A 113773-nucleotide genomic window follows, 5' to 3' on the forward strand; every position below is an offset into this window, starting at 1 on the left:
CCGGGCAGCGCCGCGGTCAGCTCCTCGACCGCACGCCGGGCCGCGGCCGCCCAGGCCGGGTCATGGTCATGGATCTCGATCAGCACACCGGGACCCTACCGGGCATACTGCTGGGATGCGTGAGACCTACGCCCACACCGCGGTGCTCGACCTGACCGGCGACGAGCGCGCCCCCGGCGGCGCGATCACCGTCGCGCTGTGCGGCGCCTACGACCACGAGCCGCCGTGCCCGCTCGCCGCCCACCAGACCGCGGCGGTCCGCGACGGCGACGAGCTGCGGCTGCGGGTGCTGTTCGCCGCCGAGCCAGCCGACGAGGCCCGCGTCCGCGCCGGCATCGACGGGGCGCTGGCCGCCGGCGAGCTGACCGGACCCGACGGCGTCGTCACCCACTGGCGGCTGCTGCGCAGCGGCCCGGCCGGGATCGCCGCCGCCGACGCCGCCCACGCCGAACGGCTGCGGTCGTCGTAGACACCGCCGCGCTGGTCGCCGCCGCGTTCGACGCCGGCCGCCCGGCCGCGCCGCTCGTCCGCGTCGACGGGGGCGTCTCCCACGCGGTGTACCGGCTGCGGACGGCGACCGGCAGCTATGCCGCGAAACGCCTCAACGTCGTCGACGAGCCGTGGTGGTGGGACGAGTACCACGCCGCCGCCCGGATCGAGCGGGCGGCTCGCGTGAGCCGGCCCGAGCGGCTGCCACCCCTGGTCGCGGCGATCGAGGCCGAGGGCACCACAGGGCACTGGCAGCTGCACCGCTGGTGCGACGGGCACAACCCGGCGGACCCCAGCGACGACCTCGCCGACTGGACCGGCGCGACCCTCGCCGTCCTGCACCGTGAACCCGCCACCGACGGGCCGCTGCCGCCCGCGCTGTACCCGGTCGACGCCTGGCACGAGTGGCTCGACGGCCACGACACGAACTTCACCCGGCAGGTCCGCGAGCACCTGCCGACCGTCGCGGCGGCCCTGGCGCACCTCGCCCGGCCCGGCCCGGCGCTGACACCGGTCGCCTCGCACCGCGACATCAAACCCGACAACGTCCTGCTCACCGCGGCCGGGCCGGCGCTGCTCGACTGGGACGGCGCCGGCCCCGACCTCGCCGAGCACGAGCTGCTGCGCTCGGCCCTCGCGATGGGCTTCGAGGAGCGGCGGGCCTTCAGCCGTACCGTGGCCGCCTACCACCGCGCGGGCGGCCGCCCGATCCCGCCGGACCCCGCACTCTTCCACGGCATCGTGGAGGCGCAGCTGCGCACCGCCGAGTGGCTGCTGTGGCGGGCCCTCGGCCACCGCGGCGACGGCCCTGCCGACCGGGCCCGGTCCGCGTCCGAGTGCCTCGCCCGGCTCCGCGGCACCGCGAAGAGCCTCCGCCGCATCCCGGAGTGGGTGAGCTGGCTCGCCGGCCGCTGAGGCGGGATTGCCCGGCGGTGCTATCCAGGTGTGCATGGGGATGAGCCCTGAGGCGCGGCGGCGGCTGGACGAGCGGTTCGGCCAGCAGGTCGAGCGCCGGCGGCAGGACCACGCCGCCAACTGGGAGCACGCGGTGCGGGTCGGCCAGGGGCTCGGCCTCGGCGACCCGCTGGGCCTCTACCACACCGAGGTCACCCCGCCGCTCGGCGCGCGGCGGGTGCTGTGGCTGGTGGCACCGGCCGTCGCGTACGTGGCCGGCGTCGTCCTGCTCGTGCTGTGGAACCCGGACCGGGCGCTGCCGTTCATCGGCGTCTTGCCGTTCCTCGTGGGCCCGTACGTCGTGGTGTGCGTCCTGATCACGCGGCGCCGCCGGTTCACCCGATGGCTGTACGCCTACGGCGGCGGCTTCGCCGAGGTCGACCCCGACGGGCCGCCGCGGCCGGTCCGGTGGGACGAGATCACCGACGCGGTCGACGCGTGGCGCCACGACGGCGGGGAGTCGAACAGCAGCTGGGCCTACGACGGGTTCGTGCTGACCATCGCCGGCGGCCGGACCGTGCCCGTCACCGCGAAGTACGAGAACGCGCTCGACCCGTACGCCCCGATCGGCGGCATGATCGCCGCGCTGATGCCGGCCGAGGTCGGCGCCGCCATCCCCAGGTTCCCCACGATCGCCGGCCTGATCGTCGACCGGGCCGTCACCCCGGTCGTGACCCGCCAGGCCGGCGCCGTGCGCGGCGGCGCCGTGCTCACCCGCGGCGGCGTCCGGGTGACCCGCGACGGCATCGCCGGCCCGAAGGACACCACGGCCACGCCCTGGGCGGCGATCGACCGGATCGAGCTACGGCCCGGCCGCGTGAAGGTGCGCCCGGTCGCCGGCAAGGCCCGCACGTACACCGACCATCGCGACGGCTCCGGCTACGCGGTGCTCTGCCGGCTCCTCCTGGCTCTCGGTGTGACCGCCTCCTACGAGGCCAGGGGCTGACGCGGTCACCTCGCCCACGACACGTCCGGCGCGGGGTCGATGACGAGGCCGTCGACGGCCCGGACCAGGGCCTCGCGGGCCGCGGGCGAGTCGCCGCCGACACTGCTCTCCACGGTCAGCGGCCGGCCGTCCGGCAGCGTCACGATGAGGGTCAGCGTCCACTGGAGGTTGCTGGCCGGGGGGGCGGTGGCGACGATCCGGCCGGTCGCGCCACGGACGCGCACCGGGTCACCACCCTCCGGGACGTCGAAGGCCGGGCCGACCGTCGCCTTGAGCGACAACAGCGGCGCAACAACATCGGGCATGATCGAGGTGGTGCCCCAGTGCCCGGGATCGTCGGCGATCATGTCGTACTTGCCGCTGGCCAGTTGCCCTTGCCGTCCCTGCTGCACCGGCGGGCTGAACACGGCCGGATCCGGGCGCACGGAACGCGCGACGCGGAGGATGTCGTCCTGCGAGATCGCCGGGGAAGCCTCCACGCGGGCGGAGTGTGTGGCGTCGATCTGCCAACTGACCACTGCCTTGCTGTCCGGCACCGAGCCGACGAACACGGTGCCGGGGACACCGTTGATGTCCACCGCGCCGTCCTGGGCCGGGCCGGGGCGCGCGGGCATCTCGAGGATCTCGAGGTCCAGGTATCGCACCATCGGCTGGAACTGGCCGAGCATCGGGCCGTCGGTCCACCTGCGGAGGATGTCGTCCCCCGTCTCCCGGTCGACGATGACCAGCGCCCGCAGCCGTTCCCGGTAGCTGTCCGGAACCCAGGTCGGGCTGTACCGCAGCGCGATGCCCGGGGTCGCGGCCGGGCCGGGGCTCGCTGCCGGCGGGCCGGCCTGGCGCGGCGGCAGGCCGCCGATGAGCCGCATCATGGCGTCGCGGTCCGCGTGCGCCTCCGCGTGGTCCGGCTCCGGCTGGTCGAACCCCTCGCCGAGGTGCAGCAGCCTGGCCGCCGCCCGGCGCCGCCACGACAGGAACTCGTTGACGACCATGCGTTGCACGTACCGCTCGGGCGCCTCGACCCGGCTGATCCGCCCCCACCGCGCCTGCGCACGGACGAGGACCTCCTGCACCACGTCCTCGGCGAGGTGCGGGTTCCAGGTCACCACCGTCGCGTACCGCAGCAACGCCGCCAGCCGCGACGCGACGAACTCCTCAAACGTCACCAGAAGCGCCTCTCCTCGCGCCGATTCGTTCCGGACGGTAGGAGAACGCACCCGGCGCACCGATATGGCCACCGCCGCCCCGGGCAAATTTCGACGTTAGGGTGACGCGGTGGATCTGGGACGGGTGCGGGTGGCGTACGGGGCGGTGTCGGACCTCTACATCGAGTTGTTCGGGACGCGGGAGCAGTCGCACGCCGACGACCTCGCGTTCATCGAGCGGCACCTGACGAGGGCCGGCACGGTGCTCGACGTGGGCTGCGGGCCGGGGCACATGACCGACCACCTGCGCTCGCTCGGCGTCGACGCGACCGGGATCGACCTGGTGCCCGAGTTCATCGCCCACGCCGGGGCGGCGTTCCCGGGCGGCAGGTACCTGCTCGGGTCGATGGACCACCTGCCCGTCGCCGACGGGTCCGTGGCCGGGATCCTGTCCTGGTACTCGCTGATCCACCGGACACCGCAGGAGGTCGGCGGCGTCCTCGCCGAGCTGCGGCGGGCCATGGCCCCGGGCGGGGCGCTGGTCGTCGGGTTCTTCGACGGCGACGCGGTCGAGGCGTTCGACCACAAGGTCGTGACGGCCTACCGGTGGCCCGTCGACGAGTTCTCCGGCCTCCTGGCGCAGGCCGGCTTCGCCGAGGTCGAACGGTGGCGGCGGCCCGCCGACGGCACCCACCGCGCGCACGCCGCCATCGCGGCCGTCACCGCTTGATGAGCCGCTCGGCGATCGCGTCGGCGATCTCCGGGTCCTCCGTCCACACCGGGTCGCCGGGGCGCGGGTCGTGGAAGACGACGTCGGTGAAGCCGAGCGCCTCGTACCGGCCGACGAAGTCCTCGAACGCGGCGACGCTCGCCAGGGGCCGCTCGGCGGTGTTGCCGACGAGGTAGATGCGGTCCAGCGACGCCGGGTCGCGGCCGAGGGCGGCGCAGCGGTCGTCGAGGATCGCGGCCTGGCGGCGGACCGCGGCCTCGATCGCGGCCGGGGACTGGTCCGCGGCGTCGGGCTCGCCGAAGGTGATCCACGCGTCGGCGTGCCGGGCGGTGAGCGCGAGCGTGCGAGGGCCCGCGGCGGCGAGGGCGATGGGCAGCCGGGGCCGCTGGACACAGCCGGGGACCATCCGGGCGTCGTCGACGGTGTAGTGCTCGCCCCGGTGCGAGTACACCTGCGAGCGCAACAGCCCGTCGAGCACGTCGACGAACTCGGTGAGCCGGTCCGCCCGCTGCCGGGGGCTGAGCACCGGGTCGCCGAGGACGGTGGCGTCGAAGCCGGTGCCGCCCGCGCCGACGCCGAGGGTGAGCCGGCCGTCGCTGACGTGGTCGAGCGTCAGCGCTTCCTTCGCCAGCAGCACCGGGTGCCGGAACGTCGGCGACGTGACCATCGTCCCGAGCCGCACCCGGCTCGTCACCCCGGCGAGCCCGGTCAGCCAGGGGATCGCCGCGTGCCACGGCTCGTCGCGGTACCGGCGCCACGACAGGTGGTCGTAGGTCCACAGGTGCGCGTAGCCGAGCGCCTCAAGGTGGCGGGCCCGGGCGACCGAGCGCGGCCACGGGTCGGTCGGGAGCAGCAGCACGCCGAGTCGCATGCCGCGATCTTATGCGGGCCCCGGCGACGACCACGACCAGCGCGGCGCCGTACGCGACCCGCTGCACCGTCGTCTGCACCAGGCCCAGGTCCGTGGCGAGCTGCGCGAAGGTGCCCGCGACGGCGAGGGTGAGCCATTCGGCGGGCGCGCCGTAGGCGACGAGCATGACCAGCAGCATCGCGTACCACGGGTAGGTCGGCGCGGTCACGAGCAGCGCCGCCGCGACCATGACGGCGGCGCCCCGCCACGGCCGGTCCGGGTCGTCGGTCCGCGCCACGTGCACGGCGGCCGCGGCGAGCAGCAGCACGGCCGCGGGCGCGACGGCGGGGCCGGGCAGCAGCAGGGCCAGCAGCGCGAAGCGGGTGCCGCTCGCGTAGCCCTCCTCGTGCAGGTAGCCGGGCAGGTAGCCGAGGACCGCGGGCCCGGCCGCGACGACGTGCGGCAGGTACACGGCGGCGACCGCGCCGGCCGCGGCGAGCGCGACGGTGACCGGCCGCCGCCGCAGGACCGCGGGGCCGAGCAGCGCCGGGGTGAGCTTCGTGGCCACCGCCAGCCCGAGCAGCAGCCCACCGAGGGCCGCCGCCCGCCGGGTGCCGGCCCGGGCCAGCACGTACAGGGCGGCGGCGGCGAGCGCGACCGCCGCGACGTCGACGTGCGCGTTGTTGCCCGCCTCCAGCGCGACGAGCGGGCACCACGCCCACAGCACCGCGCGCCGGGGGTCGCGGCCGAGGCGGCGCAGGGCGTACCAGAGCAGCATCGCCGTGCCGAGCGCGAACGCCGACATGGTCAGCTGCATCGGGCGGGTCCGCGCGCCGTCGGGCACCACCGCGAACAAGGCCTCCGCGACCGGCGGATAGATCGTCGGCACGTCCGGCCGGTTGATGAGCGTGCAGCCGCTCGGCACGCACCAGTTCGAGTGGTCCGGCCACAGGAAACCGTCGCGCAGGCGGGTGAGTTCCGGCGCGGACGGCGGGAACCGGTAGGGGTCGATCCCCGCGCGCTGGACCCGGCCGTCCCACACGTAGCGGTACATGTCGTCGCTGCTGTTCGGCGGCTCCAGCCCGGCGGCGAGGGGCAGCGCGGCGCCACCGGCGAGCACGAGGACCAGGGCGGTGCGGCGGTCGAGGCGGCAGACCAGCCACGCGCCGGCCGCGAACGGCAGCCACATCAGCAGGTACCAGCGGCCCGGCAGCACCAGCAGCGCCGCCAGCATCGCGGCCAGGCACGCGACCGCCGCGACCCGCCGCGCGGTCATCGCCGCCTCCGCAGGTTCGCGACGGTCCACGCGCCCGCGACCGCCCACACGACGGCGACGACCAGCGCGAGACCCCGGCCGTAGGACTGCGGGAACGCGGACGGGTTGCCTGGGACGCGGCCCGCGCCGATGACGAACGGCAGCGCGACGACGGTCACCGCGGCGCTGACGACGAGCGCCGCCCGCACCGGGCCGCGGGCCGGTCGCGGCACCCACCGGGTGAGCGCGACACCGGCGAGGACGACGGCGGGGACGACGAGGAAGTCGTGGCCGGCGAGCAGCACCGCGGCGAACACCAGCTGCCCGAGCGGGTTGGCGCCGCCGTCGGTGAGCAGGCCGTAGGCGCCGTAGCCGGCGGCGGCGAGCCCGAGGGCCACCAGCAGCGCCCTCACGGCGACATCACGGTCAGCGCGCCGACCCACTTCGTCTGCAGCACGCCCGGCCGGTCCGGTGCGATGAGCCGGCACGGGTAGCCGTGGTCGGGGTGCAGCGGCTCGCCGTGCAGCCGCAACGCCAGCAGCGTCAACGGGTCCTGCGCCAACCGGGCGTCCACTGTGGACGTGCGGTAGCCGCCGTCGCGCTGCAGCGACTCGACGGTCACCGCGAGGCCCGCGGCGCCGACGAGGCGGAGCAGGTCGGCGACCCGGACGCCGGTCCATTCGGCGTCGGCGCTCCAGCCCTCGACGCAGGCGATCGGCAGCGACACCGTGTGCTGCGGCATCGCCTCCAGGTCGGCGAGGCTCAGCGCGTGCCGGCCGCCGGGGCCGGTCACCACGAGCCGGTAGCTGCCGTCCACCGCGGTCACGCCGGCGGCGGCCGCGGTCTTGTTCACCGGCACACCCTGCGGGCCGACATCGGGCAGCCGCGGCGCCAGCAGCGACAGCCGCCGCAGCGGGCGGACCGTCTGCCCGGCGGTGGCGACGGTGATGACCCCCGCCGCCGCCCCGACGAGTCCGAGGACCGCACGGCGGGACCGCCGGGCGGACGGCGACGGGGCCGGCGTGCGGAGGACCGGCAGTTTCGCCGCGACGTGCAGCAGCACCGCGCCGGCCAGCAGCCACGCCGTCCAGTAGTGCGCGCCGACGAACCCGAACGGCATCAGCGAGTACCAGTAGGCGATGTTGAGCAGGCCGGTGACGAGCTCGAACAGGGCGGCGGCGGACAGCAGCGCGACGGTGCCGCGCTCCAGGGCGTGCGCCACACCGCGCACCGGCGGCCACGCGAACAGCTTCGGGTAGACCGACCAGACCTTCGCGGTGAGCAGCGGGAAGCACGCGAGGCCGGTGGCGACGTGCAGGCCCTGGGTCAGCCGGTACAGGTTGACCGGGCGCGACGGCCAGCGCCACCACCCGGGCGGGTGCTGGATCGCGTGGCTGATCAGGCCGGTCACGAGGCACACGGTGAACGCCCCGGCGAGCCACAGGCCCAGGTGCGCGGTCAGGCGCGGATCCGTGGGCCGCCGCGCCAGGCGCGTCAGGGCGTCAGGTGGGCGAACCATCGGCCGGCCTCCGTCCAGGTCCCGGCGAGCCGCAGGGCGGCGTCGCGTGCGACGGCGGCGATGTCGTCGACGCTGACGAACGCCCACGCGAACGCGGTGCTGGTCCGGTCCGCGTCGGTGAGCGCGACCCGGCCGCTCCAGGTCCGCCCGCCCGGCGGGTCGACCTCGACGAGGACGCTGCCGTCGCCGCCGATGAGGCTCCGGCAGCGGCGCAGCAGCCGGGCCGGGTCGCCGCCGATGCCGATGTTGCCGTCGGCGAGCAGCGCGCAGGTCCAGTCGCCCTCACGGGGCAGCGGGGCGAACAGGTCGCCGCGGATGACGGATGCGCCGCGGCGGCGCGCGTACCGGACGGCCTGCGGGCTGACGTCGACGCCGAGGACGCGGCGGCCGGTCGCGGCGACGGCCTCCGTGAGCCGGCCCGCGCCGCAGCCGAGGTCGAGGGTGCCGTCCGTGCACCGCTGGACGAGCTGCGCGTCGCCGGCCCGCGGCGCGCCGGACCACGATCCGGCGTCGAGCGGGCGGACCACGGCACCGTCGGCGTCTACCAGGTCCATCGCGGCGGGCTCTCCGCGGGCGGCGCGGCGCAGCGCGGCACCGTAGAGGGCGACCGGCGCGCTCATGTCGCGGCTCCCGCCGGTACCGACGCCGCAACCGCCGTCGTGAACCGGCCCGGTTCGCAGCCGGCGGCGACGGCCCGGGCGTCCTCGGCGGTGTCGACGTCACGCAGGGTCGGCAGGGTCGCCACGCCGAGGCCCAGCCCGCGCAGCGCCGCGTGGGTGGCGGCACCGGTGTCCGAGGTGGACATGGGGACGCCCGCGAGCACCCTGGCGGTGGACGGGTCCCGCAGGCCGAGCGCCCACCAGCCGCCGTCCTCCGCCGGACCGAGGACCGCCCCGGTGGTGGCGAGCGCCGCGCAGGCCGCGACGATGTGGCCGATGCGCAGCTGCGGGGTGTCCATGCCGACGAGGAGGGTGGCGACGCCGGGGAGCGCGGTGTCGGCGTACGCGGCGGCGAGCCGCTCGCCGAGACCGTCGCCGCGCTGCGGGTGGCGGTGCCAGCCGGGCGGGGCGGGCAGGTCGCCGTCGACGACCAGGGTCCGGCGGGCGGCGGGCGCGGCGGTGAGGACGTCGACGGTGTCGGCGAGCATGGCCGCGGCGATCCCGGCGGCCTCCGCCGGTGTGCACGGGGGACAGAGGCGGGTCTTCACCCGTCCCGGCACCGGCGTCTTCGCCAGCAGCAGCAGCTGGACCCTCATCGCGCCAGCACCTTCGACATGTCGCGCACGGCGCGGGCGGTGCCGCGGACCGACCCGGTGACCTTCGACCGGCCGCCGGCGATGCGGGGCGCGTAGTCGACGTCGACCTCGGCGATGCGCCACCCGGCCGCCGCGGCGCGGACCATCATCTCCAGGGGGTAGCCGAACCTGCGGTCGCGCAGCCCCAGCCCGAGCAGCGCCTCGCGGCGGGCGGCGCGCATGGGGCCGAGGTCGTGCACGGGGATGCCGGTGGTGCGGCGCAGGCGCCACGCCACGACGGCGTTGCCGGCCCTGCCGTGCAGCGGCCAGGCACCGCGGGCGGTCGGGCGGCGGCGGCCGAGCGACAGGTCGAGGCGCCCCCGCAGGACCGGTTCGGTGACGCGGGGCAGCTGCCGTGGGTCGAACGAGCCGTCGGCGTCCATGAAGCACACGACGTCGGCGGTCGCCGCCTCGAGGCCCGCGTGGGCGGCGGCGCCGAACCCGCGCGGCGCGGCGTGGACGACGACCGCGCCGTGCGCCTCGGCGATCGCCGCTGACCCGTCGGTGGACCCGTTGTCGGCGACGACCGCCCGGTAGCCGTCCGGCAGCCGGGACAGCACCCACGGCAACGCGGCGGCCTCATTCAGACAAGGCAATACGACATCTGGCACGGATCGGACGCTATCGAGGATCCCGGGGCGAAGATCTTACGAAGAACGAACCAACCATTACGAACCGCGAACGCGGCCATCGACCGCCGTCGCCGCCGCCTACGGTCGACGGCATGCGGATCCTCGTCACCGGCGGCGCCGGGTTCATCGGCGGTCACGTCGTCACCGCGCTGCGCGCCGCGGGCCACGACGTCGGCGTGCTCGACCTGCTCCACCCGGCCGCGCACCGCTCGCCCCCGCCGGACGCCGACCGCGTCGACGTGCGTGACCGGGCCGCGGTCGCGGCGATGCTGGACGGGGTCGACGCCGTGGTGCACCAGGCGGCGATGGTCGGCATGGGTGTCGACCTGGCCGACCTGCCGGAGTACGTGGGCTGCAACGACCTCGGCACCGCCGTGCTGCTCGCGGAGATGGCCCGCGTCGGCGTGCGGCGGCTCGTCCTGGCCAGCTCGATGGTCGTCTACGGCGAGGGCGGCTACGCGTGCCCGTCCCACGGTGCGACGTCACCGGCGCCGCGCGCCGCCGCGGATCTCGACGCCGGACGGTTCGAGCCGGGCTGCCCGGCCTGCGGCGCACCGCTGGAGCCCCGCGACGTCGACGAGGGCGCGCCGCCGCGGCCGCGCAGCGTGTACGCCGCGACGAAGGTCGCCCAGGAGCACCTCGCGCAGGCGTGGGCGCTCGCCGGCGCAGGGACGGTGGTGGCGTTGCGGTACCACAACGTGTACGGGCCCGGCATGCCCCGCGACACGCCCTACAGCGGCGTCGCCGCCATCTTCCGCTCCGCGCTCGCCGCCGGCCGGGCGCCGCGCGTCTTCGAGGACGGCGCGCAGCGCCGCGACTTCGTCCACGTCACCGACGTCGCCGCCGCGAACGTGCTGGCGCTCGACGCGGCGGTCGACGGGTTCCGGGCGTACAACATCGCCTCGGGCCGGCCGACCACCGTCGGCGCCATGGCCGCGACCCTCGCCGCCGCGATGGACGGCCCGGCACCGGTGATCACGGGCGACCACCGCGCCGGCGACGTCCGGCATGTGGTCGCCGCCCCTGGCCGCGCCCGCGCCGAGCTCGGCTTCACCGCCGCCGTCGACCTCACCGAAGGCCTGCGCGACTTCGCCACCGCGCCGCTGCGCGCCCTCTGAGGGAGTCCGTCAGAGGGCGGTCGGGTCGATGACCCGGACGTGCGGGTCGGTGACGTCGTAACCGAGGCGGGCCACCATATCCGCGGTGCCGCCGGGTCCGTCGCCGTTGCGGCCGTCCCAGACCAGCAGCGCCCGCGGGCGGTCGTCGAGGCCCTTTACGAGGTCGACCATCCACTGGTTCGTCTGACTGAAGACGTCGGCGTCGCCGGTACTGTGCAGCACCCGCACCTCGCTGCCGCGCAGCACGCGCTCGAAGCGGGCGCTCCAGTCGGTGCCCGGCAGCGCCACCGACGACGGCTCGAACTCCGCGACCGGCATCGCCAGGCAGAGCGTCACGGCCGCGCCCCGGGAGAGCGCGGCCTCCGCGGCGATCAGGTCGGCGCCGCGGGCACCGCCACACACGAGCACCGACCCGGGCCCGACCCGCCACTCGTCGAACGTCTCCGCCACCAGCCTCGCGACCTCGCCGGCGACCCGCTGCGGAAACCGTGGTGCGGGCCGGCCGGGCGCGTCGACGAGATGGCCGCTGGCCAGCACGACGGGCATCACCGCTCGACGCTGGGCGTGCCGTCGGCCTGCCTGACCACCAGCTGCCCCCAGTGTCCGTTCTCGGTCCGCAGGACCTCCTCGACCCGCAGCAGCGCGGCGCGGTCGTCCGGCGCGTCCCGCCAGGAATGACCGGCCGAGCGTACCCCCTTCAACGCGTCCTCATAGGACCGCCGCAGGCCGGAGAACCCCATCAGCGAGCTGTACCCGGCGACCGCACCGGCGAGCGCCGCGATCAGTGCCGCGACCAGGCCGCACACGCCGCGGGCCGTCGCCGACCCCGGCCCGCTGAACACCTGCGCGGTCGCGCCGACCACACCCGACAGCACCAGCAGCCCGTTGCGGAGCCGGACGCCCTGCTTGTAGGCGTTGCGGAACTCGTCGCGCCGCCGCTCCAGAAACCGTTGCTGCTGCTGTACGCGGTGCTGCTCGTACAGGTCGCGGAACTGCGACTCGCGGTCGGTCACGTCAGCTCCTCACCCTCGTCGATCGCGTCGACCGCGCGGACCAGCAGGCGCGCCCGATTGTCGCCCGTGTATGGCTCGACGCGGGCGAGATAGATGAAGTACAGCGCCCGCAGGCGCTCCGCCTTGACCCGCGCGAGCCGGTAGTCGGCGAGCGCGTGGTCGTCCACGACGAACTGCGACACCCCCGCCAGCGCGACCGCCAGCACCGCCAGGACCGCCGACGGCCAGCGCTGGTCCGACAGGACCGCCTGCAGCCCGCCGAGCCCGGTCAGCAGCGCGGAGCCGAGCAGCACGACGATGCCCTGCAGCCGGTAGCTGCGCTGGCCGCGCAGCGCCTCGAGGTCGTAGCGCTCGAACCGCTCCTCGACCGGGCGCAGCGCCTCGAAGTCCTCGGCGAGCGCCGGGTAACCGGCCTTCGCCGCCGGTGGCATGATCGGATCGGAAACGATCCGCGATCCGCGTCTCGGGAACCGCCGGAAAAGGTCGCGCACGCCGCCTCCGTCACCATCGACATCGTCGGCATTGAATCTACGAAAGCGCCGCAACCGTTGACAACGGTCACCTCGTCCACATACCCGACCCGAACCGGCGACCCGTGCCGCGCGCAGGGTTTGCGGGGTTCCGGCGTACCGTTGACTCGAGGGGGTGAGACAGATGATCGTCACCCAGGAAGAGATGCGGATCGGCGTGCCGGCGATGCGTGCTTATGAGCACCTGGTGCATCTCAGCGAACATCCGCGGTTCATGTCCGGGGTGCTCGCCGTGAGCCAGGCCGGCGACGACGCCGCGCACCTGGCGCTCGACATCGGTGGGCGGCGGGTCGAGATCGACGCGGTCCTCGGCGACATCGAGCCGGGGCGGTACGTGCGATGGGACAGCGCGCAGCTCGTCGAGGCGTACTGGCTGGAGCCGCTCGGCGACGACGCCACCAACGTGGTGGCGGTCGCGCAGCTGGACGAGCGACTGGTGCACCCGCACGGCGCGCAGCCGGACGCGGAACTGCACGCCCGGCTGCGCATGGATCTGAAGGGCTTCAAGCGGTACTGCGAGGAGGCCGAGCTGACCCCTCAGTAGCGGTAGTGCTCCGGCTTGTACGGGCCTGCCACGTCGACGCCGATGTACTCGGCCTGCTCCTTGGTCAGCTCGGTCAGCCGGACGCCGAGCGCCTCGAGGTGCAGCGCGGCGACCTTCTCGTCGAGGTGCTTCGGCAGGCGGTACACCTGGCGCTCGTACGCGTCCGGCTTCGTGAACAGCTCGATCTGCGCGATCGTCTGGTTGGTGAAGCTGTTGGACATGACGAAGCTCGGGTGACCGGTGGCGTTGCCCAGGTTGAGCAGCCGGCCCTCGGACAGCACGATGATCGCGTGCCCGTCGGGGAACGTCCACTCGTGCACCTGCGGCTTGATCTCGTTCTTCACGATGCCCGGGACCTTCGCCAGCCCGGCCATGTCGATCTCGTTGTCGAAGTGCCCGACGTTGCCGACGATCGCGTTGTGCTTCATGGCGGCCAGGTCGGCGGCCATGATGATGTCCTTGTTGCCGGTGGTGGTGATGAACAGGTCCGCGGTCGCGACGACGTCCTCGAGGCGGACCACGGGCAGCCCGTGCATGGCGGCCTGCAGCGCGCAGATCGGGTCGATCTCGGTGACGACGACCCGGGCGCCCATGCCGCGCAGCGCCTCGGCGGCGCCCTTGCCGACGTCGCCGTAGCCGCAGACGACGGCGAGCTTCCCGGCCAGCATCACGTCCGTGGCGCGGTTGATGCCGTCCAGCAGCGAGTGGCGGATGCCGTACGTGTTGTCGAACTTCGACTTGGTGACCGAGTCGTTGACGTTGATCGCGGGGAACAGCAGCTCACCGCTCTCGGCGAGCTTGTAGAGCCGCTTGACGCCGTTGGTGGTCTCCTCGGTGACGCCGCGGATGCCGGCGGCCAGCTTCGTGAAGCGCCGGTTGTCCTTCGCGAGGCTGTCGGCGAGGGTACCGAGTACCAGCGCGAACTCCTCCGAATCGGCGGACGTCGGCTGCGGCACCCGGCCCGCGGCCTCGAACTCGACGCCCTTGTGCACCAGCAGCGTGGCGTCGCCGCCGTCGTCGACGATCATGTTCGGGCCGAGGCCGTCGCCGAAGCCGAACAGCTGGTCGGTGCACCACCAGTACTCGGCGAGCGTCTCGCCCTTCCACGCGAACACCGGCGTGCCGGTCGGCGCGTCGACCGTCCCGTGCGGGCCGACGACGACCGCGGCCGCCGCCTCGTCCTGGGTGGAGAAGATGTTGCAGGACACCCAGCGGACCTCGGCGCCGAGCGCGACGAGGGTCTCGATGAGCACCGCCGTCTGCACGGTCATGTGCAGGGAGCCGGCGATCCGCGCGCCACGCAACGGCTGCGCGTCGGCGAACTCGCGGCGCGTCGCCATCAGGCCCGGCATCTCGTGCTCGGCGAGGCGGATCTGGGTCCGGCCGGCGGCCGCGAGGGAGAGATCGGCAACGGCGAACTCGATCCCGTTGCGCGTCTGCAGATACTTGTGCATAGCCTAAGGTCACCTCCCGGTGACAGGAGGCGCCCTTGGGTCAAGGGTAGTCAACGGCCGAGCGTGGCGAACCCATGCGGGTCCGTCGCAGCGCCTCTCGGCCGTGACCGCGGCGTCGCCTTGTGCTCAGCCGCGATTGGGTTCGACGGTACCGCCTCCGTCGTTTTCCCCGCAACCGAGTGTGCGGTAGACGTCACGGAGCAGGTCGGTCACCTCGAACCGGCCGACGGTGAGTCTCAGCTGGTCGAGCTGGTCGAGGAGGGCGTCGGGTCTCGCTATCGCGCCGGGCAGGGGTTCGTTTCTTGTGGTGACCCTGGGGCCGGCGGTCCAGAAGCTCCTGGCCGCCTGGGGCTCCGGGTCTGTGGGCGCCACGTGCCTGGTCTCGGACACGCGGTGGCTGCGCAGCTCCTCGAGCAGCTCGTCGCGACCCTTGCCGCGCCAGGCCAGGATGGTAAACGGGTCGTTGTCGAACTCCTCCGCGAGCACGTAGCAGGCGGCGGTCAGGTGCCGGCACGGCTTCTGCCAGCCGGGGCAGTCGCAGTCCATGACCAGCTCGGCGAGGCTCTGCGGGAACAGGGACAGCCCATAGCTCTGCAGCAGCTGGTCCAGGTCCTCCGGCAGGTGCCCGGCGAGCAGCTTCGCCGCGTACCGCGCCTCCTTGGACAGTGCCCGCTCGATGCGGGCCCAGTCGGCGGCGGAGAACGCCTTCGCGGCGATGCGCGACCGGTACGTCTCACCGTCCTCGTCGAGGATCAGCGCCGTCACGATGCTGCTGGAGATGGTGAGCGACCGGACGTTGCCGGCGCGGGCGTAGCGGCGGCCGACGGAAAATGTCGTACCCATGCGCAAGGATTCGAGCATGGCGATGAACTGGTGGGACCATCTCGTCTCACTCATCCGTCGCCTCCGGGCGCAGGGTCATCAGGTCCAGGAGGTCGTCGGTGGACAGGCCCGTGAGCCAGCCCTCGCCGCTGCCGACGGCGACCCCGGCGAGGGTCCGCTTCTCCGCCATGATGGTGTCGACCCGCTCCTCGACGGTGCCGACGCAGACGAAGGTGTGCACCTGCACGTCGCGGCGCTGTCCGATGCGGAAGGCGCGGTCCGTGGCCTGCTGCTCGGTCGCCGGGTTCCACCACCTGTCGACGTGCACGACGTGGTTGGCGGCGGTCAGGTTGAGCCCGGTCCCGCCCGCCTTCAGCGACAGCAGCAGCACCCCGGGCCCCGTCCCGGTCTGGAACCGCTCGACCATCGCGTCCCGGGCGCCCTTCGCGGTGCCCCCGTGCAGGAACTCGACACCGGTCCCGAGCCGCCCCGCCAGGTAGGGCGCCAGCAGGTGGCCGAACTTGGCGAACTGTGTGAAGACCAGCGCCCGGTCCCCGGCGTCGAGGGCAGTGGCGAGGATCTCCTCGAGGCGGGCCAGCTTCCCCGACCGTCCCGCCAGCGGCGTGCCGTCGCCCATCAGGTGCGCCGGGTGGTTGCACACCTGCTTGAGCTTCGTCATCGCCGACAGCACCAGGCCCTTGCGCCGCTCACCGGACCGCCCCTCGCGCAGCTTCACGAAGAGCTCGTTGACGACCGCCTTGTAGAGCGTCGCCTGTTCGAGGGTCAGGTTGCACCACTGGCGGCGTTCGAGCTTGTCCGGCAGGTCCGCGATGACCGCCCGGTCGGTCTTCACCCGGCGCAGCAGGAAGGGCCGGGTGACCCGGCGCAGGCGGGCGGCCGCGTCGGCGTCGGCGTAGCGCTCGACCGGCACCGAGTAGCGGGCCCGGAAGATGCTCGCCGGCCCGAGGATGCCCGGGTTCAGGAAGTCCGCGATCGACCACAGCTCCGTCAGCCGGTTCTCCACCGGGGTGCCGGTCAGCGCGACCCGGTGCCGCGCCGGGATCCGCCGCACCGCCCGCGCCGCGGCGCTGGTGCTGTTCTTCACGTGCTGCGCCTCGTCGAGCACGATCCGGTCCCAGTCCCGCGCCGCCAGCCGGTCCACGTCCCGGGTCGCGACCTGGTAGGTGGTGAGGACCAGGTCGGCGTCGAGCTCGTCCGCCGCCCGTTCCGTGCCGTGGTGGACGGCGACCCGCAGGCCCGGCGTGAAACGCCCGATCTCGCGCCGCCAGTTGCCGAGCACCGACAGCGGGCACACGATCAGCGTCGGCGGCCGGGCGCCGCGCTCGCGCAGCAGCGCCTCCAGCGCCAGGACCTGCACGGTCTTGCCGAGGCCCATGTCGTCGGCGAGCAGCGCCCCGACGCCGAGCCCGTCGAGGAAGGCCAGCCACGACAGGCCCTTGCGCTGGTAGGGCCGCAGCGTCGTGGCGAGGGACGCGGGCGGCTCCAGCAGCTCCAGGCGCTCCACGGCCCGGCCCGTCAGCAGGTCCGCGAGCCATCCCGTGCCGTCGACGCCCGTGACCGGCAGGGGCAGGTCGCCCTCGGGGACGAGCCTGACGAGCCGCATCGCCTCACCGGCCGACATGTGCCCCTGCCCGCCCCGGGCGAGGAAGGCGAGGCCGGCGCGGAGCTTCTCCCGGTCGAGGTGCACCCAGCGGCCGCGCAGCCGCACCAGCGGCACCTTCGCCCGCGCGAGCGCCCGCAGGTCCGCCTCGCTGAGGAACTCGTCACCGATCGCGAGCCCCCACCGGTAGCGCACGATCGCGGCCCGGTTCGCCGTCGTGTCCCGCAGCACCGGGGCCGCGGGCTGCGCCGAGTGCGTCGTCAGCGTCAGCCCCAGATCCTGCCGCCGCTGCCACTGCGCGGGCAGCAGCACCCCGAAGCCCGCGTCGTGCAGGATCCCCGCGTGCCGCAGGAAGCCGTAGGCGCCGATCGTGTCCAGCCGCAGCTGCTCGGGGCGCGCCTGGTGCAGCGCCTCGTCGAGCTCGGGCCAGAGCCGGCTCGCCCTGCCGAGGTCCGCCAGCAGCACGTCCTGCGGATAGTCGACCCACCGGAAGAGCGGCGACGCCCCGCTGCGCCAGACGTCCTTGGCCGGCACGAGCAGCCCGGGCTCCGCGACCGGCTGCAACATGAACTCCACCAGCCACCCCGACACGTCCCGCCCGTCGTCGACCCGCACCCCCGCCTCACCGGCCGCCGCCCCGACGGCGTCGTCCTCCTCCTCGTCCTCGTCGAACTCCTCGACGAACGTCAACCGGAAGCACAACCGCACCGCCGCCGGCCGCCCACTCTCCGCCCACCGCCGGATCTCGTCCCGCACCCGCCGCACGTCCGTGCTCTCCCGCACGGCCCGCCCCACCAATCCACCCACGCCACCCACACCGTCGCCGCTCAGCCCGCCGCTGCTGCTCGGTTCGCTGCTGCTCGGCACGCCCCTGTTTGCCGTGCTGCCATTGCTCAGCCCACCGCCGTCGCTCGGTTCGGTGTCGCTCGGCTCGCTGCTGCTCGGCACGCCGCTGTTGCTCAGCCCGCCACTGCTTGCGGTGCTGCCGTTGCTCAGCCCACCGCCGTTCGGCGTGCCGTCGGCGTCCAGTGCGCCGCCGCTGCCCAGCGCGCTGCTGATGTTCGGCACGTTGGCGGCATTCAGCGCGTTGCCGTTGCTTGGCGTGCGGTCGCCGGTTAGTGCGTCGCCGCTGCCCGGTGCGCTGTCGGCGTTTGATGCGTTGCTGTTGCTTGGCAAGTCGCGATTGCTCGGGGTGTCGCTGTTCGGTGCGCTGTCGTTGCTCGGCGCACCGGAGGCGTTCAGTGCGCCGCCATTGCTCAGCACGCTGCTGCTTGCCGTGCTGCTGTTGCTCGGCTCGTCGTCGCCGCTGCCGTTCGGTGTGCTGTCGCCGTTCAGTGCGTCGCTGTCGCTCACCGTGTCGCTGTAGCCCGGTGCGCTGCCGCTGTTCGGTGCGCTGTCGTTGCTCGGCGGGCGGCTGTGGCTTGACGTGTTGCCGCTCTCGGTGCTCGGCGGGCTGGAGGCGTTCAGTGCGCCGATGGTGGTTGGCGGGTGGCTGTTGCTCGGTGCGTCGCCGCTGTTCGGTTCGCTGCTGGTGCTTGGCGTGGTGCCGCCACTTGGTGTGCCGTCGTTGTTCGGCGGGCGACTGCCGTTCGGGGGCAGGTGTTCGTGGAGGGTGGGGTCGGTGTTCGGTGTGCGATTGCTCAGCCTGCCGCCGGTCGGTGCGGGGCTGCTGTGCGGGGTTGGGCGTTCGCGGAGGGTGGGGTCGGGGGAGGTGAGGGCGGCCAGCCAGGCGCGGACGGTGCCGTCCTGGCGGACCGCGGCGTCGGTGACGATGGGGCGGTTGGTGAGGGCGGCGCGGACGAGGGCGTCGACCTGGTGGTTGAGCGCGGCGCGGGCGGCCTCGTCGGGGGTCCAGTCGGCGGCGGCGAAGGCGGCGCCCGGCAGGGAGCGGCACAGGGACTCGAACGTGATGGCGTCGTCGGCCCACAGGACGGGGCGCCAGCGGGCCTCGATCGGGTGGTCGAGGAGGTCGGGGAGGACGCGGCCCCGGTGCACCAGGTCGGCGGCGAACGTGACGAGGTCCGTCAGCGCGCCGATCGACGGGGCCGCCACGATGGCGGAGTCGGGGGCGTCGTCGGCGGTGAGGGCGGCTTCGAGGTCGGTGCCGGGTGGGGCGTACACGATCGGGACGGTCCACAGCATCGTGCCGGTGGTGTCCGGGTCGCGGTCGGTGGCGGCCGGTGAGGTGAGGGTGGGGGAGGGCAGCGGGCGGGCGCCGGTGGTCGGCAGGGCCAGGTCGGCGGTGGCGACGTCGCCGGGGAGCGGGGGCAGGACCGCGAACGGGTGGGGGACCGCCCGCCTGGGGCGGCGGCGCAGGCCTGAGGCCGGGCCTGGGGTGGTCTCGGCCCAGTAGGCGAGCCGGCCGCCGGCGGTGATGACCCCGTGCACGACGTTCACTCCGAGACCCTACTCCGGACGCCCGCCGCGGCTCGAACGGCGCGGCGTCAGTGCGTGTCCGGCTTCGTGTGGAGGATCTCGCGGACCTGTTCGGCGGCGCGGAGGATGCTCTCGCTGATGAAGTCGCTGAAGCGGGCGATGTTCTCGAGGCGGACGGCGGCGGGGCTGCCCTGGCCGAGGACGGCGACGCCCTGGCGGGCGGTGGCGGCCACCTGGCCGATGCCGTGGGCGCTGGCGATCGTCGACTGGTACCAGACGTCGTCGTCGACGAAGTAGCGCTCGCGGCGGCGGTCGTCGCGTTCGCGGCGGATGAGGCCCTGCTGCTCGAGGAACGCGATGGCCTTGGACACCGACGCCGGGCTGATCTGCAGGTGCTGGACGAGTTGCGCGGCGGTGAGGCTGCCGGCGTCGGCGATGAAGAGGCAGGTCAGCACCCGGGCCACCATCTTCGGCAGGCCCTGCTGCATCAGCAGGGTGGTGAAGGTCTCCTCGTATTCGCGGACCGCGCCGTCGTCGCGTCCGTTGCCCTGGGCGAGGGCCCGCGGTCCGGCGGATGGTGCCTGCCGGCGGCGGTGGGCGCGGCGTTCGGTGGCGCGGTGGGCGAGGTCGGCGCGGTACGCGGTGGGGCCGCCGTTGCGCATCACCTCACGCGTGATGGTCGACGTGGGGCGGTCGAGCCGCCGGGCGATCTCCGCGTAGGCGAGGCTGTCGGCGAGGCCGCCGGCGATCTGCTGCCGCTCCTGCTGTGTGAGCCTGCCTCCCGGCACCGCCGTCTCCCTTCGTCCGGTACGTCCAGCGTAGCGTTCGCCGACAGTCCAATGCAACGCAACGAGTGCAACGCATTGCGTTAGCCGTACACCCAATGCAACGAATTCAGTGCGTTGAACTGCGGATATGTGAGACGGACGCAACGCAGACGTTGCCCGAAGTGCGAACGCAAAGTAGCGTTTCCGGTGTTGGAAAGAACAACGACACGAGGAGAACGCCATGCAGCAGTTCGACAGCCCCGCCGCCGTCACCGCCGTCCTGGAGGTCCCCGCCGGCCGGATCCAGGTCATCGCGGCCGACCGGGCCGACACCACCGTCGAGGTGCTTCCCGCCGACGCGGGCAAGCGGCGCGACGTGCAGTCGGCCGAGCAGACCCAGGTCGAGTTCGGCGACGGTGTCCTGCGGGTCAAGGCCCCCGCCGGCAGCTCGGCCGGGTCGGTCGAGGTGACGGTGCGGGTCCCCGCCGGCTCGCGGGTCGAGGTGAAGGCCGCCGCCACCGAGTTCCGGGGCGTCGGCCGGCTCGGCGACGTCGCCGCCGAAGGCCTGTACCGCGCGGTGAAGCTCGACGAGGCGGCGAGCGCGCGCCTGTCCGCCCACGACGGCGACGTCACGGTCGGGCGGCTCACCGGGCCGGCCGAGATCAGCACCATGCGGGGCGACATCAACGTCGCCGAGGCCGTGCGCGGCGCGGTCGTCCTGCGCACCCAGATGGGCGACGTGACCGTCCGCGCCGCCGCCGGCATCGACGCCTCCCTGGACGCCGGCACGGGCCACGGCCGGGTGCACAACGCGCTCAAGAACGCCGGCACCCCCGAGCTGACCATCCACGCCACCACCGCCCACGGCGACATCGACGCCCGCAGCCTCTGAACGACGAAAAACGACGAAAGACGCCCGCAGCCCCCGAACCCCACACACCCGAGGGAGATGCCATGAACGGCGAGCGGGCCCGCGGCAAGTCGCGACGCTCGCAGGACTACTCGTTCGAGGCCGCCGTCCGCGACGTCGACGCCGTCCTCGCGGCCCGGGGCGTCGACCGGGCGCTGCTGGTCGGCTGGTCCTACGGCGCGTTCGTCGGGGCGCACTGGGCCAGCAACCACGGCGCCATCCTGAAGAAGGACTTCCGGGCCGTCGCCGACGCGGCGCGGGACGTCGCGGGGCTCTAGGGTGGCGGCGTGGCAGGACGCATCGAGCTGAGCCGGTTCCACCGGCTGTGGGCGGCCGCCGCCGCGGGCAACCTCGGCGACGGCGTGTACCGGGTCGCGATCCTGCTGCTCGCCGCGCGGCTGACCAGCGACCCGGTGGCGTTCTCCGCGCTGACGGCCCTCGGGTTCGTGCCGTGGCTGCTGCTCGGGCTGCCCGCGGGCGTCCTCGTCGACCGGTATGACCGGCGGCGGCTGGCGCTGCTCGTCGGGATCGTGCGCACCGCGGTCCTGGCGGCACTGCTCGCGGCCGTCGCCACCGACACGATGTCGTTGTGGCTGCTGTACGGCGTGGTCGTCGTCCTCGGCGCGGGCGAGACGGTGTACGACACGTCGGTCCTGTCGATGGTGCCGGCCGTCGTCGAGCGGGACCGCCTCGAGGCCGCCAACGGCCGGCTGCAGGGCGCGGACATGCTCGTCCAGAGCTTCGTCGCCCCGCCCATCGCGAGCGCAGTGTTCGCGGTCACCGCGAGCGGAGCGTTCGGCGTCAACGTCGCCTGCTACGCGGTCGCCGCGGCGCTCATGCTCGCGCTGCCCGGCACGTACCGCGCCGCCCAGGCCGACGGGACCGCGCCGATGGGGCGGGCGATCGGCGAGGCGCTGCGGTTCGTGCGCGGCCACCCCGTCCACCGCGCGATGCTCTCCGTGGTGATCGGGCTCGGGTTCGCCAACGCGATGGCCACCGCCCTCGTCGCGCTGTGGACCCGGGAGACCCTCGACGTGCCCGAGGCCGCGTTCGGCGCGTTCCTGCTGACCGCCTCCGTCGGCGGGCTCGTCGGCAGCCAGACCGCCGCCCGGGTCGCGGGACGCACCGGCCGCGGGCGGGCGATGGTCCTCGCGGCGACCGTCACCGGCCTCGGGATGCTCCTCGCGGCCGCGACCCGGAACATGTACGTGGCGGCGTTCGCGTGGGCGCTGACCGGGTGGGCGATCCTGGTGTGGAACGTCGTCTACGGGTCGTTGCGGCAGCGCCTGACCCCGGACGCGCTGCTCGGCCGCACGATCGGCGTCTACCGGGTCGTAGCCTGGGGCGTCATGCCGCTGGGCGCGCTCGCCGGTGGCCTGCTCGCGGACGCCGGCGACCTGCGGACCCCGATCCTCGTCGCGGCCCTGTTGACCCTCGCCGCCGGCGGGTACGCCGCGTCCGCCCTCACCAACGCCCGCATCGATGCGGCGGTCGCCGAGGCCGATGTCGCGAGCGCCCGGCCGTGAGTGGTAGAACCTGCGGATGGGGTACTCCGTGCGGCCCACGGGCAGGCTGCACCTGCCGGCCGCGGACGACGTCGCCGCCGCCACCGCGATCAGGGCCGCGCTGGCCGTGCGGGACGGCTGGTTCAGCGAGGAGATCTGTCCGGACGCGGGCACGGTCGCCGACCTCGCCTGGGTGGGTGCGGCGCAGGTCGTGCGGGACGGTGACTGGATCGAGTTCGCGCGGGACGAGCAGGGCGACGCGAAGTGGTCGGAGCAGGCGACCGCGTTCTACGTGGAGCTGGCGCCGTTCGTCCGCGCAGGCACGGTCAGCTGCACCGGCGAGGACGGCTCCACCTGGGCCTATGCGTACGCCGACGGCAAGGTCACGCAGCAGGGCTGGAACGCCTGGGACTGCTCCCTGGAGCCGTTCGGCGAGCCCGTGTACCCGTGGCGCGAAACCTGACGTGGCCCCGGCGCGAAACCTGACGCTCAGCCGTGGTCGCGGCGCAGCGTGAGCTGGAACGCCCCGGTCGGCGGCGCCGGCTCGGAGCCGTAGGACGCCAGCAGGGTGCACGACAGCGGCGCGTCCGGCGCGGTGATCCGGTGGGCGGTCACGTGCGCGGAGTCCCAGTGGACGCGGGGCACGTCGCCGCTGGGGCCGAAGCAGGCGTCGAGCTCCGCCCGGGTCAGGGTCGGCTCGACGAAGTGGATGACGACCGCGGACAGCCCCGCCCGGTCGAAGGACAGCTCGAGGCGCGCGGTGCCGGGCGGGCTCGGCTGCACGAACAGCCGGCCGAAGTCGTCCTGCGTCGGTGCGGGCAGCCCCAGCAGCGCGGCGACCTCGGCGGGGTGCTCGGTGGTGACGCCGCAGATCCGCCGCGCCCACGTCCACAACAGGTCGGTGGTGATCGGCCGGGCGATCAGGTCCAGCAGGTGCGCCGGCGCCGGCGGGCGGCGCCACACGGTGGGCCAGTCGTCGAGGTCGACCATCTCGGATCCGTCGACGATGAGGGTGTACAGCGGCTCCGCCGGGAAGTCGTTGACCCGCACGGTGAGGCTGCGCCCGTCGATCTCGGCGTGGTAGGGGAACTCGCCGTCACCCGAGTGCTCCCACCGGATGGGTGTGGCGATCAGGTCGCTCATCGCACGGGTCCTCAAGCAGCTGGGCAAAGCGGACCTGAACAGCGTATGGGGTGTCCGCAAGCCCACACTTGAGGGGCGTCACACCTGCCCCTGTTCAGGCGGCGACAGGGCTAACGTCAGTCCCGCTATGCGTCGTCATCTGATGTGGGTCATCGGGCTCACCGCGTACATCATCGCGGTCTTCCACCGCTCGTCGCTCGGGGTCGCCGGGGTCGCCGCAGCGGACCGGTTCGGGGTCGGCACGTCGCTGCTGGCGCTGCTGTCCGTGGCGCAGCTGGCCGTGTACGCGGGCATGCAGATCCCGGTCGGGGTCCTGCTGGACCGGTTCGGGTCGCGGCGCATGCTCGTCGGCGGCGGGCTGCTCATGGTCGCCGGGCAGCTGCTGTTCGCCTACGCGCACGACATCGGGCCGGCGGTCGCGGCCCGCGTGCTGATCGGCGTCGGCGACGCGATGACGTTCATCAGCGTCCTGCGGATCGTCGCGCTGTGGTATCCGCCGCGCCGCAACCCACTGATGGTGCAGCTCACCGGCATGGTCGGGCAGCTCGGTGCGCTGTCGTCGGCGGTGCCGCTGGTCGTGCTGCTGCGCGACGCGGGCTGGACCGCCACGTTCCTCGGCGCGGCCGCGCTCGGCGCCGCCGCGATCGCGCTCGTGGCAGTGAGTCTGCGGGACTCACCGGTACAGGAGCCGACGAAGCCAGCGGTGTCGGACCGGGCCCTGAAGGCGTCGTGGGAGCATCCGGGCACGCGGCTCGGGCTGTGGACGCACTTCGTGTCGTCGTTCTCCGGCAGCGTGTTCGCGCTGCTGTGGGGCTATCCGTTCCTGACGCAGGGGGAGGGCCTCGCCCCGGCGACCGCCGCGCTGCTGCTGTCGCTGCTGACCGTCGGCGGCATCGTGCTCGGCCCCGTCGTCGGGCACTTCTGCGGCCGGCTGCCCTATCACCGCTCGACCCTGGTCCTGGCGATCGTCGGGAGCTCGGCGCTCGCCTGGGCGGTCGTGCTGCTGTGGCCGGGCCGCGCCCCCGTCGCCGTGCTCACCGCCCTGGTCCTGGTGCTCGCGGTGAACGGTCCCGGCTCCATGATCGGCTTCGACTACGCCCGCTCGTTCAACCCGGCGGCCCGCATCGGCGGCGCGACCGGCATCGTCAACGTGGGCGGGTTCGTCGCCTCGATCCTGGTCATCATCGCCATCGGCGTGCTGCTGGACGCGCAGACCCCGGCCGGCGCCGCCCACCCGTCGCTGCCGGCGTTCAAGTGGGCCTTCGCCGTCCAGTACGTGTTGTGGGCCCTCGGCGCCGCCCAGGTCTGGCGCTACCGGCGCACCACCCGCCGCGCCATCCCCCCGGAGCACCTCGCCGCCATGCGCCGCGGTGACGCCCTCCCGGCCGTCGGCTGACGTCGCCGGCTCCCCAGGGGCGGTGCCGTAGCCGTGCCGCATCCGGAACAGCATCGACTCCGTCCCGGTCGCGGTCACGTGGGCGATCAACTGGGCCCGCAGCGGCTCCGGGATCCCGGCCCGCAACGGCCGGGTCCACTCGAGGCACGTGAACAGCTCCGCCGCGCCGTCGAGCTGGCCCGCCGACAGCGGAGCCGCCGCCAACGCGTCGAAGATCGCCCCGGTGGGCTCGGCGAGCAGGAGCCGCCGGGGCACGAGCTCGTGCCAGAAGGTGTCGAAGTCCTCGCGTGCCGGCACGCCGGCCCAGGTGACCAGCGCCCGGATCCGGTCCGTCAGGTCCGGAATCCGGCGCGCCAGCATGACGGCCAGCCGCTCCTCGGCGTGGTGCTCCCGCCGGGTCACGGCCTCGGCGAAGTACTGCAGGCCGAGCGGCGCGGCCGCCACCCAGCGAACCCGCCGCGCCTCGCTGTCCGCCGCCGCACGGGCGGCCCTGAGCTGGGCGTCCCGTGGACCGGTCAGGCCGTGCTCCGCCAGCCATCCGATGAGCGCGGGGGCGTCGCGCAGCTCGGCGGCGCGGTCACCGAGGCCGCTGAGCCGCGTCTGACCGTGCACGGTCCACCGGGCGAGCTCGCGACCGTCGGCGCCGGCCACGACCATCGTGGGCCGGTCACCACACCAGCAGTGCTCGCTGTCCCTGACGCCGCCGTCCACGACGCTCAGCACCCGCGCGAGCCCCGCGATGTCGCCGCCGGTGACCACGATTCTGGCGGCGTCGGCGTGGTCGACCTCGTGGGGCCCGGCGTCGACGATGCGCACCTGCGCGGCGTTGGCCAGGATCCCCAGCAGCCGTGCCGTGCTCGGCGCCTTGACCCTCCTGCTCACGCCGGCGAGCGTACCGACGGACCGGACAGCCGGCACCCGACTTTGTCGCGCGCCTCAGTGGGGGTGCGGGGCCAGCACGTGGGCGGGCAGCACGCGCCCGGCGAGTTCGGCCAGGCGCTCCGGGTGCAGCGCCTCCGTGAGCCGCGCCGTCAGCTCCGGCGGCAGCCGGCGCGCCAGTACGGGGGCCGCCGCGGAGGCGAGCATCGTGGTGGTCGCGGCGGTGGTGGCGATGCCCCAGCCGACCGGGCCCAGCGGGGTGCAGCCGAAGAACTGGCTCAGGCCGGGGGTCTGGACGACACCGGCCAGCACGGCGGCGGAGCCGAGGCTCGCGACGAGGACGCCGGGGCTGGTCCACCCGACGAGCAGGGTCTGGCCGAGCTGCGTGCCGACCAGCGCGGCCAATGCGACGGTGCGGGCCCGCACACCGCGGCCGCTGAGGGTGGCGGCGGCGACCCACGCGCCGGTCGCGCCGGTGACGGTGGCCGCCGCGCGCAGCGCGATGTCGTGGGTCAGCGCGGCGCCGAGCGAGGCCTCCGGGCCCTCGCGCAGCAGCACACCGTTGGCGCCGGAGTCCGGCCGGCGCAGCGCGACCGCCAGGGCCGGCGCGAGGTCGGTGAGGAGGTTGACCAGCAGCAGCTGCCGGGCGTTGAGCGGTGAGGCGCCGGTGAGGGAGGCGCCGAGGACGGTGAAGCCGATCTCCCCGAGGTTGCCGCCGACGAGGATGCCGAGCGCCTCCCGCACGGCCCGCCACATGGCGCGGCCTTCGACCAGCGCGGCGATGATGGTCTCCAGGCGGTCGTCGGTGACGACGAGGTCGGCGGCGGCCCGGGCGGCGGGGGTGCCGCGCTGGCCGAGCGCGATGCCGACGTCGGCGAGGCGGATGGCGGGGGCGTCGTTGGCGCCGTCGCCCGTCATCGCCACGACCCGCTGGTTGGCCTGGAAGGCCTGCACCACCCGGACCTTGTGGGCCGGCGTGCCGCGGGCGACCACCGCGATGTTGGGCACGAGGTCGCGCAGCGCCCGGTCGTCCAGGGCGTCGATGTCGGCGCCGGTGACGACCCGGTGCCCGTTGAGCAGGCCGAGCTCGCCGGCGATGGTCTCAGCGGTGGCGGGGTGGTCCCCGGTGATCATGACGATCTGCGCGCCGGCCGTGCGCAGCTCGTCCAGCGAGGCGCCGGCGGTCGAGCGCACCGGGTCGGCGAGGGCGAGGAAGCCGAGGAAGCACAGTCGGGCCACGGCGTCGTCGGTCAGGTCACCCTCCGCGGGGCTGTGGGTCTCGGCCACGGCGAGGACGCGGAAACCCTGCCGGGTGAGCCGCTCCAGCTGCTGGCGGACGCGGCGGCGGCCGGCGCCGGTGAGCGGCCGCTCCTCGCGGGGGCCGGCGCGCCAGGTGGTGCAGCGGGCGAGCACGAGCTCGGGCGCGCCCTTGACGGACAGCAGGCGGCCGGCGGTCGTCGTCGCGGCCGTGGCGTGGTACGCGCGGCTGGGCTCGAACGGCAGCGTCGTGTGCGCCTGCCAGCCCGGCGCGCCGGCGGACTCGTCGACGGCCGCGTCCTCCGCGCCGCCGCGCACGGCGCGGTCGGTGATGTGGGGCAGCGGCTGGCCGCCGGTGGGGGCGGGGGTGGCGCGCAGGCCGGCGGCGAGCACCGCCCGGTGCGCCGGGTCCAGGCCGTCCACCGGCCGGATCGTGGCGGCGTCGGCGACGGCCGCCAGCCGGATGTGGCCCTGGGTCAGGGTGCCGGTCTTGTCGAAGCACAGCACGTCCACCCGGCCCAGCGCCTCGATCGTCCGGGCGTTGCGGACCAGCGCGCCCTGGCGGGACAGCCGGCGGGCCGCGGCCAGCTGCGCGGCGCTGACCAGGAACGGTAGCCCCTCCGGGACGCTGGCCACGGCCAGTCCCACGCCGGCGCCGATGGTGTCGCGCACCGGGCGGCCGCGCAGCAGCCCGGCGGCCATGACGGCGGCGCCCGAGCCCAGCGCGATCGGCAGCGTGGTGTGGGTGATCTGCCCGAGCCGCGCCTCCACGCCGGTGGCCGGTGCCGCCTGGGCGGCGGTGGCCATGCTGCGACCGGCCTCGGTCGCCGCCCCGGTGGCGACCACGACGCCGACCGCCCGGCCGGCCGTCACCGTCGAGCCCTCGTACACCATGCAGGTGCGGTCGGCGACGTCGGCGGCGAGGACCGGTTCGGTGCGCTTGGCCACCGGCATCGACTCGCCCGTCAGTGAGGACTCGTCCATTTCCAGGGCCTGCGCCTCGATGAGCCGGCAGTCGGCGGGCATGACGTCGCCGGGCGCCAGCTGGACGACGTCGCCGGGCACCAGCTGGTCGGCGGGCAGGCGCACCGGCCGGCCGTCGCGGCGGACCGTGGCCATCACCGCCGAGCGGGCCAGCAGCTCCGCGACGGCACGGTCGGTCACCGTCTTCTGGACCGCGCCGACCACCGCGCCGATGCCGCTGGCGCCCAGCACGATGCCGGCGTCGACCAGGGAGCCGATCGCCGCGGACAGGGCCGCGCCGCCGGCGAGGATCGGGGTCAGCGGGTTGGCCAGCTCCTCGGCGAAGGACCGCATGAGGCTGGGCCTGGGCTGGCTGATCTGCGCGTCGGGACGGTGCCGGCGCAGCGCCGCCCGGGTGGGCAGCCCGCCGCCGGTGGATTCGAGCAGCTTCAGGACCTTGCCGGCGGGCAGCGCATGCCACGCGGTGCTGGACACGGGCGGCGAGATCGGCCGGCGGGCGAGCTCGGCGGCGGCCCACACGCCCTGCACCACGGACAGGGCGGCGGCGCCGTTGACGGCGAGCAGGGCCCGCCGGGCCGCGCCCCGGGGCGCGCCGGTGATCGTGGTGATCGCGCCGATCGCGGAGCCGGACTCGGCCAGGCGGACGCCGTGCCGGCCGACCCGCCGGGCGACGTCGATCGCGTCGATGAGCAGGGCGGCGGTCTCCAGGACGTCGCCGGCCAGCACGTGCGCGCCCCAGGGCGGCCGGGCGTCCGGCCCGTGCACCCCGATGCCGACGTCGGCGCCGGCCAGCGCGGCGGCCTGGTCGGAGACCAGCAGCACCACGTGACCGTCGGCCTGCAGCTCGCGGACGTTGCCGAGCAGGTGCCCGCGGCCGGGAATGTCGCCGGCGTCGATCCGCTCGGCCCCTCGGGGGCGGCCGCCGGCGAAGATCAGCCTGGTGCCGCTGCGCCGGGCCGCCGCGATGAGCGCGTCGGCGCTGGCGGCCGGTTGGGGCACGAGGCTCACCAGCGCCTCGAGCCGGGTGCCGTGTGCGAGCCCGAGCACGTGCGCGGCGCCGTCACGGTGCAGGCGCTGCCGCGTCCGGACGCCGGTCCGGCCGCGCAGCCGCAACTGGTCGACCGGTCCGAGCAGCCAGCCGTCCTGCTCCACCGGCTGGTCGGTCGCCTCGGCGCTGAACAGCCGTTGGGCCTGGAGGCGGACCTCCTCCGGGTCGGCGCCGGGCAGGGGATGCACCTCCTGGACCATGAGCCGGCCCGTGGTCAGGACGGCCGGGTCGAGGATCACCGTGTCGACGCGGTCGAGCAGGCGCAGGACGCGCGGGTCCATCACGTGCGCGCGGCGGCCGGCGAGCGTGCGGCCCAGCTGCGCGGCGAAGGACTCCCGCCCGGCCCCGGGGGCCTTGGGCAGGCCGGCCACCGCGATCGCGGCCGCCCGCCCGGCGCCACCGGCGGCCAGCGCGACGCCGGCCGCCCCGGCGCCGACGGCGACGCTGCGCGGCGCGTAGTGCTCGACGATCCCGTCGGGCAGGGGGCTGGGCCGTTCGGTGACGACCGGGTCGGCGGCGGCCCGCTGGGGCGTGCGCAGCAGCGCCGGCTCGGCGCGCCAGGCGTCGCGCCTGGCCCGGGCCTCGGCCAGCTGGCCGACGCGCACGGCCGCGTCCACGCCCAGCCCGGAGACGCCGCCGACCAGGCCCTGCGCCGCGGCGTTGCTGAGCGCGAGCACGGAGTCGGTCCGGTCGCGGCCGAGCGCCCGTTCGAGGACGGCCCGCAGCTTCGGCTGGGTGTCGACGAAGGGGACGAGGGAGGCGGCCTCGACGGCGCCGGGCACGTGCCGGGCGATGCGGCCGAAGGTGGCGACCACCAGGCCGGCGGCGTCGGCGACCAGGGCCGTGGCGGCCCGCTCCAGGGCCGCGGGGTGATCCGGTGCCGGCGCACGGTCGGCCGGCCCGTCGTGGATGCCGGGGTACCGCTCCCGCACCGCCCGCACCGCCGCGGTGAGCTGCGCGCGGGTGGGCGCGGGCCGGGTGATGCCCAGCACGACCCGCTGCAACGGGGCGTTGACCACCGCCCACGAGACGCCGGGCACCTGCCGCAGCGCGGTGCCCAGCGCTGTCCGGTATTCGGCCGCGTCCGGGCGGCCGACGCCCGGGGCGTCGACGGCGACGCGGTCGGTGGTCACCGGCTCGCCCGGGGACCGGCCGGCGGCGGCGCGGGCCGCCCCGGCCACCAGCCGGGACGGGGTCCGCACCAGGTCGAGCAGCGCCACCTGGCTAGACCTTTTCCAGCGCCTCGCCGAATTCGTGCACGACCTTGTTGCGCCGGTTCGTCGCCAGCGTGTGGCCGGCCGCTACGACGACGGCCACCGGCCATTCGATGGCGCCCAGCACGGCCAGGACGCCGATGCCGCCCAGGAAGGCGAGCTCGTCGGCCGGGGGCAGCTGGACGGTGCCCAGCTTCGGCACGCTCAGGTGGGTGCTGTTGTGGTCGGTGACCTGATGGGCGGCCGTCCGCATGGGGTGGGCGGCCGTGCCGTCGGTGCCGTGCGGCCGTGCCGTCACTTCGGTGCGACGCGTCCGCCGGGCGCGGGGAGCGGCCTTGGTCTGCGTGGGCTCCGCCGTGGCGGCTTCAGCGCCCTTCGGCTGGGCCGTCGCATCGTCCTTGCGGGTCCGCCGGGTGCGGGGAGCGGCCTTGGTCTGCGTGGTCATGGCGACCTCCTTAGGCCCAGGTTCTGAGCACGCAGCTACCCGCGCGGGTTTGAGGTAAACGGCAGATGAACAGCGCAAAGGCCGGTCGAGCGCCGGGTCAGGCGGCCGGGTTCCAGGTGGCGAGGGTGGCTACCCGGGCGACCGCCTGCTTCGCGGCCTTCGCGACCCGCTCGGGGTGCAGCTTCGGTGCGTCGCCCCACAGCTCGCCCCACAGGTTGTCGTAGAGCTGGCGTAGTGCGCCGCCCGGTTCGCTGAGGTCGGTCAGCAGGGCGTCGTCGAACTGGCGGCCCAGGTCGCGGATGAGGTCGAGGCAGTCGACGAGCCCGCCGGCGCTCTCCTCCTCGTGTGGTGACCACTTCGCCAGGCGGTCCAGCCGGAACTCGCAGGCTTCCGAGACGTCCGGGGTCGGACCGCGCAGCCCCTTGCGGAGTCCGGCCCAGCCGAAGGTCTGGGAGAGCACGTGCGCGGACCCGTCGCGGCGCACGTGGTCGCAGAGCCCGTCGGCGGTGTCGAACAGCGCGTACCGCGGCCCGACCGGCAGCAGGAAGTCGCTGCCGTCGTCCGCGTTGCCGCCCCACAGCGACCATCCGGTGCGTTTCGGCAGCACCACGACCGTCGGCCAGAGCATGTTGTCGTGGAACAGGTTGTCCATGCCGATCATTTCACCACTGGACAGGAACAGTAAAGAAACCTAATAATGGCGAGCACCGTCGATGGAGGACACCCCCATGAAGCGCAAGCGCATAGCGCTCATCCTCGGCGCCGCGACCCTGCTGGTGACCGGTTTGCTCGTCACGACCAACGCCTACGCCGCCAACCTGCTGACCAACCCCGGGTTCGAGAGCGGAAACCTGTCCGGGTGGTCCTGTACCGGCACCGGGTCCGGGGCCGTGACCAGCCCGGTCCACTCCGGGTCCTACGCGCTCAACGGCAACGCCACCGCGTCCGACACCGCCCAGTGCACGCAGACCGTCGCCGTCCAGCCGAGCACCGCCTACACGCTCACCGGCTGGGTCCGCGGCTCCTACGTGTACCTCGGCATCACCGGCGGCGCGTCCACGTGGACCAGCGGGACCGCCTACAGCAAGCTCACCGTGCCGTTCACCACCGCCGCCGGCCAGACGTCGGTGCAGGTGTTCATCCACGGCTGGTACGGCACCGGCGCGTACCAGGCCGACGACATCTCCCTCGACGGCCCCGGCGGTCAGCCGAGCCCGACGACCGCGTCGCCCACGGCGAGCAAGAGCCCGAGCGCCAGCCCGTCGCCGTCGAAGTCGCCCTCGAAGTCCCCGTCCACGTCGCCGTCGCCGTCCACGTCCCAGCCGCCGGTCACCGGGCTGCCGAAGCACGCGCTCATCGGCTACCTGCACGCCAGCTTCGCCAACGGCTCCGGTTACGTGCGGATGGCCGACATCCCGGCCGCCTGGGACATCATCAACCTGTCGTTCGGCGAGCCGACCTCGGTGACGTCCGGCGACATCCGGTTCAACCGCTGCCCGGTCGCCGAGTGCCCGAACGTCGAGTCCGACGCGGAGTTCCTCGCCGCGATCAAGGCGAAGCAGGCCCAGGGCAAGAAGGTCCTGATCTCCATCGGCGGTCAGAACGGCCAGGTGCAGCTCACCACCGCCGGCGCCCGCGACGCGTTCGTCAACTCGGTCAGCGCGATCATCGACCGGTGGGGCCTGGACGGCCTCGACATCGACTTCGAGGGCCACTCGCTCTACCTGAACGCCGGTGACGCCGACTTCCGCAACCCGACGACCCCGGTCGTGGTGAACCTGATCTCCGCGCTCAAGTCGCTGAAGGCGAAGTACGGCACGAAGTTCGTGCTGACGATGGCGCCGGAGACGTTCTTCGTGCAGCTCGGCTACCAGTTCTACGGCGGCACGACCCAGGGCGACAACCGGGCCGGGTCCTACCTGCCGGTCATCCACGCGGTGCGGGACTTCCTCACCGTGCTGCACGTCCAGGACTACAACTCCGGCCCGATCACCGGCCTGGACAACCAGTACCACCAGATGGGCGGCGCCGACTTCCACATCGCGATGACCGACATGATGAAGGCCGGCTTCCCGGTCGCCAACACCGGTCAGACGTTCCCGGGGCTGCGCGAGGACCAGATCGCCTTCGGCGTGCCGGCGGCGGTCAGCGCGGGCAACGGCTACGTCGCCCCCGCGGTCGTCCAGGCGGCCGTGAACTGCCTCGTCAAGGGCACCGGCTGCGGCGGGTACACCCTGCGCGGCGGCACCTCGCCCAACTTCCGCGGCCTGATGACCTGGTCGATCAACTGGGACCGGTACTACTCCTGGGAGTTCATGAACACCCAGGAACCGTTCCTGAACGCCCTGCCGTAGAGCCCGGGCCGCGCTGCCGTAGGTTCGAGAGCGTGAGCGCACTTGATCTCGTCAGCACCTGGCCAGTCACCACCGCATCGGTCGCGGTCGTGGGTCCCGAAGGGATCCGCGACCGCACCGGTCCGGACGACCCCCTGCCGTGGGCGTCCGTCACGAAACTGCTGACGGCGCTCACGGTGCTCGTCGCGGTCGACAAGGGCGACGTCCTGCTCGACGAGCCCGCCGGCCCGGAGGGCGCCACGGTCCGGCACCTGCTGGCCCACACCTCCGGGGTCGCGTTCGACGACGACACGCAGGTCGCCGCGCCCGGCCGGAAGCGGATCTACTCCAACCGCGGGTTCGAGCTGCTCGCCGACTTCGTGCTGACCCGCACCGGCGGCACGTTCGCGGAGCTGCTCACCGAGTCGGTGCTGCGACCGCTCGGCATGGGCGGCACCACCCTCGAAGGCTCGCCCGCCGCCGGGGCGCGGGGGCCGCTGTCGGACCTGGCCCTGCTCGGCCAGGAGCTCCTGGACCCGGCGCTGGTCCCGGACCTGATGCCGGAGGCCGTCACCGTCCAGTTCCCGGGGGTCTCCGGTGTACTGCCGGGCTTCGGCCGTCAGGACCCGAACGACTGGGGGCTGGGCTTCGAGATCCGCGACGGCAAGTCGCCGCACTGGACGGGGTCGCGCAACTCGCCCGCCACATACGGTCACTTCGGCCGCTCCGGCACGTTCCTGTGGGTCGACCCGGTCGCCGGCCTCGCCTGCGCCTGCCTGACCGACCGCGACTTCGGCGAGTGGTCCGCCGAGGTGTGGCCCGTGCTGTCGGACGCCGTCCTCGGGTAGCGGCACTCGGGTAACGGCGCTCGGGTAGCAGCACGAAGGGCGCCCCCGTGGGTGGGGGCGCCCTTCGTTTTTCGGGAGGCTACGACCAGCTGGACGTCGCCCAGTCGTCGGCGGACCAGTAGTGGCCGCTCCAGTAGTGCCCGGACCAGTAGTGACCGGTCCAGTACTGCTCGGACCACTCCGGGTCGCTCCAGGAGCCGGTGCCGGTCCACGGCGAGCCCTGCCACGAGGCCGCGGCCCAGGTGCGCGACGTCGACGGCGGGACCCAGCGCTGGTTGTCCTGGTCACCGCAGTCCCAGATCTGCAGCTGGGTGCCGTTGGCGGAGTTCCACTCGGTCACGTCGAGGCACTTGCTCGCGTTGACGTTGACCAGCTGGCGGGCGGTGTTGACCCGCCACTGCTGGGCCGGCGTGCCGTTGCAGTCGTAGAGCTGGACCTTCGTGCCGTTGGCGGTGCCGGCGCCCGTGACGTCCAGGCACTTGCCGAGCGCCTGCGCGCTGCCGTCCGCGGCCAGGACCCAGTACTGCGCCGGCGTGTTGTTGCAGTCGTACAGCTGGACCGGCGTGCCGTTGATGCTCTGCCGGTTCTGCACGTCGATGCACTTGCCCGCGTAGCCGGTGACCTGGCCGGTGCCGCCCGTGCCGCCCGCACCCGTCCAGGTGTCGCCGGCCATGCGGTACCCCATCCACATGCCGCCGTTCCAGGACGTCTTCTGCGCGGCGAGGCTGGCCCACGCGGTGCCGTTGAACGGGCCGAAGATCGACTGCTCGCCCTTGAGCTCGATGTTGTTGAACGACAGGTGGTTGCCGCCCCGGGTGGTCTCCAGCGAGCCGGTGCCGGTGCCCTTGGTGAGGCTCTGCGTGGCCGACGGGGTGGCCGCGGCGACGGCGGCGGAGACGTTGAGCTCCTTCAGGCCCTTGGCCGCGGCGGTGCCGGTCGTCAGTGTCGTCGCGGTGGACGTCAGCAGCTTCTTCACCTGGTCGGGGGTCAGCGACGGCCGCTGCTGCAGCAGCAGCGCCACGGCGGAGGCGGTGACGGCCGCGGCCTGCGACGTGCCGCTGCCCTTGAAGCCCGTGTCGCCGACCCGCGCCGACGTGTACTGCCGGTCGATGTTGGAGCCCGGGTCGCGCAGGGAGACGATCGACGTGCCCGGCGCCAGGATGTCGAGCTTGCGGGCCGCGTTGGAGTTGTTGGTGTACGAGGCGAGGTCGTCATCGCTCGTGGCGATGGTGTTGTTGGTGGTCGACGCGCCGACGGCGAGCACGAACGGGTCCATCGCCGGGTTCGTGAGCGCGGTGGTGGTGTTGCCGTCGTTGCCGGCGGCGACGACGACCACGATGCCGGCCTGCCAGGCCTGCTCGACGGCGTACATCAGCGGGTCCACGGTCGAGGCCGACATGCCGCTGGTGCCGTAGCTGAGGTTGAGCACCCGGATCGGGCTCGCCGGGTCGTGGTTGCGGTTCTGCACGACCCAGTCGATCGCGGCGATCATCTGCGACACGTCGTTGGCGCCGGTCGCGGTGCCGACCTTGACGGAGGTCACCTTCGCCTTCGGGGCCAGGCCGATCGTGCCGGACGCCGCGTCGTTGCCGACCATGATGCCGGCCATGTGCGTGCCGTGGCCGAACGTGTCCAGGTAGCGCAGCTGGCCCGACTGCGACTCGAACGACAGGTCCGGGCCGTTGACGACCTGCGCCGCCGGCAGCCCGGCGACCGGGGCGACCCCCGTGTCGATCAGCGCGATGCCGACCCCCTGGCCGGTCAGCGACGCCGCGGCGCCGCTGTCGGCCTTGATGATCGACCGTACGCTCTTGACCGTGGTGCCTGCGCCGGCCGGCCACTCGTCGGCTGACCAGCCACCGCCCAACCGGCTCCCGCCGGTCGGCTCCGGGCTGGTCACGGCGGCGGCGGGACCGCCGACCCCGAGCAGCCCCAACGACGTCGCGACGGCCACCAGCCCCGACGCGCCAGCGCGCAGTCGACGGCGGCCCGTCATCGGCTTCATCATCTGCATCTCCCCATCCATGGAGCACGAACGCACTCACTCCATGCGTTCGAGTCACCACGATGAGGTGTCATACACCGAAAGTCACTGGCCCATCACCAGAATGCCCCGATCGCCCGACAGGGTTTCTGGCCTGCTGTCATACCCCTCGGCACGGCACGCTCCGGTCACCCGACACGGCTTTGTGAGGGTTCCGGCGGGCGATGCGCCCTAGGGTGAGGACCATGGCGGAAACCGTGGACGTGATCGTGGTCGGGCTCGGAGTCGGCGGCGAGGAGGTCGCCGGCCGGCTCGCCGAGGCGGGACTGACCGTGGTGGGGATCGAGGGGCGGCTCGTCGGCGGCGAGTGCCCGTACTGGGGCTGCGTGCCGAGCAAGATGATGATCCGGGCCGGCAACGCGCTCGCCGAGGCCCGCCGCGTGCCCGGCCTCGCCGGCACGTCAGAGGTGCGTGCGGACTGGGCGCCGGTCGCCCGCCGGATCCGCGAGGAGGCCACCGACTCGTGGGACGACAAGGTCGCCGTCGACCGCCTGGTCGGCAAGGGCGTCACCTTCGTCCGCGGCTGGGCGTCCGTGACGGGTCCGGACGAGGTCACGGTCGGCGACCGGGTGTTCCACGCGACCCGCGGCATCGTGATCGGCACCGGGACCGAGCCGGCGATCCCGCCGATCGACGGCCTTGCCGGCACCCCGCTGTGGACCAACCGCGAGGCGATCGAGGCCGCCACGCTGCCCGAGTCGCTGATCGTGCTGGGCGGCGGCGCGATCGGCGTCGAGCTCGCCCAGGTCTTCGCCCGCTTCGGCGTGACGGTCACCGTCGTCGAGGCCGTCGACCGCCTCCTCGCCCTCGAGGAGCCGGAGTCCTCCGACCTCGCCCGCGACGCGCTCACCCGCGACGGCGTCACCGTGCACGTCGGCGCGAAGGCGTCGTCGGTACGCCACGACGACGCCGGATTCACGGTGACCCTCGGCGACGGCTCCACGGTCACCGCGGCGAAGCTCCTCGTCGCGACCGGCCGGAAGGTCGACCTGGCCAGGCTCGGCGTCGACAGGCTCGGCCTCGACCCCACCGCCCGCGCCGTCACCGTCGACGACCGGATGCGCGCCGCCGATCGCGTCTGGGCCGTCGGCGACGTGACCGGCCACGGCGCGTTCACCCACATGGCGATGTACCAGGCGGGCATCGCCGTGCGCGACATCCTCGGCCAGGACGGCCCGCCCGCCGACTACCGCGCGACGCCGCGGGTCACGTTCACCGACCCGGAGATCGGCGCCGTCGGCCTCACCGTCGCCCAGGCCCGCGAGTCCGGACTGCGGGTCAGGGTCGGCACCGGCCAGGTCCCGTCGTCGTCCCGCGGCTGGATCCACAAGCTCGGCAACGAGGGCTTCATCAAGCTCGTCGAGGACGCCGACCGCGGGGTCCTCGTCGGCGCCACCTCCGCCGGCCCGGTCGGCGGCGAGGTCCTGTCCGCCCTCGCGGTCGCCGTCCACGCCCAGGTCCCGGTCGACGCCCTCCGCCACATGATCTACGCTTACCCGACCTTTCACCGCGGCATCGAGGACGCCCTGCGCGACCTGCGCTGACCTCCCCGACCGGCGGTCCTGCCCGCGCGGCCTGTGCGGATCTCCTCAACCGGCAGTCGCGGCGGCCGATAGGACGCGCACCACGACTTGGCTGGAGGGGGCAGGGTGAGCCTTCGCCGCGACCGGCTCTGGCTGGTGTTCCTCGGTCTCGGCCTGCTGTGCACCACCCTGTTCGCCGCCGGGGTCGCACCCGACCTCGCCTCCGCGGTCATCGGCGTGGCGTGCGTCCTGGCGTGGGGGCTCGGCCCCCGGCTGCACGACGTGCGCCCCCGGCGGCCGTGGCGGATGATGACGGCCGCCGCGGTGTTCTTCATCAGCGGGATCCTCCTGCGGTCGATGCTGGTCGAGCAGCCGGCGCCGGTCGCCCAGATCGGCGACGCGCTCACCGTCTGCGGGTTCGGGTTCTTCATCGCGGCCCTCGTCACGTTCCTCAACCGGTGGGGCATGGACCGGCGGGCGCTGCTCGACGGGCTCATCGTGTGCATCGGCGCGGCGCTCACCTCGACGCTGCTGTTCGTCGTGCCCGCCGCGACGATCCCGGGCCGGCCGCTCGTCGTGACCCTGATCGCCGGGCTGTACCCGCTGCTGGACACCGTCACGGTGCTGCTCGTCACCAACCTGGCGTTCACCACGGCCGTGCGCCAGCCGGCGTTCGTCCTGCTCGGCGGCATGATGGTGCTGATGTTCTGCGGCGACCTCGGCTTCGCGATCATCGGCCGGCACGGCGAGGTGACCGGGCCGCCGCTGATGGACCTGCCGTTCCTGCTCGCGTTCACGATCGGCGGCGCCGCCGCGCTGCACCCGACCGCGCGGGCCCTCGCCCGGGCGACACCGCTGCCGATCCAGGCGTGGTCGCTGCCTCGGATGCTGGTCATCGGGCCGGCGGTGGCGGCGCCGTTCATCCTCACCGTCACCCTCGGCGCCGACACCACCGTGCTGCGCTGGACGCTCGGCCTCGGCGGCGCCGCGATCGTCGCGCTGCTGCTGGTGCGGGCGGCCGACGCGGTGCACAGCCACGCCGCCGCGCAGCGCAGCTTCGAGCACCAGGCGACCCACGACCCGCTCACCGGCCTGCCCAACCGGCGGATGCTCACCCTCATGGTCGAGCGACTGCTCAGCGAGGAGCGGCCGGAGCGCGGCGCCGGCGTGTGGATGTTCTACCTCGACCTCGACGGGTTCAAGCTGGTCAACGACTCGTGGGGGCACCCGGCCGGGGACCGGCTCATCGTCGATGTCGGCACCCGGCTGCGGCTGGCGCTGCCGCCGGCGGCGACGATCGCGCGGGTCGGCGGCGACGAGTTCGTCGTCGTGCAGCGCTGCAGCGAGCCGGAGGCGATGGCCAACGCCCGGCGGATCATGGAGTGCGTGGAGCGGCCGCTCGTCGTGGTGACCGCCGACGGCGGCACCGCGGACGTCGTCATCGGCGCGTCGATGGGGATCGTGCAGTCCACCAGGGGCTCGGACCAGGCCGACACGCTCATGCGGGACGCCGACACCGCCATGTACCGGGCGAAGGCGGCCGGCCGCAACCGCTGGACCGTGTTCGACGCCTCGATGCGCGACGCGGTCCGCGAGCGGGTCGAGATCGAGGTCGCGCTGCGCGCCGCCGTCGCCCAGGAGCAGCTCAGCATCGCCTACCAGCCGATCATCGCGATGGACACCGACCGCCCCGCCGGCGCCGAGGCACTGTGCCGCTGGCAGCACCCCGTCCGCGGCTGGATCGGGCCCAACATGTTCATCGCCGTCGCCGAGGACTCCAACCTGATCTCCGCGCTCGGCGCGTGGGTGCTGCGCGAGTCCGTGCGGCAGCTCGCCGCCTGGCGCGCCGACGGCGTCGTCGACGACGACTTCTGGATGTCGGTGAACGTGTCGCCGCGGCAGCTCGGCGACCCGGCGTTCGCGGAGCGCCTCGGCGCCACCCTGCGCCAGGCGAGGGTGCCCGCCGCCAACCTGGTTCTGGAGATCACCGAGTCGGTGATGGTCGAGGGCAGCGACCTCACCGAACGGGTCCTCGTCGAGCTGCGGGCGCTGGGTGTACGGATCTCCGTCGACGACTTCGGCACCGGGTTCTCCGCGCTCGGCTACCTGCGCCGCCACCCCGTCACCGGGGTGAAGATCGACCGGTCGTTCGTCAACGGGCTCGGCACCAGCGCCGAGGACGAGGAGATCGTCCGTGCGGTCGTGGCGATGAGCAGCGCCCTGCACCTCGCCGTCGTCGCCGAGGGCGTCGAGACCCGGGCCCAGCGTGAGGTCCTCGTCGCGCTGGGGGTGCCGCTGGCGCAGGGCTGGCTGTGGGGCAAGGCGGTCGACCCCGCCACGTTCGCCGCCACGTGGGCGGTCCGCGTGGCGACGACCGGCGCCGTTCGGTCAAACTGAACCGATGACCGAGACGATCACCGCTGAGGACGCCCACCTCTGGCTGGAGGAGGTCGACGGGGCCGAGGCGATGGCCTGGGTCCGGGACCGCAACGCCGAGACCGTCGCCGCCCTGACCGGCGGGGCGCGCTTCGCGGAGCTGCGCGACGAGATCCGCACCGTCCTGGACGCCGACGACCGGATCCCGATGATCGCCTGGCACGGCGAACGGGTCTACAACCTGTGGAAGGACGCCGACCACCCGCGCGGCCTGTGGCGGCGCACCACCCTCGAGGACTACCGGGCCGGCGAACCCGCCTGGGAGACCGTCCTGGACCTCGACGCCCTCGCCACCGCCGAGGACGAGAACTGGGTGTGGCAGGGCGTCACCTACCTGCGCCGCGGCCCCCTCGCCGGCGACCACTGCGCGCTGGTGTCCCTGTCCCGCGGCGGCGCCGACGCGGCGGTCGTGCGCGAGTTCGACCTGGACCAGCTGCGGTTCGTGCCCGACGGGTTCACCCTGCCGGAGGCGAAGAGCGACGTCAGCTGGATCACGATCGACGAGATCTTCGTCGGCACCGACACCGGCCCGGACTCGATGACGGCCTCCGGCTACCCGCGGCAGGTGCGGCGGTGGCGCCGCGGCACGCCCGTCGCGGAGGCGCCCGTCGTGTTCGAGGGTGCCGCCGAGGACGTGTCGGTCCGCGCGTCCAGCGACCCGACCGCCGCCACCGAACGCGCCGTGGTCCGCCGCTCCCTGGACTTCTTCCACGCCGAGCGGCACCTGCTCGTCGACGGCACCCTCACCAAGCTCGACGTGCCCGACGACGCGGGCGTCGACCTGCACCGCGACTGGCTGCTCATCCGGGTCCGCACCGACTGGGAGGTCGGCGACGTCACCCACCCGGCCGGGTCGCTGCTCATCGTCGACCTCGCCGCGTTCCTCGCCGGAGACCGGGACCTCACGACCCTGTTCACGCCCGACCCGCACACCTCGCTGTCGTACAGCGACTGGACCCGCGACGGGCTCGTCCTGGTGCTGCTCTCCGACGTGCAGAGCCGCCTCGAGGCCGTCCGGTATGTCGACGGCGCATGGCAGCGCACCGTCCTCGGCGGCGCCGAGCTCGGCCAGACCGACGTGTGGGACACCAACGCCGACGCCGACGAGCAGTACCTGCTGCTGTCCAGCGGCTTCGCGCTGCCGCCGACCCTGCGCCACGGCGTCCTCGGCGGCGACCCGCCGACCGTCCTCAAGCAGGGCCCGTCCTACTTCCCCGCCGACCGGATCACCACCCGGCAGTTCTTCGCCACGTCCGCCGACGGCACCCAGGTCCCGTACTTCGTCGTCGGCGACCCATCTGCCGGCCCCGGCCCGACGCTGATGAGCGGCTACGGCGGCTTCGAGGTGTCGCGGGTCCCCTCGTACAGCGCGATCATCGGCCGCGGCTGGCTCGCCCGCGGCGGCACCTACGTGGTGGCCAACATCCGCGGCGGCGGCGAGTACGGCCCCCAGTGGCACCGCTCCGCCCTGCGGGAGAAGCGCCCGCGCGCCTACGAGGACTTCTCCGCCGTCGCCGCCGACCTCGTCGAGCGCGGCATCACCACCCGCGCCCAGCTCGGCATCGAGGGCGGCTCCAACGGCGGCCTCCTCATGGGCGTCATGCTGACCCGCTACCCCGACCTGTTCGGCGCGATCGTGTGCGCGGTCCCGCTGCTGGACATGCGCCGCTACCACCTGCTGCTGGCGGGCGCCTCATGGATGGCCGAGTACGGCGACCCCGACGACGCGTCGGACTGGGAGTACCTGCGCCTGTTCTCGCCCTACCAGAACGTCCGCCAGGGCGTCCCCTACCCGCCGACCCTGATCACCACCTCCACCCGCGACGACCGCGTCCACCCCGGCCACGCCCGGAAGATGGTCGCCCGCCTCACCGACCACGCCCACGACGTCCACTACTACGAGAACATCGAGGGCGGCCACGGCGGCGCCGCCGACAACGCGCAGATGGCCTTCAAGTGGGCCCTCGCCTTCGAGTTCCTCTGGCGCACCCTGGCCCCGTAGTCCCGCCGCGCACCCGGACGGGGCCGCCTCAAGGAGGCGACCCCGTCCGCGTCGGCCGGACTCACGCGCCCCGCAGCAGCACGGCGAGCCGCTCGAGCTCCTGCGCGCTGACGTCGGCGTCCAGGTAGTTGCGGATCAGTCCGAAGTTCATGTCGTACCAGCTCTGCAGTTCTTCCGCGCTCGTTCCTCTCGCCAGGATCGTCGAGCGGACGGACCAGCAGGTCCGCAGCCGCTTGGCGAGCTCGCCGCGGTGCCGGGCGATGGAGCTCGGCCTGATCGAGTCGTAGAGCCGGTCCGGGTCATGGACCGCCTGACGGGCCATGTCATCGCCCCAGAACTCGAGCGTCCACCCCGGCCACAGCTCCGCCCACCGCTGGCGCAGCCCACGCAACGGCTGCACGGTCCACAGCCCGGCCCGCCGCGCGGCCGGATCGAGATCGAGGCCGGCAGTCGGCATGTCCTCGGCGGACTCAGGAAGCTCGGGCCCGGCGCAGACCCACTCGACCAGGTCAGGCCCCATGAACCAACGCCGCCACGCCATGTCGGGGTTCAGTCCGTACAGGCGCACCCGGCCGTCGGCGCCCCGGACGGTGACGACGGCCGCGACCCGGTCGTCCGGCCCGAACTCGTTGCGCTCGGTCCGCTTCGGCTCGCGGTCGCGGCGCGCACCTGCCGGGTCGACCCCGACGTACACCATCAGGTCCGCGATGCCGTCGTAGGCCCACCGGATCTCCCAGCCGGGCCACGTCGCCGCGTACGCCTCCAGCATCGCCGCCCGATACACCACCTGGTGGTACACGGTGTTGAACAGCAGCAGGACCCGGCGGTCGACATCGACCAGCACGCCGCCCTCACACCTGACGTCGTCGAACCATTCCCGGCCCGCGGAGTCACCCAGGTTGTCCAGGAAGCGCAGGATCACCTCCGGGCCTGCCGCGAAGATGTAGTCGATCCCATGGCCCGCACCGCCGCCCTGCGAATACACGGTGTGCTCACCGTCGCGGACCAGGACGTAGTTGACGCAACTTCCCACCGCCGCACCGTAGCGTCCTGGCGGTTGATGATCAACAGGGCCTGCGCGGGAGCCGACCGAGGGGGCCGCGGACATTGACGGCTGACCTACTCTTTGGGCATGCCGGACCACCTTGACGGCCCATTGGCCGAGTTCGCTGCGCTGCGGCGGGAGGTCGACCGTCGCGCGGTCGCTCAGCAGCAGATCCTCGTCGTTCAGGTGCTGACATCCGGCGCCTTTAGCCGGCTCCGGCATCGCGGGCACAGCCGGAGACGTGAACGCGTCGGCGGGCAGGGCCGGGCCGGAAACTCGGTTCGGGTGAAGGGTGGGGCGCCGGTAGGGTGAGGCGCTGATCGGAGAGGACGTGGTCCCGGGACACGACACGACGGAGACGGGGCCCTGGTCGGGGAGCTGACCGAGGGTCGGGGTCTGAACCTCGCCGCACCCTGCACGGGTGGCGGCGCCCGCTCCCTTGTTGGTCCCTGCCCGGCGCCCGGATGCGCCGCGATCACCCTTGGAAACAACCATGATTCTCGTCACCGGTGCCACGGGCACCATCGGTTCTGAGCTTGTTCCACTGCTCGCGCGGCGGCATGCCGTGCGGGCCATGACCCGGAGGCCGGCGCGGGCCGGGGAGGTCTACGGCGACCTCGACCGGCCTGAGACGCTGCCGGCGGTGCTCGACGGGGTGGGCGCGGTGTTCGTGCTCGTCCCCGGCTACGACGATCGAGGGCCGGCGCAGGAGCTGGCGCTCGTGGCGGCCGCGCGGGACGCCGGGGTGCGACACCTCGTCAAGCTGTCCACCAGCGGCGTCGCGTTCGGGGCCACCGACGCGATCTCAGCGGGGCACCGCGCCGGGGAGGACGTCATCCGCGGGTCGGGCATCCCGTGGACGGTGCTGCGGCCGGGGACGTTCATGACGTACCTGGAGCAGTACGCTCACGGGATCGCCCGTGAGCGCACCATGACGGTCACCGAGACCGACCCGGTGTCGGCGATGGTGCACCCGCTCGACGTGGCCGCCGTCGCCGCGACCGTCCTCACCCGGCCGGGGCACCTCGGGCGGGAGTACACGATCACCGGGCCCGAGGCGCTGTCGCCCCGGCGGCAGGCGGAGATCGTCGGCGAGGTGATCGGCGAACCGGTGCGGCTGGCCGTGCGTACCGTCGCGGAGACCCGGAACGTGTTCGAGCGCCGCGGCTGGGGTGGGCCCCGGCTGGAGGCGCTGCTGGAGCTCAAACGGCAGTCGGGGGCGTGGGACCACACGGTGGCCGACACGGTGCCGCGGGTGGTCGGGCGGCCGGCGTTGACCCTGCGGGACTGGCTGGAAGAGCACGCGGAGCTGTTCAGTGGCGGCGGCGGTACCGCTCGTCCCTGACCAGCACGTCCATGTCGAGGTCGGCGAGGCCGAGCAGGAAAGCCTCGCCGTAACGGCGGACGTCGCGGAGGTGGGGCACGTCGGCGGTGGCGTCGGTGACGGCGTCGCCGAGCTGGAACAGGGCGCGCGGCGGACCGAGCAGGAACAGCGTCGCCGCGTGCTCGGTCACCGAGAGGGCGCCGTCGTCGCCGGGCGAGGGGCGCGGCGCCGGGGAGCGGAGGGTCGCGGGCCGGCCGGGGGAGAGCGCCGCCCGAATCCCTTTCCATGCTGACGGGCGCAGGCCGGTGTCCGAGCGGGCGAGGACCAGGTCGGGCCCTTCAAGCGGCAGGTGCACGACGCTGTGCGGGCTGACCGCGGCGACCCGGCACCACGCGCCGAACAGGACGAGCGCGGCCCGGGACCCGGTGAGCCGCCCTTCGCCGTGCCGGGCGAGCGGGGAGCTGACCGTGAGCGCCACGGGTGAGTGGGGCCGCAGCACCCGGCAGGAAGGGGCGTGGTGGACGACGGCGCGCAGCCGTGCGGGGCCGTGGGTCACGAGGGCAGGTCGAGGCGGTACCGCTGCTCGACGCGCCCGTTGCGCGGGTGCGGGGCGGGGTCGCCGAGGGGCTGCCAGCCGAGGCTCTCGTACAGCCGGACCGCCCGCGGGTTGTCGACGTAGACGTCCAGCTCGGCGTCGGCGAACCCGGCTGCGGCGAGCAGGGGTGGCAGCGCCGTCATGAGGTGCCGTCCGACGCCCGCGCCCCAGCCGCCGGGGCGCACCCCGAGGTAGCGGACGGCGGCGGTCCGCTCGGTGTGGGGTGCGATGAGGGAGAAGCCGACGACGCGCTCGCCCAGGGCGACGACCAGCATCGTCCTGGGCGAGGTCGACAGCACCGCCTGCAACGGCACCCTGGCCAGCTCCAGCGGCGCGACCTCGGTGCCGTCGCGGGCGGCGGTGCCTTCGGCCCACACCTGCGCCGCGTCGTCGAGGTAGCGGCCCCGGCCGTCGAGCTCGATGCTCACCTGAGTCATCGGGCCAGTCTGCCGAGGCCGCCGTGCCACCGCGACCGGTTAAGGCTCAGACGCGGACGGGCTCCGGGTCCGGGGTGGCGGCGAGGTGCTCGCGGAGCTTCTCGCCCTCGATGTCGACGTTCGGCAGGATCTTCGACAGCCAGCCCGGCAGCCACCACGCGGACCGGCCGAGCAGCGACACGACCGCCGGGACGATGGTCATGCGCACCACGAACGCGTCGATGGCGACGCCGATCGCGAGGGCGAAGCCCATCGACTTGATGACGGGGTCGTCGAGCAGGATGAAGCCGGCGAAGACCGACGTCATGATGAGCGCCGCCGCGGTGACGACCCGGGCGCCGTGGCCCATGCCGCTGATCGTCGCCTCCTGCGGGCCGGCGCCGTGCACGTAGTCCTCCCGCATCCGGGACACGAGGAACACCTCGTAGTCCATGGCGAGGCCGAACAGGATGCCGATGAGCAGGATCGGCAGGAAGCTGACCAGCGGGCCGGGCGTGTCGAGGCCGACGAGCGAGGCCAGGTGCCCCTTCTGGAAGACCAGGACGGTGACGCCGAACGTGGCGCCGACGGTGAGCAGGAACCCGGCGGCGGCCTTCAGCGGCACGAGGATCGACCGGAACACGAGCATCAGCAGCAGCACGGACAGCCCGACGACCAGCGACAGGTAGCGCGGCATCGCGTCGGACAGCTTCTCCGACACGTCGATGCCGACGGCGGTCTGGCCGGTCAGGGCGATGTCGGCGCCCTGGACCTGCTTGACGCGGGCCCGGACGTCGTGGACGAGGGTCTCGGTCGCCTCGTCGGTGGGGCCGGTCTTCGGGATGACGGCGAGGAGCGCGGTCTTGCCGTCGCGGCTGAAGTTGGGCGGGGTCGCGGCGAGGAGGTTCGGGGTGCCCTGCAGGACGCCGAGCGCCTCCTGCGCCTTCGCCTTCGTGGTGTCGGCGGAGCCGGTCGACACGACCAGCGCGAGGCGGCCGTTGAACCCGGGGCCGAAGCCCTCCTCGATGAGGTCGGCGGCCTTGCGGGCGGGGGAGTCGGTGGGGCCGGCGCTGGCGCCGGGCAGCGCGATGCGCATGTCCGCCGACGGGATCGCCAGGGCGCCGAGCCCGAGGACGCCGATGATGAGCACGGGGATGCGGAAGCGGGTGATCGCCCGCGCCCACCGGAACCCGAGGGCGTCGGTGTGGTCGGCGAGGTCCGGCCCGGCCTTGCGCAGCCGGCGCGGCAGGATGCGGGTGCCGGCGAAGCCGAGCAGCGCCGGCTGCAGGGTGATGGCGACGAGCACCGCGACGGCGACGGTACCGGCCGCGGCCAGGCCCATGACGGTCAGGAACGGGATGTTGACCACGGCGAGGCCCGCGAGGGCGATGACGACGGTGGCGCCGGCGAACACGACCGCGGAGCCGGCGGTGCCGACCGCGCGCCCGGCGGCCTCCTCGGGCGCGATGCCCTCGACGAGGTGCTGCCGGTGCCGGGACGTGATGAACAGCGAGTAGTCGATGCCGACCGCCAGGCCCAGCATCAGGGCGAGGACCGGCGCGGTGCTGGTGAGCTGGATGGCGCCGCTGAGCGCGTACAGCCCGGCCATGCCGGCGCCGACGCCGATGAGCGCGTTGAGCATCGTCATGCCGGCCGCGACCAGCGCGCCGAACGTCACGACGAGCACGACGAGGGCGATGACGACGCCGATGCCCTCGGTGCCGCCGACCTCCGGCTCGCTGTTCATGACCTCGCCGCCGTGCTCGACCCGCAGCCCGGCCTGCTCCGCCGCGGCGCCGCTCGCCTCATAGGCGGTGCGCTGCTCGTCGGTGACCTTGTCGGCCCGCTCGGCGAACTGGACGGTGACCAGCGCGTAGTCGCCCTGCGGCGACACGGCGCCGGTCTGGAACGGGTCGAGTGCGCCGATGACGCCGGGCAGCTTCGACGCCTCGGCGACGAGCCCCTGCACCGCGTCCTTGGACGCCTGCAGGTTCTGCCCCTTCGGCGCGGCGATCACGATGGTGCCGGTCGCGCCGCTGGCCTCCGGGAACTGCGACTTCAGCGCGTCGATCGCCCGCTGCGACTCGGTGCCCGGCATGGTGAAGTCGCTCGAGGTGGCGCCGCGGAATGCGGCCGCCGCACCACCGAGCCCGCCGAGGATCACCACCCAGATGATCAGCACGAGCCAGCGGTGCCGGAACGATGCCCGCCCCAGCCGGTAGAGCACGGTTGCCATGTCGGTCGTCTTCCTGTCGGTTAGGTGAGGGGTTCCAGCACCCGCGCGGCGGTGGCGATGAGCGCCGCCCGCAGGGTCGCGTCGTCGTACTCGGTGCACGCGAAGACCACCGCCGGCAGCCCGGCGAGCACGAACTTCGCGGCGAGCAGCGCGGTGGGCGCGGCGGACCCGCCGGCGAGGGTGACGACGAGCTGTTCCGTCAGCTCGTGTACGGGTCGCAGCGCGGGCTGTTGCAGCAGGGCCGGCAGGTCGCCGTAGATGACCTGGATCTCTTTGCGGTATCGCATCGCGAGGTCGACGAAGCCCTCGATCGCGATCTCGCGGGCCAGGGCGGGCGCGGTCGTGGCGGCGACCCGGGCGTCCAGGTCGGCGAGCTCGGCGATGGCGGGCGCGCACAGCTCGGTGAGGATCGCGTCCTTGCCGTCGAAGTGGTACAGCAGCGTGGCCTTGGAGCAGCCGACCTCGGCCGCGATGTCCTGCAGTGACGTGCCCTTGTAGCCGGACTCGGCGAACTGGCGCGTGGCGGCGGCCAGGATCTCGTCGCGGGTCTTGCTGCGGGCCATGGGGGTCACCTCCGTCGGTCAGCATGCCTGACCGATCGGTCAGAACCTGACCGATCGGCCAGTTTTGTGCCTGACCTCACATCCCCATCGGCGGGGCGATCCCGGGCTACAGGGTTAGGCGCCGCCCGGTCGCGCCGTCCACGACCTCGCGGTCCCGCAGCGGTGTCTTCAGCGGCACCGGCACCGTCTGCGTGGTCATCGGGTCCTGGCCGCAGCTGCCTCGGCCGCGCAGGTACGCGGTCAGCCGGACCTGCCGGGAGTCCTCGGCGACGTCGATGCGGTCCAGTGCCTCGCAGCTGGAGAACGTCAGGCTCACCCGCAGGCCGTGCTCGTCGGGCACGGCACCACCGATCGGGGTCCGGGTCGTGGACGGGGCGCTCAGCACCCATGCCACCGCCACGACCGCGCCCGCGATCAGTACCAGTGTCACGATCCTTGTCCAGGCCCGCATGCTCGTTCCCCCGTTTCGCGGGACACGATAGTGGCAGACCCTGAACGGTCAGAGGCCCTGCCGGACGGCGGCCTCCACGGTTGCGGGGACGTGGCCGCCGTGCAGGTCGTCCAGGGCGAGCAGCGCCGCGCCCGCGACCGGCAGGGAGGACAGCACCGTCACCGTCGCGTGCGGCGACAGCGCGGCGAGCCGCGCCAGGATGTCGCCGTGCAGCTGCGGGTGGCGGGCGGTCAGCACGCCGCCGCCGAGCACGACGGTGTATGCGGTGTCCAGCAGCGACAGTCGGCCGGCGGCGACCTTCACCAGGGCCTCGATCTCCGCGGCGAGCCGCGTCACGACCCGGCCGGCGACCGCGTCGCCGTCGGCGGCCACGGTGAAGAGCACCTCGCTCAGCTCGTCCAGCCGCGCCGCCGGCAGGTCGCCCAGGTGCAGGGCGACGCTGACGTCCTCCGCGGTCGGCAGCCCGTACGCGGCGGTGACCGCGCCGGTGAGCGCGGTGGCGGGTCCGCGGCCGTCCTCGCCGCGCACCGCGTGGTAGAGCGCCAGCGCGGCGAGGTGCTGCCCGCCGCCCCAGTCGCCGGACAGCTGCCCGAGCGCCGGGAAGCGCGACGTCCGCCCGTCGCGGCGGCGGCCCACGGCGTTGATCCCGGCACCGCAGACGACTCCGACCGCGTCGGCGGCCGCGGTGCCGGCGCGCAGCAGGGCGAACAGGTCGTTGTCGACGGTGACCGCGTCGGCGAGCCCCAGGGCGGCGACGCCCTCGTTGAGCCGCTCGACCTCGATGGGCAGGTCGGCGCCGGCGAGGTACACCTGCAGCCGGCTGAGCCGCAGGTCCGCGGGCACGGCCGCGGCGGCCCGCGCCTGGCCGACCAGGTCGCCGAGCAGCTTCAGGCAGGCGGGCAGCCCGATGTTGTGCGGCGACGTGGTCGGGCCGGAGACGCGGGCGAGGATCCGGCCGTCGGAGTCGCCGAGGACGACGTCGGTCTTGGAGTTGCCGCCGTCGGCCGCGGCGAAGAGTTGTGCGGTCACGACAGCCACGCGAGGTGCTCGCGGTTCGCGGCGAGCAGGTCGTCGGTGAGCCTGGTGGCCTGCTGGTGCTGACCGACCAGGGGGTGGGCGAGCAGCGCCTGGTAGACGCGGTCCCGCCCGCCGTGCACCGCGGCGTCGACGGCGAGCTCCTCGTAGGCGCTGACCGCCGAGACCAGGCCGCGCAGGTGCGGGGCGAGCGACGGGGCCGGCAGCGGGGTGGCTCCGGCGGCGCCGACCCGGCAGGTGACCTCGATGACGGCGTCGTCGGGCAGGAACGGCATGGTGCCGTCGTTGCGGACGTTGACGGCGTGGATGCCGCCGTCGTCGTGCTGCAGGGAGGCGATGAGCCCGACGGCCGCCTCGGAGTAGAACGCGCCGCCGCGCTGCCCGAGCAGCTCCGGCTTCTGCGTCAGCGCCGGGTCGGCGTACATGCGCAACAGCTCCGACTCGATCTCGGCGACCTTCGCGCCGCGGGTCGGCTTGCCGCGCTCCTCGGCGACGACCTCGTCGTGGCAGTAGAAGTACCGCAGGTAGTACGACGGCACGTTGCCCAGGTTCTCCAGGACGGCCTCGGGGATCTGCACCTCCCGCGAGATGTCCTGCAGATGGGTCGCCAACAGTGACGGCAGCCGGTCGACGCCGTCCACGAAGGCCGCGCGCTCCCACGTGAGGTGGTTGAGGCCGACGTGGTCCAGGACGACCGAGGCGGGGTCGACGCCGAGCTGCGCGGCGAAGCGGCGCTGGAAGCCGATCGCCACGTTGCACAGCCCGGCGGCCTTGAACCCGTGGTCGAGCAGCGCCCGCGTCACGATCCCGACCGGGTTGGTGAAGTTGACGATCCACGCGCCCGGGTCGGCCCGCCGGGCGATGTCCAGGACGACCGGCACGGTGCGCAGCGCCTTCGCGAGGCCGCCGGCGCCGGTCGTCTCCTGCCCGACGCAGTCGCAGGCGAGCGGGAACGTCTCGTCGCTGATCCGGGCGGCCTGCCCGCCGACGCGCAGCTGGATGACCACGGTCGCCGCGCCGGCGAGGGCGTCGTCGACGTCGGACGTCCACCGCAGCGTCCCGGGGTGCCCGTGGGCGGCCATCAGCCGCCGGGCGAACGCGCCCACGACCTTGAGGCGCTCCGCGTGCGGGTCCAGCAGGACGATCTCCGAGGCGAACGGCGCCAGCCGCGCGAACCCGTCGATGAGCTCCGGGGTGTACGTGGAGCCACCCCCGACGACGGCGATTTTCAACCTTTGACTCCTGTCAGCGTGACACCCTGCACGAACGCGCGCTGGGCGAAGAAGAACAGCACCACGACCGGCACCATCGTGAGGATGGTCGCGGCGCTGACGAGGTTCCACTGCACATGATGCAGGGTCTTGAAGGACGCCAGGCCCAGTGACAGCGTCCAGTTGTGTTCGTTCTCGCTCGTGTAGAGCAGCGGGCCGTAGTAGTCGTTCCAGGCGTAGAAGAACTGGAAGAGCGCGGCGGCGGCGATCCCGGGCCGGGCCATCGGCAGCACGATCCGCAGCAGGGTCCGCCACTCGCCGCACCCGTCGACCCGGGCGGCGTCCAGGTAGTCGCCGGGGATGGTGAGCAGGAACTGCCGTAGCAGGAAGATGGAGAACGCGTCGCCGAGCAGCATCGGCAGCACCAGCGGCCACAGCGTGCCCGTCAGGTTCCAGTTGGCCCACATGAGGTACAGCGGCACGGTCGTCACCTGCGGCGGGATCATCATCATGCACACGATGACGACGAGGAACGCGCCCTGCCCCCGCCAGCGCAGCTTCGCCAGGGCGTACGCGGCCGGGACGCTGGCCAGCAGCATGAACGTGGTTGCGGCCACCGAGTAGATGACGGTGTTCAGCAGGTACCGCGGCATCGGCGTCCTGCTGAAGACGTCGGCGTAGTTCGCGAAGCGCCATTCGCGCGGCCAGTACGACGAGGTCAGCGCCTGCGAGTCGGTCATCAGCGAGGTCAGCAGCAGGAAAAGCACGGGCGCGACGAACATGACGCACAGCGCGATCGTGATGCTGTGCCTGGCCGTCCACAACAACCAGCGGTTCATGTCACCTTCAGGGATCGGCGCAGGGTCGGCAGCGGGCGGTTCATGTGGCCTTCAGGGATCGGCGCAGGATCAGCAGCGAGACGGCGAACGCGACGAGGAACAGCACGACGGCCATCGCGTTGGCGTAGCCGAGGGCGCCGTAGCGGAACCCGACGACGTACAGCCACAGCGGGTACGTGAACGTGGACCCCTCCGGGTAGCCGAACGTGGAGGAGATCCCGGCGCCGGTGGTGGCCTGCCCGCTGGCGGCGGACGCGGCGACGGCGGCCTGCGCGAAGTACTGCAGGGTGGTGATGACGCCGATGACGGCGGTGAACACGACGACGGGGGAGATGTTGGGCAGCGTCACGTGCCGGAAGCGCTGCCACGCGTTCGCGCCGTCGATCTGCGCCGCCTCCAGCTGCGCCTGCGGCACGTCCAGCAGCGCCGCCAGGTACAGGACCATGACGTCGCCGACGCCCCACAGGCCGAGCAGCACCAGCGACGGCTTGGACCACTCGGGGGAGTTGAACCACAGCGGTCCGTCGATCCCGACGTGCGCCAGGGCGGTGTTGACCGGGCCGACGCCGGGTTTGAGCAGGTAGACGAACGCGAGGGTGGCCGCGACCGGCGGGGCGAGCGCCGGCAGGTAGAAGATGGTGCGCACGATCCCGGCGCCGCGCCTGACGGTGGTGAGCAGCATCGCGGTGGCGAGGCCGCCGAGCATCCGGGCGGGCACCAGGATCGCGCACAGCCACAGCGTGTTCTGCGCGGCGCGGGTCAGGAACGGGTCGTCGAACAGGTGCCGGTAGTTGCGCAGCCCGACCCATTCCGGCGTGCTGAGCAGGTCGAACTTCGTGAACGAGAAGTAGACGGCGCTCAGCAGCGGGTAGAGGAAGAAGACCACGATGCCGACCGTCGCCGGCGCCATGAACGAGGCGACGGTCAGCACGTGGCGGAGCTTGTAGGGCACGGTCAGCCGCCGAGCTTCAGCAGCGAGTCGACCTGCTTGTCCACGTCGGACAGCCCCTTGCCGAGGTCGGCGGCGCCGCCGCTCTGCCAGGTGTCGCAGAAGGTCTGGAACGTCTCCTGGTAGGCGGGGCCGGCCGACGACGGCGGGGTGGTGCTGGTCTTCGGGTGGTTGAAGATGTCGACGAACGTCTTGAACTCCGCGTCCAGGTGCAGGTCCGGCGAGGCGAGCGCCTCCTTCGTGGACGGGATGTTCTTGAGGCTGTTGGCGAGCTTGACGATCGTCTTGGTGTCGGTGGTCAGGTACTTGATGAACTCCCACGCCGCCTCGGGGTTCTTCGCGGTGCGGGAGATGCCGATGACATTGCCGGTGACGTAGCCGGCGCCGTAGCGGTCGGGGCTGGACGTCGGCATCGGCGCGACCCCGAACTGCAGGTCGGGAGCCTGGTCCTTGGCGAACGCGATGCGGTACTCGCCGTCGAAGTTCATCGCGACCTGGCCCTTCTGGAAGGCGTTCGCGTCGGAGTACTCGTCGCCGAGGGAGGCGCGGAAGGCCTCGAGCTTGTCGTAGCCGAACCAGTCGACGAGCTCCTTCTGCCACTTCAGCAGCGTCTGCCAGGCGGGGTCGCCGCCGATCGCGGAGCTGCCGTCGCCCTTGAGCCACTGCCCGCCGACCATCGGCCCGAGGTGCGACGGGGCGTTCTCGTAGAAGCCCCACAGCGGCAGGAACCCGGCGACCTGGATGGTGCCGTCGGCGGAGCGCTTGGTGAGCTTCTTCGCCGCGTCGGCGAACTCCTCGAGGGTCTTCGGCGGGCCGGCGATCCCGGCCTCGGTGAAGAGCTTCTTGTTGTAGTACAGGCCGTACGCGTCGGCGAGGACCGGCATGGCGCAGCGTTTGCCCTTGTACTGCGTGTACTCCTTGACGGTCTGCGGGAAGCCGTCGAGGGACACCTTGTCGCGGGCGATGTACTGGCCGAGGTCGAGCCAGGCGCCGCTGGAGCAGAACTGCCCGACGATGTCGGTGGAGTAGGACAGGCCGACGTCGGGGCCCTGCCCGCCGCCGATGGCCTGGGTCATCTTCGAGTCGTCCTGCCCGGACTTGACCACGACCTTGATCTTCGGGTGGGACGCCTGGAAGTCGGCGACGACGCCGTCGATGGCGGCGGCCTCGCGGTCGGTGAAGAAGTGCCAGAACTCCACGGTGCCGGAGACGTCGGCGCCGGGGTCGGCGATCGGTTTGTCCTTCGGGCCTGGGGTGCAGGCGGTGGCGAGCAGCGCCACGGCAGCGAGCAGAGAGACGATGCGACGCACGGGATTCCTCCTGGGGGTGGGCGTGCGGAAGCAGCCGGTCAACAAGGGCATTGACCAACGTCACTTGCATGGGGGATGGTGTGTGAAGCGCGCGGACGCCGGTCGATGCCGCCAGATCGGCCGGCGTCCGCGGTTCGTGGGCCCGTTAGGTTCCGGGCGTACGCAGGCTCTCGATCAGCCTGCGGCGCACCGCGGACAGCGCGGCGTCCGCGGCGCCGAGCAGGGGAGCGTCGTCCTCGACGGTGCTCACGGCGATGTCGGTCGACAGCGGCGCCGCCCGCGACATCGCCTTCGCGACCGCCTCGCCGAGCGCTGGCCCGCCGGCCCGGCCGATCTCGCCGCCGAGCACCACGAGCTGCGGGTCGAGCACCGCGACGACGGCGGCGAGCCCGATCACGATCCGGCCGGCGAGCTCCCGCAGCAGCGCCGTGTCGGTGATCCGCAGCCCGCGCCCGGCGGCCAGCTCCCGGACGGCGTCGCCGCTGACCAGGTCGTGGAAGTCCCGGGCGCCGTCGGCGGCGACCGGCATGTAGCCGATCTCGCCGGCGCCGCCGCGGGCGCCGCGCAGCAGCGTGCCGCCGCCCAGGTCGATCGCCAGGCCGAGACCGGTCTGGCCGAGCCACAGCAGCACGAACCCGTCGGCGTCCGGCAGGCCCCGCGCGGCGCCGTGGGCGCGTTCGGCGAGCGCGGCGAGGTTGACGTCGTTGTCGACCTCCACCGGTACGCCGGCCGCCGCGGCCAGGTCGTCGACGAGCCCGCGCCGGCTCCAGCCCGGGACGTCCACGTGGTGGATGACCCGGTCCCGCGGGTCGAACGCGCCGGCGACGGCCAGCTGCACGTGCGCCACCGGGCCGCGGGCGACGCCGGCCGCCGCGCACAGCGCGTCGACGGTGTCGGTGACCGCGGTGGCGGGGTCGGTGCGGGCGAAGTCGACCGGGACGGCCAGCCTGGCCCGCTGGGCGCCGCGCAGGTCGTGCAGCGACGCGGTCAGCGACGGTGCGTCGTCGCGCACCGACATGGCGACGGCGTAGGCGGCGTCGGGGTTGACCGCGTACACCTCCGCGTTGGGGCCGGGGCGGCCGGTCTCGTGTCCGGCGCCGACGACCAGGTCGGCGTCGGCGAGGCGGCGGATCGCCTCGGAGATCGTCGGCTTGGACAGGCCGGTCAGGGCGCGCAGCTCGGCCCGGGTGAGCTGCCCGTGGTCGAGGAGGTGGCCGAGCGCGGCCGCCTCGTTGAGCGCCTTGAGCAGCTTGGAGGAGCCCCCGAGCGGCATTTGCTGCCTCCTCCAACTAATAGGCAGATTGACTAACAGTCGCGGGGAAAACGTAAGCGGCGCCACGCCACCCTGTCAACGGGCGCTTCTCCAGTCGGCTAGCACCGCCTCCATGTCCAACGCGGGCAGGATCGTCGCCGGACCGTCCATCAGTCCGCGTCGGGCCTGCTCGATGCGCTTGTTGAGGTCCTCGACGACCGCGCGGACCCGCTCCTCGGTGCGCAGGGAAGGTAGCCGCTCCGGCAGGTCCTCGACCTCACGCCGCAGCCGCAGCGTCGGCGGCACCCCGCCGGGCAGCCCCTCGCGTCTGGCGAGATCCTTGATCCACCAGTCCTCGTCGTAGAGCTCGCCGTGGTCCGGCAGCGGCTTCCCGGCACCCGGCAGGTTGTCGAACTGCCCCTGCTCCTGTGCCTCGCGGATCTGCCGGTCGATGTGTGACTCGTACCAACTCGACATGATCTCATTGTCCCGTGGAGGTACTGCAGCGCTACGGCTATCCCGCCCTCGCCCTGCTCGTGCTGCTGGAGGGGATCGGCATCCCCACGCCGGCGGTGAGCGTGGTCGTGGCGGCCGCGGTGCTCGCCGGGCACGGCTCGATGAGCCTGCCGCTGGTCGTCGTGATCACCTTCACCGCCGCGGTCGCCGGCGACAACCTCGGCTTCTGGCTCGGCCGCCGGGCCGGCCGCCCGGTGATCCTGCGGTGGGGCCGGCGGGTCGGGCTGACCGAGCGGCGGCTGGCCCGCGCCGAGGACTTCTTCGCCCGTCGCGGCCGCAACATCGTGGTCGTCGCCCGGTTCATCGACGGCCTGCGTCAGACCAACGGCCTCATCGCCGGCGCGATCGTGCTGCCCTGGCGCCAGTACGCCATCCGCGACGCGATCGGCGGCGCGCTGTGGACCGCGCTGTGGGTCTCGGTCGGCGCCTTCGCCGGCGGCAACCTCGACCGCGTCCGCGGCTTCCTGCACCGCTACGAGACCACCGCCCTCATCGTCGGCGCGGTGCTCCTGGTGTCGTTGCCGCTGCTGTACCTGTGGCGCCGCCGACGCCGTGCCACCCACGACTGAGTCCCGGGTCTGCCCCTGCTCAGGGACGCGCGTCGAACTGGGCGCGGGCCTCGAAGACGCGGTCCATGTGCGTCTCCGCCCAGTCCTTGATCGAGACCATGACCGGGAACAGCTCGTGCCCGAGCGGCGTGAGCTCGTAGTCGACGCGGGGCGGGATCGAGGGGGTGACCGTGCGGGTGACCAGCCCGTCGCGCTCCAGGGTCCGCAGGGTCTGGGTGAGCATCTTCTGGCTGACGCCGGCGATGCGGTGGGCGAGCTCGCCGTGCCGCTGCGGGCCGCCGGCGAGCGCCGGGATCACCAGCGCGACCCACTTGTCGGTGAGCCTGCTCAGCAGCTCCCGGGTCGGGCAGCCCGCCAGGAACGCGTCGTAGTCACGTCTGGCCTGTTCGCGGCGTTGGGCCGCGCTCGTCGTCGCCATGGTGTCCTCCTCCGGTGCCTCAGGCACTTCACGGTACCTACTTACCGATGGTGCCCGCCGGTCCATACGGTCGTGGTGATCACTTCACGCACTTCTTGGAGGAGACGGCGATGCGCGCTGTCAGCTATGCAGAGTTCGGCGGACCGGAGGTCCTGCACGTCGCCGAGGTGCCGGTGCCCGAGCCCGGGCCGGGACAGGTCCGGGTGCGGGTCGCCGCGTCGGTGCTGCACCCGGTCGACCTGATGATCCGCTCCGGCCGGTTCCCGGCCCCGCTGCCGACCGGACTGCCGTACACGCCCGGCTGGGACGTCGCCGGCACCGTCGACGCGTTCGGCCCGTCCGTCTCGCAGCCCGCCGTCGACGCGCTCGGCCCGTCCGTCTCGCGGCTCGCCGTCGGTGCCGAGGTCATCGGCTTCTCGCCGTGGCTGCGGACGACGGCCGGTGCCCACGCGGAGTACGTCGTGCTCGACGCCGCCTGGTTGGCTCCGGCACCTGCCGGCGTCCCCGCCACCGAGGCGGCGACCCTGCCGACCAACGGTCTCGCCGCGGCCCAGGCCCTCGACCTGCTCGCGCTCCCGGCGGGCTCGACCGTGCTCGTCACCGGCGCCGCCGGTCAGGTCGGCGGGTTCGTCCTGGCGCTGGCCCGCGCGACCGGCCTGCACGCCACCGGACTCGCCGGCGCCGGCGACCGCGAGTTCGTCGAGTCCCTCGGCGCGACGTTCGTGCCGCGCTCGGAGGACCCGGCGGGCCCGTTCGACGCGGTCGTCGATCTCGCGGTGGTCGGCTCCTCGCTGCTGGACCTTGTCCGCGACGGCGGCGGCTACGTGGCCGCGTCGCCCCCGCTGCGCCCGGAGCCGGTGCGGGGCATCCGGACCTTCGCGCTGGAGGTCCAGCCGGACGGCACCCGGCTCGGCGGGCTGGCGGCGCTCGTCGCCGCCGGCGACATCCCGTTGCGGGTCGCCGGCGTGTACCGCTTCGCCGACGCGGCGGCCGCCCACGACCGGCTGGCCCAGGGCGGCGTCCGTGGCGGTGTCGTGATCGTCCCCTGACCCGGGCGGCGTTCAGCAGGAGTCGGCGGCCTTGTCGCGGAACGCTTTCAGGGTGATGACCTGCGCGTCGCCCCGGCGGCCGGGATAGCCCCAGACCTCGCCGTCCTTGAGCTTGTCCAGGTCCGCGAGGGTGAAGAAGACCGGCCTGGGCTGCGGTGCGCCGGTCCATGTCCCGAGGACGTAGCGGCCCGTGGCGGTGAGCGCGAGCGGGCGGGGCGGGTCGAACTCGTCGCGCCAGCCGTCCGGGGTGGTGCCCATGGGGATGGCCCACAGGTTGCCGATGCCGGTGCTGTTCTGGATCGACCAGAGGTCGCCCATCGAGACCCTGCCGGATCCACTGGATGACGGCGAGGAGGGCGGTGTGGCGGTGCCGCCCGATGTCGCGGCGGCGCTCGGTGTGGTGGCGGCGCTCGGCGTCGGTGGCGGCCAGGGGTTGAGGTAGAGGGTGGCGCTGTGGGCCGTGTGCCTGTCGCCGCACAGGTACAGGTGGGCGACCGGGCGGCCGTCGGCGGCGCGGCCGACGGCGAGGAGCGGCTCATCCGCGGGGCTGCACGCGGCGAGCGAGCCGGCGACGAGCGCGGCGGTGATCGTGGCGGCGGCGGTACGGGCGACCATACGTGCTGCCGTGCGGGCGGCGGGCATGGTGTCCAGTGTGGCGGAGATCGGCAAGTGTCGCTGACGCCAAGGCGCCACGCCGATGGCGACTACATTACGTAACCTTGCGGGTGCATTGCGTGACTGTTTTTCGCGAAATATCCGTCCAGGACTCGCATTTCCGGTTAAGTGGGGGTCGCGACGGACGTTCACCGTCGATCACTCGTCGAAAGGTCGTCATCATGAATCGCTGGCTCATCCGGTCGGTGCAGATCGCCGCGCTGTCCTTGGGTGGCCTCGCGCTCACCGGCACCGCCGCACACGCCGACTGGGACAGCGGCCCCAACGTCGGTATCTTCAACGGCAACCAGTCCTCGACCACGGTCCAGGTTCCGGTGAACATCTGCGGCAACGCAGTGGCGATCGTCGGCTTCGCGAACGCCAACTGCGACGGCGGCGCCTACGCCGTCAACGGCAGCGGCGGCAGCTACAGCGGCGCCGGCAGCTCGAACGGCTACCACAGCCACAACGGCAACGGCAATGCCAACGCGAACGCCAACAGCCACAAGAAGAAGCACAAGCGGCACTCCGCGAACAGCAACTCGTACCACAACAGCTCGTACGGCAACGGCAACTCGTACGGCAACTCCAACGGTGGTAACGGTGGTGGCGGCGGGGCGTACGCCTACAACAGCAACGGCGACTGGACCACGGGCTACAACGCCGGGTTCTTCAACGGCAACCAGTCTTCGACCACCGTCCAGATGCCGATCAACGTGTCGTGCAACTCGGTCGCCGTGATCGGGTTCGCTTCCAGCTGCTGAGCCGCAGAGGCGCCGCCTGCCTCGGATCGTAGAGCGTTGGCCGATGGCCGCGGTGGATCAGCCCTCCCCGCGGTACACCGGCCAACGCTGCTTCGTCAGTCGATCGGCACCGCGGTGCCGGTGACCGCGACGCCACTGCCGGGGTCGGCGGCCACCTCGACGGTGACCAGGCTCGGCCGGCCCATGTCGTCGCCCTGGTGCACCCGCAGTGTTGCCGGCACCTCGACCAGGCCCAGCTCGCGCAGGTAACCACCGAGCGCGGCGGCCGCGGCGCCGGTCGCCGGGTCCTCGTACACGCCGCCGGGCGGGAACGGGTTGCGGGCGTGGAACACCGTCGCCGACTCCCGCCACACCAGGTCGACCGTGGTCCAGTCGTGCCGCGCCATCAGCGCGGTGAGCGCGGGCACGTCGTAGTCGAGGTCGGCGAGCCGCTGCCGGGTGCCGGCCGCGACGATCGGGTGGCTGGCTCCCGCGTACGCCACCCGCACCGGCAGCGCCGGGTCGAGGTCGGCGGCGTCCCAGCGCAGCGCGGCCAGCAGCTCCCGCACCGTCGCGTCGGCCATCGGTGTGGTGTGCGGCGGCACGCTGCGCAGCGTCGCGGTCAGCCCGTCCACGCCGACCCGCGTCTCCACCTCGATCGCGCCGACCCGGGACTCGAAGCGCAGCGGCCCGAGCCCGAAGCGTTCCGCGTACGCCGCGGCGGTCGCGATCGTCGCGTGCCCGCAGAACGGCACCTCCGCCAGCGGGCTGAAGTAACGCACCCGGACGCGCCCGTCCTCGTGGAACAGGAACGCGGTCTCGGAGTATCCGACGTCGGCGGCGATGGCCTGCATCGCGGCGTCGTCGAGTCCGGCGGCGTCGAGCACCACCCCGGCCGGGTTGCCGCCCTTGGGGTCCGTGGTGAACGCGCTGTACCGAAGGATTTCCATGCACCCGACGCTAGGCCGGTACAAGAGCGGCGGCGCGGTCCAATCGGCGCCGGGTGGTTGTAAGCACCGCCACTGTGCCGCCGTCGTGTCTTGGACAGACACCGGCGCCGGTCAGCTGCGGGGCTGACCGGCGCCGGGTGGTGCTCAGCAGGCGCCTGGGCGGTGTCTGGCCGGCGCCAGGTTGGTGCTCAGCCGGTGCTCAGGTGCTGCTCAGTTGGTGCTTAGTTGGAGGCGACGCCCAGCTGGCCGCCACCGTCGGTGTGCAGCTCCGTGGCGGAGGCGAACGACGAGTCCAAGCGGGCCTGCAGGGCCTCGAGCTCGTGGAACTCGCTGGAGGAGGCCGACTCGGAGCCCTCGGCGGCGAACACGTGGTCCGTCTCGGCGGCGGAGTGGTCGTAGGACGTGAAGTCCGACTCCTCGTACTGCGCGCCGCTCGCGTCCGTGATGGACACGTGGTGGCCCTGGTCGAAGCTGGTGGACTCGGCGGACGCGTGGTCCTGCTCGAAGACGCCGAACTGCGAGTCGTAGTTGCTCTCGTTCGCGTCGACCTGGTGCAGCTGGTTCAGCGACTCGTGGTCCTGACCAGCCTCGACGTGGCCGTAGTCGGCGCCGGTGTCGAAGTCGCTCATGGGAGATCCCCCTCAATTGCTAACGCTTGGTGACGACATCGACGGTACGGCCTGTCCCGCCGCCTGGAATCCCCCGAACGTGCCACCGTGGCAAGCTGGTCGAACCGTCCGGTATGTGCTGGAGCGCCGCGAAAGCGGCCTCGGCGTTCGTCAGGGCGGCCCGGGACGCGGGCAGCAGCGGCAACCGGACGTCCGGGGTGGGGATCCGGCCGGCGGCGTGCAGCACCGCCTTGATCACGGCCGGGTTCGGCTCCGCGAACAGCGCCGCCGACAGCGCGGCGAGGGCGGACCCGAGCCGCCTGGCGGTGGCGACGTCCCCCTCCCGCCAGGCTCGCGCGAGGGCCACGAACCGGTCCGTCGCCACGTGCGCGGACGCGAGGATCCCGCCGGCGGCGCCGATGGCGAGCAGTGGGCCGATGACCGTGTCGTCGCCGCCGAGCACCGCGAACCCGGCCGGCAGCGCGCCGAGCAGCGTCACCGTGTCGCCGCTGACCGGGCCGTCGGACAGCTTCATGCCGGCCACTCCTGGGATCGCCGCGACCGCGAGCAGGGTGTCGACGTCCAGGGGCTGTCCCGTCCGGTACGGCACGTGGTACACCACGACCGGCAGCGGCGACGCGGCGGCGACGGCCCGCAGATGGGCGAGCACACCGGCCGCGCCCGGACGGGTGTACGGCGGCACGACCACCATCGCGGCGTCCCCGCGCACGTGCCGGACCGCCTCCACGGTCGCCGCCGTCGAGCTGTCACCGACCCCGACGAGCAGCGGCGTGCCGTACACCGCGGCAACCTCCCGGCAGGTGGCCACGACCGTGGCCCGCTCGGCCCCGGTCAGCGTCGCCGGCTCCCCGGTGGTGCCCAGCGCGACCAGCCCCGCGGCCCCCTCGTCGAGCACCCGCCGGGCCAGCCCGTCGAGCGCGGCGAGGTCCACCGACCCGTCAGCGGCGAACGGCGTCACGAGCGGCACGAAGATCCCTTCAAGCTCCATGTACTCAGGGTCGCCGCCACCCGAGCGGAAGGTCCAGTTCACATTCGTGACGTCGAGCATAAGCTGAACTGATGCTCGACGTGCGCAAGCTGCGCCTCCTGCGCGACCTCGCCGACCGCGGCACCATCGCCGCAGTCGCCGCCGCCCACAACTACACGCCGTCCGCGGTGTCGCAGCAGCTCGCCGCGCTGGAGCGGGAGGCCGGCACGGCACTGCTGGCCCGCACCGGGCGCGGCGTCACGCTCACCGCCGCCGGCACGGTCCTCGCGGCCCACGCCGGGGAGGTCCTCGCCGCCCTCGAGCGCGCCACCGCCGCGCTCGCCGCGACCCGCACCGGCCTGTCGGGCCCGCTGCGGATCGGGGCGTTCCCGACCGCGATGCGGACGCTGCTGCCGGCGGCGCTGGTCGCCCTGGCGGGGGAGCACCCGGCGCTCGACCTCACCGTCGACGAACTGGACCCGGCGCTCGTCCCGCCCCGGCTGCGCGACGGCACCCTGGACGTCGCGCTGGTGCACGACTACGACCTCGTGCCGATCGCCCCCGACCCGGCGCTGGACACGGCCCCGCTGCTGGACGAGACGATGTACCTCGCGGCGACCCGCCCCCTAGATCTCGCGCAGTGCCGCGACGAGCCGTGGATTCTCGCCGGGCCGGGCACGCTGTGCCACACGATGACACTCCGGGCGTGCGAGGCCGCCGGCTTCCTGCCCCGCGCCCGCCACCACGCCGACGACTTCGTGACCGTCCTGACCCTCGTCGCCGCCGGCCAGGGCGTCGCCGTCGTCCCCGAGCTGGCCCTGCGCCCCCCAGCACCCCCACCCGGCGTCGTGCTGACCCCGCTCGCAACGAGACGCCGGACGAGATTCGCCTACCGCTCGGGCGCCGGCTCACACCCGTCGATCGCCGAGTTCATCGCCACCGTCCGCTCGGTCGCCGCCACCGGATTGCCGGCCCCAACAATCCGATAATCCGCCAGGCATGCGCGCGACCATCGTTGCGTCCCGCGCCGATCGCCGTGCCAGTCCCGGCGTGGCCCCTGGCCGAGCACCGCGCCCACTGCGGTTCTCCGGCCACTGTGGTCTCCTCGCCCGCACCGTCCTGTCGGTCCCTGGAACCGGATTGTCGGGTGCGGCAATTCGATAATCCGCCGGACGGGCGTTCGGCCATCTCCGCGCCCCCGTCGACCACCATGCCAGCTCCGGCGCGGCCCCCGGGTCGAGCATTACGCCCACTGCGGTTCTCCGGGCCGCTGCGGTCTTCTCACCCCGTCGTGCCGGTCGCTGCAACCGGATTGCCAGTTGCGGAAATCCGGTATTCCGGCCATCCGTTGGGCGGGCATCGGGCATCCGTTGGGCGGGTGTCCGGGCATCTACGCGGACCCGTTGATTGCCGTGTTGTTCCCGGCGCGGACTCGGTCGACTGCCGCCTCCACTGTGGCTCGCTTGGTCGTGCCGTCCTGCTGGTCGTGCCGTCCTGCTGGTCGTGGCGTCCTGCTGGTCGTGGCGTCCTGCTGGTCGTGGCGTCCTGCTGGTCACGGCGTCCAGCTGGTCGCGGCGACCGGATTGTTGGGTGCGGCAATTCGGCAATTGGGTGGGCGTCTTCGCGGTCCCGTCATTGCTGGCTTGGTGTCGGTGCGGCCACTCGATCGCCGTCTCGGTCGCTGCGGTCTTCTTGGTCGCACCGTTCCGATGGTCGATGTGGCGGGATTGTTGGGTGCGGTAATCCGGTAATCCGCTGGCCAAGAGAACCGCAGCCGGCGTGTCACTCGACCGGCCCCACGCCGAGACCAACACGGCACTCGACGCAACCACGCACACACCCGCCCGCCCACCGGATTGTTGGGTTGGGTAATCCGGTAATCCGGTGGTGCGGAGCGGTTGCCGGGTGGGAGCGTGGTGGGGGCGTCGGTCAGGCCGGCCGTGTCGGTGTCGACGTTGGACTGCGTGACCGCCTTCACCCCTCAGGACCCGGTTCTGCATCTGTTGCGCCGCGCCACGTTCGGGCCGACTCCCGCGAGCGAGGCCGAGCTGCGCAAGCTCGGTGCCGTCGCGTGGCTGGACCGGCAGCTCGCCCCGGCGACCATCGACGACGCCGCGTGCGCGAAGCTGCTCACGCGGTACCCGATGGCCAACCTCGACATCGCCGGGGTGCGCGCCAAGGTGAAGGCCGGCGCCATGAAGTCCGGGGGCTGGGACGCCATGCAGCAGCTCGGCGCCGCCGCCGTCGCGCGCGCCGCATGGAGCAACCGGCAGCTGCTCGAGGTCATGGTCGACATGTGGTCCAACCACCTCAACGTCACCTGCCCGTCCAGCGACGTCTGGGACAGCCGCGGCGCCTACGACTCCCTGATCCGCAGGCACGCCCTGGGGACGTTCGCCGACCTGCTGAAGGCGTCCGCGACGTCACCGGCGATGCTGTCGTACCTCGACAACCGCAGCTCCACGAAGGCGAAACCCAACGAGAACTACGCCCGCGAGCTCATGGAGCTGCACACCGTCGGGCTGATCTACACCGAGGCCGACGTGAAGGACGCCGCGCGGCTGCTCACCGGGCTCACCGTCGACAAGACCACCGGCCTGTACAAGTTCGACGCGACCCAGCACGCGACCGGCGCCGTCACCATCCTCGGCTGGCGGCACGACAACGCGACCGCCGGCGGCGGGGAAGCGGCCGCCCTCGCGTTCGTGGACATGCTCGCCCAGCACCCGGCGACCGCCGAGCGCGTGGCCCGCAAGCTCTGCGTCCGCTTCGTCTCCGACGACCCGCCGGCGGCCCTCGTGCAGCAGCTGCGGGAGGTGTACCTGCAACAGAAATCGGCAATCGCGCCGGTCCTGCGGGCGCTGTTCACGTCGCCGGAGTTCGCCGCGTCCGTCGGCGCCAAGGTCCGCACCCCCCTCGAGGACCTCATCGGCACGGTCCGCCGACTGGGCCTGCAGCCCGAGGCGTCCGGCACCGAAGGGGTCCGCGCCCTGTACAACTACCTCGTCGCCGCCGGCCACGCCCCGATGCGCTGGGCACCGCCGAACGGCTACCCGGACGTCGCCGCCGCCTGGACCGCCCCGTCGGGCCTGCTGATCCGCTGGAACGCACACCTGAACCTCGCCGCCGGCTGGTACCCCAAGCAGCTCGTGCGCCCGGCGTCGATGCTCGCGACGCTGGTGCCGACGCTGCCGGCCACGCACGGCGCGTTCCTCGACGCCCTGGCCACCCGCCTCGTCGGGCAGCCCTTGCAGGCGGCGCACAGCGCGGCCCTGCTCGGCTTCCTGAACAAGTCGGTGTCGAGCCCGCTGAAGGCGACCGACCCCGCCGTCGCCGGCCGGCTGCCGCACCTCATCGCCCTGATCCTCGACTCGCCCTACTACCTGGCCAGGTGACCGTCATGATGGATTGCTGTATTACCGATAACGGTATTTCGCGGCGCGGGCTGCTGGGCCGGGCCGCCGTGATCGGGGCGGGCGCCGCGCTCACCGGGCTCGTCGGGGAAGGCCTCGCGACCCGGCTGGCGTTCGCCGGCACACCGTACACCGGCGACACCATCGTCGTGTTGTCGTTGCGCGGCGGGTTTGACGGGCTGTCCGCCGTCGTCCCGATCGGCGACCCCGACTACTACACCGCCCGCCCCACCATCGCCGTGCCGAAGGCGTCGGTGATCGCCGGGGACGGGATGTTCGGCCTGCACCCGGCGTTCGCGCCGCTGCTGCCTCGCTGGACCGCCGGCACGTTCGGCGCGGTCCACGCCGTCGGCCAGCCCAACCCGTCCCGGTCGCATTTCCAGGCGATGGAGGAGATGGAGCGCGCCGCCGCCGGTACGTCCGTCCGTACGGGCTGGCTCGACCGGATGCTCGGCGTCACCGGCGCCTCCGCCCCGACCGCGGGCGTCGCGATGGGCGCGACGTCCCCGGCCCGCGCGTTCGCCGGCCCGTCCCCGGACGTGTCGATGTCGTCCGTCGACGGCTTCAAGCTCTCCGGCAACGACGCCAAGACGCCGATGGCCGCGACCATCGCCAAGCTGTTCGACGGCGCCCCGGCGGTCATGGCCGACCCGGCCCGCGCCGTCAACGCCACCCTGGGCACCGTCGCCGCGCTCGGCGCGTACACCCCGGCGGCGACCTACCCGTCGACCGCCCTCGGCAAGGCGCTGTGCGACGTCGCGCGCCTGGTGAAGTCGAACGTCGGCCTGATGGCGGCCACCGTCGACTTCGGTGACTGGGACATGCACGAGGGTCTCGGCGGCCCGGTGAAGGGCCAGCGGATGCACGACCACCTGACGGAGCTCGCCCTGGCCCTGGCGGCGTTCGCAACCGACCTCGGCGACGCGTTCAACCGCGTCACCCTGGTCACGCTCAGCGAGTTCGGCCGGCGCGTCGCGGAGAACGGCTCCCGCGGCGTCGACCACGGCAACGGCAACGCCATGCTCCTGCTCGGCGGCAACGTCCGCGGCGGCCGCGTGCACGGCATCTGGCCCGGTCTCGCCCCGGCCAAGCTCACGGCCGGCGACCTGACGTCCACCACCGACTACCGGTCGGTGATCGGCGAGCTGCTCCAGCGCCGCTGCGGCGTCGGGTCGCTGACGGGCATCTTCCCGAACGTCACGCCGTCCTCGTACGAGCTGGCCCTGGCCCGCCGCTGATGCCGGCGAGCAGGAGGGCGAGACCGCCGCGGAACTCCTCGTCGGCGCCGACCTGACGGGCCGCCCCGCCGAGCTGCCGCATGTGAGGGAACGCGGCGGGGTCGAGCCCGGCGATGGCCGCCGTGCCGGGGCCGGACAGCGGGCCGAGGTGTTCGAGCTGGATCGCGCCGACGAGGTACGACAGCAGCCCCCGCAGCGCGACGACCCTGCGCTCCGGGTCGGTGACGGTCTCGGCCAGGATGCCGGCCACCGTCTCCGACCAGCGCAGGATGGCGGGTGACCGGTGCCGGTGCGTCATGGTCAGCGGGACGACGGCCGGGTGGGCGCCGACCGCGACGCGGACCCGCTCCACCATGACGGTGACCCGCTCCTGCCAGCCGCCGCCCTCCGGCGGTGCGGGGTCCACGGCGCCGAGCACCAGCTCGACGACGAGGCCTTCGAGCTCCTCGCGGTCGGCGACGTACCGGTACAGGCTCATCGTGCCCATGCCGAGCTGCTGGGCGACGGCGCGCATGGTCAGCCCGGCCGGCCCGTCACGGTCGAGCACCGCGAGCGCCGCCGCGGCGATCTGCGCGGATGTGAGTGATCGCGGTCGAGGCATGGCACTTGACAGCGTACGTCATACGCCTACGCTTGCCCGTAAGAGTACGTTGTACGCTTACGCGGAGGTGTCATGCTCGTCGTCGATTCCCGGCGCCTGCAGGTCGTCGTGGGGGAGCCGGTCGCCGTGCCGGACCCGTCGCTGCTGGTGCACCTGCAGTTCCGCCGCTTCGCCGGCTGCCCGGTCTGCAACCTGCACCTGCGCTCGATCGTCCGCCGCCACGCCGAGATCACCGCGGCCGGCGTCCGTGAGGTCGTCGTGTTCCACTCCACCGCGGCGGCGCTGCGCGAGCACGTGACGGACCTGCCGTTCCCGGTCGTGCCCGACCCGCAGAAGCGCCTGTACCGCGAGTTCGGCGTCGAGTCCTCCCGCCGCGCCCTGCTCGACCCCCGCGTCTGGCCCACGATCCTGCGCGCCGTGGCCCGCAGCACCTGGGCCCTGCTCCGCGGCCGCGAACGCCCGCCGTCGCTCACCCCGGCCGGCGGACGATTCGGCCTCCCGGCCGACTTCCTCATCGCCCCCGACGGCACCGTCCTCGCCGCGAAGTACGGCGAGCACGCCTACGACCAGTGGTCCGTCGACGAGCTCCTGGATCTCGTCGAGCGGCACGGACCCGGCACGCCCTGACCGTGTAGGACTGGCACCGACGGAAATTTGTCGCGGCGGGTTGTCGGATCCGGGGCGGGCCGTTCGTAGGACGGGTGAGCGGCGGCCGGAGGGGCCGCCGGAGGCGAGGAGGAACAGGATGCCGCACTACCTGGTCTCGTTCGACGAGGGGTGGATGAACGTCGCCGAGAAGGACGTGCCCGACGTGACGAAGGCCGCGCAGGAGGTGGCGCAGGACGCCCGCGACGCCGGCGTGTGGGTGTTCGGCGGTGGGGTGCCGGCGCAGCCCGCGACGGTCGTGGCCGCGGACGGTTCGGTCACCGACGGCCCGTTCCCGGAGACCAAGGAGCACATCGGCGGGTTCGCGCTCCTCGAGGTGCCGGACCGGGACGAGGCGGTCCGGTGGGCGGCCAGGTTCGCCGCGGCGTGCCGTTGCACGCAGGAGGTGCGGGAGCTGGCCGCCGGCGCGGCGGACTGACCCGGCACGGCGGCGCTGCGCGGCGATGGTGCGCTGCGGGTCGGACACAGGGTGCGCGTACTGTGCGCGCAGGTCCGTGAGGATCGGGGGCCGACCCGAGGAGGATCATTGAAGCGCAGCGCCGCGCTGGCCGTCGTCGCCGTCTTGGCGGTCAGCGGATGCAGCTCGCCGGGCAAGGGCAGCGCCGCACCCGCCTCGGGGACGCCGAGCGCGACGGGCGCGACGGGCGGGTCCGGCGCCGGCGGCCTGGGCGCCGCGAGCCAGTCCGCGTCCGCGCCGAGCGGGGCGTGCACGATCTTCCCCGCGGACAACGTGTGGCACGCCGACGTGTCGAGGCTGCCGGTGCACCGGGACTCGGCGGCGTGGGTCGGCAGCATCGGGGCGCAGGCGCACGCGCACCCGGACTTCGGCTCGGGGCTCATCGACGGCGCGCCGTTCGGCATCCCGGTCACGACGGTCGGGCAGGGGCAGGCCGGCGTGAAGGTCAGCTTCGAGTACGCGGACGAGAGCGACAAGGGCCCGTACCCGATCCCGCGCAACGCCAAGGTTGAGGGCGGGCCGAACGCCGACGGGGACCGGCACGTCATCGTGCACGACACGGCGGCCTGCAAGGTGTACGAGCTGTACGCCGCGCGCCCGAACGCGGACGGATCGTGGAAGGCCGGCTCCGGGGCGGTGTTCGACCTGCGCCGCAACGACCTGCGCAAGGCCGGCTGGACGTCGGCGGACGCCGCGGGCCTGTCGATCCTCGCCGGGCTGCCGCGCGCCGACGAGGCCGCCAAGGGCAGGATCGACCACGCGATCCGGTTCACCGCGCCGCGCACGAGGAACGCGTACGTGTGGCCCGCCCGGCACGCGGCGTCCAGCAGCGTCGACGCGAACCTGCCGCCGATGGGTGCCCGGTTCCGGCTGAAGGCGTCCGTCGACATCTCGAAGTTCCCGGCGCAGGCGCGGGTGGTGGCGCAGGCGCTCAAGCAGTACGGCGCCGTCCTCGCCGACAACGGCTCGCCGTGGTTCTTCTCCGGCACGCAGGACGACCGGTGGAGCAACGATCAGCTCAACGCGCTCAAGGGGCTGAAGGGCAGCGACTTCGAGGCGGTGGACGCCAGCCTTCTGATGGTCGACGCGAATTCAGCCCGCTGTAAGCCATGAACCTAGCGTCCTAGGATGCGCTACGCGCTGTGGTGTGGACCACGGGCGCGTGACCATGGTCAAAGAACCGGTAGATTAGGCATCGCCGGCAATACCCGCGCGGGAGAGATCGTCTGAGTTCAGGGCGACGCCGAAGGGGCAAATCCTCCCCGGAACCTCTCAGGCAGAAGGACCGCGACGGGTTGGCACCTCTGGAGGCCACACGACAGAGGGGGAGGGACGTGCGCAGCCCCGACCCCCGGATCCGAAAGAGTGTGGCCAATGACCAGTTTCGCCAGCAGGCACATCGGACCGTCGCCGGACGAGCAGACGACGATGCTGAAAACCGTCGGGTACGACTCCGTCGAGGCGTTGATGACGGCGGCCATCCCCGGCTCGATCCGCTGGCACCAGCCGCTCCAGCTGCCCCTGGCCGCGTCCGAGGCCGAGGTGCTGGGGGAGCTGCGCGCCCTCGCGTCGGCGAACCGGACGCTCGTCAGCATGATCGGCCTCGGCTACTACGGCACGCACACGCCGCCGGTCATCCTGCGCAACGTGCTTGAGGACCCGTCGTGGTACACGGCGTACACGCCGTACCAGCCGGAGATCAGCCAGGGCCGCCTCGAGGCGCTGCTCAACTTCCAGACGGTGATCACGGACCTGACGGGGCTGCCGGTCGCGGGCGCGTCGCTGCTGGACGAGGCGACCGCCGCCGCTGAGGCGATGACCCTGGCGCGGCGCTCGTCGAAGGTCAAGGCCGACGTGTATGTCGTCGACAGCGACGTCCTGCCGCAGACCCTCGCCGTCATCCGGACCAGGGCGGAGCCGCTCGGCATCGACGTCCAGACGGTGGACCTGCGGACCGAGGAGCTGCCGGCGGAGTTCTTCGGCCTGCACCTGCAGTACCCCGGCGCGTCCGGCGCGGTCCGTGACCTGGCGGACATCACCGGGCAGGCGCACGACAAGGGCGCGATCGTCACGTTCGCCGCCGACCTGCTCGCGCTGTGCCTGCTGCAGGAGCCGGCGGCGTTCGGCGCGGACGTCGCGGTCGGCAGCGCGCAACGGTTCGGCGTGCCGATGGGCTTCGGCGGCCCGCACGCCGGCTACATGTCGGTCCGCAAGGGTCTGGAGCGGACCCTGCCGGGGCGGCTCGTCGGCGTGTCCAAGGACGCGGACGGCGCCCCCGCCTACCGGCTCGCCCTGCAGACCCGTGAGCAGCACATCCGGCGGGAGAAGGCGACCAGCAACATCTGCACCGCGCAGGTGCTCCTCGCGGTCACGGCCAGCATGTACGCCGTCTACCACGGCCCCGACGGGCTGCGGGAGATCGCGTCCCGCACGCACGACATGGCGGTGCGGCTGGCGGCGGGGCTGCGGGCCGGCGGTGTCACCACCGAGCACGAGGCGTTCTTCGACACGGTGACGGCCGTCGTACCGGGGAAGGCGAAGGACGTCGTCGGTGCCGCCGCGGACCGGGGGATCAACCTGCGGCAGGTCGACGCGGACCGGGTCGGCATCGCGTGCGACGAGACGACGACGTTCGGGCACCTGCGTGACGTGCTGGCCGCGTTCGGTCTCGCGCACGTCGACGTGACCGCGCTGGACACGGCGGACGTGGTGCCGGCCGAGCTGCGCCGCACCAGCGACTACCTGAGCCACCCGGTGTTCTCCACGCACCGGTCGGAGACCGCGATGCTGCGGTACCTGAAGCGGCTCTCCGACATGGACTACGCGCTCGACCGGGGGATGATCCCGCTCGGGTCGTGCACGATGAAGCTCAACGCGACCGTGGAGATGGAGCCGATCACCTGGCCGGAGTTCGCCAACGTGCACCCGTTCGCGCCGGCGGCGCAGACGCAGGGCTACCGGAAGCTGATCGGTGACCTGGAGCGGTGGCTGGCGGAGGTCACCGGCTACGACGCGGTGTCGCTGCAGCCGAACGCGGGGTCGCAGGGCGAGCTGGCGGGCCTGCTCGCGATCCGCGCCTACCACCAGTCGCGGGGCGACACCGGGCGGGACATGTGCCTGATCCCGTCGAGCGCCCATGGCACGAACGCGGCGAGCGCCGTGATGGCGGGCATGCGGGTCGCGGTGGTGGCGTGTGACGAGCTGGGCAACGTCGACCTCGGTGACCTCGAGGCGAAGATCGAGCTGCACCGGGACCGGCTTGCCGCGATCATGGTGACGTATCCGTCGACGCACGGGGTGTACGAGACGGGGATCTCCGACCTGTGCGCGAAGGTGCACGAGGCGGGCGGCCAGGTGTACGTCGACGGTGCGAACCTCAACGCGCTGCTCGGCTACGCGAAGCCGGGGCAGTTCGGGGCGGACGTGTCGCACCTGAACCTGCACAAGACGTTCTGCATCCCGCACGGCGGCGGCGGCCCGGGTGTCGGTCCGGTCGCGGTCCGTGCCCACCTGGCGCAGTTCCTGCCGTCGCACCCGATCCTGGAGGAGGACGGTGTGGCGGCTCCGGTCGGGCCGGTGTCGGCGGCGCCGTGGGGGTCCGCGGGGATCCTGCCGATCCCGTGGGCGTACCTGCGGCTGATGGGCCCGGACGGGCTGACGAAGGCGACGGCGACGGCGGTCCTCGCGGCGAACTACGTGGCGGCGCGGCTGCGGGAGCACTACCCGGTGCTGTACAGCGGCAGCGAGGGCCTCGTCGCGCACGAGTGCATCCTGGACCTGCGCACGATCACGAAGGCGACCGGTGTGAGCGTGGCGGACGTCGCGAAGCGGCTCATCGACTACGGGTTCCACGCGCCGACGATGTCGTTCCCGGTGTCGGGCACGCTGATGGTGGAGCCGACCGAGAGCGAGGACCTGGCGGAGCTGGACCGGTTCTGTGACGCGATGATCGCGATCCGTGAGGAGATCGACCGGGTGGCGTCCGGGGAGTGGCCGGCGGGGGACAACCCCCTGGCGGGCGCGCCGCACACGGCGGCGGTCGTCACCGCGGACGAGTGGGCGCACGCCTACCCGCGGTCGCTCGCCGCCTACCCGGCCGGCGTGACGGTGGCGAAGTACTGGCCGCCGGTGCGGCGGATCGACGACAGCTACGGCGACCGGAACCTGGTCTGCTCGTGCCCGCCGGCATCAGCCTTCGAGGAGTGAGCGGCTACGGAGCGTGATCGCTCAGGCGGCTTCGACGAGGACGTGCATGGCAGGGCCGCGGTGCGGTTCGATCACGCTGCAGTCAGGAAGCAGCTCTCCGGTGTCCTCGAAGACGATCACTCCGTTGCACAGGAGGCTCCACCCCTGCTCGGGGTGCGAGGCCAGGATCCTGGCTGCTTCGTGGTCGGAGTCGTGGGCCGAGGGGCACGCTGGTTGGTGCTGGCAGAGCATCCGGGGTCTCCGTTTGAGAGGTTCTGGTGGGGCCTGTGGGGTTGTTCACATGACCAGTGATGCACGCTACTACGGCCAACGACACGAATCCGCACATGTGACGGCACAACTTGGGGATAATCCGCCATTCGTATGAGCCCATTAGGACCGGTCGTCGGGTATTGGCCCGGGACGGTGGATCTGCACCCTCCCGGGTCGGAACCGGCGTGCCGGCCGCACGTTTGGGAGCGTTCCCGGCTGGAGTGGCGTTCCCGCGACGGCGGTGACCCTCTGCAACTGCTGGAGGCGTTCCTCGTCGACGCCGGATTGCCCGTCTCCGACGTGTCACGGTCACGGACGGTGACGGACGGGGTGTGTGGCGCGGCGGTGCTCCTGGCGCCGCCGTCGGCCGTGGCGTCGCCGGCGCCGGGCGTGCCGGACCTCGTCGCGGTCGTCTACGCCCACACCCCGCCGCCGTACGCGTTCGCGGGGCCGGCCATGCCCGGCGACGGCCGGGTGGGCCCGTGGACGCCGAGCTGGACCCCGGGGGAGCACGCCGCCGCGGTCGAGGCGGTCCGGGCGGCGATCGCCCGCGGCGACGTCTACCAGGCCAACGTCGTCGGCCACGCGAGCGCCCCGTTCGCCGGCGACCCCCGCGCCGCCCTCGCCAGGGTCGCGGCGCTGCCGGGCGCCCGCTACGGCGGGGTGCTGTCCGGCGCGGACGGCGGCTGGTGGGTGGCGTGCGCGTCGCCGGAGACGCTCGTCGAGGTCGCCGGCGGCCGCGCGGTGACCCGCCCGATCAAGGGGACCCGCCCGGCGACCGCGCAGGGCCGCGCGGAGCTGCTCGCGTCGGCGAAGGAACGCGCCGAGCACGTCATGATCGTCGACCTGGAGCGCAACGACCTGGGCCGGGTCGCCCGGACCGGCAGCGTCCGCGTCGACGAGCTGTTCGCGATCCGCCGCTGGTCGCGGCTGTGGCAGGCGGAGTCGACGGTCAGCGCCGACCTGGCGCCCGGCGTCGGCCTCGCCGGGCTGCTGGGTGCCGTGTGGCCGGGTGGCTCGGTGACCGGCGCGCCGAAGCTCGCCGCGATCGACGTCGTCAGCGCGCTGGAGCCGGTCGGGCGCGGCCCGAGCATGGGCGCCGCCGGCTGGATCGGCCACGGCGCCGACGGCAGCCTCCGCGTCGACCTGGGGCTGACGATCCGCACCGTCGCCGTCGCCGACGGTCTCGCGCACGTGTGGGCGGGCGGCGGCATCGTCTGGGACAGCGACCCGGTCGCCGAGGTCGCGGAGGCCGCCGCGAAGACCGCCCCGATCAAGGCGGCCCTGAGCGCCTGACGGCGGGCCGGTCCGCTCTCATGGTGAGCGGACCGGCACCAGGCGTCAGACCTTGCCGAAGATGGCGGTGAGGAGGACCTCGTTGATGTCGAACGCGGTCTTCGACGTGTAGAGGGTGCCGCCGCTGACCCGGGAGATCTCCTGCAGCGCCGCGAAGTCCGCGTCGTTGCCGTACCCGACGGTCACGATCGGCACCTTCTTGTCCGACGCCGCGTTCGCCTCGAGCTTCGGGCGCAGCTGGTCGAGGCTGAGGCCGCCGGTCGGGTCGTCGTTCTTCCCGTCGGTCATCAGCACCACCAGGTTCGTGGCGCCGGGCTGGTACGCGTCGACGACGGCCTGCTGGGCGGCGGCGGCCGTGTCGTACAGGCCGGTGTCGCCGACCGGGGTCAGCTTGTCGATCGCGGCGACCATCTGCTCCCGGCGGGACTTGCCGCTGAGCTGGTCGCCGACCCGGCCGATCGGGATCAGGGGCCTGTAGTCCTGCTGGCCGTTCTGCCGGGTGGAGAACACCCACAGGCCGGCGTCGACGTCGCCGTCGAACAGCTGCACGGCCTGCCGGGCGGCGTCCTTCGCCAGCTGCATGCGGTTGCGGCCGGTGCCGGGGACCTGCTCGGCCATCGAGCCGGAGATGTCCAGGACGATGAGGACGTTGGTGGGGCGGGTCAGCGCCGTCCACGAGTCCATCGACTGCTTGACCGACTCCGGCAGCAGCACCGCCCGCGGCACCGTCTTGATCTTCGCGCTGAACGCGTTGTCGGCGCTCAGCGCGGTGCCGGCGTCGCGGTTCGGGTCGCGGAACCCGGCGTCGAGGAACGCCTTGCGCCCCTGCGGCCCGCGCAGGTACGCGAGGAACTGCCGCGCCGTGTCCTGTTTGTCCTTCTCCGCCCAGGGCGCGTCGAGGATCAGGTACGGGTTGTCGGCGTCGGCGCTGCCGTTGGACGGGTATACCGCGACCAGCGGCACCTTCGGGTTGGTCTTGTTGTAGGCGAGGACGTCCTGCTCGAGGGCGGGGAACGCCGACACGTACTGCAGCGCGGCGGTGTCGCCCTGACCGTCGGCCTTGGCCAGGTCGGCGAGCAGCGCGGCGGTGGTCGGGGTGTAGACGGCGCGTTCCTGCTTGAGCTTGGCGAGGGTCGCCTGCTCGTCGGCGGTGACCTCACCGTCGTCGTTGCCGTCGAGGATCGCCATCAGGGCGAGCAGGCCCGCGGTCGACTGCAGCGGGTCGCTCATCCCGAACTTGAACTTGCCCCAGTCGCCCTTGCCGTACTTCGCCCAGCCCTGCGGGTCGGCGGCGACCTTGTTGATGACGTCCTGCCACGACAGCTCGCCGCCGGGCCAGCCGAGCGCCTCCGCCATCGGCTTCGGCATGGCCAGGACCGACGGGGTGCGGGCCAGCATCGGCTGGAGGTCCGGCATCATCCGCTCGGCGATCGCCGCCGTCGACGCCCGCCGCACCCACGCGGTCGAGTCCGGCACCCACACGTCCGGCGGGGAGCCGGTCTTGGTGTCCCAGTCGGTGCCGAGCGCCTGCGCCATCGACGCGGTCTCCCGGGCGGTGACCTCGACACGGCCGCAACGCCCCGCGACCGCCGGGTTGCTGTCCGTCCACGACTTGGCGAGGGACTGCAGCAGCGGCGCGGTGCTCGGCGACGCGACGATCTTCGCGGTGACCGTCCCGTTACAGGACGGTTGCAGCAGCCGGACGCCGCCGTAAGCGGCGCCGCCGGCGACGAGCGCGGCAACGACCGCGCCGATGATCACTAACCGGCGTCGTGATCGGCGCTGAGCTGGGCTCTTGCGGTGTGACCGCACGTCCGCCCTGTCGGCCTGGTAGGCCATGGGTGTGCCTCCGGGGGTGGGAAGTCGGCACAGTTTAGGCCCTCGTCAACGATCGTTCACGCCGCCCCGAAGTAGCCTGTGACGCGTGACGATCCGACCGATCCGCGTGCTGGGCGATCCCGTGCTCCGCACCCCCTGCGAGACCGTGACCTCGTTCGATGCCGAGCTGCGTGCGCTCGTGCGTGATCTGCTCGACACGGTGACCGGTGAACCGGGCCGTGCCGGGGTCGCCGCGCCGCAGATCGGGGTGGGGCTGCGGGTGTTCTCGTACGCGGCGAACAAGCAGGTCGGCTACCTCGTCAACCCGACGATCACGGCGCTGGACGGGGCCCAGGACGGCGAGGAGGGCTGCCTGTCGATCCCGGGGCTGTGGTTCCCGACCCCGCGGGCGATGCACGCCACCGTCGAAGGGTTCGACGAGCACGGCGAGCCGGTCACCGTGTCCGGCAGCGGCCTGCTCGCCCGGGCGCTGCAGCACGAGACCGGCCACCTCGACGGCGTCCTGTACGTCGACACGCTCAAGGGCGACGCCCGCCGGCAGGCGCTGCGCGCGGTCCGGTCCCAGTTCGCGCCGCGCGTCACACGGTGATGAACTGCGGGTGGGCGTGGCGCAGGAAGTCGTGGTGCGCCACCTCCCACCCGTAGGCGCCGGTGCCGGCGAAGACGAGGACGTCGCCGGCCCGCACCGACGCGACCGCCGCGTCCCGGGCGAGGACGTCGCGCGGGTTGCACTGCTCCCCGGCGACCGTGACCGTCGCGTCCCGCACGCCGGGCCGTTCGAACGGGTAGGGCCACGCGTCGACGGGCAGCACCGTGAACGGGTGGCTGTACCCCCACGACGCCGGCAGCCGGAAGTGGTGGGTGCCGCCGCGGACGACGACGAACCACTGGCCGTGGGTGCGTTTCACGTCGACGACCTCGGTGGCGTACCAGCCTGCGGTCGCCGCGACGAACCTGCCGGGCTCCACGACGAGGGTCGCCCCGTCGGGCAGCCGCAGCCCGGCGAGCGCCCGCTGGAACACCGCCAGGTCGAACCGGCCGTCTCCGGCGATGTCGACGCCGAATCCGCCACCGACGTTGATGACGGGCGCGGTCACGCCCCACCGCTGCGCCGTGGCGCCCGCCCAGGCGACCGCCTCGCGGATGAACGCGGCGTGCGCGGCGGCGTCCAGGTTGTTGGACACCGCGTGCAGATGGAAGCCCTGGACATTCCGGGCGATCGAGAACGCTTCCGGCAGGAGCGCCTCGTCGATGCCGAACGCCGTCGGGACGCCCGCCATCGCGTGGGTGCCCGGCAGCGCCGGGTGCGTCCGGTTGACCCGCAGGCACACCTTCGCACCGCCGTACACCTGCAGCCGCCGCAACTCGTGGAGACTCTCGACGTTCACGGTCGCGCCCGCCTCCACCGCGGCGCGCAGGTCGGCGTCGGTCTTCGCGGGTCCGCTGAAGATCGCCGGCAGTCCGGCCGCCGCGCGCAGCTCACCGCCGGAGGCGACCTCGAAAGCGTCGACGTGCCCCCGCAACGCCGCGACGACGTCCTCGTTGCCGTTGGCCTTCATCGCGTACGCGATCCGGGTCCCCGCGGGCAGCGCGTCGCGGAGCGCGGCCACGTTGGCCCGCAGCCGCTCCCGGTCGTAGACGTAGGCGCAGACGGGACGCCCGGCGCCGCGTATGGCGGCGGCCACGTTGGGGGGAACCACGCTTCGACTCCAGTTCACGCACCGGTAGGCTGGCCGGCGATGCAGCTCGACTCCCGCGACCCGATCGCCCTGTGGCAGTACGCGGAACGGTATCTCGGCGTCGGGACCCGGACCTACAGCCCCTACGCCGGCGACCTCGACATCTCCGACGTCCACCACCCCCAGCTTGGCGCGGAGTCCTTCCAGCTCCCGACGTTCCAGGTCCCGTCGCTGCGGACCGCGGCGTCCGGGCTCGTCGAGTCGTCGCTGCCGCTGCTGTACGAGGGCCTGCTGCCGGTCCATCCGGACGCCCTGGGCGCCCCCGACCTGGTGGGCCGCGCCGAGCTGCTCGCGTCGCCGCGCGGCCCGTCGCTGACCGCGGTCCCGTCCGCGAACGCCCGCACCGTCTTCGTCACCGCCGTCGACGGCCGCCCGGTCGAGCCGCACTTCGTGAAGCTGCACTACCCGCGCCGCCTGTCCCGCTTCACCCGCCGGCTGCGCCGCCCGATCATCGAGCTGCAGCTGTGGGTGTCCGACCACCTCGTCGCCGCCGGCACCCCGGTCCTGCCGGAGGTCGCCGGCGGCTGGTTCGGCACCGGCGACGACGCCTGGGGCTATCTGCTTCGGGCGGCCCGCCCGCTCGCACCCGCCCCGGCGTGGACGGTGCCGCTGTTCGCGCTGTACGGCCGAGACCTGCACCACCCGTCGGACCCGACCCTGCTGGAGCAGCTCGTCGTCCGCTCCGGCGAGGACCCGCTGACCTACGTCGCGTCCCGGATCGTGGCGCCGATGGTCCGGCTGTGGTCGGAGGTGGCCCGCACGACCGGCTGCCCCCTGGAGACCCACGGCCAGAACACGCTGTTCGCGTTCGACGCCGCCGGCGACGAGACCCGCATCCTGTACCGCGACTGCGCCATCTACGTCGACGCCGCCCACCGCGCCCGCCTCGGCCTGACCGACCCGCTGCCGCCGACGAACGTCATCCCCCGCGACGTGCCGATGGCCGCGGACGAGGTGTTCAGCCTGACGTACGACAGCTTCATGGGCCACCACGCCCTGTCCTACGTCGCCGCCCTCGCGTCGTCGCTGTGGCAGGTCCCGCCGGCCGCCCTGCACGCCGCGGCCCGCGAGGCCTTCACCGCGCAGGACCTGCTCCCCCCGACGGTCTTCTACTACGACAACGTCCTGTACGACAACGGCGACTGGAAACTCGTCGACACCGGCCAGCACCCCGACTGGCGCTGATCACCGCGGCAACGGCCCGCCGCCGAGCCCTTGCACGCTGCCGCGGAGCGTGTCGTGCCGCCCGGCCGGATCGGGCACCTCGGTGACCAGGCACAGCTCGTTCTCCCGGGAGAGCCAGGCGACCCGAAGGTCGGCGCGCTGCCGGAGGTCGGGCAGACCGAGGTACGCGGCGGCGACCTCCCGGCAGTCCGCGTCGGTGTCGTCACCGGGGGCGACGGTGCCGACGAACTCCGCGGCGTGGCTCTGCGTGCACTCGCCGAACAGGTACTCCTGCTCCTCCTCGTCGTCCCCGCCTGTGTCGGTGACGAGGCACGTGATGGCCAGCCGCCGGTCGCCCCGCATGCCGTCCTTCATGCTGCGGGTGCTGCCGACGGGACGCCCGCCGGTGCCGGCGGTCTCCGCGACCGCGCACAGCAGCCGCCCGCGCACAGGGTCTTTGTCGCGCAGGAGCCCGTAGATGGTGCGCGACTGCTCCCACGGCCCACCGAGGAACGACTCAGCCTCCTCCCGGCAGCGCTCCTCGGCGCCGGCCTCGGTCAGGATCGCGATCGCCTCGTAGTCGTGCGGCTCGTCACAACCGACCGCCCGCACCGCTCCCGTGTCAGGCAGGATCCCCGCGGCGACAGGCGCCGTGTAGCACCCGAGCCCGCCCTCACCACCCGTCTCCCGCCACCACAGGAACACCGCGCCGGCAACGGCCAGCACCAATACCACCACCAGAGTCTTCGTCCGCACGCAGCGGGACGGTAGCGCCCCACCCTCCCATGATCAAGTGCATTTCGACCCCGATCGTCGGACGCGGCGGGCCGGGGTCAGCGCAGCGGGTTGGGGATGTGGCACCACAGGTCGTGCAGGGGGTCGTCGGCGAGGCGCATCGCGGTGGTCGCTTTCAGGGGCCAGGTGTCGGCGAAGCAGGCCTTGCGGTCGTCGGGGTCGGTGACGGTGGCGCGCAGGGTCGCGGCGACGGTGTCCCAGGCGGCGGTGGCGTGTTCGGCGCCGAGGGCGTGGACGAGCTCGGTGAGGACGGTGGACAGGGCGGCGGCGAAGAGCTTGGTGCGCAGCTCGTCCTCGTCGTCGGTGGGCAGGGCGCCGATGAGTGGGGGCATGGGGAGCCCGGCGCGGTCGAGGCGGGGCCGGTGGACGTGGAGACCGCCGAGGTCGCGGTACCAGATGGTGGTGGGGCGGCCGTCGCGGAGCTCGACGAGGGTGTTCTGGCCGTGTGCCTCGAGGGCGACGCCGTCGCGGAGCAGGGCGAAGAGCGGTGGCAGCATCAGCCGGACCAGGTGGCCGAAGAAGGTGGGGGTGAGCAGGTCGGGGCGGTGCGGCAGGACGGCGAGGGGCACGACGAACGCGTCGGGCGGTGGGGCCTGACGCCAGACGGCGCCGAGCGTGCGCTGCGGGTCGCCGTGGTCGTCGAGGACGGTCGCGGTGGTGGTCTCGCGCAGCACCCGCAGGCCGGTGGTCCGGGCGGCGAGGGCGGCGACGAGGTCGGATGCCAGGGGCCCATTGTGGACGGCGGCCGCGGACAGGGTCCGCACGGCGCTGGTCATCTGGACCTCGACCGCGGTCTTGAGGTGCTCGCCGGGGGTGTCGTGCGGGGCGAGGGTCCGCAGCGACATGAGGGGTGCGGCGGGCAGGTCGCGGCCGGTGTCGCGGACGAGGCCGGTGGCGAGCGCCCGGTCGAGCTGCCATGGGTGCACGGGCAGCAGCGGCGGGCGGGGAACGCCGTTGGTGTGCCACCTGGCGGGGTCGACCTCGACGATGCGGAGCCGGACGGTCGGGTGGTGCTCCGGCGCGTACGCGAGCACGTCGGCGGTGCTCATGCCGATCCTGGTGCGGCAGCACGGGTGCAGCGGATGCCCGTCGACGACGGACTGCTCCAGCGAGACGAGGTCGTGCGCCGCGCCCTGGGCCGGGGCGGTGGCAAGGGCCAGGGCGAGGTTGGCGACGCTGTTGTCGAGCTCGCGGGCGAGCCGGTCGGCGTGGCCTGCCGGGCGCAGCGCCTCGAGGAGGCGTGCGGGGTGGGTGTACGCGACGCCGCCGGCGATCACCTCGGCGGGCGCGGCGTCGTACAGGTGCCGCGGCGGCGAGCCCAGCTGCCGCGGGTCGACAATGCCTTCCCGCCACAGGGCGCCCCACAGCCGTCGCAGCACACCGGCCCGCGCCGCCGGCAGCATCCGCAGGTAGGGCTCGACCAGGTCCGGCCGGATTTCGCGCAGCACGCGCAGCGTCGTCGTCTCGTCGGGTGCCACCAGCGCTTCCACCCTCAAATCCTAGCATCCTAGGACGCCTTAGGCGACGTGCCTGACGGCACGCCTTTCAAACCCCTGTCTCCGACAGGGGGCGGGGCGGAAGTGGCGGTTGGGAGTCGCGTCGTCCGATCGGTCGGACTTGTCGCGGCGGTCATCGGGCTGCCCGTTCACCTGCGGTGATGCTGTCATGTACAGGAGGATCAAGCGTGGAGCACGGACGCTTCGGGAGGCACCACATGGAGATTCGACAGTTGTCGTCGGCCACGCACGCCGCTGTGCCGGTCAAGGCGACGAACACACCCGCGGTCGAGCCGGTCGCGCCGCCCCCTAAAGGTGGGTTGCCGGCGTCGCAACAGGTGTTGAGTCAGCTGACGCCGGGTGATCGTGCGGCGATCTCGGGGTTGACGGGGTATCACCTGTCGCCGACGGGTGCGGTGACGAACGTCGGTGGGATGCCGCCGTGGTCGTTCATCATGGCGTTCGCGGCGTCGCGGACGGCGGTGCAGCCGGTGGAGGACACGGAGCCGGCGAAGGACGTGAACCGCGTCGAGCACGTCGACGTGACGGTGTAAGAAATCTGGCGTGAACGCCGGCGTCGGGAGCGCCGTGGTGCCGGGTGTAGGTGACCTGGTGCGACGGTAGGAGTTGGCGATGTCGGGTGTTCGTGGTGGCGTGGTCGCGACGACGGTGCGGTTGCAGGCGCAGTGGGTGGCGCAGGCGGTCGGCGGTCGCGAGCGGGTCACGATGCGGTGGGCTGCGCAGCGCGTCCGTCGCCGGGGTGTCCGCCCCGCTTGAGACGTGCGCCGCCGGCCAGTGTTGACCGGCGGCGCTTCTTCGTGTCCGGGTGGGTGCGCTGGCACGCCGACGGCCCGCGCACCCGGATCCAGCTTAGGGTTCTGGGTATGACTCAGGAGCCGGTTGTGTTGTGGCGGGGTGTCGCGGTCGCGTTGGTGACGCTGTTCGCGGAGGACGGTTCGGTGGATGTCGCCGGCACCGCGGCGCATGCGGAGCGGTTGGTGGCTGCGGGTGTACGAGCTGTGCTGGTCGCTGGTTCGACGGGTGAGGCGGACGCGCTCAGTGATGGTGAGCGGGTGGCGTTGGTGTCGGCGGTGCGTCGGGCGTGTCCGGGGGTGCCGGTGGTGGCGGGTGCGAGTGGTGCGTGGGCGGGTCCGGCGGCGGAGTTGACGGCGGCGTCGGTGGCGGTGGGTGCGGATGCGGTGCTGGTGGCGCCGCCGCGGCGGGCTGGGGATCTGCGGGCGTTCTTCGAGCGGGTGGTCGCGGCGGCGGACCGTCGGCCGGTGCTGGCGTATCACTTCCCGGGGGTGGCGGGTGGTGCGGTGCCGTTGGAGGTGTTGCCGTCGTTGCCGGTGGCGGGGTTGAAGGATTCGACGGGGGATCCGGAGCGGTTGCTGCGGTTGTTGTCGGAGTGGGACGGGGCGGTGTATGTGGGTTCGTCGGCGTTGGTGTCGACGGCGGGGATGTTGGGTGCGGCGGGTGCGATTCTGGCGGTGGCGAATGTGGCGCCGGAGGATTGTGTGGCGGCGTGGGAGGGTGACGCCGCGGCGCAGTTGCGGTTGACGGCGGCGCATGTGGCGGCGAAGTCGGAGTTTCCGCATGGTTTGAAGCGTTTGGTGGCGGATCGCTTCGGGACGTCGGTGGCGTCGCGGATGGGTTGATGCGGGTTACGGTCGGGTTTCCGGCTGTAAGAAGGCGTCGCGGCGTGTTGACGGTGGGTGGCCGGCGTTTTTCCATGGGTGTATGGCTATTGATGCAGTGCTGACAGCGTCGTCGGTGCGGTCTGGGTTGGTCCCGTCGCTGCTGGCGGTGATCGACCGGCGGGACTGGGCCGGTCTGGTGGATCTGGTGACCGATGATGTGGTGTACCACCGGCCGGGGTGCCCTCCGATCGAGGGTGTGTCGGCGTTCGTGGAGTTCTATGAGCGGCGGTGCATCGTGATGTCGGGCCGGCATGCGGTGCAGCGGTGTGTGGAGCTGCCGGACCAGGCGTTCTGCTGGGGCCGTTTCGAGGGCATGTCGCACGCTGGTGTGCCGTTGGTGGAGACGTTCGCGGACTGGTTCGATCTCCGTGACGGCCGGATCAGCGGCCGTCGCACGTTCTTCTACCGTCCGGCGATCTGAGCTGCTGGTTGCCGGGGGCCGGCCGGCCCCCGGCAACCAGCGTCGTGGACCGGTTCGGTGTGATTCGGGTGGCGGTCCGGTCCGCTGGGTTGCGATCCTGCGTGCGTGACTGATGACGCGGTGCTGGGTCGTGCCCGGTGGGTGTGGGCCGCCTTGGCCGGTGCGCCGGTGACGTTCACGTCGTCGGGGCTGGATGTGGCGGTGTCCACGGCGTCGTCGCTGTGCCCGCCGGGCTGGGTGGGTGTCGTCGCGCTGGGCGGTGCGGCGGTCGCGACCGCTCCTGATGAGGGCGCGGCGGAGTTGGTGCGGCGTGTGTTGGGTGGCCTGCCGGTGCCGGCGATGACCGACCCGGTGGCAGTGTCGGGCAGGCTGCCGGTCGGTGCGGTGCTGGGCCCGGCGACGTTGGCGTTCTGCGACGCGGCCCGGTTCCTCCCTGCCGGTGCCGGGTCCGGCGCGGTGGTGGCGGTCGGTGCAGGTGACGCGGGCGTGCGCGGGTTGCTGGGCCGGGTGCCGGCCGCGGACGCCGGCGAGGCGGGCCTGGACGAGATCACGTCACCGGCGTACGTGGTCCGCGCCGGCGACGACGTCGTCGCTGCCGCCGGTTACCGGGTGTGGGAGGGCGCTGTCGCGCACGTGAGTGTGCTGACGGCCCCAGCTGAGCGCGGCCGGGGCCTGGCGCGCCTGGTGGCTGGCGCGGCGGTCGCCGCGGCGCTGGACGCGGGTCTGCTGCCGCAGTGGCGAGCCCGTCCGGAGCCGTCCCGCCGGGTGGCACGAGCGCTCGGGTTCGTGGAGCTGGGTTCCCAGCTGAGCATCCGCCTCGCACGCTAGCGTGGCGTCGGCGGTGTTCACGGGCACTGTTCAGGCTTCGGGCACCGGTGCTGGTGACGCAGCTGTCGACCACCGTCGTCCGGGTGCTGCGACGGAACCTGGCGGCTGGGTCCTGCCCGGGCGTGGTAGTGCGGCGGTTCCTGGGGATCTGCTGGCGGGCACAGTGCTGCGTGGGTGGGGAGCGGGTCGTCGGGTGGATCAGTGACCGGGTGTTCGTGGTCCTGGTGGGCTGGTGACGCTGGGCGCGGCCGGGTCGAGGTTGAGAAGTCGCGCAGGCGCCGGCAGAGGTGGCGGACGGCGATCTGGTGCTCTTCGTCGGTGGTCGGATGCACGACGGCTATCATCCGGACCGAAACGCTCGGGCTGCCGTTCACCCGCTGGAGCGTACGCAAACTCACTGACTACCTCGCCCACAAGCGTGGTAGCCGGCGGGTCCAGGTGTCTCGGGAACGGTCTGGTCACCCGGATCGGCTGCCCGCGAACTATTACAAGCTGCACGGAGTGCGGCAGTTCCACGGCTGTTACAGCGTCGGCGGCGACCAACTCTGGGGCGTCGTGCGACGGCGGAAGTCGGCGGAGAACACCCTAGCCGCGCTCAAGAGCATCCGGGCCGCGCGTCCGGACGGCGCCCCGATCTATGTGGTGCTGGACAACCTGTCCGAGCACAAAGGCCCGAAGATCCGGGCGTGGGCTGTCCGGAACCGGGTCGAGCTGTGTTTCACCCCGACCTACGCCTCTTGGGCCAACCCGATCGAGGCCCAGTTCGGGCCGCTGCGCACCTTCGTCATCGCTGGCTCCGACCATCCCAACCACACCGTGCTGGCCCGACGGCTGCAGAGCTACCTGCGCTGGCGCAACGCCAACGCCCGCCACCCCGACGTCCTGGCCGCGCAACGCCGCGAACGCGCCCGCATCCGTTCCGAACGGAAACGTCGATGGGGCCAGCCAGCCAGTCGAGCTGCCTGACCTGCGCCGCCAACGAACGCGTCAGCCCAACTGCTCCATCACAGCTCGTCCACCGGCCGGCCCACCTCGCCAAGACCGTCCAACAGCCGCTCCCGCGCGGCGTCCAGACGGGCCGGATAGTCGGGCACAAAGACCTCCACCAGTGAGGTCTCCAGCGTCCCGGCGATCCGGTGCAGCGGCGACCACACCGCGCGGTCCTGGTTCACCAGGCTGTCGAATTCCGCGGTACCCATGATGCGGTCGAGCCAGTCGGACAACACCAACGCCTGGTCCCGCGTCAGCTTGATCGTGAAGTCGTCCTCAGCCATCTCGACGAGGCTACCTTCCGATCAACACTGTGAACGTTTGTGGTCAGGGCTCTAGCCGGGCCCGGTGCGAGGGCGAACCGGTGATGAGTGCGCACGCCTGGTCGTACGTCGGCAGCCCGACATACATGCCGAGCCGACGCTCGACGTGGGTCAGCAGCTCGGGCCAGTCGATCGCCCTGCCTCGGCCGGAAGCAGCTGGGGCGCCGCGCCGCACCGGCCAGTGGCGTCAGGAGGCGGCGAGGTCGCGGCGGAGGGCGTCGGCGGTGTGGGAGCCGGTGGCGTGGGTGAGTTGTTCGGGGGTGCCTTCGAAGATGACCATGCCGCCGCGGTGGCCGGCGTCGGGGCCGAGGTCGATGACCCAGTCGGCGCTTTTGATGACGTCGAGGTGGTGTTCGATGACGATGACGGTGTTGCCGTGGTCGACGAGGTGGTCCATGAGGTTGAGCAGGTGGGTGATGTCGGACATGTGCAGGCCGGTGGTTGGTTCGTCCATGACGTAGGTGGTGTTGGCGGTGTTGAGGTGGGTGGCGAGTTTGAGGCGTTGGCATTCGCCGCCGGAGAGGGTGTTGAGGGGTTGGCCGAGGGTGAGGTAGTCGAGGCCGACGTCGGTGAGTGCGTGCAGGGTGGGTTGGATGGTGTGTTCGGTGAGGAAGTCGGTGGCTTGTTCGACGGTCATGGCGAGGACGTCGGCGATGGTTTTGCCGCGGAGCCGGTGGTGGAGGGTTTCGGGGCGGAACCGGTGTCCGTGGCAGTCGGTGCAGGTGGTTTTGAGGGTTTCGAGGAAGGCGAGGGTGGTGTGGGTGGTGCCGGTGCCGTGGCAGGTGGGGCAGGCGCCTTTGGAGTTGGGGCTGAAGAGGGCGGCGGGTGCGCCGGTGGCGTGGGCGAACAGGGTCCGGAGGGGGTCCATGATGCGGGTGTAGGTGGCGGGGGTGGACCGGGTTGACGTGGCGGGTGCGGTCTGGTCGATGACGGTGGCCGCTGGGTGTTGGGCGAGGAGGTCGCTGGTGATGAGGGTGCTTTTGCCGGAGCCGGCGATGCCGGTGATGGCGGTGAGGACGCCGGTGGGGATGTCGACGGTGACGTGTTTGAGGTTGTTGGTGTGGGCGTCGGTGATGGTGAGGGTGCCGGTGGGGGTGCGGGGGTTGGTGTTGAGGGCGAGCCGGTGGCGGAGGTGCCGGCCGGTGAGGGTGCGGGCGTATGGGAGGGCTTCGAGGGTGCCCTGGTAGACGACGCGGCCGCCGTGGGTGCCGGCTTCGGGGCCGAGGTCGATGATGTGGTCGGCGGTTTCGATGACGTCGCGGTCGTGTTCGACGACGAGGACGGTGTTGCCTTTGTCGCGGAGTCTGCGGAGCAGTTCGAGGAGGCGGGTGATGTCGTGGGCGTGGAGGCCGATGCTGGGTTCGTCGAGGATGTAGAGCATGTCGACGAGGCTGCTGCCGAGGTGGCGGACGAGTTTGACGCGTTGGGACTCGCCGCCGGAGAGGGTGCTGGTCTGGCGGTCGAGGGTGAGGTGGCCGAGGCCGATGTCGATGAGGTGGTCGAGGCGGTCGCGGACGGCGGTGATGTGGTGGGTGTTGGTGTCGTCGGTGAGGAGGCGGAGGACGGCGTCGAGTTCGGTGGTTTCCATGGCGGTGAGGTCGGCGATGGTGTAGCCGTTGATGCGGCTGGCGCGGGCGGTGTCGTTGAGGCGGGTGTGGTGGCAGGTGGGGCAGCCGAGGCCGTGGCAGGTGGGGCACATGCCGTGGGGGTCGTTGAAGGAGAGGCTGCGGGCGTTGGCGGGTCGGGGGTGGGCGTGGGTGGCGTAGAGGTGGCGGAGGGTGGGGTTGATGTCGGTGGCGGTGCCGACGGTGGAGCGGGCGGTGCCGCCGAGGCGTTTCTGGTCGACGATGACGGCGGGTGACAGGTTGTGGATGGCGTCGACGTCGGGTCGGTCGTATCGGGGGGTGCGGGTGCGGGCGAAGGCGGTGAAGGTTTCGTTGAGCTGGCGTTGGGCTTCGGCGGCGATGGTGTCGAAGACGAGGGAGGTTTTGCCGGAGCCGGAGACGCCGGTGAAGACGGTGATGGCGTGTTTGGGGATGTCGACGGTGATGTCGCGGAGGTTGTTCTGTCTGGCGCCGACGACGTTGATGCGGGACACGAGGGTCAGGTTATCCGCGGGGTGCGACAGTTTCGGTGAGGCGCCGTTCGAGTGGTGTGCGGAATTTGGGTGTGACGCGGATGTCGCCGATCCAGTTGGTGAGCCGGTCGGCGGTTTCGCGTACACCGGTGGCGTCGACTGACTCGAGGAGTTCGGTGGCGATGTGGCCGGTGGGGGTTTGGGCCCAGCCGCCGACGACGCGGCCGTTGATCCAGATGGTGGGGCCGGGGTTGCCGGTGCGGTCGAAGAGGGCGGGTGCGTGGGGGCCGAGGTAGAAGTCGCGGCTGGTCCAGCCCATCATGGTGGGGTCGAGGGCGGGTAGGAGCGCGACCCACCGGTCGGGTTCGGGGACGGGGTCGGTGTCGTCGGCGAGGACGATGCCGGTGTCGCCGTTGTCGAGGGTGACGGTGGTGGTGTCGAGGGCGGCGACGGCGGCGCGGGTGTGGGTCATGGTCCAGCCGGTCCACCATTTGAGGTCGTTGATGGTGCCTGGGCCGTAGCGGGCGAGCCACTGCCGGGCGAGTTCGGTGCGGGCGGTGGCGGGGTCGAGGGTGTCGTAGGTCGGGGTCCAGTTGGTGTGGGTGTGCCAGGTGTACTGGGTGCTGGTCCAGGTGCCGCTGGGGCGGCCGCGGATGATGCGGCCCTGCGCGGCGAGGAGGAGCAGGACGCGGCTGGTGATGTACTGGTTGCCTTGCGGGAAGTGCAGGACGGTGCGGAGGCGGGGTTCGTCGGCGGCGAGTTGTGCGGCGGTGGCGGCGCCGCCGCGGGCGACGAGCGCGTCGTAGGTGGCGGTTTCGACCTCGGTGAGGAAGGTGGCGTCGCCGCCGAGGTGTTTGATGAGGAGCCGGCGTTGTTCGGCGGCGATGGTGAGGGACGCGGCGGCGTGGACGACGGGTGCGGTGGGGGTGGGGACGACGTACATGGTGCGGCGCATGCCGAGCATCCGTAGGAGGGTCCGCTGCTCGTAGAGGGCGTTGTCGAGCAGCGGTGCGTCGGGGATGCGGGCGGCGACGGAGAGGTGGACGGTCGCGGCGTCGGTGGCGTGGAGCGTGATGAGGTCGGTGGCGGCGGCGACGGGGTCGGTGGCGGTGAACCCGTGCCGCCAGTAGAGGCGGGCGCGGCGTTGGGTGTCTGGGATGTGCGGGACGGTCACCGGGTCGACGATAGTCAGCGGCGCATCGAGTCGACGTAGAGCGTGATGAGGACGAGCACGACGACGGCCGTGCCGAGGATGACCCAGAGTCCGACCCCCATGGATGTGACGGTACCGAGGTCGGCCCCGGCGGGGCGTCGCACGCACGAGTGACATAGGGTCCGAGCCGATGTCCACCGCATTCGTTCTCGCGCATACCAGCCTGGCCCCGGTTCCGCTCGTGCCGGAGGTCCGGTTGCGGTTGGCGGATGAGGCGATCGAGCTGTGGCAGTACACGGAGAAGTTCGCGGGTGGGGTGCAGCTGCCGCCGCCGTTCTGGGCGTTCGCGTGGGCGGGTGGTCAGGCCCTCGCCCGGTACATTCTGGACAACCCGGGTCTGGTTGCTGGGAAGCGGGTGCTGGATGTGGCGGCGGGGTCGGGGCTGGTGGCGATCGCTGCGGTGAAGGCGGGCGCGGCGCACGTGACGGCGGTGGAGATCGATCCTCTGGCGGTGACGGCGATGGCGGTGAACGCGGCCGCGAATGACGTGACGGTCGACGCGCGGCTGGAGGACGTGTTGCCGGGTGACGGCGGCGACGCCGACGTGGTCCTCGCCGGGGACGTGTTCTACAGCCGGGAGATGACCGGTCAGGTCCTCGACTTCCTGCGGCGGGTGACGAAGCGGGGCGCGGGGTGTCTGGTCGGGGATCCGGGGCGGGCGTATCTGCCGAAGGAGCATCTGGAGCTGGTCGCGGTGTATGACGTGCCGGTGCCGCGGACGTTGGAGGACACGCCGGTGAAACGGACGACGGTGTGGCGGCCGACCCTGTAAAGCCCGTCCAGCCTGTACGGCCCGTGCAGGGGGAGCTGGAGCGGGCGTCGGGGGATTTCACCGAGGCGTGGCTGGCGAACCGGCGGTTGTCGGCGCACACGCGGGCGGCGTACCGGCGGGATGTGCACCAGTTCCTCGGTTGGTGCGCGGGCCGTGACCTGGATCCGTTGCGGGTGTCGTTTCTGCAGGTGAACGCGTATGCGCGGGATCTGGAGTCGACGGTGGACGTCAGGTCGGGGAAGGTGCTGGCGCCGGCGAGTGTGGCGCGGAAGCTGTCGGCGTTGTCGAGCTGGTACGGGTTTCTGCTGCGGTTGCAGGCGGTGGCGGTGAATCCGGTCGGGGGTGCGGACCGGCCGCGGATCGATCGGGACACGTCTTCGACGGTGGGGTTGACGGCTGGTGAGGTCGACGCGATTTTGGCCGCGGCGGCCCGGCAGACGGGGGTGACGGCGGCGCGGGATCTGGCGATCCTGGCGTTGCTGGCGGATCTGGGGTTGCGGGTCGGTGAGGTCGTCGCCCTGGATCATGCGGATCTCGGGGTGGAGCGTGGTCACCGGACGGTCCGGTTCGTCGGGAAGGGTGGTAAGCCGCGGCGGCGGGCGCTGACGGCGGCGGTGACGGCTGCTCTTGATGGTTATGTCGGCGTCGGTACCGGCGGTGAGGGGCCGCTGTTCACGACGGCGACGGGGGCGCGGGTGGATCGGCACGCGGTGTTCCGGCTGGTGCGGCGGTTGGCGCGGGAGGCTGGGGTGCCGGCGTGGGAGCGGTTGTCGCCGCATTCGCTGCGGCACGCGTTCGCGACCGCGGCCCGGGACGAGGGTGTCCCCTTGGAGGATGTGCAGGACGCGATGGGGCACGCGGATCCGCGGACGACGCGCCGGTATGACCGGGACCGGCACAACCTGGACCGGGATCCGGCGTACACGATCGCGGCGGCGCGGGCCCGTCGCGGGGACGGGGGCGGTTCGTGAGGATCAGGGCGGCGACGGACGGCGACGTGGATGGGATCGCGCGGTTGCACGCGGACAGTTGGCGGCGGCATTACCGGGGTGCGTACAGTGACGCGTTCCTGGACGGTGACGTGGTCGCGGACCGGTTGGTGGTGTGGCGGGACCGGTTCGAGGAGCGGGCGGGGACGGTCACGTTCGTAGCTGAAGACGATGGGCTGGTCGGGTTCGCGCACGTGAAGCTGGACGACGACGTGGAGTGGGGCAGTCTCGTCGACAACCTGCACGTCGTGGACGGCCGCCGGCACGGTGGTGTCGGCACGCGGCTGCTGCGGGCCGCGGCCGGTGCCGTCGTCGACCGGGCGGTGACGTCGCGGCTGTACCTGTGGGTCCTGGCGCAGAACACGGCGGCGCAGCGGTTCTACGCCGCGCGTGGCGGGGTCCACGCGGGGACGGTGGACGTGACGGCGGCGGGTGGGGTGCCGGGCCGGTTGCAGGGCACCCCACGCAAGCACCGGATCGTCTGGGCGGACGCCCAGATCAGCTAGACGAGCTGGTCGAAGTGGGTGTGGAGGTCGGCTGACACGTCGGCGTCGCCGAGCCGGCGCAGCGTCCACAGCGACGCGAGCAGTGCAGGCCGTTCGTCGCCGCGGTCGGCGGCCCAGGCGGCGTGTTCGAGCAGCAGCGCGGCGGTGAGGGTGGTGCCGAGCCGCAGCGCCAGTTCCCGCGCTCCGGCGACGACCCGGTCGCTGCGGGGGTCGGCGGCGGCGGTTCCGACGTCGGCGGCGAGGCGGCGGGTGGCGGCGATGACGGCGTCGGCGGTGCCGGGGAGGATGCCGGGGAGCCGGTGCACGGCGGCGGCGGCGATCTCGGCGCGGTGCAGCAGCGGCCGGGCGCCGTCGCCGGTGGTGAGGGCGCGGAGCACGTCGACGGACAGGACGTTGGTGGTGCCTTCCCAGATCGGCAGGACCTGCGCGTCGCGGAGCAGTCTGGGGATGCCGGTGTCCTCGACGTAGCCGGCGCCGCCGAACGCTTCGAGGTATTCGCTGGCGGAGGCGACGGCGAGCCGGCCGGTGAGCAGTTTCGCGAGGGGCGCGACGAGCCGCAGCTCGTCCGCTGCGGCGCTCGCAGGGCCGTCCGGGCTGCCGGTGGTGGCGGTGCCGAGGAGGGCGAACGCGTGGGCGGCGAGGGCGTAGGCGCCGGCGGCGTCGACGGCGAGCCCGCCGAGGGTGGCGCGGTGCAGCGGGTTCCCGGCGAGGGTCCCGCCGGCGACCTGCCGGTTCGCGGCGTGGCTGAGGGCGTATTCGAGGCCGCGGCGCATCCCGCCGGCGGCGGCCGCGGCGTTGTGGAGGCGGGTGACGACGACGAGGGTCATCATGCGGGCCAGGCCGGGGACGGTGGGGTCGCCGACGGGGATCGCGGGGACGTCGTCGAGGCGGACCTCGCCGGTGGGGACGGCGCGGGTGCCGAGCTTGTCCTTGAGCCGCAGGACCTGCAGCCCGTCGGCGGGCAGGGCGGTGCCGGGGGTGTAGCGGGGGACGAGGAACGGTGCGAGGTTCCGGCTGCCGGGTCCGGCGCCTTCGGGGCGGGCGAGGGCGATCGCCATGTCGGCGTCGATCGCGGAGCAGAACCATTTGTCGCCGGTGAGGACCCACCGGCCGTCGGGGAGCCGGCGGGCGGTGGTGGTGGACCGGGCGATGTCGGAGCCGCCCTGTGACTCGGTCATCCACTGGCCGCTGGTGACGGCGTGGTCGGGGTCGGTGCTGGTGAGGCGGGCCAGCCACGGCGACGCGGGGTCGGTCGCGGTGAGGAGGGCGGCGGCGCCGTCGGCCATCGCGACCGGGCAGGAGAACGTCGCGGACTCCGGCCCCCACAGGTGCAGCAGCGCGTGCTGCACGACGCGGGTGCCGGCGCCCCACGTGGTGCGGGCGTCGCTGGTGTAGGGCAGGGCGACGACCGCGTGCCGGGCGGCGGACGCGCGGAGCGTCTGCCAGCCGGTGGCGGTGTCGACGCGGTCGATGCGGGCGCCCCACGCGTCGAACCGGGTCAGGGTCGGCGGGTGGGTTTCGGCGTCGTGGTGGGCGGCGCGGAGCGGGCCGAGGACGTCGGCGGACACGGCGGCGAGGCGGGCCTTGGCGGCGGCGTGCCCGTCGGGGCCGAGGAGCCGGTCCAGCCAGCCTTGCAGCTGCCAGTCGCTGGTGTACGGGTCCCGCAACGCCGGCCGGGTCTGCACGAAACGCGTCATACCCCGAAGGTTACCGTCCGGTAATCGTCGGGGTCGAGGCTGCTCACACGAGCCGGAGCTGCCCTTCGGCGCGGGCGGCGGGGCCGAGGTCACCGACGCGGTGGTGGCGGCGGCACAGCACCTGGTAGCGGACGTCGACCTCCGGGGCGCCTTCCGGGGAACCCCCGTCGGTGCCGGTGTCGCCGATGACGACCTGGTCGCCTTCGCGGGCGATGCCGCCGTTGACGACCCGGGCGTTGAGCAGCCCCGGCCGGCCGCACCAGCACAGCACCTCCACCTGGACGCGGGTCACCTCGTCGGCGAGTTCGAACAGCCGCTGCGCCGCCGGGAACAGGCTGGTGCGGAAGTCGGTGGCGAGCCCGAACGCGTACACGTCGACGTCGGAGGTGTCGACGAGGTCGGCGAGCTGTTCGATCTGCGCGACGGTGTAGAAGCTCGCCTCGTCGCAGATGAGGTAGTCCACGCGGATGCCCTGGGCCCACCGTTGCCGGACGAGGCCGCGGATGTCGAGGTCGGCGCCGACGTCGACGGCTTCCTTGCCGAGGCCGATGCGGGTGGACAGGCGGCCCGGGCCGGCGCGGTCGATGGTGGTGAGGACCAGGCCGCGGCGGCCCTGCCGGGCGTGGTTGTAGTCCATCTGCAGGGCGAGGGTCGACTTGCCGCAGTCCATCGGTCCGTAGAAGAACTTCAGGGAGCCACCGCGGCGTAGCCGGCTGTCACCGGCGGCGACGCACGCGGCCGGGTCTTCGTCGAGGGTCTGGGTGGAGGACGTCACGACGGTGCAGCCTACTGGGCCGGTGGCGGGCCACCCAGCCGTTGGAGGGTGGCGCGGACCTCGTGCCGTTCCGGGGTGCCCATCTCGTCGAACAGGCGCAGCGCCGCGGTGAGGTGTTCCCGGGCGGCGTCGGGGTCGCCGGTGGCGGTGCCGAGGCCGCGGTGGGCGCGGGCCTGTTCGTAGCGGTGCTGGGCGCGGGTCGCCCGGTCCAGGACCCACCGGTGGACGGATTCGGCGTCGGCGGGGCGGCCGGCGGTGTGCAGGGCCTCGCCGTACGTGTTCCCGGCGTGGCAGGCGGCGGTCGGGTCGAGGTGCCGGCCGTCGTCGTACGCGCCGTGGAGCAGCCGCAGGCCGCGGTCGTGGTCGCCGAGGGCGACGAGGCTGGCGCCGATGACGGTGCGGGCCTCGATCTCCGAGCCGGGGCCGGCGTCGACGCCGAGCTGCCGCCTGGCCCACGACAGCAGCAGTGTCGCCTGCCGGTGCTGGCCGAGGCGGGCGCGGGTCGCGCCGAGCTCGACCGCGCCGACGGCGCCCGGCCAGGTGCTGCCGCCGTCGCTGCCGGTGCCGCGGGCGTAGGCGATGATCCGTTGGGCGACGAGGACGGACTCGTGGTGCCGGCCGAGGGCCCGCAGGGTCGCGGCGAGCGGTGTCCACTGGCCGCTGACCTGCCGCCGGTCGTCGCCGGCGGTGAGGGACCGTTCGGTGAGGGTGAGCGCTTCCCGGAACCGGCCGACGTTGAGGTACACGTAGGCGAGGTTCGACTCGGCGCGGGCCCCCCAGCGGGGGTGGCCGATGAGGCGTTGCAGGTGCCCGGCGGCGGCGGTGAGGTCGCCGCTGCGGGCGTACGCGGACGCGAGGTAGTTGTGGGCCATCGCGACGAGGTCCGGGTCGGCGAGGGCTTCGGCGGCGGTGAGGGCGCGGCGGTGCAGGTCCAGGGACACGTCGTTGATCGAGTTACGGAACAGGTACGCCCACAGGGCGCGGGTGAGCAGGATCGTGTGCCGGTGCCGGTGGAGCCGGTCGGCGAGGTGGGTGACGGCGGCGACGTTGACCCATTCGGCGTTCAGCCATTCGCGGGTGTCGAGCATGCCGGTGAACGTGGGCACGTGCGGGCCGACGTCGGTGAAGTCGATCGGGTCCCGGTCCGGGTTGCTTTCCCAGATTTTCGTCGCGGCGGCGGCGGTGTGCAGGTAGAAGTCGAGCATCCGGGTGGTCGCCGGGTCGCGTTCCGGGTCGGCGGCGGCGAGGTGGGCGGCGTATTCGCGGAGCAGGTCGTGGAACCGGAACCGGCCGGCGGCGGGTTCGTTGAGCAGGTGCGCGTCGACGAGCTGCCCGAGGAGGTCCTCGGTGCTCGCAGTGGTGGTGTCGGTGATGGCGGCGGCGGCGCGGACGGACAGGTCACCGGCGGGGTGCAGGCCGAGGAGCCGGAACAGCCGCTGCGCGTGCGGGGGCAGCTGCCGGTACGACAGTTCGAACGCGGCGTGCGGGGACCGGCCGTCGACGGCGAGGTCGACGGGGGCGGGGTGGGCGCGGCGGAGCCGGTCGGCGAGGTCGGCGACGCTCCACGACGGGCGGTGCGCGAGCCGGGCCGCGGCGAGCCGCAACGCGAGCGGCAGGTGCCCGCACAGGTCGGCGACGTCGGCGGTCGCGGCCGGGTCGGCGGCGGCGCGGGCCCCGACGACCCCGGTGATCAGCCGGAGGGACTCGGCGGGGGCGAGGACGTCCAGTGACACGGGGCGGACGCCGTCGAGGCCGGCGATGCGGCGGCGGCTGGTGACGATGACCAGCGACGCCGACGCGCCGGGCAGCAGCGGGGTGACCTGCGCGGCGTCGGCGGCGTCGTCGAGGACGATCAGGAGCCGCCGACCGGCGGTCTCGGTCCGCCACCGGGCGGCACGGTCGTCGGGGTCGGTGGGGATCCGGGCGGCGCCGAGGTGGGTGAGGAGGACACCGAGGGCCTCGTGCGGCGGCAGCGGCGGCCGGTCGCTGTGGGCGCGCAGGTCCAGCAGCAGCCGCCCGTCGGGGTAGCGGCCGGCGACGCGGTGCGCGACGTGGACGGCGAGGCTGGTCTTGCCGACGCCGGCCATCCCGTCGACGGTGACCACCACCGGGGTGCCGCCACCGCCGTCGGCGTCGGTGGCGGCGACGGTGGCGAGGAGGGCGGCGACGACGTCGTCGCGGCCGGAGTGGTCGGCGACGTCCCGGGGCAGCGTCCACGGCCGCTGCGGCGCCGCCGGGACAGCGGCGGGTGGCGGTGCGGCGGGGTCCGGGGCGGGGTGCAGCAGGTCCTCGTGCAGCCGTTGCAGCGCGTCGCTCGGCGGCAGGCCCAGCTCGTCGTCGAGGGTCCGTTGCAGCCGCCGGTACACGGCGAGCGCGTCCGCGGTCCGCCCGGCCCGGGCGAGGGCCGTCATCAGCTGCCCCGTCACCCGTTCCCGCAGCGGGTACTGCTCCACCAGCGCCGTCAGCTGCCCGATCAGCGACGCGTGCAGGCCGAGGCGCAGCTCCACGTCGACGCAGTCCTCCAGGGCGGCGTCGCGGCGTTCCTCGAACGCGACCGCGTGCGCGCGGACCGCGGCGCTGTCGACGCCGGTGAGCGCCGGGCCGCGCCACAGGTCCACGGCGGCCCGCAGCCGGGTCCGCGCCTGCGGCAGGTCACCGGCCGCGGCGGCGGCCCGGCCGGCGGCGGCGAGCGCGGTGAACGTGACGGTGTCGAGGTCGTCGCCGGCGACCGTGGCCCGGTAGCCGGCGGTGTCGGTGCTGATCAGGTCCGGCAGGAGCCGGCGCAGCCGGGACACGCACGTGTGCAGCTGCGCCCGCGCCGTCACGGGCGCGCGGTCGCCCCAGACGGCGTCGACGAGCTGGTCGACGGTGACGACCCGGCCCGGGTGCAGCAGCAGCATCGCCAGCAGCACCCGGTCCCGGGCGGCGGGCACCTCGACCGGCCGGCCGTCGACGTGGACGGCGAGGGGACCGAGGAGCCGGAATCGCACGAAGGTGAATGTAATGACCTGCGGCCGGGAGGGTTACAGGCGGGCCGGTGGGGTGTTCCCGGCCTGTTCGATCGCCTTGCGGATCGGGACGGCGAGCAGCGCGAGGAACCCGGCGACGAAGAACACCAGCAGCGAGATGATCGCGACCCGGTAGGAGCGGGTCGTGTCGTAGGCGAGGCCGAACAGCAGCGGCCCGAGCCAGCTGGTGCCCTTGTCGGAGATCTCGTAGATCCCGAAGTACTCGCCTTCGCGGCCCTTCGGGATCAGCTGCGAGAACAACGACCTGGACAGCGCCTGGCTGCCGCCGAGGACGAGGCCGATGCCGCCGCCGAGCGCGACGAACAGCAGCGGCTCCTTCGCCGGCAGGAAGTACGCGATGACGATGATCACCGTCCAGAGCACGAGACTGCCGAGGAGGGTCTTCCACGCCCCGTACCGTTTCGCGAGCCAGCCGAGCAGCAGCGCCCCGGCGAACGCGAGGAACTGCACCATGAGGATCGTCGGGACGAGGACGTCGTCGGACAGCTGCAGCTCCTTCGTCCCGTACTGGGACGCGAGCGCGATCACGGTCTGGATGCCGTCGTTGTAGATGAGGTACGCGACAAGGAAGAACAGGGTGAGCGGGTACGCCTTCAACGACTTCAGGGTGTGCCACAGCTGCCGGAACCCGTCGGTGAGGACGTTCACGCCCTTCGCCGGTGCCTCCTGCGGCGGGCGGTTGCGGAGGCTGAGCAGCGGGATCGTGGTGAACCCGGCCCACCACAGGCCGGCGGACACGATGCTGTACCGGGCGATCTCGCCGGTGGTCATGCCGAGGGTGTCCTGCATGAGGACGGCGACGACGTTGAGCAGCAGCAGCAGGCCACCACCGAGGTAGCCGAACGCCCAGCCGAAGCTGGACACCCGGTCGCGGTCCTCCTCGGAGGAGATCTGCGGCAGGAACGAGTTGTAGACGACGACGGACGCGCCGAACGCGATGTTCGCGACGAGGAACAGGGCGGCGCCGAGCAGGTACCGGTCGCCGGTGAGGAACAGCATCCCGGCGGTCGCGGCCGCGCCGATGTAGGCGAACAGGGCCAGGAGCTGCTTCTTGCGCGGGGACCGGTCGGCGATCGCGCCGACGACCGGCAGGACGAACACGGTCAGGAACACCGACAGGCTCACCGTGTACGGGAACAGGGCGCCGGGCGCGATCGCGATGCCGAGCGGGTGGATGACGGCGGTGTCGCAGGCGTCGCCGTCGCAGCCGGCGGCCTTCTCCGCGATCGACGTCAGGTACGGGCCGAGGAAGACGGTGACGACGGTGGTGGAGAACGCGGAGTTCGCCCAGTCGTAGAAGTACCAGCCGACCCGTTCACGTTTCGTGCTGAGCTGCGGTGCCTCGGGTGTGTCGACAGCTGACACGGGGGCCTCTCCTACGCCGGGATCTACGCGGGGTTCCAGATGCCGCGGGCGTGGTACACGTCGCGGAGCACCTCGATGTGATCGGTCATGATGCCATCAACGCCGAGGTCCAGGAAGTGCCCGATCTGTACCGGGTCGTCGATCGTCCACAGGTGCACGTGCAGGCCGAGGCGGTGCAGGTAGTCGATGAAGCGGGGACGGGCGAGGGTGAGCCGCCCGTACCGGGGCGGGATCTGCACGGCGACGACACTGTCGGCGACCCGGACGGGCCGGCCGGTCATGGACCCGGCCCACAGGGCGGTGACCTCCCGCATCCCGACCGACGTCGCCACCCGCGGGCCGGCTTCGCGGCGGATGCGGGTGAGCCGGGCGGAGGAGAACGACGCCAGCAGCACCCGGTCCTCGGCGCCGGCGCGGCGGACCGCGTCGACCGTCGGGGTGACCGCCGCGTCGGTCTTGCAGTCGATGTTGAACCGGACGTCCGGCCATGCGTCGAGGACCTCGTCGAGGCGGGGGACGGCGGCGGCGCCACCGACCCGGACGGAGGCGAGGTCCGCCCACGTCACGTCGACCATGCGGCCCGGCCGGCCCAGCATCCGCTGCAGGGTGTCGTCGTGGAAGACGACGGGGACACCGTCGGCCGTCGCGTGGGTGTCGGTCTCGATGTACCGGTAGCCGAGGTCGACGGCGCGGGCGAACGCAGCTGTCGTGTTCTCGTCACCGGCCGCGGCGCCGCCGCGGTGCGCGAAACCCAACGGTCCGGGCAGGTCAAGATAGGGCACGCCGACAGTATGCGGTGATCTTCCGGTGTGGTTGCGTAACGGCGGGTTACCTGTTGCTGTCCTCGTGCTGACACACGACTGTCGGCAGGCTTGCCGGGCGACACGGAGTGTGGATCTGTACAGGTAGGGTGACGCACATGCGCGTGCTCGGCATTGACTTCGGCACGTCGAACACGGTCGCGATGGTCCGGACCCCGGACTCACGGATGCGGCCGCTGCTGTTCGACGGTTCCCCCTTGCTGCCCTCTTCTCTGTACTTCAACACCGACGGGAAAGTGCTGGTCGGCCGGGACGCCGAGCGTAACGCGCGGCTCGACCCGGCCCGGTTCGAACCGAACCCGAAACGTCGCATCGACGACGGTGAGGTGTTCATCGGTGACCATCCGATGCCGGTGCCGCGGCTGTTCGCGCACGTGCTGTCGCTGGTCAACACCGAGGCCCGCCGGCAGCTCGGCGCCGCCCCCGACGAGGTGCGGATGACGCACCCGGCGCGGTGGGGTGAGCGGCGCCGGTCGGCACTGATCGAGGCGGCCCGCATCTCCGGGCTCGGGAACCCGCGGCTGATCGCGGAGCCGGTCGGTGCCGCGTCGTACTTCACCGCCGTCCTCGGCTCCGCGGTGCCCGTCGGCCGGTCCCTGGCGATCTACGACCTCGGCGGCGGCACGTTCGACGCGACCGTGGTGCGGCGCACCCAGTCCGGGTTCGAGGTCCTCGCCGAGGACGGCCTGCCCGACGTCGGTGGTCTGGACTTCGACCACGCGATCGTCGAGCACCTCGGCAAGGTGTACTCCGAAAGCCACGCGGAGAAGTGGGCGTCGATCGCGACCCCGTCCGACGCGAACGCTCGCCGGCAGCGGCGGCTGCTGTACGAGGACGTCCGCGGCGCGAAGGAGATGCTGTCGCGGACCGCGTCGACGGACATCCACCTGCCGTCCCTCGAAGTGGATGCGCACCTGACGCGGGAGGAGCTGGAAGGGCTCGTCAAGCCGTACCTGGAGCGGACCGTGTCGTGTCTGCGCCGGGCGATCGAGTCCGCGCGGCTGCAGCCGAAGGACCTCGTCGGGATCTTCCTCGTCGGCGGGTCGTCACGGATCCCGCTCGCGGCGCACCTGATCCACACGGAGCTCGGGGTGGCGCCGACGACCCTGGAGCAGCCGGAGACCGTCGTCGTCGAGGGCGCGTTGTGCATCGGGGCGCCGTCGGCGCCGGCCCGCGCGTCCGGGATGCCGCGCACGACGACCCCACCGCCCCCGCAGCAGCAGCCGCAACAGCAGCAGCGGCCGGTGTCGGCGGTGCCGGTGTCGCCGGGGATGAACCGCCCGCCGATCCAGCAGCAGCCGCCCGTGCAGCTCGTGCGGCAGCAGCCGCCGGTCCAGCTGACGCGGCAGGCCCCGCCGCCCGTCCAGCAGCCGCCGGTGCAGCTCGTCCGGCAGCCCCCGCCGCCGGTGCAGCAGCCGCCCGTGCAGCTGGTGCGGCAGCCGCCGCCCGTCCAGCAGCCGGTGCAGCAGCCGTACCGTCCGCCGGTGTCGCCGGCGCCGGTGCAGCAGCAGCCGGCGCGGCCGGGGCCGTTCCCGCCGCAGGTGACCCGGCCGGCGCCGGCGCCCGCCCCGCAGCAGGACGAGGGCGAGCGGAACTGGGTCGCGGTCATCGTCGTCGTGCTCGTGATCGTGGCGGTGCTGTTCGTGATCCTGCTGATGACCGCGTTCAACTAACCACTGCCGCAGCGCAGAAGGGCCCGTCACGGACGTCCGTGACGGGCCCTGACCCTGTCTAGGGTCAGGCTGGGGTCAGCCGCCTTCGCGTTTGATCCGCAGGTACGCGAGGACCGCCTCGCGGGTCGTGCGGACGCCGAGCGCCTCCCGGGCCTCCGCGATCCGCCGGTTCGCGGTCCGCAGCGACAGGAACTCCGCGGCGGCGGCCGCGGCGATCGTCTCACCGCCGGCGAGCCGCTCCAGCAGCGCCCGCTGCTCCGGGGCCAGCTGCGGGCCGCCGGCGTCCGGTTCCGGGCCGGTGCCGAGGTCAGCGTCCGGGTCGGTGCTGACCGGGCCGATCCGGGCGAGGTCGGCGAGCAACGCCCGGCCGATGTCGCCGCCGGTGTCGCAGATCGCGACGATACCGGCGCCGCGGGCCGCGGCGAGCAGCGCCAGTTCGGCGGTGTCGGCCTCCGCGACCCGCCCGTAGAGGGCGAGCCGCGCGTCGGACACGTCCCACGCCTGGTCGGTGAGCGCGAACCCTTCCCGGGTGCTCCAACCGGCGCGGGCGAGCCGGCGCAGCACGCTGGTGGCGTCGCCGCCGGACGCGACGACGTAGCGGGGTGCGTGAGCGGGGTCGCCCGCCATCAGCGGCCCTGACCGTTCACGTGACCGGTCAGGTGGCCGGTTGGTCGGGGCGGTGCAGCGGGTGTCATCCGCCAACGATGCGGTGCACAGGCACCACCGCACAAGTGCACACCGTTACTCATCCAAGGTCCTCGATCGCGAGTGCGGCGGCTTCGGTGCGGGTGCGGGCGCCGAGTTTCCGCATGCCGGAGCGGATGTGGGTTTCGACGGTCTCCCGGGAGATGCCGAGCTGCCCGGCGATCCGGCGGGTCGGTTCGCCGTTCGCGACGAGCCGCAGCACGTCACGTTCCCGGTCGGTGAGGTCGTCGCCGGCGCGCCGGCCGCGGGTGTCCCGGCGGATCGCGTGGCGGCGCAACGCCCGGCGGGTCCGGCCGAGCAGGACGACGAGCCCGGCCTCCTCGGCGAGCCGTTCGGCCTCCAGCAGCGGCGGCACGGCCCGTTCCGCGTCCTCCTCGAGGGTGCCCTGGGCGAGCAGGCACCGGACCTCCTCCCGGCGGGCGAGGTCGCGCCAGGCGGCGGCCGCCGCGGCGAACAGGTCCGGGGCCTTCCACGCGTCCAGGGTCGTCGCGACCGCCGCGAGCGGCCGGTCACCCTCCCCGAACCCCGCGTCGGGGGAGGCGGTGTCGCCGGCGTCGTACGCGGCCCAGCGGGCGGTGATCCGGCGCAGCCCGTCGACGAGCGGCGGGGCGGGCAGGTCACCGGCGCGGCCGACCGCGTGGTCCGGCTGCCCGTCCAGCCACGCCGCCTCCCGCGTCACCCAGTCCAGGACCGGGCCGGTCGACGACGGCCGGCCGGTGAGCGCGTCCAGCCGCGCCCGGGCCGGGGCGAGCAGCCCACCGTCGGCCTCGGCGAGGCTGGCGGCGGCGACCGCGTAGCCGCGGGCGACCGCCGGGAGGGTCCGGTCGGTGAGGTCACCGGCGCGGCGGACGACCTCGTCGATCTCGTCGCCGCGCAGCGCGTCGCACCACAGCTGCGCGGCGATGAACCGGGTCTGCCACGAGTAGGCGAGGTCACCGGCGCACGCCGCCGCGGCCGCCGCGGCCGCGTTCGACGCCTCGGTGAGCCTGGCGTCGGCGGTGAGGGTCTCCACCAGCAGCCACGCCGACCAGCGGGCGGCGAGGACGTCACCGGCCTGCCCGGCCGCCGACGCGGCGGACGCCAGACCGTACTCCCAGCCGGGGCGGCGGGTGCCGGCACGGACGGCGGCGATCGCCGCCCGCAGCCCCGGATGGGCGGGCGCGTCACCGTGGACCCGCAGCAGCTCCTCGGCGCGGGCCAGCGCCGCGTCCGGGTCCCGGGACAGGGTCGCGAGCAGCCGCACCCGGTCGCGGGCGCCGACGACCTCACCGGGCTCGCCGTCACCGACGGTGGTGACGGCGTCGGCGGCGGCCGTCGCGTTGCCCTGCTGCAGCAGCGCCTCACCACGCAGGACGGCACCGACGGCGCCGACCGCCGGGTCGGTGACCGCGTCGGCGGGCAGGACGCGCAGGCACGAACCGGGCCGGCCGGCGGCGAGGGCGGCGCGGGCCGCGTCCAGCCGCACGTCCGCGGCCGGCGACACACCCGGCAGGTCACAGGCGAGCAGCAGCAGCTCGGCGCGTTCCCCGGTCGACGCGGCGGACCGGGCGGCGCGGACCGCGACCTGGTACGCGTCGGTGTGGGCGCCGGCGGCGGCGAGGTGCCGGGCCGCCTCCCGCGGCGGGACCAGACCGGCGAGCCGCCGGTGCAACGCGACCCGCTCCGCCGGCTCGAGGAGACCGGCGGCGACCTCCGCCGTGTACGGCGACACGGGCGCGGCGATCCCGGCGGCGTCGACCTCGACGAGACCGGTTCCGGTCAGCTCCGTGATGCCCTCACCGAGGACGGTCGCGGTGACCGGCCGGCCGAGCAGGCCGAGCGCCGCCATCGCGGTGCGGGCGGGACGGTTCAGGTCGGCGAGCGCACCGGCGACCGTGTACGCGAGACCCTTGTCGGAGTCGAGGGGGGTGCCGCCCTGCGCGACGTGCTTCGCGATCGCGGTCACGGCGAGGGGGACCCCGCCGGCGCGGCGCACGACGTCGGCGACGACGGCGGTGGTCGCGCCGGGCGCGATCTGCCGGACGAGCGCGGCGGCGGCGTCGGCGGGCATCGCCGGCACGTTCAGCCACGCCGTGGCGGCGGCGCGCAGGACCTGTTCGGCGTCGCCGGGCAGCCGGTGCGGCGTACGCAACGTGACGGCTATCCGACAGTGTTCGGCGATCGCGGGAAGTGCGGCGACCGTCAACGGATCCGCCCACTGCAGGTCGTCGAGCAGCAGCAGACCGTGACGGACCCGGGACCGGACGGCCTCGGCGAGCAGCGGCGCCTCATGTGACGGCAGTCGCACCCGCACCGCCCGGGACAGCGGCAACGCGGGCACGCCACGCAGCATCGCGAGGGCACCACCGGCGAACACGGTGCCGCGGAACGTCTCACCGAGCCGTTTCAGCACCGTGGAGCGGCCCGTGCCGGGCGCGCCCGCGATGACCACCAGACCGGGGTTACGCAGGGCGTCGACCGCCGCCGCGACCAGGTCGGCGGGCGGCCACACGGCGGCACCCACCGTCGCCCGCCCGGCCGGCACCCCCACCGGGACAGCGGCGGGCACACCGGCGACTGGCTCGTCAGTCGGTGCCTCAGGCACTTCTCGCCTCCATTCGTGGCACGAACATGGGATCCTGCGCGCGCAGGATATTCGTAATGTGTGTGCCGTACGTGCGTGACATGACGGTCTGATTCCACCCGGGAGCGAGTAATGAGCGAGGACCACCCCTTGGAACCCCGAGGGTACGTCGGCATTCTGGCTGAACACACCGGCCTCGCGCAGTCGGTGATCAGTCTCCACGGCGACGTATCCGCGCCCGGTTCAGGGCTTGTGTCCGGCCACACCGCGGTTCAGGGCTGACGGGCCGTGGCTCCAGGACCACTCAGCTCCCGGGTCGCGGACCTGTGCGCCGAGGTCGGCAACCGGCTCGGCGGCGGCGCCCAGGCGCAGGTCGTCGACGTGCGGCGGCGGCTCGGCGAGCCGCTGCGGGTCGCGATCGCGGGCCGGCTCAAGTCGGGCAAGTCGACGCTCGTCAACGCGCTCATCGGCCGGCGGGTCGCCCCGACCGAGGTCGGTGAGTGCACCCGCATCGTGACCCAGTTCCGGTACGGCACGTCCGACCGGGTCGACGTCGTGAAACGTAACGGCGCCCGGGTCAGCCTGCCGCTGGACGAGGCCGGCATGATCCCGCAGCGGCTCGGCGTCGCCCGCCACGACGTCGCGTACGTCGACGTGACCCTCACCAGCGACCACCTGCGGGACCTCACCGTCGTCGACACGCCCGGCCTGTCCAGCGCGAACACGTCCGTGTCCGACCAGGCCCGCCGGTTCCTGTTCTCCGAGGCGCCGATCGACGACGACCTCGACTCCGACTCCGCCGGCGCGCTGTCCGGCGCGGAGGCGATCATCTACGTGTTCACGCAGTCGGTGCGTGAGGACGATGTGCAGGCGCTGGAGGCGTTCCGGTCGATCTCCGCCCGGCTGTCCAGCAACCCGATCAACTCCCTCGGCCTGTTCAACAAGGTCGACAAGCTCGCCGGCGGCGGGCAGGACCCGTGGCCGATCGTGGCGCCGCTCGCCTCCGACCAGTCGAAGGTGCTGCGCCGGGTCGTGTCCGACGTGGTCCCGGTCGTCGGGCTGCTCGCCGAGACGACCGAAGCCGGCCGGCTGACCGCGGCGGACTGCGAGGCGCTGCGGCAGCTCGCCGCGCTCCCGCAGGGCGAACGGACCGTGCTGCTCGCCTCCGTCGACCTGTTCACGACCCGTGAATGCGGGATCACCCGCGAGTCACGGGAGCGGCTGCTGCGGCTGCTGGACCTGTACGGGATCTCGTTCGCGATCGCGCAGCTGGTGAACAAGCCGACCCTCGCCACCGGTGAGCTCGTCCGGATGCTGTTCCAGGCGTCCGGGTTCCCGCGGCTGCGGCAGACCCTCGACCACGCGTTCCGGTGGCGCACCGACGCGATCAAGGCCGGGTGGGCGCTGTCGAGCCTGGAGAAGATCGCCAGCCACGCCGAACGGCCCCACGACCGGGAGCTGCTCCGCGACGCGATCGAACGGGTCCTGCAGCAGCCGGAGTCGCACCGGCTGCGGCTGCTGGAGGTCGCGCAGCTCGTCACGACCGGCGCCGTGGACCTGCCCGACCAGATGGAAGGCGAACTGACCCGCCTCGCCCTGTCCAACGACCCCGCCTGGATCCTGAACCTGCAGGGATCCGACCGTGACCAGATGGTCCGGGCCGCGTTGGACGCCGCGACCCGCTGGCGCGCCTACGCCGTCGCCGGTGCCAGCCCGTCCCAGTCGCGGGTCGCGCTCGTCGCGCACCGCGGCTTCTACCTGCTGTCCCAACGTATCCGTGGCCAAGCCCGTGTCAACTGAAGGCACCTACCCCCAGGAGCCGGGAATGCTCTCGTCCAACAACAGCCTGCGTCTCGTCGCTGTGGCTGTTGCCCTGATCGTCGCCGTGCTCACCGGCGTCGCGACCGGTCTGCTCAGCGGTGGCCCCGACTGCCCGGCGGTGCCGGCGCAGACGGCCGCCACGACCGCGCCGGCGCCGGCGCCGACGACCGCGAACGGCGGCGCCGGCATCGGTGACTCCATCGGCGGTGGTGGCGCCCCCGAGGCGCCGCCGAAGCAGCAGCCGGCGACCCACGCCGCGCAGGTCGTGCAGGCGGCGACCCCGGCGTGCACGACCCGGGAGACGTTCGGGGTGACCGCGGCGGCGACCGCGTTCGTCGGGGCGTTGCTCGTCGGCGCGGCGCTGCTGCTGCTCCTGCTGCTGTCCGCCCGCGGCCCCCGGCAGGTGCAGGTCCCCGTCACCGCCGGCCACAACGGTGGCGGACCCGCCGAGCACGACCGGCGGGCGCTGGTGCAGGCGTGCATCTACGTCCGGGACCGGGTCACGTCCAAAGCGCTCGGCGACCGGCTCGGCGCCGCCCTGAAGGAGGCCGGCGTCACCATCCTGGAGCCGACCGGGGTCCGGTTCGACCCGGCGCACCACGAAGCGGGCGGCGCCGCCCCCAGCACCGACCCGGCGCTGATCGGGTCGATCGCCGCCGTCGAGGTCCCCGGCTACCTGGACCGTGATGGGCGGGTGCTGCGCGCCCCGATCGTCACCGTGTACCAGGCGCCCCGCAACCCGGGCGGGCCGACCGGCGCCCACCCGACCGTCCCGCAGAACAACCAGCACAGGGAGCAGCCACGATGACGTCGACCGAGAACGCGGCGCCTCCCGCGAACGGCAAACCGAAACCACCGAGCCCGGAGGCGGCGCTCGGCAAGCTGCTGAAGGCCGGCGTCGACGGGTCCCTCGCGTACCTGCGCAAGATCGACCCGGACGCGGCCGCGGACGTCGACACCGAACGCCGCCGGGACGTGCAACGCCCCCGCATCGTCGTCGTCGGCGAGACGAAACGTGGCAAGAGCAGCCTCACGAACATGCTGATGGGGGTGCCGAACCTGTCGCCGGTCGACGCGGCCGTCGCCACCGCCTCCTACCTGGAGTTCACCCACAACCCGCAGCACGGCGCCCGCGCGTACGTGCCGGGCCGGGAGGACCCGATCCCGATCAACCTCAGCGACCTGCGTGACTGGGGCACCGTCCTCGGGCGGCTCCCCGACGGGATGCGCCCGCCCCGGCGGATCGAGGTGCACCACTCGGCGCCGCTGCTGCAGTACCTGACGCTGACCGACACGCCCGGCACCGGCGGCCTCGACTCGATGCACGCCGAGGTCGCGATGGACGCCGTCGAACGCGCCACGGCGCTGCTGTTCGTCGTCGACTCGTCCTCACCGTTCTCCAAGCCGGAGATGAACTTCCTCATCGAGGCCAGCAAGAAGGTCAACTTCGTGCTGTTCGCGTTGACGAAGGTTGACGCGTACCCGGGGTGGCGCACGATCCTCGCCGACAACAAGGGGCAGCTGCAGACGCACGCGCCCCGGTTCGGGGCCGCGCCGTGGTTCCCCGTGTCCGCGAGGCTCGCGGAGCTGGCGATGACGCTGCCGAAGGAGTCCGCGGGGGAGCTGATCCGCGAGTCGCGGATCGCGGAGCTGCAGCACGCGCTGATCGACCTGGCGAAGAAGGGGCACCTGCTGCAGCAGGCGAACGTGCTGCGGTCCGTGCGGTCGGAGTACATCCGCGTCGACCAGGAGCTCGGCGACCGGATGAAGGCGACCGACCCCGACCCGAAGGACGCCGAACGGGCGAAGGAGGAACGCGCGCAGGTCGCGACCCGCAAGCGCACCGAGTCCCGGCAGTGGTCCCTCGCCCTGTCCACCGAGACGCAACGGGCCCGCGTCGAGGCGACCACCAGGCTGCGCTCGTACATGACGCAGCTGCAGGAACAGTTCATGGAGAAGATCGACAAGGGCGGCCGCGGCGACATCAGCGAACTGCCCGCGGAGGTCGACAAGGCCCTCTACGCGCTGTCGGTGCGGCTGTCCCACGACCTGGAGTTCCGGTTCCGGAAGGTCGGTGAGCGGGTCCTCGCGCAGGTGTTCCACCCCAACGAGCTGCAGCACGTGCTGCGGCAGCTCAACGCGAAGCTGCGGCACGCCCTGGGCACCAAGCCCCGCCGCGACGGCGGTGGCGGCGACGGCGCGATGGTCGTCATGTCGTCCGCGGGTATGGCGATGATGGCCGGCCGGGGCGCGATGGCGGGTGCCGGCGCGATCGGTCTTGCCGGCGTCGCCGGCGCCGGGCTCGTCATCCCCGTCATCGGCATCGGTCTCGGTCTCGCCGCCGGCGCGTACATGATCTTCAAGCGGAAGAGCATGACCGACAAGCAGCAGACCCGCACCTGGCTGCGGGAGGTCCTCGGCGAGGCCCGGGCCGCGCTGTCCGACGAGATCATGCACCGGTTCACCGACCTGCAGTACGCGCTGACCCTCGCCCTCGACGAGGCGATCGAACGGCGGCTCAAGCAGCTCGACGCGCACATCGCCAACATCGACAAGTCCCTCGCGGAGGACAAGGCGGAGCGGGCGAAGCGCAAGGCGGCACTGAACACGGAACGGGAAGGTCTGCGGGCCCGCATCAAACAGGTTGACGAGGTCCTCGTGCGGGTACGGGCACTGGCGCCGAACGCACCCGCGGACGCGGCCGACGCACCGGCCGAAGCGTAAGGGGGTTGGATCATGGACGGGCACTGGGAATGGTCGGAGTCCGGGGACGAACCGGACACCGGTGACACCGCCGACCTCGGCGGCGGCCACACCGACGGCGCGTTCGAACAGGGGTTCGGTGACGGGCACGCGTTCGGCGACACCGGGTTCGACGGGCACGACGACTACACCGCGCTCGGCGACGGGCACGACAGCCACGGCGCCGACGACCTGGAGGAGCCGCTCGGCACCGAACACGCCGCCGACGACTACGACCAGTCCGTCCACCACGAAACCTCGGAAACCTCGCACGCCTCGGACACATCGGACGCGCACTTCGAGGACGCGGACGGTGACCCGAACCAGCACGCCGGGTTCGAACCCCTCGCCGACCAGCATGCCGAACACACCGTCGACACGGACGTGGACGGCGGGGCGGAGCCGTTCGGCAGCGACCCCGACCTGCACGGCGACACCGACGGCTGGCCCGGGCACACGTTCCCGGAGGAACTGCACCTGGACAGCCCACCCGAACCCGTCGACGGGTTCCCGTGGACCGACGCCGACGTCCTCGGCGGCCCCGACCACACGGCGGCCGCGTTCGACCCGGCGGTGACCGCGGACCCGGCGAGCCCGGCCGACCTGGCCGCGTACGACGGCGCGGACGTCCCGGCGGGCGCGGACCCGTGGGCGCCGCTGCTGGCGTCCGACGACCCGGCCACCAGCTCCCTCGCCGGGTTCTGGGCCCCACACACGTAACCCCGGGGGGGTTTCGGTTCAGGCCCGCCACGGTTGTCGTGGCGGGCCTTCGCCGGCTTCGCGGCCCCCTTCGCGGCCTCTGCTCAGCGGGCCGGGGCCGGTTGCAGCCAGGGCCGCAGATGGTCGGCCGGCTCCGGCCGCGCGTAGTGGTAGCCCTGCGCGATGTCACACCCGAGCCGGCGCAGCGCCTCCACCTGGACCGCGTGCTCCACACCCTCCGCGACCACCGTCATCCCCAGGTTGTGCCCCAGGTCCACCGCGGAGCGGACCAGGACCGCGTCGTCGTCGTCCGCACCCGACAGGTTCACCACGAACGACCGGTCGATCTTCAACTCGTCGACCGGCAGCTGCTTCAGGTACGCCATCGACGAATACCCGGTGCCGTAGTCGTCGATCGACAACCGCACCCCGAGCCGGTGCAGCCCCCGCAGCGTCGCCGTCGCCAGGGCCGGGTTCGCCATCACCGCGCTCTCCGTCACCTCCAGCCGCAGCAGCTGCGCCGGCAACCGGTGCTCGGTCAGCAGCCCCTCGACCCGGTCCCGCAACGCCGGGTCCGTCAGGCACCGCGGCGACAGGTTCACCGCCACCGGCACCGTCCACCCCGCCGCCCGCCACGCCGACGCCTGCGCCACCGCCCGGCCCAGCACATGCGTCGTCAACAGGTTGATCAGGCCCGTGTTCTCCGCCATCGGCACGAACTCAGCCGGCGCGACCAGCCCCCGGGTCGGGTGATGCCACCGCACGAGCGCCTCCACCCCGCACAGCTCCCCGGACGCGAGCGCCACCTTCGGCTGGTAGTACAGCACCAGCTCCTCCGCCTCGGCGAGCGCCCGACGCAGATCCCCGAGCAGCAGCAACCGGCTCGGCGGCGCCGCAGTCGTCGCCGGCTCGTACACCACGGCACCGTTCTTCGTGTCCTTCGCCGCGTACATGGCGACGTCCGCGGCCCGCAGCAGCTCATCGGCGGCCTCCGCCGTACCGGCGTCCGGCTGCCGCACCGCGATCCCGATCGACGCCTCCACGTCCACCGTCACGTCCCGCAGCACGAAACTCTGATGCAGCCGCTCCTGCAACCTGCCCGCGAGGGCCCGCGCCCGGCCGACGTCAGCGCCCGGCAGCAGCACCGCGAACTCGTCCCCGGACAACCGCGCGACCGTGTCCCCGGCCCGCACCTCACCCGTCAACCGGGCCGCGACCTGCACCAGCAGCTCATCGCCGTACTGGTGGCCGAGCGTGTCGTTGACCTCCTTGAACCGGTCCAGGTCCAGCAGCATCACCGACAGCACCGCGTCCCGGGCCCGCATCGCCGCCTCGAGCCGCTCCGTGTACAGGGTCCGGTTCGGCAACCCCGTCAACGCGTCATGCCGGGCCGCGTGCTCATGCCGGTCCGCCTGCGCCATCATCGCGTTCTGGTACCGCACCACCAGCAGCCCCAGACCGATCAGCAGCACCGCACCCACACCGAACGCGGTCAGCAGCCCACCGAACACCAGCGCCTCCACCCGGCGCAGCTCCGCGATCGCCGCGTCCGCGCGTCTCGCGTGCAGGTCCGCGGCCGCCTGGATCTCCGCGCTCAACTGGTAGAAGATCCGGTCCACGTCGTCGTTGTTGATCCGCGCGGCCTCGGCCAGGTCCCCGTTGTCGACCGCGGCGAACACCCGCAGCACCGCATACCCGTACTCGTCGTGGACGTGCCGCAGCCGCAACGCCAGGTCCCGGTCCGGCGCCCCGCCGCGCGCCTCCACATCCTTCAACGCCGCGTGCAACGCCGCCCCCGCCATCGCGTGCCGCGCCCGGACCGCGTCGCCGCGGTCCAGCCGGTACTTGCGCTCCAGGGACTCCTCTTCGGCGATCGCCTTGTTCGCCCGCGCGTACGCGTCGGACAACGCCGTCGACCGGGCGACCGTCTCCGCCGCGTGCCGGGTCCTGCCGACCCCCACCACGCACAACACGGCCACCGACAGCAGCACCACGCTCGCCCCGCCGATCGCGAGCCGCCACCGCCTGCGGGTACGCGCCGACGCCTGCATCCGCTGCCCCCTGCTGCCGTGCGTCCCCGCCGAACCGGGCTGTCGTGTCCACGTCGGCGGGGGCAGGGAAGCGGGGGAGCGGTTCGTGGGAGCGGTCCGGTTGCGATACTCCCCGCCGTGACCCCTTGGACGCCTGCCCCCTGGACGCTCCGACCCGCCCGCGCCGGCGACGCCACCACGATCGCCGAGCTCCGCGCCGTCGTCCTGCGCCCCGACCTGACCCGGCTCGGCCGGTACGACCCGGTGCGGGTCCGGGAGCGGCTGCTCGGCTCGTTCGCGCCGCAGAACACGACGGTGATCGAGGTCGCCGGTGCCGTCGCGGGCTGCGTCGCGCTGCGCCCGGCGGCGGGGGGAGCTGTGGCTGGAGCATTTCTACCTGCGGCCCGACCTGCACGGCCACGGGATCGGCTCCGCGGTGCTGCGGACGCGACTGGACCGCGCCGACGCCGACGGGCTGCCGGTGCGGCTCAACGTCCTGCAGGGCAGCGCCGCCCGCCGCCTCTACGAGCGGCACGGCTTCACCGTCACCGCCGCCGACCCGGTTGACGTCTACATGCTGCGGCCTGCCGGTATCGTTTCGCCGGCAGCCACCGTTTCGCCGGCAGCCACCGTTTCGCCGGCAGCCACCGTTTCGTCGGCGGCTACCGTTTCGTCGGCCGTCACCGGGCCGGGCGGTGCCGGCGCTGCGTCGACAACGGCCTGACCGGGTCCACATACCGCGGCAGGCGCGGCTCGTCCACCCGCAGCTTGACGAGCTCCGCGGTGATCGCGTCGATGATCCGGTCCGTGGCCCGCTGCGCCGACCCCGGCACCCCCGGGTCCAGGTCCGACAGGTCGACCGGAGCACCGAAATGCACCCGCACCACCGGCCGGCGCAGCAGCGACCGCCCCAACGTCCGCACCGTCGGCCCGAACCCGCCCCACGCCGCCACCTCGTGCGCACCCCACTGCGCGACCGGCACCACCGGCACCCCGGTCCGCAACGCGATCCGCGCCATCCCCGTCTTCCCCCGCTCCGGCCACATCCCCGGGTCGAGCGTGATCCGCCCCTCCGGGTACCCGAGCACATGCGAACCCACCGCGAGCGCGTCGGCGACCACGTCGACGGCGTTGCCGACGTCCGCCTGCCGCCGGTTGATCCTGATGTGCCCGGCCGCCCGCATCATCGACCCCACCACCGGCGCCCGGAACAACCCACCCGTCGCCATCAACCGCGGCGCCAACCTCGCCACCCGGCACGCCGCGCTCATCGCCACCGGGTCGAACGGCCCGATGTGGTTCACCGCGAACACCACCGGCCCACCGCGCAGCTCCGCCGGCACGTCCCCGGTCACCCGCATCCGCGCGACCGGCCGCACCACCTCCCTGGCCAGGACCAGCAGGAACCGCCACAACCGCGGCACCCGCCACGGGTCGCCGGCCGCCGGCGCCGCTGCGGGCACCTGTGCCGCCCGGACGTCCGCCTGTGCTCCAACCGTGGGCGCCGCTCCGGGTACGTCTGGACCCGCGTCCACCAAGGAGCCCACGGCACCGTCGACCGCGGCGGGGGAGACGCTCACCTCGCCGCCGGCAGCACCATGTCCGAGCGCCGCACCCTGCTCCACGTCTGTCATCCCGCCACCGTCACTCCGAACTGAACCAAGGAACGGTAGCGCCACCCCTGCCACCACGCACATCCCACCACCGGGCCTTCCAGCGGGCCTTCCAGCGGCCCTCCCATCCGGCCAGCGCCCCAGTGACGGGAAACAGCCAACCGGCAAGCGATTACCGGCAATCCAGTAATCGGCAATCCTCAGCTGGTCCGGATGCCGGCCAAGGCGACGAACAGGAGCTGCCGCAGCTCGGTGAGGCGCATCATACGGCCGGCCACGACGTACACGACAACGCCGACGACACCTGCCGCGGCGGACGTGACCAGAGCCGCCCCGAACCCGGGCGCGACCAGCGGCGTACACACGAGCACCGCCACCGCGGCGCAACCACCGGCCAGCCCGGCCGCGACCCCGACCCGCACGTGCGTGCTGACCAGCCGCCGGCCGTCGATCCGCCCCAACCGGCGCCGCAGGACCGCGGCCGCCGCGACGAGACCCGCCGTGTACGCCACCGCGTACGCCAGCGGCACCCCGACGACGATGTCCGCACGCGGCAGCACCCACGCCGCGGCGAAGCAGCCGCCGACCCCGACGACCGTCACCCCGACGGTGATCAGCGCCGGGGTCCTGGTGTCCTGCAGCGCGTAGAAGCCCCGCTGCAGGATCATGTAACCGGTGAACGGCACCAGCGCCACACCGAACGCCGCCACCACGGCACCCAGCAGCGCGACCGCCGGCGGTGCGCTGCGCCCGTGCGCGAACAGCAGCGTGGCGAGCTGCGGGCCGAGCACGAGCATCGCCGCCGCGACCGGAGCGAGCGCCACCACGGCGAGCCGCACCGCCCGGGACAGGTCCTCGGTCATCCGCGCGTGGTCCCGCCGCACCGCGTGACGGCTGAGCCTGGGCAGGATCGCGGTCATCACCGACACGGCCACGACCGCGAACGGCATCTGGAACACCGCGAACGCGTTCTGGTACGCGCTGATCCCACCCGGCCCGCCGATCGACGCCACCCGTGTCGCCGCCACGATCAGGACCTGCGCCGCGACGACCGACACGAGCACCCAACCGCCGAGCCGCCCGATCCGCCGGATGCCGATGCCCCGCGGATCCAGCCGCGGCCGCAGCACGAACCCGCTCCGCGCTAGCGCCCACACCACCAGCGCCGTCTGACCGACCACCCCGCCGGTCGTGCCGACCGCCAGCACCAGCAGCTGCGGCCCGGTCAACGCGTCGATGCTCGTGCCGCCCCCGACCAGCAGGTACACGACGCTGACCGCGATCACGATGACGCTGTTCACCAGCGGCGCCCACATCGGAGCAGCGAACCGTCCCCGGATGTTGAGGACCGCACCGGCGGTGGCGCTGACGCCGTAGAACAGGATCTGCGGCAGGAAGAACCGGCTGAACACGACCGCCAACGCGAGCTCCTCATCGGCGAACCCCGGCGCGTACACCCGCACCAGCCACGGCGCCGACACCATCGCCGCGACCGTCACCGCCGCCAGCACGTAG

General features: G+C 73.2%; 102 protein-coding genes, 1 pseudogene and 1 riboswitch (2 of these 104 cut by a window edge). Of the genes and pseudogenes, 44 read left to right on the forward strand and 59 right to left on the reverse strand.

Annotated elements, in window-relative coordinates:
* Positions 1 to 86 carry the start of a GrpB family protein gene (locus ABZ321_RS09295; RefSeq protein ID WP_354890477.1) on the reverse strand. The gene continues 442 nt to the left of window position 1, outside the view, so the window shows 86 of its 528 coding nt (coding positions 1-86); its start codon is at positions 84 to 86; its stop codon lies off the left edge, out of view.
* Positions 87 to 115: 29 nt separating this feature from the next.
* Here ABZ321_RS09295 and ABZ321_RS09300 point away from each other — a divergent pair, with 29 nt between their 5' ends.
* The 3 genes from ABZ321_RS09300 (at position 116) to ABZ321_RS09310 (ending at position 2389) form a co-directional block, all read left to right on the forward strand.
* Positions 116 to 469 (forward strand): hypothetical protein, encoded by a 354-nt coding sequence (locus tag ABZ321_RS09300; protein ID WP_354890479.1) that lies wholly within the window; start codon positions 116 to 118, stop codon positions 467 to 469.
* Between the two features lie 86 nt (positions 470 to 555).
* On the forward strand, positions 556 to 1404 hold the full coding sequence (locus ABZ321_RS09305) for a phosphotransferase (RefSeq protein WP_354890481.1): 849 nt from the start codon (positions 556 to 558) through the stop codon (positions 1402 to 1404).
* A 34-nt stretch (positions 1405 to 1438) separates the two neighbouring features.
* Positions 1439 to 2389, forward strand: a complete 951-nt coding sequence (locus ABZ321_RS09310; protein ID WP_354890483.1) for a hypothetical protein — start codon at positions 1439 to 1441, stop codon at positions 2387 to 2389.
* Between the two features lie 5 nt (positions 2390 to 2394).
* Here ABZ321_RS09310 and ABZ321_RS09315 read toward each other — a convergent pair whose 3' ends face one another.
* The gene (locus ABZ321_RS09315) at positions 2395 to 3552 is read right to left on the reverse strand and encodes a sigma factor (protein ID WP_354890485.1); all 1158 of its coding nucleotides are present in this window, start codon (positions 3550 to 3552) and stop codon (positions 2395 to 2397) included.
* A gap of 109 nt (positions 3553 to 3661) precedes the next feature.
* On the opposite strand from ABZ321_RS09315, the gene ABZ321_RS09320 reads away from it, so the two are divergent.
* Positions 3662 to 4261: a class I SAM-dependent methyltransferase gene (locus tag ABZ321_RS09320; protein ID WP_344514715.1), complete on the forward strand. Its 600-nt coding sequence runs from the start codon at positions 3662 to 3664 to the stop codon at positions 4259 to 4261.
* On the opposite strand, the gene ABZ321_RS09325 is transcribed toward ABZ321_RS09320, so the two are convergent.
* From ABZ321_RS09325 to ABZ321_RS09355, 7 genes are read right to left on the reverse strand one after another with little or no spacing between them, the layout of a single operon-like run.
* Positions 4251 to 5132 carry an LLM class flavin-dependent oxidoreductase gene (locus ABZ321_RS09325; protein WP_354890488.1) on the reverse strand — a complete coding sequence of 294 codons (882 nt, stop codon included), beginning with the start codon at positions 5130 to 5132 and terminating at the stop codon, positions 4251 to 4253. The genes ABZ321_RS09320 and ABZ321_RS09325 overlap by 11 nt on opposite strands.
* Complete coding sequence (locus ABZ321_RS09330) at positions 5062 to 6387, reverse strand: glycosyltransferase 87 family protein (RefSeq protein WP_354890490.1); 1326 nt, start codon at positions 6385 to 6387, stop codon at positions 5062 to 5064. The genes ABZ321_RS09325 and ABZ321_RS09330 overlap by 71 nt, the downstream gene beginning before the upstream one ends.
* The gene (locus ABZ321_RS09335; RefSeq protein ID WP_344514721.1) at positions 6384 to 6779 is read right to left on the reverse strand and encodes a hypothetical protein; all 396 of its coding nucleotides are present in this window, start codon (positions 6777 to 6779) and stop codon (positions 6384 to 6386) included. The genes ABZ321_RS09330 and ABZ321_RS09335 overlap by 4 nt, the downstream gene beginning before the upstream one ends.
* Positions 6776 to 7885, reverse strand: coding sequence for a molybdopterin-dependent oxidoreductase (locus ABZ321_RS09340; RefSeq protein WP_354890493.1), 1110 nt, complete (start codon positions 7883 to 7885; stop codon positions 6776 to 6778). The genes ABZ321_RS09335 and ABZ321_RS09340 overlap by 4 nt, the downstream gene beginning before the upstream one ends.
* The gene (locus tag ABZ321_RS09345) at positions 7861 to 8505 is read right to left on the reverse strand and encodes a methyltransferase domain-containing protein (RefSeq protein ID WP_344514725.1); all 645 of its coding nucleotides are present in this window, start codon (positions 8503 to 8505) and stop codon (positions 7861 to 7863) included. Before ABZ321_RS09345 ends, ABZ321_RS09340 begins: the two co-directional genes overlap by 25 nt.
* Positions 8502 to 9140: a TIGR04282 family arsenosugar biosynthesis glycosyltransferase gene (locus tag ABZ321_RS09350; RefSeq protein WP_354890495.1), complete on the reverse strand. Its 639-nt coding sequence runs from the start codon at positions 9138 to 9140 to the stop codon at positions 8502 to 8504. Before ABZ321_RS09350 ends, ABZ321_RS09345 begins: the two co-directional genes overlap by 4 nt.
* Positions 9137 to 9790: a glycosyltransferase family 2 protein gene (locus ABZ321_RS09355; RefSeq protein WP_344514729.1), complete on the reverse strand. Its 654-nt coding sequence runs from the start codon at positions 9788 to 9790 to the stop codon at positions 9137 to 9139. The genes ABZ321_RS09350 and ABZ321_RS09355 overlap by 4 nt, the downstream gene beginning before the upstream one ends.
* A 113-nt stretch (positions 9791 to 9903) precedes the next feature.
* Between ABZ321_RS09355 and ABZ321_RS09360 the strand changes: the two genes are divergently transcribed.
* Entirely contained in the window at positions 9904 to 10929 is a 1026-nt protein-coding gene (locus ABZ321_RS09360) for an NAD-dependent epimerase/dehydratase family protein (RefSeq protein ID WP_344514731.1), read from the forward strand.
* A gap of 9 nt (positions 10930 to 10938) precedes the next feature.
* Here the strand turns inward: ABZ321_RS09360 and ABZ321_RS09365 are convergent, their stop codons facing one another.
* From ABZ321_RS09365 to ABZ321_RS09375, 3 genes are read right to left on the reverse strand one after another with little or no spacing between them, the layout of a single operon-like run.
* Positions 10939 to 11478 carry a hypothetical protein gene (locus tag ABZ321_RS09365; RefSeq protein WP_354890498.1) on the reverse strand — a complete coding sequence of 180 codons (540 nt, stop codon included), beginning with the start codon at positions 11476 to 11478 and terminating at the stop codon, positions 10939 to 10941.
* Positions 11475 to 11942 (reverse strand): hypothetical protein, encoded by a 468-nt coding sequence (locus ABZ321_RS09370; RefSeq protein ID WP_354890500.1) that lies wholly within the window; start codon positions 11940 to 11942, stop codon positions 11475 to 11477. Before ABZ321_RS09370 ends, ABZ321_RS09365 begins: the two co-directional genes overlap by 4 nt.
* On the reverse strand, positions 11939 to 12373 hold the full coding sequence (locus tag ABZ321_RS09375) for a DUF4231 domain-containing protein (protein ID WP_344514737.1): 435 nt from the start codon (positions 12371 to 12373) through the stop codon (positions 11939 to 11941). The genes ABZ321_RS09370 and ABZ321_RS09375 overlap by 4 nt, the downstream gene beginning before the upstream one ends.
* 223 nt (positions 12374 to 12596) lie before the next feature.
* Here ABZ321_RS09375 and ABZ321_RS09380 point away from each other — a divergent pair, with 223 nt between their 5' ends.
* Positions 12597 to 13016: a hypothetical protein gene (locus ABZ321_RS09380; RefSeq protein WP_344514739.1), complete on the forward strand. Its 420-nt coding sequence runs from the start codon at positions 12597 to 12599 to the stop codon at positions 13014 to 13016.
* Here ABZ321_RS09380 and ahcY read toward each other — a convergent pair.
* The 4 genes from ahcY to ABZ321_RS09400 form a co-directional block, all read right to left on the reverse strand.
* Positions 13010 to 14470, reverse strand: coding sequence for an adenosylhomocysteinase (ahcY, locus tag ABZ321_RS09385; RefSeq protein ID WP_354890503.1), 1461 nt, complete (start codon positions 14468 to 14470; stop codon positions 13010 to 13012). The two genes, ABZ321_RS09380 and ahcY, sit on opposite strands and share 7 nt — an antisense overlap.
* Before the next feature lie 126 nt (positions 14471 to 14596).
* Positions 14597 to 15367, reverse strand: a complete 771-nt coding sequence (locus ABZ321_RS09390; protein WP_354890505.1) for a hypothetical protein — start codon at positions 15365 to 15367, stop codon at positions 14597 to 14599.
* Entirely contained in the window at positions 15360 to 19310 is a 3951-nt protein-coding gene (locus ABZ321_RS09395) for an SNF2-related protein (protein WP_354890507.1), read from the reverse strand. The genes ABZ321_RS09390 and ABZ321_RS09395 overlap by 8 nt, the downstream gene beginning before the upstream one ends.
* Positions 19311 to 19357: 47 nt before the next feature.
* Complete coding sequence (locus ABZ321_RS09400; RefSeq protein WP_344514747.1) at positions 19358 to 20077, reverse strand: helix-turn-helix domain-containing protein; 720 nt, start codon at positions 20075 to 20077, stop codon at positions 19358 to 19360.
* A gap of 220 nt (positions 20078 to 20297) precedes the next feature.
* Between ABZ321_RS09400 and ABZ321_RS09405 the strand changes: the two genes are divergently transcribed.
* The 4 genes from ABZ321_RS09405 to ABZ321_RS09420 all read left to right on the forward strand — a co-directional run bounded on the left by ABZ321_RS09405 (position 20298) and on the right by ABZ321_RS09420 (position 22934).
* Positions 20298 to 20948 (forward strand): DUF4097 family beta strand repeat-containing protein, encoded by a 651-nt coding sequence (locus tag ABZ321_RS09405; RefSeq protein ID WP_354890509.1) that lies wholly within the window; start codon positions 20298 to 20300, stop codon positions 20946 to 20948.
* A gap of 62 nt (positions 20949 to 21010) precedes the next feature.
* Positions 21011 to 21244 (forward strand): alpha/beta fold hydrolase, encoded by a 234-nt coding sequence (locus tag ABZ321_RS09410; protein ID WP_354890511.1) that lies wholly within the window; start codon positions 21011 to 21013, stop codon positions 21242 to 21244.
* Positions 21245 to 21253: 9 nt separating this feature from the next.
* Complete coding sequence (locus ABZ321_RS09415) at positions 21254 to 22492, forward strand: MFS transporter (RefSeq protein WP_354890513.1); 1239 nt, start codon at positions 21254 to 21256, stop codon at positions 22490 to 22492.
* Positions 22493 to 22508: 16 nt separating this feature from the next.
* A complete protein-coding gene (locus ABZ321_RS09420) occupies positions 22509 to 22934 on the forward strand; it encodes a hypothetical protein (RefSeq protein ID WP_354890515.1) in 426 nt (141 codons plus the stop codon).
* Between the two features lie 26 nt (positions 22935 to 22960).
* On the opposite strand, the gene ABZ321_RS09425 is transcribed toward ABZ321_RS09420, so the two are convergent.
* Complete coding sequence (locus ABZ321_RS09425; RefSeq protein ID WP_354890516.1) at positions 22961 to 23614, reverse strand: hypothetical protein; 654 nt, start codon at positions 23612 to 23614, stop codon at positions 22961 to 22963.
* A gap of 127 nt (positions 23615 to 23741) precedes the next feature.
* On the opposite strand from ABZ321_RS09425, the gene ABZ321_RS09430 reads away from it, so the two are divergent.
* On the forward strand, positions 23742 to 25010 hold the full coding sequence (locus tag ABZ321_RS09430; protein WP_354890518.1) for an MFS transporter: 1269 nt from the start codon (positions 23742 to 23744) through the stop codon (positions 25008 to 25010).
* 936 nt (positions 25011 to 25946) lie between these two features.
* Here ABZ321_RS09430 and ABZ321_RS09435 read toward each other — a convergent pair.
* The 3 genes from ABZ321_RS09435 to ABZ321_RS09445 all read right to left on the reverse strand — a co-directional run bounded on the left by ABZ321_RS09435 (position 25947) and on the right by ABZ321_RS09445 (position 31489).
* Positions 25947 to 30398 carry an HAD-IC family P-type ATPase gene (locus ABZ321_RS09435; protein ID WP_354890520.1) on the reverse strand — a complete coding sequence of 1484 codons (4452 nt, stop codon included), beginning with the start codon at positions 30396 to 30398 and terminating at the stop codon, positions 25947 to 25949.
* 4 nt (positions 30399 to 30402) lie between these two features.
* A complete protein-coding gene (locus tag ABZ321_RS09440) occupies positions 30403 to 30837 on the reverse strand; it encodes a hypothetical protein (protein WP_354890522.1) in 435 nt (144 codons plus the stop codon).
* Between the two features lie 97 nt (positions 30838 to 30934).
* Positions 30935 to 31489: a hypothetical protein gene (locus tag ABZ321_RS09445; RefSeq protein WP_354890524.1), complete on the reverse strand. Its 555-nt coding sequence runs from the start codon at positions 31487 to 31489 to the stop codon at positions 30935 to 30937.
* Between the two features lie 76 nt (positions 31490 to 31565).
* Here ABZ321_RS09445 and ABZ321_RS09450 point away from each other — a divergent pair, with 76 nt between their 5' ends.
* Positions 31566 to 33191 carry a glycosyl hydrolase family 18 protein gene (locus ABZ321_RS09450; protein WP_344514769.1) on the forward strand — a complete coding sequence of 542 codons (1626 nt, stop codon included), beginning with the start codon at positions 31566 to 31568 and terminating at the stop codon, positions 33189 to 33191.
* A gap of 32 nt (positions 33192 to 33223) precedes the next feature.
* Entirely contained in the window at positions 33224 to 34018 is a 795-nt protein-coding gene (locus ABZ321_RS09455; RefSeq protein WP_354890526.1) for a serine hydrolase domain-containing protein, read from the forward strand.
* A 79-nt stretch (positions 34019 to 34097) separates the two neighbouring features.
* Here the strand turns inward: ABZ321_RS09455 and ABZ321_RS09460 are convergent, their stop codons facing one another.
* Positions 34098 to 36032: a S8 family serine peptidase gene (locus tag ABZ321_RS09460; RefSeq protein WP_354890528.1), complete on the reverse strand. Its 1935-nt coding sequence runs from the start codon at positions 36030 to 36032 to the stop codon at positions 34098 to 34100.
* 215 nt (positions 36033 to 36247) lie between these two features.
* Between ABZ321_RS09460 and ABZ321_RS09465 the strand changes: the two genes are divergently transcribed.
* The 3 genes from ABZ321_RS09465 to ABZ321_RS09475 all read left to right on the forward strand — a co-directional run bounded on the left by ABZ321_RS09465 (position 36248) and on the right by ABZ321_RS09475 (position 42023).
* Positions 36248 to 37606, forward strand: coding sequence for an NAD(P)/FAD-dependent oxidoreductase (locus ABZ321_RS09465; RefSeq protein ID WP_344514775.1), 1359 nt, complete (start codon positions 36248 to 36250; stop codon positions 37604 to 37606).
* A gap of 105 nt (positions 37607 to 37711) precedes the next feature.
* A complete protein-coding gene (locus ABZ321_RS09470; RefSeq protein ID WP_354890530.1) occupies positions 37712 to 39982 on the forward strand; it encodes an EAL domain-containing protein in 2271 nt (756 codons plus the stop codon).
* A gap of 4 nt (positions 39983 to 39986) precedes the next feature.
* Positions 39987 to 42023, forward strand: coding sequence for a prolyl oligopeptidase family serine peptidase (locus tag ABZ321_RS09475; RefSeq protein ID WP_354890532.1), 2037 nt, complete (start codon positions 39987 to 39989; stop codon positions 42021 to 42023).
* A gap of 61 nt (positions 42024 to 42084) precedes the next feature.
* Here the strand turns inward: ABZ321_RS09475 and ABZ321_RS09480 are convergent, their stop codons facing one another.
* Entirely contained in the window at positions 42085 to 43056 is a 972-nt protein-coding gene (locus ABZ321_RS09480) for a hypothetical protein (RefSeq protein WP_354890534.1), read from the reverse strand.
* A 505-nt stretch (positions 43057 to 43561) separates the two neighbouring features.
* Here ABZ321_RS09480 and ABZ321_RS09485 point away from each other — a divergent pair.
* Positions 43562 to 44413 (forward strand): NAD(P)H-binding protein, encoded by an 852-nt coding sequence (locus tag ABZ321_RS09485; protein ID WP_354890536.1) that lies wholly within the window; start codon positions 43562 to 43564, stop codon positions 44411 to 44413.
* On the opposite strand, the gene ABZ321_RS09490 is transcribed toward ABZ321_RS09485, so the two are convergent.
* The 12 genes from ABZ321_RS09490 to ABZ321_RS09545 all read right to left on the reverse strand — a co-directional run bounded on the left by ABZ321_RS09490 (position 44382) and on the right by ABZ321_RS09545 (position 55726).
* A complete protein-coding gene (locus tag ABZ321_RS09490) occupies positions 44382 to 44948 on the reverse strand; it encodes a hypothetical protein (RefSeq protein WP_354890538.1) in 567 nt (188 codons plus the stop codon). The genes ABZ321_RS09485 and ABZ321_RS09490 overlap by 32 nt on opposite strands.
* On the reverse strand, positions 44945 to 45424 hold the full coding sequence (locus tag ABZ321_RS09495) for a GNAT family N-acetyltransferase (protein WP_354890540.1): 480 nt from the start codon (positions 45422 to 45424) through the stop codon (positions 44945 to 44947). The genes ABZ321_RS09490 and ABZ321_RS09495 overlap by 4 nt, the downstream gene beginning before the upstream one ends.
* A gap of 46 nt (positions 45425 to 45470) precedes the next feature.
* The gene (locus ABZ321_RS09500; RefSeq protein ID WP_354890541.1) at positions 45471 to 47639 is read right to left on the reverse strand and encodes an MMPL family transporter; all 2169 of its coding nucleotides are present in this window, start codon (positions 47637 to 47639) and stop codon (positions 45471 to 45473) included.
* Positions 47640 to 47659: 20 nt separating this feature from the next.
* The gene (locus tag ABZ321_RS09505) at positions 47660 to 48202 is read right to left on the reverse strand and encodes a helix-turn-helix domain-containing protein (protein ID WP_344514793.1); all 543 of its coding nucleotides are present in this window, start codon (positions 48200 to 48202) and stop codon (positions 47660 to 47662) included.
* 106 nt (positions 48203 to 48308) lie between these two features.
* Entirely contained in the window at positions 48309 to 48632 is a 324-nt protein-coding gene (locus ABZ321_RS09510; RefSeq protein ID WP_344514795.1) for a hypothetical protein, read from the reverse strand.
* Positions 48633 to 48701: 69 nt separating this feature from the next.
* Positions 48702 to 49682, reverse strand: coding sequence for a BadF/BadG/BcrA/BcrD ATPase family protein (locus ABZ321_RS09515; protein WP_354890543.1), 981 nt, complete (start codon positions 49680 to 49682; stop codon positions 48702 to 48704).
* A complete protein-coding gene (locus ABZ321_RS09520; RefSeq protein ID WP_354890545.1) occupies positions 49679 to 50920 on the reverse strand; it encodes a 6-phospho-beta-glucosidase in 1242 nt (413 codons plus the stop codon). Before ABZ321_RS09520 ends, ABZ321_RS09515 begins: the two co-directional genes overlap by 4 nt.
* On the reverse strand, positions 50917 to 51738 hold the full coding sequence (locus ABZ321_RS09525; protein WP_354890547.1) for a carbohydrate ABC transporter permease: 822 nt from the start codon (positions 51736 to 51738) through the stop codon (positions 50917 to 50919). The genes ABZ321_RS09520 and ABZ321_RS09525 overlap by 4 nt, the downstream gene beginning before the upstream one ends.
* 40 nt (positions 51739 to 51778) lie before the next feature.
* Entirely contained in the window at positions 51779 to 52690 is a 912-nt protein-coding gene (locus tag ABZ321_RS09530) for a sugar ABC transporter permease (RefSeq protein ID WP_354890549.1), read from the reverse strand.
* Positions 52691 to 52692: 2 nt separating this feature from the next.
* Positions 52693 to 53997 (reverse strand): ABC transporter substrate-binding protein, encoded by a 1305-nt coding sequence (locus tag ABZ321_RS09535; RefSeq protein WP_344514805.1) that lies wholly within the window; start codon positions 53995 to 53997, stop codon positions 52693 to 52695.
* Positions 53998 to 54142: 145 nt separating this feature from the next.
* The gene (locus ABZ321_RS09540) at positions 54143 to 55270 is read right to left on the reverse strand and encodes an ROK family transcriptional regulator (protein ID WP_354890551.1); all 1128 of its coding nucleotides are present in this window, start codon (positions 55268 to 55270) and stop codon (positions 54143 to 54145) included.
* A 75-nt stretch (positions 55271 to 55345) separates the two neighbouring features.
* Entirely contained in the window at positions 55346 to 55726 is a 381-nt protein-coding gene (locus tag ABZ321_RS09545; RefSeq protein WP_354890553.1) for a DUF1992 domain-containing protein, read from the reverse strand.
* A 14-nt stretch (positions 55727 to 55740) separates the two neighbouring features.
* On the opposite strand from ABZ321_RS09545, the gene ABZ321_RS09550 reads away from it, so the two are divergent.
* Complete coding sequence (locus ABZ321_RS09550; protein ID WP_354890555.1) at positions 55741 to 56334, forward strand: DedA family protein; 594 nt, start codon at positions 55741 to 55743, stop codon at positions 56332 to 56334.
* Between the two features lie 19 nt (positions 56335 to 56353).
* Here the strand turns inward: ABZ321_RS09550 and ABZ321_RS09555 are convergent, their stop codons facing one another.
* The gene (locus ABZ321_RS09555; protein ID WP_354890557.1) at positions 56354 to 56752 is read right to left on the reverse strand and encodes a helix-turn-helix domain-containing protein; all 399 of its coding nucleotides are present in this window, start codon (positions 56750 to 56752) and stop codon (positions 56354 to 56356) included.
* A gap of 110 nt (positions 56753 to 56862) precedes the next feature.
* Here ABZ321_RS09555 and ABZ321_RS09560 point away from each other — a divergent pair, with 110 nt between their 5' ends.
* Positions 56863 to 57801 (forward strand): NADP-dependent oxidoreductase, encoded by a 939-nt coding sequence (locus tag ABZ321_RS09560; RefSeq protein ID WP_354890559.1) that lies wholly within the window; start codon positions 56863 to 56865, stop codon positions 57799 to 57801.
* 12 nt (positions 57802 to 57813) lie between these two features.
* Here the strand turns inward: ABZ321_RS09560 and ABZ321_RS09565 are convergent, their stop codons facing one another.
* Complete coding sequence (locus ABZ321_RS09565; RefSeq protein ID WP_354890561.1) at positions 57814 to 58443, reverse strand: hypothetical protein; 630 nt, start codon at positions 58441 to 58443, stop codon at positions 57814 to 57816.
* Between the two features lie 194 nt (positions 58444 to 58637).
* On the opposite strand from ABZ321_RS09565, the gene ABZ321_RS09570 reads away from it, so the two are divergent.
* Positions 58638 to 59219: a chaplin family protein gene (locus ABZ321_RS09570; RefSeq protein ID WP_354890563.1), complete on the forward strand. Its 582-nt coding sequence runs from the start codon at positions 58638 to 58640 to the stop codon at positions 59217 to 59219.
* Positions 59220 to 59314: 95 nt separating this feature from the next.
* On the opposite strand, the gene ABZ321_RS09575 is transcribed toward ABZ321_RS09570, so the two are convergent.
* The 3 genes from ABZ321_RS09575 to ABZ321_RS09585 form a co-directional block, all read right to left on the reverse strand.
* Positions 59315 to 60148 carry a PhzF family phenazine biosynthesis isomerase gene (locus ABZ321_RS09575; protein WP_354890565.1) on the reverse strand — a complete coding sequence of 278 codons (834 nt, stop codon included), beginning with the start codon at positions 60146 to 60148 and terminating at the stop codon, positions 59315 to 59317.
* Positions 60149 to 60369: 221 nt separating this feature from the next.
* A complete protein-coding gene (locus ABZ321_RS09580) occupies positions 60370 to 60777 on the reverse strand; it encodes a hypothetical protein (RefSeq protein ID WP_354890567.1) in 408 nt (135 codons plus the stop codon).
* Between the two features lie 19 nt (positions 60778 to 60796).
* The gene (locus ABZ321_RS09585) at positions 60797 to 61765 is read right to left on the reverse strand and encodes a dihydrodipicolinate synthase family protein (RefSeq protein WP_354890569.1); all 969 of its coding nucleotides are present in this window, start codon (positions 61763 to 61765) and stop codon (positions 60797 to 60799) included.
* 71 nt (positions 61766 to 61836) lie between these two features.
* Here ABZ321_RS09585 and ABZ321_RS09590 point away from each other — a divergent pair, with 71 nt between their 5' ends.
* The 3 genes from ABZ321_RS09590 to ABZ321_RS09600 all read left to right on the forward strand — a co-directional run bounded on the left by ABZ321_RS09590 (position 61837) and on the right by ABZ321_RS09600 (position 66395).
* The gene (locus ABZ321_RS09590) at positions 61837 to 62733 is read left to right on the forward strand and encodes a LysR family transcriptional regulator (RefSeq protein ID WP_354890571.1); all 897 of its coding nucleotides are present in this window, start codon (positions 61837 to 61839) and stop codon (positions 62731 to 62733) included.
* Between the two features lie 975 nt (positions 62734 to 63708).
* Positions 63709 to 65139, forward strand: coding sequence for a DUF1800 domain-containing protein (locus ABZ321_RS09595; protein ID WP_354890573.1), 1431 nt, complete (start codon positions 63709 to 63711; stop codon positions 65137 to 65139).
* A 68-nt stretch (positions 65140 to 65207) separates the two neighbouring features.
* Positions 65208 to 66395, forward strand: a complete 1188-nt coding sequence (locus tag ABZ321_RS09600; RefSeq protein WP_354890575.1) for a DUF1501 domain-containing protein — start codon at positions 65208 to 65210, stop codon at positions 66393 to 66395.
* Here ABZ321_RS09600 and ABZ321_RS09605 read toward each other — a convergent pair.
* Positions 66355 to 66996: a TetR/AcrR family transcriptional regulator C-terminal domain-containing protein gene (locus tag ABZ321_RS09605; RefSeq protein ID WP_354890577.1), complete on the reverse strand. Its 642-nt coding sequence runs from the start codon at positions 66994 to 66996 to the stop codon at positions 66355 to 66357. The genes ABZ321_RS09600 and ABZ321_RS09605 overlap by 41 nt on opposite strands.
* Positions 66997 to 67068: 72 nt before the next feature.
* On the opposite strand from ABZ321_RS09605, the gene ABZ321_RS09610 reads away from it, so the two are divergent.
* The 4 genes from ABZ321_RS09610 to gcvP all read left to right on the forward strand — a co-directional run bounded on the left by ABZ321_RS09610 (position 67069) and on the right by gcvP (position 72325).
* On the forward strand, positions 67069 to 67623 hold the full coding sequence (locus tag ABZ321_RS09610; RefSeq protein WP_344504820.1) for a peroxiredoxin-like family protein: 555 nt from the start codon (positions 67069 to 67071) through the stop codon (positions 67621 to 67623).
* 118 nt (positions 67624 to 67741) lie between these two features.
* A complete protein-coding gene (locus tag ABZ321_RS09615; protein WP_344504821.1) occupies positions 67742 to 68080 on the forward strand; it encodes a YciI family protein in 339 nt (112 codons plus the stop codon).
* 108 nt (positions 68081 to 68188) lie between these two features.
* Positions 68189 to 69232 (forward strand): hypothetical protein, encoded by a 1044-nt coding sequence (locus ABZ321_RS09620; protein WP_354890580.1) that lies wholly within the window; start codon positions 68189 to 68191, stop codon positions 69230 to 69232.
* A 90-nt stretch (positions 69233 to 69322) separates the two neighbouring features.
* A riboswitch (glycine riboswitch) is annotated at positions 69323 to 69417 on the forward strand.
* 76 nt (positions 69418 to 69493) lie between these two features.
* Positions 69494 to 72325, forward strand: a complete 2832-nt coding sequence (gene gcvP / locus ABZ321_RS09625) for an aminomethyl-transferring glycine dehydrogenase (protein WP_354890582.1) — start codon at positions 69494 to 69496, stop codon at positions 72323 to 72325.
* A 21-nt stretch (positions 72326 to 72346) separates the two neighbouring features.
* Here the strand turns inward: gcvP and ABZ321_RS09630 are convergent, their stop codons facing one another.
* The gene (locus tag ABZ321_RS09630) at positions 72347 to 72556 is read right to left on the reverse strand and encodes a DUF5999 family protein (RefSeq protein WP_344504824.1); all 210 of its coding nucleotides are present in this window, start codon (positions 72554 to 72556) and stop codon (positions 72347 to 72349) included.
* Between the two features lie 132 nt (positions 72557 to 72688).
* Between ABZ321_RS09630 and ABZ321_RS09635 the strand changes: the two genes are divergently transcribed.
* On the forward strand, positions 72689 to 73873 hold the full coding sequence (locus ABZ321_RS09635; protein WP_354890585.1) for a chorismate-binding protein: 1185 nt from the start codon (positions 72689 to 72691) through the stop codon (positions 73871 to 73873).
* A gap of 45 nt (positions 73874 to 73918) precedes the next feature.
* On the opposite strand, the gene ABZ321_RS09640 is transcribed toward ABZ321_RS09635, so the two are convergent.
* Entirely contained in the window at positions 73919 to 75634 is a 1716-nt protein-coding gene (locus ABZ321_RS09640; protein ID WP_354890587.1) for a substrate-binding and VWA domain-containing protein, read from the reverse strand.
* 163 nt (positions 75635 to 75797) lie between these two features.
* On the opposite strand from ABZ321_RS09640, the gene ABZ321_RS09645 reads away from it, so the two are divergent.
* Entirely contained in the window at positions 75798 to 76301 is a 504-nt protein-coding gene (locus ABZ321_RS09645; protein WP_354890589.1) for a peptide deformylase, read from the forward strand.
* Here the strand turns inward: ABZ321_RS09645 and ABZ321_RS09650 are convergent.
* Positions 76291 to 77412 (reverse strand): type III PLP-dependent enzyme, encoded by a 1122-nt coding sequence (locus tag ABZ321_RS09650; RefSeq protein WP_354890591.1) that lies wholly within the window; start codon positions 77410 to 77412, stop codon positions 76291 to 76293. The genes ABZ321_RS09645 and ABZ321_RS09650 overlap by 11 nt on opposite strands.
* Before the next feature lie 39 nt (positions 77413 to 77451).
* Between ABZ321_RS09650 and ABZ321_RS09655 the strand changes: the two genes are divergently transcribed.
* Entirely contained in the window at positions 77452 to 78636 is a 1185-nt protein-coding gene (locus ABZ321_RS09655) for an IucA/IucC family C-terminal-domain containing protein (protein WP_354890593.1), read from the forward strand.
* Here the strand turns inward: ABZ321_RS09655 and ABZ321_RS09660 are convergent, their stop codons facing one another.
* Both ABZ321_RS09660 and ABZ321_RS09665 read right to left on the reverse strand, forming a co-directional pair.
* Positions 78637 to 79371, reverse strand: coding sequence for a septum formation family protein (locus tag ABZ321_RS09660; protein ID WP_354890595.1), 735 nt, complete (start codon positions 79369 to 79371; stop codon positions 78637 to 78639).
* Between the two features lie 77 nt (positions 79372 to 79448).
* A complete protein-coding gene (locus ABZ321_RS09665) occupies positions 79449 to 80900 on the reverse strand; it encodes an IucA/IucC family protein (protein ID WP_354890597.1) in 1452 nt (483 codons plus the stop codon).
* Between the two features lie 224 nt (positions 80901 to 81124).
* Here ABZ321_RS09665 and ABZ321_RS09670 point away from each other — a divergent pair, with 224 nt between their 5' ends.
* From ABZ321_RS09670 to ABZ321_RS09690, 5 genes and pseudogenes are all read left to right on the forward strand, one after another.
* A complete protein-coding gene (locus tag ABZ321_RS09670; protein WP_344504834.1) occupies positions 81125 to 81460 on the forward strand; it encodes a hypothetical protein in 336 nt (111 codons plus the stop codon).
* Between the two features lie 330 nt (positions 81461 to 81790).
* Entirely contained in the window at positions 81791 to 82564 is a 774-nt protein-coding gene (locus tag ABZ321_RS09675) for a dihydrodipicolinate synthase family protein (protein WP_344504835.1), read from the forward strand.
* Positions 82565 to 82679: 115 nt separating this feature from the next.
* Positions 82680 to 83027, forward strand: a complete 348-nt coding sequence (locus ABZ321_RS09680; RefSeq protein WP_354890599.1) for a nuclear transport factor 2 family protein — start codon at positions 82680 to 82682, stop codon at positions 83025 to 83027.
* Between the two features lie 105 nt (positions 83028 to 83132).
* A complete protein-coding gene (locus ABZ321_RS09685; RefSeq protein WP_354890601.1) occupies positions 83133 to 83855 on the forward strand; it encodes a GNAT family N-acetyltransferase in 723 nt (240 codons plus the stop codon).
* Positions 83856 to 84209: 354 nt separating this feature from the next.
* Positions 84210 to 84821: pseudogene (locus tag ABZ321_RS09690) on the forward strand (transposase); the annotation flags it as partial.
* Between the two features lie 38 nt (positions 84822 to 84859).
* Here the strand turns inward: ABZ321_RS09690 and ABZ321_RS09695 are convergent.
* From ABZ321_RS09695 to ABZ321_RS09710, 4 genes are all read right to left on the reverse strand, one after another.
* Positions 84860 to 85129: a hypothetical protein gene (locus tag ABZ321_RS09695; RefSeq protein ID WP_354890603.1), complete on the reverse strand. Its 270-nt coding sequence runs from the start codon at positions 85127 to 85129 to the stop codon at positions 84860 to 84862.
* Positions 85130 to 85355: 226 nt separating this feature from the next.
* A complete protein-coding gene (locus tag ABZ321_RS09700) occupies positions 85356 to 87266 on the reverse strand; it encodes an ATP-binding cassette domain-containing protein (protein ID WP_354890605.1) in 1911 nt (636 codons plus the stop codon).
* Between the two features lie 10 nt (positions 87267 to 87276).
* On the reverse strand, positions 87277 to 88419 hold the full coding sequence (locus ABZ321_RS09705; protein ID WP_354890607.1) for a winged helix DNA-binding domain-containing protein: 1143 nt from the start codon (positions 88417 to 88419) through the stop codon (positions 87277 to 87279).
* 14 nt (positions 88420 to 88433) lie between these two features.
* Positions 88434 to 88562, reverse strand: coding sequence for a hypothetical protein (locus ABZ321_RS09710; RefSeq protein WP_344504842.1), 129 nt, complete (start codon positions 88560 to 88562; stop codon positions 88434 to 88436).
* A gap of 26 nt (positions 88563 to 88588) precedes the next feature.
* Between ABZ321_RS09710 and ABZ321_RS09715 the strand changes: the two genes are divergently transcribed.
* The 3 genes from ABZ321_RS09715 to ABZ321_RS09725 are packed head-to-tail and all read left to right on the forward strand — an operon-like array spanning position 88589 to position 90725.
* Positions 88589 to 89230 carry a 50S ribosomal protein L11 methyltransferase gene (locus ABZ321_RS09715; protein ID WP_354890609.1) on the forward strand — a complete coding sequence of 214 codons (642 nt, stop codon included), beginning with the start codon at positions 88589 to 88591 and terminating at the stop codon, positions 89228 to 89230.
* A gap of 23 nt (positions 89231 to 89253) precedes the next feature.
* Complete coding sequence (locus tag ABZ321_RS09720) at positions 89254 to 90201, forward strand: tyrosine-type recombinase/integrase (protein WP_354890611.1); 948 nt, start codon at positions 89254 to 89256, stop codon at positions 90199 to 90201.
* 26 nt (positions 90202 to 90227) lie between these two features.
* Positions 90228 to 90725: a GNAT family N-acetyltransferase gene (locus ABZ321_RS09725; RefSeq protein ID WP_354890613.1), complete on the forward strand. Its 498-nt coding sequence runs from the start codon at positions 90228 to 90230 to the stop codon at positions 90723 to 90725.
* Here ABZ321_RS09725 and ABZ321_RS09730 read toward each other — a convergent pair.
* The 5 genes from ABZ321_RS09730 to ABZ321_RS09750 form a co-directional block, all read right to left on the reverse strand.
* Positions 90722 to 92422 (reverse strand): acyl-CoA dehydrogenase family protein, encoded by a 1701-nt coding sequence (locus ABZ321_RS09730; protein ID WP_354890615.1) that lies wholly within the window; start codon positions 92420 to 92422, stop codon positions 90722 to 90724. The genes ABZ321_RS09725 and ABZ321_RS09730 overlap by 4 nt on opposite strands.
* A gap of 43 nt (positions 92423 to 92465) precedes the next feature.
* Complete coding sequence (locus tag ABZ321_RS09735; protein WP_344505244.1) at positions 92466 to 93113, reverse strand: thymidine kinase; 648 nt, start codon at positions 93111 to 93113, stop codon at positions 92466 to 92468.
* A gap of 95 nt (positions 93114 to 93208) precedes the next feature.
* Positions 93209 to 96187 carry a BTAD domain-containing putative transcriptional regulator gene (locus tag ABZ321_RS09740; protein ID WP_354890617.1) on the reverse strand — a complete coding sequence of 993 codons (2979 nt, stop codon included), beginning with the start codon at positions 96185 to 96187 and terminating at the stop codon, positions 93209 to 93211.
* 33 nt (positions 96188 to 96220) lie between these two features.
* The gene (locus ABZ321_RS09745; RefSeq protein WP_344504847.1) at positions 96221 to 97591 is read right to left on the reverse strand and encodes an MFS transporter; all 1371 of its coding nucleotides are present in this window, start codon (positions 97589 to 97591) and stop codon (positions 96221 to 96223) included.
* A 23-nt stretch (positions 97592 to 97614) separates the two neighbouring features.
* On the reverse strand, positions 97615 to 98373 hold the full coding sequence (locus ABZ321_RS09750; protein WP_344504848.1) for a glycerophosphodiester phosphodiesterase: 759 nt from the start codon (positions 98371 to 98373) through the stop codon (positions 97615 to 97617).
* Positions 98374 to 98510: 137 nt separating this feature from the next.
* On the opposite strand from ABZ321_RS09750, the gene ABZ321_RS09755 reads away from it, so the two are divergent.
* Entirely contained in the window at positions 98511 to 100085 is a 1575-nt protein-coding gene (locus tag ABZ321_RS09755) for an Hsp70 family protein (protein ID WP_354890619.1), read from the forward strand.
* Between the two features lie 75 nt (positions 100086 to 100160).
* Here the strand turns inward: ABZ321_RS09755 and ABZ321_RS09760 are convergent, their stop codons facing one another.
* Positions 100161 to 100712, reverse strand: a complete 552-nt coding sequence (locus ABZ321_RS09760) for a LuxR family transcriptional regulator (protein WP_344504850.1) — start codon at positions 100710 to 100712, stop codon at positions 100161 to 100163.
* A gap of 118 nt (positions 100713 to 100830) precedes the next feature.
* Positions 100831 to 103374, reverse strand: a complete 2544-nt coding sequence (locus ABZ321_RS09765) for a LuxR C-terminal-related transcriptional regulator (protein WP_354890621.1) — start codon at positions 103372 to 103374, stop codon at positions 100831 to 100833.
* A 267-nt stretch (positions 103375 to 103641) separates the two neighbouring features.
* Here ABZ321_RS09765 and ABZ321_RS09770 point away from each other — a divergent pair, with 267 nt between their 5' ends.
* The 4 genes from ABZ321_RS09770 to ABZ321_RS09785 are packed head-to-tail and all read left to right on the forward strand — an operon-like array spanning position 103642 to position 108636.
* Positions 103642 to 105153, forward strand: a complete 1512-nt coding sequence (locus ABZ321_RS09770) for a dynamin family protein (RefSeq protein ID WP_344504852.1) — start codon at positions 103642 to 103644, stop codon at positions 105151 to 105153.
* A gap of 25 nt (positions 105154 to 105178) precedes the next feature.
* The gene (grpE, locus tag ABZ321_RS09775) at positions 105179 to 105982 is read left to right on the forward strand and encodes a nucleotide exchange factor GrpE (RefSeq protein WP_354890623.1); all 804 of its coding nucleotides are present in this window, start codon (positions 105179 to 105181) and stop codon (positions 105980 to 105982) included.
* The gene (locus ABZ321_RS09780) at positions 105979 to 107898 is read left to right on the forward strand and encodes a dynamin family protein (protein WP_344504854.1); all 1920 of its coding nucleotides are present in this window, start codon (positions 105979 to 105981) and stop codon (positions 107896 to 107898) included. Before grpE ends, ABZ321_RS09780 begins: the two co-directional genes overlap by 4 nt.
* A 12-nt stretch (positions 107899 to 107910) precedes the next feature.
* Positions 107911 to 108636, forward strand: a complete 726-nt coding sequence (locus ABZ321_RS09785) for a hypothetical protein (protein ID WP_354890625.1) — start codon at positions 107911 to 107913, stop codon at positions 108634 to 108636.
* 83 nt (positions 108637 to 108719) lie between these two features.
* Here the strand turns inward: ABZ321_RS09785 and ABZ321_RS09790 are convergent, their stop codons facing one another.
* Positions 108720 to 110666: a bifunctional diguanylate cyclase/phosphodiesterase gene (locus tag ABZ321_RS09790; RefSeq protein ID WP_354890627.1), complete on the reverse strand. Its 1947-nt coding sequence runs from the start codon at positions 110664 to 110666 to the stop codon at positions 108720 to 108722.
* Positions 110667 to 110976: 310 nt separating this feature from the next.
* On the opposite strand from ABZ321_RS09790, the gene ABZ321_RS09795 reads away from it, so the two are divergent.
* Positions 110977 to 111369 (forward strand): GNAT family N-acetyltransferase, encoded by a 393-nt coding sequence (locus ABZ321_RS09795; protein ID WP_354890629.1) that lies wholly within the window; start codon positions 110977 to 110979, stop codon positions 111367 to 111369.
* Here the strand turns inward: ABZ321_RS09795 and ABZ321_RS09800 are convergent.
* Positions 111326 to 112279, reverse strand: coding sequence for a lysophospholipid acyltransferase family protein (locus tag ABZ321_RS09800; RefSeq protein WP_354890631.1), 954 nt, complete (start codon positions 112277 to 112279; stop codon positions 111326 to 111328). The genes ABZ321_RS09795 and ABZ321_RS09800 overlap by 44 nt on opposite strands.
* A 179-nt stretch (positions 112280 to 112458) precedes the next feature.
* Positions 112459 to 113773 carry the 3' portion of a murein biosynthesis integral membrane protein MurJ gene (murJ, locus tag ABZ321_RS09805; RefSeq protein ID WP_354890793.1) on the reverse strand. It continues 248 nt past the right edge of the window, so only the last 1315 of its 1563 coding nucleotides appear in the window; the start codon falls outside the window, past its right edge; the stop codon is at positions 112459 to 112461.

Origin of the sequence: Dactylosporangium sp. NPDC006015, assembly GCF_040614215.1 — a bacterium.
In the GTDB taxonomy this organism is placed as follows: Bacteria; Actinomycetota; Actinomycetes; order Mycobacteriales; family Micromonosporaceae; genus Dactylosporangium; species Dactylosporangium maewongense.

Coding starts and splice junctions, on each gene's coding strand:
- ABZ321_RS09375 (WP_344514737.1), bottom strand. CDS start 12,373: ATGCCACCGGCGGCGAAGGCCGGTTACCCGGCGCTCGCCGAGGACTTC.
- ABZ321_RS09555 (WP_354890557.1), bottom strand. CDS start 56,752: ATGGCGACGACGAGCGCGGCCCAACGCCGCGAACAGGCCAGACGTGAC.
- ABZ321_RS09670 (WP_344504834.1), top strand. CDS start 81,125: ATGGAGATTCGACAGTTGTCGTCGGCCACGCACGCCGCTGTGCCGGTC.
- ABZ321_RS09310 (WP_354890483.1), top strand. CDS start 1,439: ATGGGGATGAGCCCTGAGGCGCGGCGGCGGCTGGACGAGCGGTTCGGC.
- ABZ321_RS09785 (WP_354890625.1), top strand. CDS start 107,911: ATGGACGGGCACTGGGAATGGTCGGAGTCCGGGGACGAACCGGACACC.
- ABZ321_RS09585 (WP_354890569.1), bottom strand. CDS start 61,765: ATGGAGCTTGAAGGGATCTTCGTGCCGCTCGTGACGCCGTTCGCCGCT.
- ABZ321_RS09390 (WP_354890505.1), bottom strand. CDS start 15,367: ATGAGTGAGACGAGATGGTCCCACCAGTTCATCGCCATGCTCGAATCC.
- ABZ321_RS09485 (WP_354890536.1), top strand. CDS start 43,562: ATGATTCTCGTCACCGGTGCCACGGGCACCATCGGTTCTGAGCTTGTT.
- ABZ321_RS09495 (WP_354890540.1), bottom strand. CDS start 45,424: ATGACTCAGGTGAGCATCGAGCTCGACGGCCGGGGCCGCTACCTCGAC.
- ABZ321_RS09755 (WP_354890619.1), top strand. CDS start 98,511: ATGCGCGTGCTCGGCATTGACTTCGGCACGTCGAACACGGTCGCGATG.
- ABZ321_RS09420 (WP_354890515.1), top strand. CDS start 22,509: ATGGGGTACTCCGTGCGGCCCACGGGCAGGCTGCACCTGCCGGCCGCG.
- ABZ321_RS09610 (WP_344504820.1), top strand. CDS start 67,069: ATGCTCGTCGTCGATTCCCGGCGCCTGCAGGTCGTCGTGGGGGAGCCG.
- ABZ321_RS09445 (WP_354890524.1), bottom strand. CDS start 31,489: ATGGACAACCTGTTCCACGACAACATGCTCTGGCCGACGGTCGTGGTG.
- ABZ321_RS09565 (WP_354890561.1), bottom strand. CDS start 58,443: ATGCCCGCCGCCCGCACGGCAGCACGTATGGTCGCCCGTACCGCCGCC.
- ABZ321_RS09300 (WP_354890479.1), top strand. CDS start 116: ATGCGTGAGACCTACGCCCACACCGCGGTGCTCGACCTGACCGGCGAC.
- ABZ321_RS09575 (WP_354890565.1), bottom strand. CDS start 60,148: ATGGAAATCCTTCGGTACAGCGCGTTCACCACGGACCCCAAGGGCGGC.
- ABZ321_RS09330 (WP_354890490.1), bottom strand. CDS start 6,387: ATGACCGCGCGGCGGGTCGCGGCGGTCGCGTGCCTGGCCGCGATGCTG.
- ABZ321_RS09655 (WP_354890593.1), top strand. CDS start 77,452: ATGCAGCTCGACTCCCGCGACCCGATCGCCCTGTGGCAGTACGCGGAA.
- ABZ321_RS09525 (WP_354890547.1), bottom strand. CDS start 51,738: ATGAACCGCTGGTTGTTGTGGACGGCCAGGCACAGCATCACGATCGCG.
- ABZ321_RS09345 (WP_344514725.1), bottom strand. CDS start 8,505: ATGAGCGCGCCGGTCGCCCTCTACGGTGCCGCGCTGCGCCGCGCCGCC.
- ABZ321_RS09440 (WP_354890522.1), bottom strand. CDS start 30,837: ATGACCACGCAGACCAAGGCCGCTCCCCGCACCCGGCGGACCCGCAAG.
- ABZ321_RS09350 (WP_354890495.1), bottom strand. CDS start 9,140: ATGAGGGTCCAGCTGCTGCTGCTGGCGAAGACGCCGGTGCCGGGACGG.
- ABZ321_RS09465 (WP_344514775.1), top strand. CDS start 36,248: ATGGCGGAAACCGTGGACGTGATCGTGGTCGGGCTCGGAGTCGGCGGC.
- ABZ321_RS09500 (WP_354890541.1), bottom strand. CDS start 47,639: ATGGCAACCGTGCTCTACCGGCTGGGGCGGGCATCGTTCCGGCACCGC.
- ABZ321_RS09505 (WP_344514793.1), bottom strand. CDS start 48,202: ATGGCCCGCAGCAAGACCCGCGACGAGATCCTGGCCGCCGCCACGCGC.
- ABZ321_RS09450 (WP_344514769.1), top strand. CDS start 31,566: ATGAAGCGCAAGCGCATAGCGCTCATCCTCGGCGCCGCGACCCTGCTG.
- ahcY (WP_354890503.1), bottom strand. CDS start 14,470: ATGCACAAGTATCTGCAGACGCGCAACGGGATCGAGTTCGCCGTTGCC.
- ABZ321_RS09430 (WP_354890518.1), top strand. CDS start 23,742: ATGCGTCGTCATCTGATGTGGGTCATCGGGCTCACCGCGTACATCATC.
- ABZ321_RS09405 (WP_354890509.1), top strand. CDS start 20,298: ATGCAGCAGTTCGACAGCCCCGCCGCCGTCACCGCCGTCCTGGAGGTC.
- ABZ321_RS09800 (WP_354890631.1), bottom strand. CDS start 112,279: ATGACAGACGTGGAGCAGGGTGCGGCGCTCGGACATGGTGCTGCCGGC.
- ABZ321_RS09730 (WP_354890615.1), bottom strand. CDS start 92,422: ATGACGCGTTTCGTGCAGACCCGGCCGGCGTTGCGGGACCCGTACACC.
- ABZ321_RS09545 (WP_354890553.1), bottom strand. CDS start 55,726: ATGTCGAGTTGGTACGAGTCACACATCGACCGGCAGATCCGCGAGGCA.
- ABZ321_RS09540 (WP_354890551.1), bottom strand. CDS start 55,270: ATGCCGCTCGGGGGCTCCTCCAAGCTGCTCAAGGCGCTCAACGAGGCG.
- ABZ321_RS09560 (WP_354890559.1), top strand. CDS start 56,863: ATGCGCGCTGTCAGCTATGCAGAGTTCGGCGGACCGGAGGTCCTGCAC.
- ABZ321_RS09590 (WP_354890571.1), top strand. CDS start 61,837: ATGCTCGACGTGCGCAAGCTGCGCCTCCTGCGCGACCTCGCCGACCGC.
- ABZ321_RS09380 (WP_344514739.1), top strand. CDS start 12,597: ATGATCGTCACCCAGGAAGAGATGCGGATCGGCGTGCCGGCGATGCGT.
- ABZ321_RS09570 (WP_354890563.1), top strand. CDS start 58,638: ATGAATCGCTGGCTCATCCGGTCGGTGCAGATCGCCGCGCTGTCCTTG.
- ABZ321_RS09635 (WP_354890585.1), top strand. CDS start 72,689: ATGAGCCCATTAGGACCGGTCGTCGGGTATTGGCCCGGGACGGTGGAT.
- ABZ321_RS09615 (WP_344504821.1), top strand. CDS start 67,742: ATGCCGCACTACCTGGTCTCGTTCGACGAGGGGTGGATGAACGTCGCC.
- ABZ321_RS09715 (WP_354890609.1), top strand. CDS start 88,589: ATGTCCACCGCATTCGTTCTCGCGCATACCAGCCTGGCCCCGGTTCCG.
- ABZ321_RS09340 (WP_354890493.1), bottom strand. CDS start 7,885: ATGGTTCGCCCACCTGACGCCCTGACGCGCCTGGCGCGGCGGCCCACG.
- ABZ321_RS09780 (WP_344504854.1), top strand. CDS start 105,979: ATGACGTCGACCGAGAACGCGGCGCCTCCCGCGAACGGCAAACCGAAA.
- ABZ321_RS09675 (WP_344504835.1), top strand. CDS start 81,791: ATGACTCAGGAGCCGGTTGTGTTGTGGCGGGGTGTCGCGGTCGCGTTG.
- ABZ321_RS09695 (WP_354890603.1), bottom strand. CDS start 85,129: ATGGCTGAGGACGACTTCACGATCAAGCTGACGCGGGACCAGGCGTTG.
- ABZ321_RS09360 (WP_344514731.1), top strand. CDS start 9,904: ATGCGGATCCTCGTCACCGGCGGCGCCGGGTTCATCGGCGGTCACGTC.
- ABZ321_RS09460 (WP_354890528.1), bottom strand. CDS start 36,032: ATGCAGATGATGAAGCCGATGACGGGCCGCCGTCGACTGCGCGCTGGC.
- ABZ321_RS09410 (WP_354890511.1), top strand. CDS start 21,011: ATGAACGGCGAGCGGGCCCGCGGCAAGTCGCGACGCTCGCAGGACTAC.
- ABZ321_RS09425 (WP_354890516.1), bottom strand. CDS start 23,614: ATGAGCGACCTGATCGCCACACCCATCCGGTGGGAGCACTCGGGTGAC.
- ABZ321_RS09325 (WP_354890488.1), bottom strand. CDS start 5,132: ATGCGACTCGGCGTGCTGCTGCTCCCGACCGACCCGTGGCCGCGCTCG.
- ABZ321_RS09605 (WP_354890577.1), bottom strand. CDS start 66,996: ATGCCTCGACCGCGATCACTCACATCCGCGCAGATCGCCGCGGCGGCG.
- ABZ321_RS09790 (WP_354890627.1), bottom strand. CDS start 110,666: ATGCAGGCGTCGGCGCGTACCCGCAGGCGGTGGCGGCTCGCGATCGGC.
- ABZ321_RS09475 (WP_354890532.1), top strand. CDS start 39,987: ATGACCGAGACGATCACCGCTGAGGACGCCCACCTCTGGCTGGAGGAG.
- ABZ321_RS09580 (WP_354890567.1), bottom strand. CDS start 60,777: ATGAGCGACTTCGACACCGGCGCCGACTACGGCCACGTCGAGGCTGGT.
- ABZ321_RS09760 (WP_344504850.1), bottom strand. CDS start 100,712: ATGGCGGGCGACCCCGCTCACGCACCCCGCTACGTCGTCGCGTCCGGC.
- gcvP (WP_354890582.1), top strand. CDS start 69,494: ATGACCAGTTTCGCCAGCAGGCACATCGGACCGTCGCCGGACGAGCAG.
- ABZ321_RS09630 (WP_344504824.1), bottom strand. CDS start 72,556: ATGCTCTGCCAGCACCAACCAGCGTGCCCCTCGGCCCACGACTCCGAC.
- grpE (WP_354890623.1), top strand. CDS start 105,179: ATGCTCTCGTCCAACAACAGCCTGCGTCTCGTCGCTGTGGCTGTTGCC.